General features: G+C 72.6%; 103 protein-coding genes (2 of these 103 running past the window's edge). 58 read left to right on the top strand and 45 right to left on the bottom strand.

The features are described from left to right. On the top strand, window positions 1–126 hold the final stretch of the coding sequence (locus ACZ59A_RS34630; RefSeq protein WP_470967057.1) for a glycoside hydrolase family 64 protein. 1050 nt of this gene lie to the left of the window's left edge; the window shows 126 of its 1176 coding nt (coding positions 1051–1176); its start codon lies beyond the left edge, outside the window; the stop codon is at window positions 124–126. Between the two features lie 6 nt (window positions 127–132). Here the strand turns inward: ACZ59A_RS34630 and ACZ59A_RS34625 are convergent, their stop codons facing one another. Next, window positions 133–1836: a PucR family transcriptional regulator gene (locus ACZ59A_RS34625; RefSeq protein WP_470967054.1), complete on the bottom strand. Its 1704-nt coding sequence runs from the start codon at window positions 1834–1836 to the stop codon at window positions 133–135. Between the two features lie 29 nt (window positions 1837–1865). Then, window positions 1866–3668: a glycoside hydrolase family 15 protein gene (locus ACZ59A_RS34620; protein ID WP_470967113.1), complete on the bottom strand. Its 1803-nt coding sequence runs from the start codon at window positions 3666–3668 to the stop codon at window positions 1866–1868. A gap of 526 nt (window positions 3669–4194) precedes the next feature. Here ACZ59A_RS34620 and ACZ59A_RS34615 point away from each other — a divergent pair. The 15 genes from ACZ59A_RS34615 (at window position 4195) to der (ending at window position 21119) form a co-directional block, all read left to right on the top strand. Further along, window positions 4195–5850 carry a CTP synthase gene (locus ACZ59A_RS34615; protein ID WP_468050395.1) on the top strand — a complete coding sequence of 552 codons (1656 nt, stop codon included), beginning with the start codon at window positions 4195–4197 and terminating at the stop codon, window positions 5848–5850. A gap of 91 nt (window positions 5851–5941) precedes the next feature. Further along, window positions 5942–6568: an NUDIX domain-containing protein gene (locus ACZ59A_RS34610; protein ID WP_470967052.1), complete on the top strand. Its 627-nt coding sequence runs from the start codon at window positions 5942–5944 to the stop codon at window positions 6566–6568. A gap of 456 nt (window positions 6569–7024) precedes the next feature. Further along, window positions 7025–9037 (top strand): tetratricopeptide repeat protein, encoded by a 2013-nt coding sequence (locus ACZ59A_RS34605; protein ID WP_470967049.1) that lies wholly within the window; start codon window positions 7025–7027, stop codon window positions 9035–9037. 264 nt (window positions 9038–9301) lie between these two features. Continuing rightward, window positions 9302–10417, top strand: coding sequence for an alanine dehydrogenase (gene ald / locus ACZ59A_RS34600; protein WP_468050592.1), 1116 nt, complete (start codon window positions 9302–9304; stop codon window positions 10415–10417). 543 nt (window positions 10418–10960) lie between these two features. Further along, window positions 10961–11977, top strand: coding sequence for a ParA family protein (locus ACZ59A_RS34595; RefSeq protein ID WP_468050593.1), 1017 nt, complete (start codon window positions 10961–10963; stop codon window positions 11975–11977). Further along, complete coding sequence (locus ACZ59A_RS34590) at window positions 11962–12570, top strand: hypothetical protein (RefSeq protein WP_470967047.1); 609 nt, start codon at window positions 11962–11964, stop codon at window positions 12568–12570. Before ACZ59A_RS34595 ends, ACZ59A_RS34590 begins: the two co-directional genes overlap by 16 nt. 66 nt (window positions 12571–12636) lie before the next feature. Continuing rightward, on the top strand, window positions 12637–13785 hold the full coding sequence (locus tag ACZ59A_RS34585) for a segregation and condensation protein A (protein ID WP_470967045.1): 1149 nt from the start codon (window positions 12637–12639) through the stop codon (window positions 13783–13785). Continuing rightward, the gene (scpB, locus tag ACZ59A_RS34580; RefSeq protein WP_468050400.1) at window positions 13782–14459 is read left to right on the top strand and encodes an SMC-Scp complex subunit ScpB; all 678 of its coding nucleotides are present in this window, start codon (window positions 13782–13784) and stop codon (window positions 14457–14459) included. The genes ACZ59A_RS34585 and scpB overlap by 4 nt, the downstream gene beginning before the upstream one ends. Next, complete coding sequence (locus tag ACZ59A_RS34575; protein WP_470967041.1) at window positions 14459–15535, top strand: pseudouridine synthase; 1077 nt, start codon at window positions 14459–14461, stop codon at window positions 15533–15535. Before scpB ends, ACZ59A_RS34575 begins: the two co-directional genes overlap by 1 nt. Continuing rightward, entirely contained in the window at window positions 15532–16557 is a 1026-nt protein-coding gene (locus ACZ59A_RS34570; RefSeq protein ID WP_470967110.1) for an ADP-ribosylglycohydrolase family protein, read from the top strand. Before ACZ59A_RS34575 ends, ACZ59A_RS34570 begins: the two co-directional genes overlap by 4 nt. A 112-nt stretch (window positions 16558–16669) precedes the next feature. Beyond that, window positions 16670–17032, top strand: coding sequence for a chorismate mutase (gene aroH, locus ACZ59A_RS34565; RefSeq protein ID WP_470967039.1), 363 nt, complete (start codon window positions 16670–16672; stop codon window positions 17030–17032). Next, window positions 17029–18114, top strand: a complete 1086-nt coding sequence (locus tag ACZ59A_RS34560; RefSeq protein WP_468050402.1) for a prephenate dehydrogenase — start codon at window positions 17029–17031, stop codon at window positions 18112–18114. The genes aroH and ACZ59A_RS34560 overlap by 4 nt, the downstream gene beginning before the upstream one ends. A gap of 105 nt (window positions 18115–18219) precedes the next feature. Next, window positions 18220–18924 carry a (d)CMP kinase gene (gene cmk / locus ACZ59A_RS34555; protein WP_470967036.1) on the top strand — a complete coding sequence of 235 codons (705 nt, stop codon included), beginning with the start codon at window positions 18220–18222 and terminating at the stop codon, window positions 18922–18924. Continuing rightward, entirely contained in the window at window positions 18921–19601 is a 681-nt protein-coding gene (locus ACZ59A_RS34550) for a lysophospholipid acyltransferase family protein (RefSeq protein WP_470967034.1), read from the top strand. The genes cmk and ACZ59A_RS34550 overlap by 4 nt, the downstream gene beginning before the upstream one ends. Window positions 19602–19655: 54 nt before the next feature. Continuing rightward, on the top strand, window positions 19656–21119 hold the full coding sequence (gene der, locus ACZ59A_RS34545) for a ribosome biogenesis GTPase Der (protein ID WP_470967031.1): 1464 nt from the start codon (window positions 19656–19658) through the stop codon (window positions 21117–21119). Window positions 21120–21162: 43 nt separating this feature from the next. Here the strand turns inward: der and ACZ59A_RS34540 are convergent, their stop codons facing one another. Both ACZ59A_RS34540 and ACZ59A_RS34535 read right to left on the bottom strand, forming a co-directional pair. Continuing rightward, window positions 21163–21528, bottom strand: a complete 366-nt coding sequence (locus tag ACZ59A_RS34540) for a hypothetical protein (RefSeq protein WP_468050406.1) — start codon at window positions 21526–21528, stop codon at window positions 21163–21165. Between the two features lie 62 nt (window positions 21529–21590). Beyond that, window positions 21591–22421, bottom strand: a complete 831-nt coding sequence (locus ACZ59A_RS34535) for a hypothetical protein (RefSeq protein WP_470967028.1) — start codon at window positions 22419–22421, stop codon at window positions 21591–21593. A gap of 270 nt (window positions 22422–22691) precedes the next feature. Here ACZ59A_RS34535 and ACZ59A_RS34530 point away from each other — a divergent pair, with 270 nt between their 5' ends. The 3 genes from ACZ59A_RS34530 to ACZ59A_RS34520 all read left to right on the top strand — a co-directional run bounded on the left by ACZ59A_RS34530 (window position 22692) and on the right by ACZ59A_RS34520 (window position 25892). Continuing rightward, window positions 22692–23930, top strand: a complete 1239-nt coding sequence (locus ACZ59A_RS34530) for a glycosyltransferase family 4 protein (RefSeq protein WP_470967025.1) — start codon at window positions 22692–22694, stop codon at window positions 23928–23930. A gap of 62 nt (window positions 23931–23992) precedes the next feature. Then, window positions 23993–24853, top strand: coding sequence for a hypothetical protein (locus ACZ59A_RS34525; protein ID WP_470967107.1), 861 nt, complete (start codon window positions 23993–23995; stop codon window positions 24851–24853). An 82-nt stretch (window positions 24854–24935) separates the two neighbouring features. After that, window positions 24936–25892, top strand: a complete 957-nt coding sequence (locus ACZ59A_RS34520; protein ID WP_470967022.1) for a helix-turn-helix transcriptional regulator — start codon at window positions 24936–24938, stop codon at window positions 25890–25892. On the opposite strand, the gene ctaD is transcribed toward ACZ59A_RS34520, so the two are convergent. The 9 genes from ctaD to gvpO form a co-directional block, all read right to left on the bottom strand. Next, window positions 25861–27585 carry an aa3-type cytochrome oxidase subunit I gene (gene ctaD, locus ACZ59A_RS34515; protein WP_470967020.1) on the bottom strand — a complete coding sequence of 575 codons (1725 nt, stop codon included), beginning with the start codon at window positions 27583–27585 and terminating at the stop codon, window positions 25861–25863. The genes ACZ59A_RS34520 and ctaD overlap by 32 nt on opposite strands. Before the next feature lie 115 nt (window positions 27586–27700). Next, entirely contained in the window at window positions 27701–27979 is a 279-nt protein-coding gene (locus ACZ59A_RS34510; RefSeq protein ID WP_358626391.1) for a gas vesicle protein K, read from the bottom strand. Further along, window positions 27976–28167, bottom strand: coding sequence for a gas vesicle protein (locus ACZ59A_RS34505; protein WP_361485616.1), 192 nt, complete (start codon window positions 28165–28167; stop codon window positions 27976–27978). Before ACZ59A_RS34505 ends, ACZ59A_RS34510 begins: the two co-directional genes overlap by 4 nt. Then, a complete protein-coding gene (locus ACZ59A_RS34500) occupies window positions 28164–29129 on the bottom strand; it encodes a GvpL/GvpF family gas vesicle protein (RefSeq protein ID WP_470967017.1) in 966 nt (321 codons plus the stop codon). The genes ACZ59A_RS34505 and ACZ59A_RS34500 overlap by 4 nt, the downstream gene beginning before the upstream one ends. After that, entirely contained in the window at window positions 29021–29395 is a 375-nt protein-coding gene (locus ACZ59A_RS34495) for a gas vesicle protein (RefSeq protein WP_470967015.1), read from the bottom strand. Before ACZ59A_RS34495 ends, ACZ59A_RS34500 begins: the two co-directional genes overlap by 109 nt. Further along, a complete protein-coding gene (locus ACZ59A_RS34490; protein ID WP_470967012.1) occupies window positions 29374–29580 on the bottom strand; it encodes a gas vesicle protein GvpG in 207 nt (68 codons plus the stop codon). The genes ACZ59A_RS34495 and ACZ59A_RS34490 overlap by 22 nt, the downstream gene beginning before the upstream one ends. After that, complete coding sequence (locus ACZ59A_RS34485) at window positions 29580–30299, bottom strand: GvpL/GvpF family gas vesicle protein (RefSeq protein WP_470967010.1); 720 nt, start codon at window positions 30297–30299, stop codon at window positions 29580–29582. Before ACZ59A_RS34485 ends, ACZ59A_RS34490 begins: the two co-directional genes overlap by 1 nt. Before the next feature lie 11 nt (window positions 30300–30310). Beyond that, window positions 30311–30769, bottom strand: a complete 459-nt coding sequence (locus ACZ59A_RS34480; protein ID WP_470967008.1) for a gas vesicle structural protein GvpA — start codon at window positions 30767–30769, stop codon at window positions 30311–30313. A 51-nt stretch (window positions 30770–30820) separates the two neighbouring features. Beyond that, the gene (gvpO, locus tag ACZ59A_RS34475; RefSeq protein ID WP_468050417.1) at window positions 30821–31123 is read right to left on the bottom strand and encodes a gas vesicle protein GvpO; all 303 of its coding nucleotides are present in this window, start codon (window positions 31121–31123) and stop codon (window positions 30821–30823) included. A 408-nt stretch (window positions 31124–31531) separates the two neighbouring features. Here gvpO and ACZ59A_RS34470 point away from each other — a divergent pair, with 408 nt between their 5' ends. Beyond that, a complete protein-coding gene (locus ACZ59A_RS34470) occupies window positions 31532–31747 on the top strand; it encodes an I78 family peptidase inhibitor (protein ID WP_468050418.1) in 216 nt (71 codons plus the stop codon). 118 nt (window positions 31748–31865) lie between these two features. Here the strand turns inward: ACZ59A_RS34470 and ACZ59A_RS34465 are convergent, their stop codons facing one another. Both ACZ59A_RS34465 and ACZ59A_RS34460 read right to left on the bottom strand, forming a co-directional pair. Next, a complete protein-coding gene (locus tag ACZ59A_RS34465) occupies window positions 31866–32909 on the bottom strand; it encodes a phosphatase PAP2 family protein (protein ID WP_470967005.1) in 1044 nt (347 codons plus the stop codon). A 313-nt stretch (window positions 32910–33222) separates the two neighbouring features. After that, the gene (locus tag ACZ59A_RS34460; RefSeq protein ID WP_470967002.1) at window positions 33223–34407 is read right to left on the bottom strand and encodes a hypothetical protein; all 1185 of its coding nucleotides are present in this window, start codon (window positions 34405–34407) and stop codon (window positions 33223–33225) included. A 350-nt stretch (window positions 34408–34757) separates the two neighbouring features. On the opposite strand from ACZ59A_RS34460, the gene ACZ59A_RS34455 reads away from it, so the two are divergent. Beyond that, window positions 34758–36491, top strand: a complete 1734-nt coding sequence (locus tag ACZ59A_RS34455) for an MFS transporter (protein WP_470966999.1) — start codon at window positions 34758–34760, stop codon at window positions 36489–36491. A 130-nt stretch (window positions 36492–36621) separates the two neighbouring features. Beyond that, window positions 36622–37809 (top strand): acyl-CoA dehydrogenase family protein, encoded by a 1188-nt coding sequence (locus tag ACZ59A_RS34450; RefSeq protein WP_470966997.1) that lies wholly within the window; start codon window positions 36622–36624, stop codon window positions 37807–37809. Window positions 37810–37825: 16 nt separating this feature from the next. Here the strand turns inward: ACZ59A_RS34450 and ACZ59A_RS34445 are convergent, their stop codons facing one another. Continuing rightward, window positions 37826–38260 carry a cell division protein SepF gene (locus ACZ59A_RS34445; RefSeq protein ID WP_470966994.1) on the bottom strand — a complete coding sequence of 145 codons (435 nt, stop codon included), beginning with the start codon at window positions 38258–38260 and terminating at the stop codon, window positions 37826–37828. A 233-nt stretch (window positions 38261–38493) separates the two neighbouring features. Between ACZ59A_RS34445 and ACZ59A_RS34440 the strand changes: the two genes are divergently transcribed. The 10 genes from ACZ59A_RS34440 (at window position 38494) to ACZ59A_RS34395 (ending at window position 49918) form a co-directional block, all read left to right on the top strand. Continuing rightward, a complete protein-coding gene (locus tag ACZ59A_RS34440) occupies window positions 38494–39732 on the top strand; it encodes a DUF5685 family protein (protein WP_470966992.1) in 1239 nt (412 codons plus the stop codon). Between the two features lie 429 nt (window positions 39733–40161). Next, entirely contained in the window at window positions 40162–42063 is a 1902-nt protein-coding gene (locus ACZ59A_RS34435) for an FAD/NAD(P)-binding protein (RefSeq protein WP_470966989.1), read from the top strand. A 41-nt stretch (window positions 42064–42104) separates the two neighbouring features. Next, on the top strand, window positions 42105–43004 hold the full coding sequence (locus tag ACZ59A_RS34430; RefSeq protein ID WP_468050426.1) for an amino acid ABC transporter permease: 900 nt from the start codon (window positions 42105–42107) through the stop codon (window positions 43002–43004). After that, window positions 43001–43762, top strand: coding sequence for an amino acid ABC transporter ATP-binding protein (locus tag ACZ59A_RS34425; RefSeq protein WP_470966987.1), 762 nt, complete (start codon window positions 43001–43003; stop codon window positions 43760–43762). The genes ACZ59A_RS34430 and ACZ59A_RS34425 overlap by 4 nt, the downstream gene beginning before the upstream one ends. Window positions 43763–43832: 70 nt before the next feature. Further along, on the top strand, window positions 43833–44795 hold the full coding sequence (locus tag ACZ59A_RS34420; RefSeq protein WP_470966984.1) for an ABC transporter substrate-binding protein: 963 nt from the start codon (window positions 43833–43835) through the stop codon (window positions 44793–44795). 30 nt (window positions 44796–44825) lie between these two features. Next, on the top strand, window positions 44826–45560 hold the full coding sequence (locus ACZ59A_RS34415; RefSeq protein WP_470966982.1) for an LLM class flavin-dependent oxidoreductase: 735 nt from the start codon (window positions 44826–44828) through the stop codon (window positions 45558–45560). After that, window positions 45557–46255, top strand: a complete 699-nt coding sequence (locus tag ACZ59A_RS34410) for an LLM class flavin-dependent oxidoreductase (RefSeq protein ID WP_470966979.1) — start codon at window positions 45557–45559, stop codon at window positions 46253–46255. Before ACZ59A_RS34415 ends, ACZ59A_RS34410 begins: the two co-directional genes overlap by 4 nt. Window positions 46256–46571: 316 nt before the next feature. Further along, complete coding sequence (locus ACZ59A_RS34405; protein ID WP_470966977.1) at window positions 46572–47480, top strand: S1 family peptidase; 909 nt, start codon at window positions 46572–46574, stop codon at window positions 47478–47480. A gap of 170 nt (window positions 47481–47650) precedes the next feature. Beyond that, on the top strand, window positions 47651–48580 hold the full coding sequence (locus tag ACZ59A_RS34400; RefSeq protein ID WP_470966974.1) for a slipin family protein: 930 nt from the start codon (window positions 47651–47653) through the stop codon (window positions 48578–48580). Window positions 48581–48841: 261 nt separating this feature from the next. Then, a complete protein-coding gene (locus tag ACZ59A_RS34395) occupies window positions 48842–49918 on the top strand; it encodes a S1 family peptidase (RefSeq protein ID WP_470967104.1) in 1077 nt (358 codons plus the stop codon). 143 nt (window positions 49919–50061) lie between these two features. Here ACZ59A_RS34395 and ACZ59A_RS34390 read toward each other — a convergent pair whose 3' ends face one another. Both ACZ59A_RS34390 and ACZ59A_RS34385 read right to left on the bottom strand, forming a co-directional pair. Further along, window positions 50062–50508, bottom strand: coding sequence for a subtilase-type protease inhibitor (locus ACZ59A_RS34390; RefSeq protein WP_470966971.1), 447 nt, complete (start codon window positions 50506–50508; stop codon window positions 50062–50064). 379 nt (window positions 50509–50887) lie between these two features. Beyond that, a complete protein-coding gene (locus tag ACZ59A_RS34385) occupies window positions 50888–51340 on the bottom strand; it encodes a PPOX class F420-dependent oxidoreductase (RefSeq protein ID WP_468050434.1) in 453 nt (150 codons plus the stop codon). 221 nt (window positions 51341–51561) lie between these two features. Here ACZ59A_RS34385 and ACZ59A_RS34380 point away from each other — a divergent pair, with 221 nt between their 5' ends. The 3 genes from ACZ59A_RS34380 to ACZ59A_RS34370 all read left to right on the top strand — a co-directional run bounded on the left by ACZ59A_RS34380 (window position 51562) and on the right by ACZ59A_RS34370 (window position 57190). Next, window positions 51562–55062, top strand: a complete 3501-nt coding sequence (locus tag ACZ59A_RS34380; RefSeq protein WP_470966968.1) for a DNA polymerase III subunit alpha — start codon at window positions 51562–51564, stop codon at window positions 55060–55062. Beyond that, window positions 55059–56132, top strand: a complete 1074-nt coding sequence (locus tag ACZ59A_RS34375; protein WP_470966965.1) for a DNA polymerase Y family protein — start codon at window positions 55059–55061, stop codon at window positions 56130–56132. The genes ACZ59A_RS34380 and ACZ59A_RS34375 overlap by 4 nt, the downstream gene beginning before the upstream one ends. A 194-nt stretch (window positions 56133–56326) precedes the next feature. Beyond that, on the top strand, window positions 56327–57190 hold the full coding sequence (locus tag ACZ59A_RS34370) for an esterase/lipase family protein (RefSeq protein WP_470966962.1): 864 nt from the start codon (window positions 56327–56329) through the stop codon (window positions 57188–57190). Window positions 57191–57244: 54 nt separating this feature from the next. On the opposite strand, the gene ACZ59A_RS34365 is transcribed toward ACZ59A_RS34370, so the two are convergent. Further along, entirely contained in the window at window positions 57245–57661 is a 417-nt protein-coding gene (locus ACZ59A_RS34365; RefSeq protein WP_470966959.1) for an organic hydroperoxide resistance protein, read from the bottom strand. Between the two features lie 112 nt (window positions 57662–57773). On the opposite strand from ACZ59A_RS34365, the gene ACZ59A_RS34360 reads away from it, so the two are divergent. Then, on the top strand, window positions 57774–58283 hold the full coding sequence (locus tag ACZ59A_RS34360; protein ID WP_470966956.1) for a MarR family winged helix-turn-helix transcriptional regulator: 510 nt from the start codon (window positions 57774–57776) through the stop codon (window positions 58281–58283). Window positions 58284–58292: 9 nt separating this feature from the next. Here the strand turns inward: ACZ59A_RS34360 and ACZ59A_RS34355 are convergent, their stop codons facing one another. From ACZ59A_RS34355 to ACZ59A_RS34345, 3 genes are all read right to left on the bottom strand, one after another. Next, entirely contained in the window at window positions 58293–58490 is a 198-nt protein-coding gene (locus ACZ59A_RS34355; RefSeq protein WP_470966954.1) for a hypothetical protein, read from the bottom strand. A 136-nt stretch (window positions 58491–58626) separates the two neighbouring features. After that, entirely contained in the window at window positions 58627–58881 is a 255-nt protein-coding gene (locus tag ACZ59A_RS34350; protein ID WP_470966951.1) for a hypothetical protein, read from the bottom strand. Between the two features lie 14 nt (window positions 58882–58895). Then, window positions 58896–59234, bottom strand: a complete 339-nt coding sequence (locus ACZ59A_RS34345) for an ArsR/SmtB family transcription factor (protein ID WP_468050442.1) — start codon at window positions 59232–59234, stop codon at window positions 58896–58898. Between the two features lie 82 nt (window positions 59235–59316). Between ACZ59A_RS34345 and ACZ59A_RS34340 the strand changes: the two genes are divergently transcribed. The 6 genes from ACZ59A_RS34340 to ACZ59A_RS34315 all read left to right on the top strand — a co-directional run bounded on the left by ACZ59A_RS34340 (window position 59317) and on the right by ACZ59A_RS34315 (window position 67923). Next, on the top strand, window positions 59317–60930 hold the full coding sequence (locus ACZ59A_RS34340) for a carboxyl transferase domain-containing protein (RefSeq protein WP_470966948.1): 1614 nt from the start codon (window positions 59317–59319) through the stop codon (window positions 60928–60930). A gap of 145 nt (window positions 60931–61075) precedes the next feature. After that, window positions 61076–62305, top strand: coding sequence for an ATP-grasp domain-containing protein (locus tag ACZ59A_RS34335; protein ID WP_470967102.1), 1230 nt, complete (start codon window positions 61076–61078; stop codon window positions 62303–62305). Then, complete coding sequence (locus ACZ59A_RS34330; protein WP_470966946.1) at window positions 62302–64563, top strand: IucA/IucC family protein; 2262 nt, start codon at window positions 62302–62304, stop codon at window positions 64561–64563. Before ACZ59A_RS34335 ends, ACZ59A_RS34330 begins: the two co-directional genes overlap by 4 nt. Before the next feature lie 59 nt (window positions 64564–64622). After that, the gene (locus ACZ59A_RS34325; RefSeq protein WP_470966943.1) at window positions 64623–66356 is read left to right on the top strand and encodes an IucA/IucC family protein; all 1734 of its coding nucleotides are present in this window, start codon (window positions 64623–64625) and stop codon (window positions 66354–66356) included. Next, window positions 66353–67552, top strand: a complete 1200-nt coding sequence (locus ACZ59A_RS34320) for a type III PLP-dependent enzyme (RefSeq protein ID WP_470966940.1) — start codon at window positions 66353–66355, stop codon at window positions 67550–67552. The genes ACZ59A_RS34325 and ACZ59A_RS34320 overlap by 4 nt, the downstream gene beginning before the upstream one ends. Before the next feature lie 23 nt (window positions 67553–67575). Continuing rightward, window positions 67576–67923 (top strand): hypothetical protein, encoded by a 348-nt coding sequence (locus ACZ59A_RS34315; protein ID WP_470966938.1) that lies wholly within the window; start codon window positions 67576–67578, stop codon window positions 67921–67923. Window positions 67924–67926: 3 nt separating this feature from the next. On the opposite strand, the gene ACZ59A_RS34310 is transcribed toward ACZ59A_RS34315, so the two are convergent. The 5 genes from ACZ59A_RS34310 to ACZ59A_RS34290 form a co-directional block, all read right to left on the bottom strand. Next, window positions 67927–68976: a LacI family DNA-binding transcriptional regulator gene (locus tag ACZ59A_RS34310; protein ID WP_470966935.1), complete on the bottom strand. Its 1050-nt coding sequence runs from the start codon at window positions 68974–68976 to the stop codon at window positions 67927–67929. A gap of 70 nt (window positions 68977–69046) precedes the next feature. Further along, window positions 69047–70810, bottom strand: coding sequence for a glycoside hydrolase family 35 protein (locus tag ACZ59A_RS34305; RefSeq protein WP_470966933.1), 1764 nt, complete (start codon window positions 70808–70810; stop codon window positions 69047–69049). Then, complete coding sequence (locus tag ACZ59A_RS34300) at window positions 70785–72011, bottom strand: MFS transporter (RefSeq protein ID WP_470967100.1); 1227 nt, start codon at window positions 72009–72011, stop codon at window positions 70785–70787. The genes ACZ59A_RS34305 and ACZ59A_RS34300 overlap by 26 nt, the downstream gene beginning before the upstream one ends. Before the next feature lie 172 nt (window positions 72012–72183). Next, window positions 72184–72519, bottom strand: a complete 336-nt coding sequence (locus tag ACZ59A_RS34295) for a helix-turn-helix domain-containing protein (RefSeq protein ID WP_470966930.1) — start codon at window positions 72517–72519, stop codon at window positions 72184–72186. Further along, window positions 72519–72890 carry a type II toxin-antitoxin system RelE/ParE family toxin gene (locus tag ACZ59A_RS34290; RefSeq protein WP_470966927.1) on the bottom strand — a complete coding sequence of 124 codons (372 nt, stop codon included), beginning with the start codon at window positions 72888–72890 and terminating at the stop codon, window positions 72519–72521. Before ACZ59A_RS34290 ends, ACZ59A_RS34295 begins: the two co-directional genes overlap by 1 nt. A gap of 86 nt (window positions 72891–72976) precedes the next feature. Between ACZ59A_RS34290 and ACZ59A_RS34285 the strand changes: the two genes are divergently transcribed. From ACZ59A_RS34285 to ddaH, 3 genes are all read left to right on the top strand, one after another. Continuing rightward, a complete protein-coding gene (locus ACZ59A_RS34285) occupies window positions 72977–74107 on the top strand; it encodes a methyltransferase domain-containing protein (protein ID WP_470966925.1) in 1131 nt (376 codons plus the stop codon). Between the two features lie 121 nt (window positions 74108–74228). After that, window positions 74229–74603: a GntR family transcriptional regulator gene (locus ACZ59A_RS34280; protein WP_470966922.1), complete on the top strand. Its 375-nt coding sequence runs from the start codon at window positions 74229–74231 to the stop codon at window positions 74601–74603. A gap of 22 nt (window positions 74604–74625) precedes the next feature. Then, window positions 74626–75405: a dimethylargininase gene (ddaH, locus tag ACZ59A_RS34275; protein ID WP_470966919.1), complete on the top strand. Its 780-nt coding sequence runs from the start codon at window positions 74626–74628 to the stop codon at window positions 75403–75405. Window positions 75406–75418: 13 nt separating this feature from the next. Here ddaH and ACZ59A_RS34270 read toward each other — a convergent pair whose 3' ends face one another. Then, window positions 75419–76516, bottom strand: coding sequence for a DUF5925 domain-containing protein (locus tag ACZ59A_RS34270; RefSeq protein ID WP_470967097.1), 1098 nt, complete (start codon window positions 76514–76516; stop codon window positions 75419–75421). 274 nt (window positions 76517–76790) lie between these two features. On the opposite strand from ACZ59A_RS34270, the gene ACZ59A_RS34265 reads away from it, so the two are divergent. Beyond that, window positions 76791–78116: a xylan 1,4-beta-xylosidase gene (locus tag ACZ59A_RS34265; RefSeq protein ID WP_470967094.1), complete on the top strand. Its 1326-nt coding sequence runs from the start codon at window positions 76791–76793 to the stop codon at window positions 78114–78116. Window positions 78117–78171: 55 nt separating this feature from the next. Here the strand turns inward: ACZ59A_RS34265 and ACZ59A_RS34260 are convergent, their stop codons facing one another. From ACZ59A_RS34260 to ACZ59A_RS34235, 6 genes are all read right to left on the bottom strand, one after another. Continuing rightward, entirely contained in the window at window positions 78172–81801 is a 3630-nt protein-coding gene (locus ACZ59A_RS34260) for a lipopolysaccharide biosynthesis protein (RefSeq protein WP_470966917.1), read from the bottom strand. 4 nt (window positions 81802–81805) lie between these two features. Continuing rightward, entirely contained in the window at window positions 81806–82609 is an 804-nt protein-coding gene (locus ACZ59A_RS34255) for a polysaccharide deacetylase family protein (RefSeq protein WP_470966914.1), read from the bottom strand. Next, window positions 82606–83649 carry a glycosyltransferase family 2 protein gene (locus tag ACZ59A_RS34250; protein ID WP_470966911.1) on the bottom strand — a complete coding sequence of 348 codons (1044 nt, stop codon included), beginning with the start codon at window positions 83647–83649 and terminating at the stop codon, window positions 82606–82608. Before ACZ59A_RS34250 ends, ACZ59A_RS34255 begins: the two co-directional genes overlap by 4 nt. After that, a complete protein-coding gene (locus ACZ59A_RS34245; RefSeq protein ID WP_470966909.1) occupies window positions 83646–84458 on the bottom strand; it encodes a glycosyltransferase family 2 protein in 813 nt (270 codons plus the stop codon). Before ACZ59A_RS34245 ends, ACZ59A_RS34250 begins: the two co-directional genes overlap by 4 nt. Window positions 84459–84823: 365 nt before the next feature. After that, on the bottom strand, window positions 84824–85936 hold the full coding sequence (locus tag ACZ59A_RS34240; protein WP_470966906.1) for a GNAT family N-acetyltransferase: 1113 nt from the start codon (window positions 85934–85936) through the stop codon (window positions 84824–84826). 3 nt (window positions 85937–85939) lie between these two features. Beyond that, window positions 85940–86350, bottom strand: a complete 411-nt coding sequence (locus tag ACZ59A_RS34235) for a hypothetical protein (RefSeq protein ID WP_470966904.1) — start codon at window positions 86348–86350, stop codon at window positions 85940–85942. A 369-nt stretch (window positions 86351–86719) separates the two neighbouring features. Here ACZ59A_RS34235 and ACZ59A_RS34230 point away from each other — a divergent pair, with 369 nt between their 5' ends. Continuing rightward, window positions 86720–87526: an SGNH/GDSL hydrolase family protein gene (locus tag ACZ59A_RS34230; RefSeq protein ID WP_470966901.1), complete on the top strand. Its 807-nt coding sequence runs from the start codon at window positions 86720–86722 to the stop codon at window positions 87524–87526. Here the strand turns inward: ACZ59A_RS34230 and ACZ59A_RS34225 are convergent. The 4 genes from ACZ59A_RS34225 to ACZ59A_RS34210 form a co-directional block, all read right to left on the bottom strand. Then, on the bottom strand, window positions 87496–89136 hold the full coding sequence (locus tag ACZ59A_RS34225) for a serine/threonine-protein kinase (RefSeq protein WP_470966898.1): 1641 nt from the start codon (window positions 89134–89136) through the stop codon (window positions 87496–87498). The genes ACZ59A_RS34230 and ACZ59A_RS34225 overlap by 31 nt on opposite strands. 44 nt (window positions 89137–89180) lie before the next feature. Further along, entirely contained in the window at window positions 89181–90677 is a 1497-nt protein-coding gene (locus ACZ59A_RS34220; RefSeq protein WP_470967091.1) for a HoxN/HupN/NixA family nickel/cobalt transporter, read from the bottom strand. 857 nt (window positions 90678–91534) lie between these two features. Further along, complete coding sequence (locus ACZ59A_RS34215) at window positions 91535–92890, bottom strand: tetratricopeptide repeat protein (RefSeq protein WP_470966896.1); 1356 nt, start codon at window positions 92888–92890, stop codon at window positions 91535–91537. Window positions 92891–93026: 136 nt separating this feature from the next. Beyond that, window positions 93027–94541 (bottom strand): DUF4331 domain-containing protein, encoded by a 1515-nt coding sequence (locus ACZ59A_RS34210; protein WP_470966893.1) that lies wholly within the window; start codon window positions 94539–94541, stop codon window positions 93027–93029. 251 nt (window positions 94542–94792) lie between these two features. On the opposite strand from ACZ59A_RS34210, the gene ACZ59A_RS34205 reads away from it, so the two are divergent. Further along, the gene (locus ACZ59A_RS34205; protein WP_468050466.1) at window positions 94793–95056 is read left to right on the top strand and encodes a hypothetical protein; all 264 of its coding nucleotides are present in this window, start codon (window positions 94793–94795) and stop codon (window positions 95054–95056) included. 173 nt (window positions 95057–95229) lie between these two features. On the opposite strand, the gene ACZ59A_RS34200 is transcribed toward ACZ59A_RS34205, so the two are convergent. The 3 genes from ACZ59A_RS34200 to hmgA form a co-directional block, all read right to left on the bottom strand. Then, window positions 95230–96396 (bottom strand): type ISP restriction/modification enzyme, encoded by a 1167-nt coding sequence (locus ACZ59A_RS34200; RefSeq protein WP_470967089.1) that lies wholly within the window; start codon window positions 96394–96396, stop codon window positions 95230–95232. Between the two features lie 103 nt (window positions 96397–96499). Next, window positions 96500–97249: a GntR family transcriptional regulator gene (locus ACZ59A_RS34195; RefSeq protein WP_470966890.1), complete on the bottom strand. Its 750-nt coding sequence runs from the start codon at window positions 97247–97249 to the stop codon at window positions 96500–96502. Window positions 97250–97332: 83 nt separating this feature from the next. Beyond that, entirely contained in the window at window positions 97333–98670 is a 1338-nt protein-coding gene (gene hmgA, locus ACZ59A_RS34190) for a homogentisate 1,2-dioxygenase (RefSeq protein WP_470966888.1), read from the bottom strand. 65 nt (window positions 98671–98735) lie between these two features. Here hmgA and ACZ59A_RS34185 point away from each other — a divergent pair, with 65 nt between their 5' ends. The 4 genes from ACZ59A_RS34185 (at window position 98736) to ACZ59A_RS34170 (ending at window position 103382) form a co-directional block, all read left to right on the top strand. Continuing rightward, window positions 98736–99386 (top strand): TetR/AcrR family transcriptional regulator, encoded by a 651-nt coding sequence (locus tag ACZ59A_RS34185; RefSeq protein WP_470966885.1) that lies wholly within the window; start codon window positions 98736–98738, stop codon window positions 99384–99386. 119 nt (window positions 99387–99505) lie between these two features. Further along, window positions 99506–100945 (top strand): CitMHS family transporter, encoded by a 1440-nt coding sequence (locus ACZ59A_RS34180; protein ID WP_470966883.1) that lies wholly within the window; start codon window positions 99506–99508, stop codon window positions 100943–100945. A gap of 2 nt (window positions 100946–100947) precedes the next feature. Then, window positions 100948–102282 (top strand): MFS transporter, encoded by a 1335-nt coding sequence (locus ACZ59A_RS34175; protein ID WP_470966881.1) that lies wholly within the window; start codon window positions 100948–100950, stop codon window positions 102280–102282. After that, window positions 102279–103382, top strand: coding sequence for a Zn-dependent alcohol dehydrogenase (locus tag ACZ59A_RS34170; protein WP_470966879.1), 1104 nt, complete (start codon window positions 102279–102281; stop codon window positions 103380–103382). Before ACZ59A_RS34175 ends, ACZ59A_RS34170 begins: the two co-directional genes overlap by 4 nt. A gap of 9 nt (window positions 103383–103391) precedes the next feature. On the opposite strand, the gene ACZ59A_RS34165 is transcribed toward ACZ59A_RS34170, so the two are convergent. Then, window positions 103392–103913, bottom strand: coding sequence for a DUF402 domain-containing protein (locus tag ACZ59A_RS34165; protein ID WP_470966876.1), 522 nt, complete (start codon window positions 103911–103913; stop codon window positions 103392–103394). 70 nt (window positions 103914–103983) lie between these two features. On the opposite strand from ACZ59A_RS34165, the gene ACZ59A_RS34160 reads away from it, so the two are divergent. Continuing rightward, the gene (locus ACZ59A_RS34160; protein WP_468050475.1) at window positions 103984–104643 is read left to right on the top strand and encodes a TetR/AcrR family transcriptional regulator; all 660 of its coding nucleotides are present in this window, start codon (window positions 103984–103986) and stop codon (window positions 104641–104643) included. Here ACZ59A_RS34160 and ACZ59A_RS34155 read toward each other — a convergent pair. Continuing rightward, window positions 104634–105095, bottom strand: coding sequence for a MaoC family dehydratase (locus ACZ59A_RS34155; RefSeq protein ID WP_470966874.1), 462 nt, complete (start codon window positions 105093–105095; stop codon window positions 104634–104636). The two genes, ACZ59A_RS34160 and ACZ59A_RS34155, sit on opposite strands and share 10 nt — an antisense overlap. Window positions 105096–105248: 153 nt before the next feature. After that, window positions 105249–105860, bottom strand: coding sequence for a hypothetical protein (locus ACZ59A_RS34150; protein ID WP_470966871.1), 612 nt, complete (start codon window positions 105858–105860; stop codon window positions 105249–105251). Window positions 105861–106047: 187 nt separating this feature from the next. Between ACZ59A_RS34150 and ACZ59A_RS34145 the strand changes: the two genes are divergently transcribed. The 5 genes from ACZ59A_RS34145 to ACZ59A_RS34125 all read left to right on the top strand — a co-directional run bounded on the left by ACZ59A_RS34145 (window position 106048) and on the right by ACZ59A_RS34125 (window position 113286). After that, window positions 106048–108873 (top strand): penicillin acylase family protein, encoded by a 2826-nt coding sequence (locus tag ACZ59A_RS34145; RefSeq protein WP_470966869.1) that lies wholly within the window; start codon window positions 106048–106050, stop codon window positions 108871–108873. A 136-nt stretch (window positions 108874–109009) separates the two neighbouring features. Beyond that, a complete protein-coding gene (locus ACZ59A_RS34140) occupies window positions 109010–110062 on the top strand; it encodes a LysR family transcriptional regulator (RefSeq protein ID WP_470966866.1) in 1053 nt (350 codons plus the stop codon). Window positions 110063–110249: 187 nt separating this feature from the next. After that, complete coding sequence (locus ACZ59A_RS34135; protein WP_470966864.1) at window positions 110250–111026, top strand: SDR family oxidoreductase; 777 nt, start codon at window positions 110250–110252, stop codon at window positions 111024–111026. After that, window positions 111023–112666, top strand: a complete 1644-nt coding sequence (locus tag ACZ59A_RS34130) for a class I adenylate-forming enzyme family protein (RefSeq protein WP_470966861.1) — start codon at window positions 111023–111025, stop codon at window positions 112664–112666. The genes ACZ59A_RS34135 and ACZ59A_RS34130 overlap by 4 nt, the downstream gene beginning before the upstream one ends. Before the next feature lie 26 nt (window positions 112667–112692). Beyond that, complete coding sequence (locus ACZ59A_RS34125; RefSeq protein WP_468050482.1) at window positions 112693–113286, top strand: TetR/AcrR family transcriptional regulator; 594 nt, start codon at window positions 112693–112695, stop codon at window positions 113284–113286. 94 nt (window positions 113287–113380) lie between these two features. On the opposite strand, the gene ACZ59A_RS34120 is transcribed toward ACZ59A_RS34125, so the two are convergent. Beyond that, window positions 113381–114516 carry the 3' portion of an acyl-CoA dehydrogenase family protein gene (locus tag ACZ59A_RS34120; protein ID WP_470966858.1) on the bottom strand. Its footprint extends 79 nt past the window's final position, so only the last 1136 of its 1215 coding nucleotides appear in the window; the start codon falls outside the window, past its right edge; the stop codon is at window positions 113381–113383.

The raw sequence follows: 114516 nt of genomic DNA, 5'->3' as shown, positions 1-114516 counted from the left end.
GCGATGCACGCGGCGACGGCCGACGGCAAGGCGTACGGCTTCGCCTTCGACGACGTGGCCGACTTCGCGTCGTACATCCAGGACACCGCCCCGACCGGGATCACCTTGACCCTCACCCCGTTCTAGGCGGCCTCACCGCACATGGCGGCGGGCCTGGAGGGCCACCCCCAGAGCGAGCACCGTCTGGGGGTCCTCCAGGTCCGTGCCGAGCAGCCGGGCGATCCGGGCCAGCCGGTCGTACAGCGTCTGGCGGTTGAGGTGCAGCGCGCGGGCCGTCTCCGCCTTGCGGCCCGCGTGCCGCAGATAGACCTCCAGCGTCGGCACCAGCGGTGGACGGGCGGCACGGTCATGGGCGAGCAGCGGGCCGATCACCCGGTCGACAAAGGCGGCCAGATCCCCGTGCTCACGCAGTCGCCACAGCAATAGGTCGACATCGAGGCTGCGTACGTCGTACCAGTCCCGGTCCGCCAGCCCGTGCGCCGCGTGCGCCGCCTCCGCCGCGTGCCGCAGCTCGCCGCCGACCGCGTCCCAGCCGGCCGCGAGCCCGGCGATCACCACGGGCGGATGCGCCCCGGCGGGACGGTCGGGCCAGGCCCGCGCCACGCCCGCCCGCAGGGCCGCCGCGACGCGCATGGCCACCGCGCCGCGGTCCGCCGCGGTCCGCAGGCCCACCAGCACCGGCACCCGGCCCTCCGGCAGCCGTACGCCCAGCAGCACCGGCACGCCCACCGCCGCCAGCTCCTCCCGCAGCGCGTGCGCCAGCGCCGCCCAGCTCTCCGCGCCGCCGCCACCGGTGGCCCCGCTCAGCGGATGGGGATCCTCCGCGAGCCGCATCACCATCGGCAGCAGCGGGCCGTCGCCGGACGGCCGGAAGCCCAGCACCCGCGCCTGCGCGGGCGCGTCCGACGGTTCGACGCGCCCCTCCGCGAGATCGGTGAGGAAGTCGCCCCGGCCGCGCGCCGTCAGTTCCTCCTCCTGACGCGCCCGCAGCAGCACCACCGCCAGCAGATCCGCGGTCCGCTCGGCGGCGATGCGGTGCACCGGGGCGAGCGGCGCGGCCACCGGCAGCACGGTCAGCCGGGCCCGTACCGCGCCGGGGCCCTGGCCGCCGCCCGGCACATCGGCCAGCACGCTGCCAGTGGGAAGCCCTGCCGGAAGTCCCGTGGGAAGCCCCGCCGACGGCTCGGGCGGCCGCCGGTCCGCGTGGCGGGCCCGCAGCCCCTCCCACGCCTGCAGCGGATCGGTGCCGCCGGGGCGTACGCCCGCGGGCCCGGCCGCGAACAGCAGCCGTCCGTCGGGCGTCTCCAGGAACACCGGGTTGCCCGCGAACTCCGCGAAGTTCCGCAGGATCTCCGGCACCCCGCCGCCCCGCAGCAGCACCTCGGTGCCCTGGCGGTGGACGACGTCGGCCTGCTGCAGCAGGGCGTAGTGCTCGTTGACGATCTCGGTGTGGATCTCCTCGGTGACCGCCACGAACGGCACCTCGCGATGCAGCTGCACCAGCGGCAGCCCGCACGAGCGCGCCGCGTCGACGACCGCCACCGGGAGCGTACGGAACCGCGGCCCCAGCTCCACCACCAGCGCCGCGATCCCGCGCTCGGCCAGCCGCCGGACGAACGCCCGCTGCTCGGCGGGGCGCGGCCCGACGCCGAGACCGGTGGTCAGCAGCAGTTCACCGCCCTTGAGGAGGGCCGCGATGTTCGGCGCCTCGCCCGCGTGCACCCAGCGCACCGGGCGGTCCAGCAGGTCGCCCCCGGTCACCACCTCGGGGAGGCCACGGCGCAGGGCGGGCAGATCCAGCGCCCGCGCCACGGTGATCGTTCCTTGCGTATCCATCCGGTCCCGGCGCTCCGCGAGCCGCCGCGTCAGCCGCCGTACGCGCCGGAGGCGGTCAGGCGCAGGGCGGTGTCGATCAGGGGGACATGGCTGAACGCCTGCGGGAAGTTGCCCACCTGGCGCTGGAGGCGCGGGTCCCACTCCTCGGCCAGCAGGCCCAGGTCGTTGCGGAGGCCGAGCAGCTTCTCGAAGAGCCTGCGGGCCTCGTCCACCCGGCCGATCATCGCCAGGTCGTCGGCGAGCCAGAACGAGCAGGCCAGGAAGGCGCCTTCGTCGCCCTCCAGACCGTCCACGCCCGCGTCCTCGCCCGCGGTCGGGTAGCGCATCACGAAGCCGTCGGAGGTGGACAGCTCGCGCTGGATCGCCTCGATGGTGCCGATGACCCGCTTGTCGTCCGGCGGCAGGAAGCCCATCTGCGGGATGAGCAGCAGCGAGGCGTCCAGCTCCTTGGAGCCGTAGGACTGGGTGAAGGTGTTGCGCTCGGCGTCGTAGCCCTTCTCGCACACGTCCCGGTGGATCTCGTCGCGCAGATCCCGCCAGCGGTCCAACGGGCCGTCCACGTCGCCCGATTCGATGAGCTTGACGGTGCGGTCGACGGCGACCCAGGCCATCACCTTGGAGTGCACGAAGTGGCGGCGCGGGCCGCGCACCTCCCAGATGCCCTCGTCGGGCTCGTCCCAGTGCTCCTCCAGGTAGCGGATCAGCTTGAGCTGGAGCACGCTCGCGTAGTCGTTGCGGGCCAGGCCCGTCATGTGGGCGAGGTGCAGGGCCTCGGTGACCTCGCCGTAGACGTCCAGCTGGAGCTGACCGGCCGCGCCGTTGCCGACCCGGACCGGCTGGGAGCCCTCGTAGCCGGGGAGCCAGGTCAGCTCGGCCTCGGACAGCTCGCGCTCACCCGCGATGCCGTACATGATCTGCAGGTTCTCCGGGTCGCCCGCGACCGCGCGCAGCAGCCATTCGCGCCAGGCGCGCGCCTCCTCGCGGTAGCCGGTGCGCAGCAGGGAGGACAGGGTGATCGCGGCGTCCCGCAGCCAGGTGAAGCGGTAGTCCCAGTTCCGTACGCCGCCGATCTCCTCGGGCAGCGAGGTGGTGGGCGCCGCGACGATGCCGCCGGTGGGGGCGTAGGTGAGCGCCTTGAGGGTGATCAGCGAGCGGACGACCGCGTCCCGGTAGGGGCCGTGGTACGTGCAGTGCTCGACCCACTCCCGCCAGAAGTCCTCGGTCGCCTCCAGCGCGGTCTCCGGCTCGGGCAGGGCGGGCGGCTCCTTGTGCGAGGGCTGCCAGCTGATGGTGAAGGCGATCCGGTCGCCGGGGGCCACGGTGAAGTCGGCGTAGGTGGTGAGGTCCTTGCCGAAGGTGTCGACCTCGGTGTCCAGCCACACCGAGTCGGGACCGGCGACGGCGACCGTCCGCGAGTCCACCTTGTGCACCCACGGCACGACCCAGCCGTACGAGAAGCGCATCCGCAGCGCGGAGCGCATCGGCACCCGGCCGCTGACCCCCTCGACGATCCGCACCAGCTGCGGGGCGCCGTCCCGCGGCGGCATGAAGTCGATCACGCGGACGGTGCCGCGCGGGGTGTCCCACTCCGACTCCAGTACCAGCGAGTCGCCCCGGTAGCGGCGGCGGTCGGCGGCCGGGGGCGCGCTGCCGGTGGCGTGGGCGGGGCCCAGCCGCCAGAAGCCGTGCTCCTCGGTGCCCAGGAGACCCGCGAAGACGGCATGGGAGTCGAAACGCGGCAGGCACAGCCAGTCCACCGTCCCGTCCTTACAGACGAGGGCGGCGGTCTGCATATCACCGATGAGTGCGTAGTCCTCGATACGCCCGGCCACGTGCTTCCCCATTCGAACGGCCGTATGCCCCTGCGGGCGTGCTTACGGTCTCCGGAAATATTGGACGAGCTCTAGTTCCGGGGGCGAGCTGGTGGTGCCGTGCCGGGGCTCGTAGCGTTTCGTCCGAGCAGGATACGACGGAGGACAGTGAACCGCTTGAGCCCCGTCCATATCGTGGTTCGCGTCACGACGGCGATCGGCTGCCCGGATCACGGATGGCTGTCCGACGGTGCCGGGCGGTCGCGTACGGGCGGTGGCTGTGGCGATACGCGAGGTGACGCGAGGTGCGGGCGATACGCGTTGTTGTCATGACAGCGTACGGTGCGGCGGAGGTCCGGCGGGGGGTGTCGCGCGGACGGCCGCCAGCGGCCGCCCCGGGGCACTGTTACCCTGGTAGCCCGTGGAGCGGCGGGCACAAACCCCCCGAACCTCAGCGACGGCACCCCCGCGAAAGCGGGGCCGCTGCCGGACCGCACCCTCACGACGCGACCACGGGAGCCCCCTTTTGGCCATTGCCGCTAAGCCCATGACGACCAAGCACCTCTTCGTCACCGGGGGTGTCGCTTCCTCACTCGGCAAGGGCCTGACCGCCTCCAGCCTCGGTGCGCTGCTCAAAGCGCGGGGTCTGCGGGTCACCATGCAGAAGCTCGACCCGTATCTGAACGTCGACCCGGGCACGATGAACCCGTTCCAGCACGGTGAGGTGTTCGTCACGAACGACGGCGCCGAGACCGACCTGGACATCGGCCACTACGAGCGATTCCTCGACGTCGACCTCGACGGCTCCGCCAACGTCACCACTGGCCAGGTCTACTCCAGCGTGATCGCCAAGGAGCGGCGCGGTGAGTACCTGGGCGACACCGTGCAGGTCATTCCGCACATCACCAACGAGATCAAGCACCGCATCCGGCGCATGGCCACCGATGACGTGGACGTCGTCATCACCGAGGTCGGCGGGACCGTCGGCGACATCGAGTCGCTGCCCTTCCTGGAGGCCGTCCGCCAGGTCCGCCACGAGGTCGGCCGGGACAACGTCTTCGTGGTGCACATCTCCCTGCTGCCGTACATCGGCCCGTCCGGCGAGCTGAAGACCAAGCCCACCCAGCACTCGGTCGCCGCCCTGCGCAACATCGGTATCCAGCCGGACGCCATCGTGCTGCGCGCCGACCGCGAGGTCCCCACCTCCATCAAGCGCAAGATCTCGCTGATGTGCGACGTGGACGACGCCGCGGTGGTGGCCGCCATCGACGCCAAGTCGATCTACGACATCCCGAAGGTGCTGCACTCCGAGGGGCTGGACGCCTATGTCGTCCGCAAGCTGGACCTGCCCTTCCGCGATGTGGACTGGACCCAGTGGGACGACCTGCTGAAGCGGGTCCACCAGCCCGACCACGAGGTCACGGTCGCGCTCGTCGGCAAGTACATCGACCTGCCCGACGCCTATCTGTCCGTCACCGAGGCGCTGCGCGCGGGCGGGTTCGCCAACAACGCCCGAGTGAAGATCAAGTGGGTCACGTCCGACGACTGCAAGACGGCCGCCGGTGCCCGGCAGCAGCTGTCGGACTGCGACGCGGTCTGCATCCCCGGCGGCTTCGGCGACCGCGGCGTCATCGGCAAGGTCGGCGCGATCACCTACGCCCGCGAGAACAAGATCCCGCTGCTGGGTCTCTGTCTCGGCCTCCAGTGCATCGTCATCGAGGCCGCGCGGAACCTGGCGGGCATCGACGGCGCCAACTCCACCGAGTTCGAACCGGCCGCCACCGACCCGGTGATCTCCACCATGGCCGAGCAGCTGGACATCGTCGCGGGCGACGGCGACATGGGCGGCACGATGCGGCTGGGCATGTACCCGGCCAAGCTCGCCGAGGGCTCGATCGTCCGCGAGGTCTACGACGACCAGCCGTACGTCGAGGAGCGCCACCGCCACCGCTACGAGGTCAACAACTCCTACCGCGGTGAGCTGGAGAAGAAGGCCGGGCTCGTCTTCTCGGGCACCTCCCCCGACAACAAGCTGGTCGAGTACGTCGAGTTCCCGCGCGAGGTCCACCCCTACCTCGTCGGCACCCAGGCCCACCCCGAGCTGCGCTCCCGGCCGACCCGCCCGCACCCGCTCTTCGCGGGTCTGGTGAAGGCGGCAGTCGAGCGACAGACCGCTGGTCACGGGCGGCCCGCGGGCGCCTGACCGATACGGTTGGCCCCGGGGGCGCGGGCGTTTCGTGAACGGCCCGCCGCCCCCGGCCAACCGCACGCCGAAAGGACGCTGAGGCACAGCAATGGGCATCCAGGACACCCCCGAGGAGTGGCGGACCGTCGCCACCGCCACGCCGTTCACCGGCAACAAGACGAGCGTGCGCACCGACGAGGTCGTCATGCCCGACGGCACGACGGTCACCCGCGACTACCAGGTCCACCCCGGCTCCGTCGCCGTCCTGGCCCTCGACGACAGCGGCCGCGTCATCGTGCTGCGCCAGTACCGCCACCCGGTCCGCCACCGCCTCTGGGAGATCCCGGCCGGTCTCCTCGACATCCCCGGCGAGAACCCCCTGCACGCCGCGCAGCGCGAGCTGTACGAGGAGGCGCACGTCAAGGCCGAGGACTGGCGCGTGCTGACGGACGTCTACACCACGCCCGGCGGCTGCGACGAGGCCGTACGGGTCTTCCTCGCCCGGGAGATCTCCGCGGCGGACGGCGAGCGCTACGAGGTCTCCGAGGAGGAGGCCGACATGGAGCTGGCCCGCGTGCCGCTGGACGAGCTGGTGCGCGGTGTGCTGGCCGGTGACCTGCACAACAACTGCCTCGCGGTGGGCGTCCTGGCCCTCCACGCCGCGCTGGCGGGCGACGGCGTGGACACCCTCCGCCCAGCCGACGCCCCCTGGCCCGCCCGCCCGTTCGAGGCGTAGCCGCCGGGGCCGTCGCGGGGGCTCCGCCAGGTGGGCGGGTGCGCGGGCGCTGGGTGGTCGGTGCCGGGGCGGGGTCTCCGGGGCAGGGCCCTGGACCGTCTATTTACGGCGCCGCTGAGGTGAAGCGTGGGGTGAACGTCGGGCGATTGGCGCCACAAATACACGTGGTGTCCAGGACCCCACCCCTGCGACCCCGCCCCTCCCGCCGTCGGCGGCCACCGGTCGGTCGTCGGATCCCAGCGGGGTCCAGGGGCGGAGCCCATGGTTCGGGAAGGGGAGGGGTGGGGGACGGCCCGCCGCAGGCGTATCCATCCTCGGACCATCCGATGGGGTGATTTTCAGCCCGCGTCACCGGCCCGGAGTGCCCGGGACCTGACGCGGAGTGAACTACGCTCATACGAACCCTGACCGCAGCCGCGGCGGGCTCGTATGCGCAGGTGGACGGGAGTGGGGCCCGTGGCGGAGCAGGCGGTCGACACCGACGGGGAGCCCCTGGGTGAACCCGTGGACGGGGATGCGGACGGTGTGCCTCCGGCACGGGGCGCGGCCGACGGCGGGGTGTGGAGCGGCGCGACGCGCGCGGTGCTGTTCGCGGCCGCCGCCACCGTGGGCCGGGGGTTCGCGGGCCGCCGCCGGGAGCTGCTCGCGCTGCGGGCCGACATCGACCGCGCCGGGCTCGACACGATCGCGGGCCGCAAGGCCGCCCGCAGCCGGGTGCTGCTCATCGCGGGGCGCCCCGGCTGGGGCCGTACCGCACTGGCGGAGGAGCTGGCCCGGCGGCTGGCGGACGACTACCCCGGCGGGGTGCTCCAGGCCCGGCTGATGACGTCCGCGGGCGACCCCGTCCCCACCGAGCGCACCGCCCGCGACCTGCTGGTCAGGCTCGGTGTGACCGCCCCGCCCGGCGCGGACGAGGACGAGCTGGGCGAGATGCTCCGGGACGCGCTGACCGGCAAGCGCGTCCTGCTGCTGCTCGACGACGTGGCGGGCGCCGAGCAGGTGGACGCGCTGCTGCCGGACGAACCCGACTGCCTGGTGATCGCGGTCTCGCGGGGCCCGCTGACCGGCGTTCCGGACGTCCGCCCGTGCACCGTCGGCGGGCTGGACGTGAGCGCGGCGGTCGGGCTGCTGGCGCAGTACGCCGGGCCCACCCGGATCACCTGCGATCCGGTGGCCGCGCAGAGCCTGGTCGAGGAGTGCGCCGGGCAGCCCGCGGCGCTCGTGCTGGTCGGCGGCTGGCTCGCCGCCCGGCCCAAGGACTCGGTGTCCGACGTCATCGAGCGGCTGCGCGAACTGCCGCCGACCGACGGGGACGTGGACCGCGGCGCCCGCCCGCTGGCCCGCGCCTTCCGGCTGGCGTACGGCTCGCTGCCCCCGGCCGCCGCCCGGATGCTGCGGCTGCTGGCGCTCGCACCGGCCGGTTCGGCCGACGCGCACACCGCGTCCGCGCTGGCCGGATGCTCGGTGGCGGACGGCCGGGCGGCGCTGGAGGGCTTCGCCGGGTACGGGATGCTGCGGCCGCGCGAGGTGGGCCGGTACGAGCTGCCCGGCTGCCTCGACCCGCTGCTGCGCGAGCTGCTGGAGGCGACGGAGCGACCGGCGGAGGTGGAGCTGGCCCGGGCGCGGATGCTGGAGCGCACCGTACGGCAGCTGCACGCCTGCCGCCTGGCCGCCGAGCCGCCGGGCACCCCGGCCCGCGAGAAGCTGAAGGCGCTGCCGGGGTCGCTGCGGTTTCCGTCGGCGAAGGCGGCGGGGGAGTGGCTGGAGGGCCGGTTGCCCGCGCTGGTCGAGGCCGCCCGGATGGCCGTCGAGGTCGGTGAGGTCGACACCCTGGCCCGGCGGCTGGTGGCCGCGCTCACCCACGCGCTGACCGCGCACCGGGGCGCCGAGGGCGCGGCGCCCGAACTGTACGGGCTCCACCAGCTGGTGCTGGACGTGGCCCGGCGCCGCGATCTGCCGGTGGAGCGGGCGGCGGCGCTGCTGAACCTGGGCGATCTGGACGCGGGCGCCGGCCGGGTCGACAAGGCGCTCGCCCGCTACAAGGGCGCGCTGGAGGCGGCCCGCGCGGCGGGCGATCCGTACACGACCGGGCGGGCGCTGGAGTCCATCGGCGGGACGTACCAGGAGCTGGAGGACTGGAGCCGGGCCGCCGACTGGTACGGCCGGGCCCTGGAACTGCGGCTGAGCCGCCGTGACCTGGCCGCCGAGGCCCGGCTGTACGCCCGTCTCGGCACCGTCCGCGGCTACGCGGGCCGCTGGGGCGAGGCGCTGCGCGACTGGCGGGCCGCCGCGGCCGCCTGCCGCCGGGCCGGGGATCTGGAGGGGTACGCGCGGGCGCTGAGCGGCACGGCGAAGGCCCAGGAGAAGACGGGACGGTCGAAGGAGGCGCTGCGTACCTGGTCGGAGGCGGCCGCGGCGGCGCGGCGGGCGGACGAGTGGTCCAGGTCTCAGCGCGGTGAGGGCGCATGACGCCGGGGGGCCTCGAACCCCGGGACTGAGGGGAGATCGCGAGTCGACCTACGAAATCAGTGGTGGTCTCGCGAAAGATTGAAGCAATGCAAGGCTAGACAGCGAGACGTCCTTCATTACACTGGCTGTACCCGCGATCGCTGCGGTAGCTTTCGGCGTACGGACATATTCCGTTTTGCCGGTGTGTGGCCGGTTCCAGCTGGTCTCGGGCCAGTTGTGGCCGGTCAAGCCCTTAGTCCCCCCATATCAAGGACCGTGATCGACGTGAAGGTCGGTATCCCCCGCGAGGTCAAGAACAACGAGTTCCGTGTGGCCATCACCCCCGCCGGTGTGCACGAGCTGGTACGCAACGGCCACGAGGTCTTCGTGGAGCAGAGCGCCGGTCTGGGCTCCTCCATCACCGACGAGGAGTACGTCGCCGCCGGTGCCGCCATCCTCGCCACCGCCGACGAGGTCTGGGCCATCGCCGACCTGCTGCTGAAGGTCAAGGAGCCGATCGCGGAGGAGTATCACCGGCTGCGCAAGGACCAGACGCTCTTCACCTACCTCCACCTCGCCGCGTCCCGCGCCTGCACCGACGCGCTGCTGGAGTCCGGCACCACCGCCATCGCGTACGAGACCGTCGAGGCCCCGAACCGCACGCTGCCGCTGCTCGCCCCGATGTCCGAGGTCGCGGGCCGGATCGCGCCCCAGGTCGGCGCGTACCACCTGATGCGCTCGGCCGGTGGCCGCGGCGCGCTGCCCGGCGGCGTGCCCGGCGTGGCCGCCGCCCGCGCGGTCGTCATCGGCGGCGGCGTCTCCGGCTGGAACGCCGCGCAGATCGCCATCGGCATGGGCTTCCACGTGACCCTGCTCGACAAGGACATCAACAAGCTGCGCGAGGCCGACCGGATCTTCGGCAACCGCGTGCAGACGATCGCCTCCAACGCCTACGAGCTGGAGAAGGCGGTCCTCGAGGCCGACCTCGTCATCGGCGCGGTGCTCATCCCCGGCGCCAAGGCGCCCAAGCTCGTCACCAACGAGCTGGTGTCCCGCATGAAGCCGGGAAGTGTCCTTGTCGACATCGCGATCGACCAGGGCGGTTGCTTCGAGGACTCCCGTCCCACCACCCACGCCGAGCCGACCTTCGTGGTGCACAACTCGGTCTTCTACTGCGTCGCCAACATGCCGGGCGCGGTGCCCAGCACCTCCACCCACGCGCTCACCAACGCCACGCTCCCGTACATCGTCGAGCTGGCCAACCGCGGCTGGCGGGACGCGGTGCGCCGGGACGCCGCGCTGGCCAAGGGGCTCAACACCCATGAGGGCGAGGTCGTCTACGGGCCGGTCGCCGAGGCCCACGGACTGCCCTCCGTCGAACTGGCCTCGCTCATCGGCTGAGGCCGCGCAGCCGGTCAACTCCGGGCGACGGCAGGTCAACGCGAGCCGTCAACATCAGGTCAACACCGAGCATCCGGCCGGGTCTTGTCGAGGGGCAGGACCCGGCCGCGGGTGTGTCCGGTACGCCCCGGATCAGGGCCGACTCGGGCTTCGGCCAACTCGCCCTGAATGTAACTATCCAGACGCTTTGGGGGGTGGTGAAATCTCCGCAGCGCCGCCCATACGCCCTTGACATCGGGGTGTTCGATTGCCGACACATCGTGCCGTGTCCGGTGGATTGTGTTGCTGCGGACCGCCGACACGCCATAGAGTCGCCAACCGTCGGCATGGTGTCACGCTGACCTATCGAGAAATTTCCTGGTCACCAAGGAGGTAGGACGACTTGTGAATGAGTCGACATTTTCTCCCGGGGGTGGTCAACCAGGACCGGCTGCGCGGGGCCAGGGCCCCTCGGGGCTCGAGGCTGTCGGCTCCGTCGCTGTCCGTACCTTCGCAACCCACCAGAGCGTGACGAGCATGACGACAGCCCACCAGAGCCACAGCATGGACGGCCATCACGTGAACGCCATGGCCGGCGACAAGGGGGGCAACGAACCCGCCCGCTTCGCCGACTACGACGACCTGCCCGACGGGCACTTCTACGACCCGGACGCCGAGTACGAGCCCGATCCCGAATACGCGGCCACCCTCGCCCCCGACGCGGCCCGCCAGCGGCGCGAGCGCATCGGCCCCACCGGTCGGCCGCTGCCGTACTTCCCGATCCCGGGACCGCTGACCGACCACGGCCCCGCGAAGATCATCGCGATGTGCAACCAAAAGGGCGGCGTCGGCAAGACCACCTCGACCATCAACCTGGGCGCGGCCCTCGCCGAATACGGACGCCGGGTCCTGCTCGTCGACTTCGACCCGCAGGGCGCGCTGTCGGTCGGCCTCGGGGTCAACCCCATGGAGCTGGACCTCACCGTCTACAACCTGCTCATGGAGCGGGGCATGTCGGCCGACGAGGTGTTGCTGAAGACGGCCGTGCCCAATATGGACCTGCTGCCCAGCAATATCGACTTGTCGGCCGCCGAGGTGCAGCTCGTCAGCGAGGTGGCCCGCGAGTCCACCCTCCAGCGGGCGCTCAAGCCGCTGATGGCGGACTACGACTACATCGTCATCGACTGCCAGCCGTCGCTCGGCCTGCTCACCGTCAACGCGCTCACCGCGGCGCACAAGGTGATCGTGCCGCTGGAGTGCGAGTTCTTCGCGCTGCGCGGTGTGGCGTTGCTCACGGAGACCATCGAGAAGGTCCAGGAGCGGCTCAACCCCGACCTGGAGCTCGACGGCATTCTCGCCACCATGTACGACTCGCGCACCGTGCACAGCCGTGAGGTCCTCGCCCGTGTGGTCGAGGCGTTCGACAATCACGTCTACCACACGGTGATCGGCCGTACGGTCCGCTTCCCGGAGACCACGGTCGCCGGTGAGCCGATCACCACGTACGCGTCCAACTCCGTCGGTGCCGCCGCCTATCGCCAGCTCGCCAGGGAGGTGCTCGCCCGGTGTCACGCCGAGTGAGTCTGCCGGGAGCCGACGAACTGTTCCGCACCACGGGAGGGATGGGGCTCCAGTCCTCCTCGCCCGCGGCCGGCCGCCGCCAGGCGAACGGCGAGGCCCCCCGGGTGCCCGCCCCCGCCTCCGAGCCCGACCCGGGCGGCGGCGAGGCGGCACCGGGCGGCGCACCGGCCGAGGGCGGCGAGCAGTCCGGCGCGGCCGAGCACACGGGCCGTGAGACGACTCCCCAGGACGCGGGCGGCGGACGCCCCGCCGCGGCGACCGCGGCCGGGCCCGGGGCCGGTGAGCGGTCCGCCAAGGGCCGCCAGGCGTCCGACGGCACGGCCCCGCCCGCCCAGGGCGGCCCCGCCCGCCGCCGCTCCCGCGCGGCCAACCGGCGCCCCAGCGGGCGCGAGCGCCACGACGAGAAGATCACGGTCTATGTCTCCGCCGAGGAGCTGATGGACCTCGAACACGCGCGGCTGGTGCTGCGGGGCGAACACGGACTCGCGGTCGACCGCGGCCGGATCGTCCGCGAGGCCGTCGCGGTCGTCCTCGCCGATCTGGAGTCGCGCGGCGACGCGAGCATTCTGGTGCGCCGCCTGCGCGGCCGCTGACCGGGCCGGGCGATAGCCTGCCCCGATCGCGGGCTGACCGCCCGGCCCTGAGCACCCTGGACCGCGATGCCGACACACGACCCGCACGACCCGCCGTCCCGCCGCCGCCCCCTGGGCCGAGGCCCCGGCGCGCCCCCGCCCGCCGCGCGGCCCGCACCCGAGGCCGCCCCAGCGGCGGCCGAGGAGGCTCGGGACGCGGTCGCGGCGGCCCCGGCCGCGCCGAGCGGCCCCGAGGAGCCCGCCGAGCCCGCGCATGAGCGGGCTGAGGGCCGGGACGACGGCGACGCCGACGTACGGCCCCCGTCCGCCGCACAGGACCACGGAGGCCCCGCGGGACCCCCGCCCGAGGACGGCGAGCGCGCCGAGGACGGGGAAGCGGCCGCGGACGGCAGCGGCGTCTTCACCGTCCGGCTCGACAACTTCGAGGGGCCCTTCGACCTGCTCCTCCAGCTGATCTCCAAGCACAAGATGGACGTCACCGAGGTCGCCCTCTCCAAGGTCACCGACGAGTTCATGGCGCACATCCGGGCTATGGGGCCGGACTGGGACCTCGACCAGACCACCGAGTTCCTCGTGGTCGCGGCGACCCTGCTCGACCTCAAGGCGGCCCGGCTGCTGCCCGCCGCCGAGGTGGAGGACGAGGCGGATCTGGCGCTGCTGGAGGCCCGGGACCTGCTGTTCGCGCGGCTGCTCCAGTACCGCGCGTACAAGCGGATCGCGGACATCTTCAACGACCGGCTGATCGAGGAGGCCCGCCGCTACCCCCGTACCGTGGGGCTGGAGCCGCACCACGCCGATCTGCTGCCCGACGTCGTCATCCGCGTCGGCCCGGAGGGGTTCGCACAGCTGGCCGTCAAGGCGATGCAGGCCAAGCCCAAGCCGCAGGTGTACGTCGACCACATCCACGCCCCGCTGGTGAGCGTCCGGCAGCAGGCGGAGGTGGTCGTGGGGCGGCTGCGGGAGCTGGGGGAGGCCAGCTTCGCCACGCTCACCGCGGACGCCCCGGATGTGCTCACCGTCGTGGCCCGCTTTCTGGCGCTGCTGGAGCTGTACCGGGAGCGCGCGGTCCTGCTCGACCAGCCGGAGGCGCTGGGGGCGCTCATGGTGCGCTGGTCGGGCGCGGAGGACGGGCAGCGGCCGCTGGTCACCGACGAGTTCGACCAGGAGTCCCGGCCCAAGGACGAGAAAGCACAGGCACAGGAGGTACGGACGTGAGCGAGCCGACAACCGCGGCCGAGCCGGAGCTCTCGGAGGTCGCGGCGCTCGACCTCAGGCCCGCGCTGGAGGCCGTCCTCATGGTCGTCGACGAACCCGCCACCGAGGAGCACCTCGCCAAGGTGCTGGACCGCCCGCGCCGCGTGGTCGCGGGGGCGCTGCGGGAGCTGGCGGACGAGTACACGGCGCAGGGCCGCGGCTTCGAGCTGCGGCTGGTCGCGGGCGGCTGGCGGTACTACACCCGGCCCGCGTACGCCGCAGCCGTCGAGGGCTTCGTCCTGGACGGCCAGCACGCCCGTCTCACCCAGGCCGCTTTGGAAACCCTCGCGGTGGTCGCGTACCGTCAGCCGGTCAGCCGTTCCCGCGTCTCCGCCGTCCGCGGCGTGAACTGCGATGGCGTGATGCGCACCCTCCTGCAGCGCGGACTGGTGGAGGAGGCGGGCACGGAACCCGAAACAGGTGCGATCCTGTACAGGACGACGAACTACTTCCTGGAGCGGATGGGCCTGCGCGGCCTGGACGAGCTTCCGGAGCTGGCACCCTTCCTCCCCGAGGTGGACGCGGTCGAGGGCGAGTCCCAGGAGGGCGTGCCGTCGTTCGACCCGGACGCACCGGACACAGACGTAACACCCGTAGACGCAGACGACAGCAGCCACTCTCAGACGGAAACTTGATGCGAAGCAGCGGCAGGAACAGCAGGGGCAGCGGTAGCGGCGGCAGCAGCGGCGGCAAGGGCGGCAGCGGCGGCAAGAACTACCGGGGGGCCGGGAACGGGCGCGACGACAAGCCGAAGCGCACCGGTCGCCCCCGCCCCGAGGAGCGCCGTTACGACGCGGGCGCCCCGAAGCAGAGCGGCGGCGGCCCCCGGGGCGGTGCCACGGGCAGCGGCGCCCCCAAGGGCGTCGGCGGCCGCGGCCGGAAGCCCAACGCCCCGGCCCGCCCGCGCGAGTACGAGGCGCAGATAGAGGAGCGGAACCGGGCCCGCCACAACAAGCCGCAGACCAAGCTGCCCAAGACCTTCGGCGAGCAGGACGGCGAGCGGCTGCAGAAGGTCCTGGCCCGCGCGGGCATGGGCTCGCGCCGGTCCTGCGAGGACCTGATCGACCAGGCCCGCGTCGAGGTCAACGGCAAGATCGTCACGGAGCAGGGGCTGCGCGTCGACCCGGAGAAGGACGAGATCAAGGTCGACGGGCTGACCGTCGCGACCCAGTCGTACCTGTTCTTCGCGCTGAACAAGCCCGCCGGTGTGGTCTCCACCATGGAGGACCCGGACGGCCGCCAGTGCCTGGGCGACTACGTCACCAACCGCGAGACCCGGCTCTTCCACGTCGGCCGCCTCGACACCGAGACCGAGGGCATCATCCTGCTCACCAACCACGGCGAGCTGGCCCACCGCCTCACCCACCCCCGCTACGGCGTCAAGAAGCACTACCTCGCCGCCATCCAGGGCCCGCTGCCGCGCGACCTCGGCAAGCAGCTCAAGAACGGCATCGAGCTGGAGGACGGCTACGCCCGCGCGGACCACTTCAGGGTGGTCCAGAACACCGGCAAGAACTACCTCGTCGAGGTCAGCCTGCACGAGGGCCGCAAGCACATCGTCCGCCGCATGCTCGCCGAGGCCGGTTTCCCGGTCGAGAAGCTGGTCCGCACCGCCTTCGGCCCCATCGCCCTCGGCGACCAGAAGTCCGGCTGGCTCCGCCGCCTCACCAACACCGAGGTCGGCATGCTGATGCGCGAGGTCGACCTCTGACCGCGCCCGCCAAGCGCCCGGCGACCGGCTCCCTGCTCGGACTGGCGCTCGGCGACGCCCTCGGCTTCCCGACCGAGTTCCACGACGTGCCGTCGATCCTCGCCACGCACGGGCCGTGGCGGCGGATGGAGCTGCCGGGGCACCCCGGCACCGCGTACGTCACCGACGACACCCAGATGACCCTGGCGCTCGGCCGCGGACTGCGCACGGCGATGGAGCGCGGCCCGCTCGCACCGCTGCGCTTCGCCCGGCCGGTGCGGGAGGAGTTCGTGGAGTGGTGGCGCTCCCCGGACAACAACCGGGCGCCCGGTGCCACCTGTCTGCGGGCCTGCCAGCTGCTCAGCCAGGAGGAGCGTCCCTGGGCGGAGGCGAGCCAGCTCGGTTCCAAGGGCTGCGGCGCCAATATGCGCGTCGCGCCCCTCGGGCTGGTGCCCGGCCTGACCGGCGACCAGCGGGCGGGGGCCGCACAGCTCCAGTCCGCGCTGACGCACGGGCATCCGACCGCGCTCGCCGCGAGCGAGCTGACGGCGCACGCGGTGTACGTGCTGGCGCGGGGCGCCCGCCCGGCCGAGCTGCCCGGGCTATTGCGCGCGCACGCCGAGGAGAACCGCACCCGCTACCGCGAGGACTGGCTCGGCGACCTCTGGCGGCACTCCCACGACCCCTCGCCCACGACGTTCATGGCGCGTGGCTGGGACGAGTGCCTGGGCGTCCTCGACCGGCTGGACGACGCCCTGCGCGCCCCCGACCCGGAGGCCGATCCGTGCCTGGCCACCGGCGCGGGCTGGATCGCGGAGGAGGCGCTGGCCACCGGGCTGCTGTGCTTCCTGCTCCTCCCCGAGGAGCCGGTGCTCGCCGTGCGCAGGGCCGCCTGCTCCTCCGGCGACTCGGACTCGATCGCCTGCCTCGCCGGCGCCTTCGCCGGCGCGTATCTCGGCGCCGGTGCCTGGCCCGGCGAGTGGACCGGGCGGATCGAGTACCGGGACGAGCTGCTGGCGCTGGGCTCCCTGTGGGACGCGTGAGCGCGTGATGGGCCGGGCTGGTTAGGCTGATCGGGGACAACTGAGGACGCGTACGACACGTGGACACGCGTGAGACGCGGCACAGGCACAGCAGCGCGCAGGGAGCACAGACGTGGCGGTACGAGCGGTCCGCGGGGCGGTACAGCTGGAGCGGGACGAAGCGGGGCACATGCGGGAGCAGGTCTCCGAGCTGCTGACCGCGATCCTGGAGCGCAACAGCCTGGTGCCGGACGACCTGATCAGCGTCTGGTTCACCGCCACGCCCGATCTGCACAGCGACTTCCCCGCGGTGGCCGCGCGCAAGCTCGGGATCAGCGACGTGCCGCTGATCTGCGCGCAGGAGCTGGACATCGCCGGTGCCATGCCGCGGGTCGTCCGGATACTCGCGCATGTCGAGACCGACCTCGCCAAGACCGACGTCGCCCATGTGTACCTCGGCGCCGCGGCGGCCCTCCGCAAGGACATCGCCCAGTGAGAACAGCCCTCGTCATCGGTACCGGACTGATCGGTACCTCCGCCGCGCTCACCCTCGCGGGCCGTGGGATCCACGTCCACCTCGCCGACCACGACGCGGACGCGGCCCGGACCGCGGCGGCGCTCGGGGCCGGGACCCAGGACGAGCCGGACGGGCCCGTGGACCTGGCGATCGTCGCCGTACCGCCCGCCTACGTGGCCCGGACGGTGGCCGATGTGCTGCGCCGGGGCGTGGCCCGGGCCTGTCTGGACGTGGCCAGCGTCAAGGGCGGGCCGCGCCGTGAGCTGGAGGAGCTGGGCTGCGACCTGACCCGGTACATCGGTACGCATCCGATGGCCGGGCGGGAGCGCTCCGGGCCGCTGGCGGCCACCGCGGATCTGTTCGAGGGGCGGCCGTGGGTGCTCACACCCGGCGCCGACACCGACACCGAGGTGCTCAATCTCGCACTGGAACTGGTCGCGCTCTGCCGCGCCGTCCCCGTGGTGATGGACGCCGACGCGCACGACCGGGCCGTGGCGCTCGTCTCGCACACCCCGCATCTGCTCTCCAGCATGGTCGCGGCGCGGCTGCGGGACGCGGACGAGACCGCGGTACGCCTCTGTGGCCAGGGCATCCGCGATGTGACCCGGATCGCGGCCTCCGACCCCGGGATGTGGATCGACATCCTGTCGGCCAACCCCGGCCCGGTCGCCGATGTGCTCGCCGCGGTCGCCTCCGACCTGGACGAGACGGTACGGGCGCTGCGCGCGCTGCAGTCGGCCGACGAGGCCAAGCGCGGCGGGGGAGCAGCCGGTATCGAGGACGTGCTGCGCCGCGGCAACGCCGGGCGTGAGCGGGTGCCGGGCAAGCACGGCGCCGCCTCGGCCGTCTATGAGACCGTGACGGTTCTCATCGGTGACCAGCCGGGCGAGCTGGCCCGGATCTTCGCCGACGCGGGCCGGGCGGGCGTCAACATCGAGGACGTACGGATCGAGCACGCCACCGGCCAGCAGGCGGGCCTGATCCAGCTGATGGTCGAGCCCGCCGCCGCACCCGGCCTGACCAAGGCCCTCCGCGAGCGTGGCTGGTCCATCAGGCAGTGACCTCCGGCGGTGACCGGGAGCCCCGGATGAGCCAGTAACCTTGTCCGGGGCTCTCACCAAGCTCCGTTCAACCCAGCCCCGTGCATACGAAAGGTGTCTGTCACCGTGGAAACCGCCGCCCGGACGGCCCCGGCAGCAGTGATTGTCGCGATCGACGGCCCCGCAGGCACGGGCAAGTCCAGTACTTCCAAGGCGGTCGCGGCCAAGCTCGGCCTCGGCTACCTCGACACCGGCGCCCAGTACCGGGCGATCACCTGGTGGATGGTGCACAACGGCATCGACGTCGAGGACGCCGTCGCCGTGGCCGACGCGGCCCGCAAGCCGGTCATCGTCTCCGGCACCGACCCGTCCGCCCCGACCATCACCGTCGACGGCACCGACGTCTCCGGGCCGATCCGCACCCAGGAGGTCACCTCCCGGGTCAGCGCGGTCAGCGCGGTCCCCGAGGTGCGCCAGGTGATCACCGAGCTGCAGCGGACGATCGCCACCGAGGCGCCGCGCGGCATGGTCGTCGAGGGCCGGGACATCGGCACCACCGTGCTCCCGGACGCCGACCTGAAGGTCTTCCTCACCGCCTCCGCCGAGGCGCGGGCCGCCCGCCGCAGCGGGGAGCTGAAGGGCAAGGAGGCCGTCGACCTGGCCGCCACCCAGGCGGCGCTCGCCAAGCGGGACGCCGCCGACTCGGGCCGCAAGGCGTCGCCGCTGGCGAAGGCCGACGACGCGGTCGAGGTGGACACCACCGACCTCACCCTCGACCAGGTCATCGAGTGCGTGGTCACGCTGGTCGAGGAGAAGCGGGCCGCCGCATGACCGCCACCGAGGGCCCGGCGCTGCCGAGCGCGGCCGGCGCCGTGGTGGGGCGCCGGATCGGCATCGGCCTGATGTACGGGCTGTGGCGGCCGCGGGTGCTGGGCGCGTGGCGGATCCCGTCCGCCGGGCCCGTCATCCTGGCCGGGAACCACTCCCACAACGTCGACGGCCCGATGATCATCGGCACCGCGCCCCGTCCGGTGCACTTCCTGGTCAAGAAGGAGGCGTTCGTCGGTCCTCTGGACCCGTTCATGCGCTCCGTCGGCCAGCTGAAGGTGGACCGGGAGAGCGCCGACCGCACCGCGGTCACCCACGCGCTGGGCCTGCTGGAGCGCGGCTCGGTGCTGGGGATCTTCCCCGAGGGCAGCCGCGGCGAGGGCGACTTCGCGTCGCTGCGCTCGGGGCTCGCGTACTTCGCGGTACGGTCCGGCGCCCCGATCGTGCCGGTGGCCGTGCTCGGCACCGGCGAGCAGCGGCGCGCCGACGGGCGGGCCCGGGCGCTGCCGAGGCTGCGCAGCCGGGTCGACGTGGTCTTCGGCGACCCGTTCCAGGCGGGGGACGGCAGCGGGCGGCGGACCCGGGCGGCGCTGGACGAGGCGACCGTGCTCATCCAGAAGCGACTGGGCGAGCACCTGGGGAGCGCCAGGCGGCTCACGGGCCGCCGTAACGAGACATAGACCCGCGCGCTCAACGGGGCGCGCGGCACTGAGGGACGACGAGGACATCACTTCATGAACGACCAGATCCACAGCGGCGGCGACGAGCACGGAGAGCTGGGCGACGCCGAGTACGCGGAGTTCATGGAGCTCGCCGCGCAGGAGGGCTTCGACCTGGAACAGGTCGAGGGCGATCTCGCCGCGGCGGGGCACGGACCGCTGCCGGTGCTCGCCATCGTCGGCCGCCCGAATGTCGGCAAGTCGACCCTGGTGAACCGGGTCATCGGCCGCCGTGAGGCGGTCGTCGAGGACAAGCCGGGCGTCACCCGCGACCGGGTCACCTACGAGGCCGAGTGGTCGGGACGCCGCTTCAAGGTGGTCGACACCGGCGGCTGGGAACAGGACGTGCTCGGCATCGACGCGTCCGTGGCCGCCCAGGCCGAGTACGCGATCGAGGCCGCCGACGCGGTCGTCTTCGTGGTGGACGCCACGGTCGGCTCGACCGACACCGACGAGGCCGTGGTCAAGCTGCTGCGCCGGGCCGGGAAGCCGGTCGTGCTGTGCGCCAACAAGGTCGACGGCCCGAGCGGCGAGGCGGACGCGGCGATGCTGTGGTCCCTCGGCCTCGGCGAGCCGCACCCGGTCTCCGCCCTGCACGGCCGCGGCACCGGCGACATGCTCGACGCGGTGCTGGAGGCGCTGCCCGAGGCCCCGGCCCAGACCTTCGGGGCCACGGTCGGCGGCCCGCGCCGCATCGCGCTGATCGGCCGCCCGAACGTCGGCAAGTCCTCGCTGCTCAACAAGGTCGCGGGCGAGGAGCGCGTGGTCGTCAACGAGGTCGCGGGCACCACCCGCGACCCGGTCGACGAGCTGATCGAACTCGGCGGGATCACCTGGAAGTTCGTGGACACCGCCGGTATCCGCCGCCGCGTCCACCTCCAGGAGGGCGCCGACTACTACGCCTCGCTGCGCACCGCGGCCGCCGTGGAGAAGGCCGAGGTCGCGGTCATCCTCATCGACACCAGCGAGCCCATCAGCGTCCAGGACCAGCGGATCATCACGATGGCCGTGGAGGCCGGGCGCGCGATGGTCATCGCGTACAACAAGTGGGACACCCTCGACGAGGAGCGCCGCTACTACCTGGAGCGCGAGATCGACACGGAGCTGGGGCAGATCCAGTGGGCGCCACGGGTCAACGTCTCGGCCCGTACCGGCCGCCACATGGAGAAGCTCGTCCCGGCGATCGAGACCGCGCTGGCGGGCTGGGAGACCCGGGTGCCGACCGGGCGGCTGAACTCGTTCCTCGGCGAGATCGTCGCCTCCCACCCGCACCCGATCCGCGGCGGCAAGCAGCCCCGCATCCTGTTCGGCACCCAGGCCGGAACCCGGCCGCCGCGGTTCGTCCTCTTCGCCTCGGGCTTCCTGGAGGCGGGCTACCGCCGCTTCATCGAGCGGCGGCTGCGCGAGGAGTTCGGCTTCGAGGGCACCCCGATCCAGATCTCGGTGCGGGTGCGCGAGAAGCGCGGCCGTAAGAGGTAGCAACCCCTGACGGCCGCGCGGGGCGCCACCCGACGGGTGGCGCTCAGTAGCGCCCGTCGCGCTGGCCGGGCGGCAGGGCGGGCAGGTACGCGCGGTAGTACAGCCCGCCGGTGTCCCAGGCCCCGCCGTGGCCGCCGCTGGTCAGGCCGCGGGGCTGGCCGATGGCGCTGAACGCGACGAACCCCAGATCCTCCTCGTCTGACCGGTCGCCGGGCAGCGCCCGGAACAGCCGCCGGTACTCCGCGTACAGCGCGTCGTAGATCGGCGTCGCGGAGTGCCGCCACGGGTCGGGCGACGCCTCCAGCGCCGGGCGCATGGCCGGGATGTGGGCGTAAGAGGGGGAGCGGTAGGGGAGGTCGTATCCGTGCACGTATGTGCCAACGACCAGGCCGCCCTTGGGATGCGGCATAGGCGGCGAATGGGCCGCATGGGTCAGGCAGCGGCAGCCCGGGACGGGGTGGGCCATTCGGATCAGGTGCCCGCGAGCGGCATCGAGGCGCCGACCAGCGCGCCGCGCGCCGCGGCCCGGTCCAGGGCGGCGCGCAGCTGGTCCTCCCGCGGCTGGGTGCCGATCGTGCCCGCCGCCGCCGCGTACACCAGCACCTGCTGGGAGCGGCCCACCGCGCTGCGCCAGCCCTCGCTGAGCGGCATCGGGCTGTGCGCCTGCCACCAGGCCACCGGGGAGCCGCCGTTCGCCGTCGGCATCAGCACGGCGTGCAGCTGTCCCATGGCGAGCAGCACCGACCAGCCGGGGATGGCCACCGGCGGGCGGCCGAGGTCGACCACCGGCAGGAAGCCCTGCTCGGTGAGGAGCTGCAGGAAGTCGTCGCCGTGCCCGGTCGCGCCGGGCCGGGTGATCGGCCCGGTCGGCTCGACGACCAGCGCCGGGCGCTGCTCCCCGCCCACCAGCACCACCCCGCTGGTGACGCCGAGCACCGCCTGCTGGGGCGGCGGCGGGGCGGCGTAGGGGTAGGCGGCGGGCGCGGGCTGCGCGGGGGGCGGCTCGGCCGCGTACGGCGCGGACTCCTCGGCGGTGATGGAGCGGACCGCACCGGCCAGCTGCTCCTCGGAGACCGGGACGACCTGGGAGGGGACGCAGGTGGCGTGCGCGAACGCGAGCACGGCGGTCTCCTGCCCCACGAACAGCACCGTGCTGGTGCGCTCCTGGTCGGAGTTGCCGGGGGTGCGGCAGGACGTGCAGTCGTAGGCGCCCGGGGCGTTGTCACCGGCGAGCAGCCGGTCGGCTTCTTCGTCGCCGATCTCGGCACGTACGTCATCGCTGACGTCGAGCATGCGCGGCACGGGTGGCTCCTCGGTCTCGGTCCGTGGCCGGGCGGTCCCCGGCTCATACGTAGACAACGGCCATCCACGGCGGGGGTCACGCGCGCTCCGTCCGCCACCCGTCTGATGCGGAAGTTCCCCGGGAAGTTCCCTGAATTGGCTACCGATTTCCTATCTGTTGGGGAACAAGACGGTGATGGAACCCAACCCGACAGCCACTTTCGGTGTCTTACCTCGTGGTAGGCGGACGAGTTACCGCGTCCGCGGGGAAACGGTGGGATACGGGACGGAATGCATATATCATTCCTGATTCACAACGCGTACGGGATCGGCGGGACGATCCGGACCACGTACAACCTCGCCCGCACCCTGGGCGAGCAGCACGACGTGGAGATCGTTTCGGTGTTCCGCCACCGGGATCAGCCGATCTTCGACCCGGGCCCGAACGTGCGGGTCAGCCATCTCGTCGACATCCGCAGGAACAGCCCCGGTTACGAGGGTGACGACCCCGCGTACACGCGGCCCGCGAAGCTCTTCCCGGTCACCGAGGGCCGGTACCAGCAGTACAGCGAGCTCACCGACCGCCGGATCGGCGAGCATCTGCGCGGACTTCAGGCCGATGTGGTGGTCGGCACCCGCCCGGGGCTCAATGTGCACATCGCCCGGGAGGCGCGCCGCGGCCCGGTCCGGATCGGCCAGGAGCATCTGACGCTCAGCACCCACTCCAAGGGGCTGACGCGGACCCTGCGCGGCTTCTACCCCCGGCTGGACGCGGTGACCACCGTGACCGAGGCCGACGCCAAGGACTACCGCGGCCAGATGCGGCTGCCGGGCGTACGGATCGAGTCCGTGCCCAACAGCGTCCCCGCGCCCGGTCTGGAGCCCGCCGACGGCACCGGCAAATGGGTCGTCGCGGCCGGGCGGCTCGCCCCGGTGAAACGGTACGACCTGCTGATACGGGCGTTCGCCAAGGTCAGCGCGGCCCGCCCGGACTGGCGGCTGCGGATCTACGGCGGCGGCGAACAGCGCGCCAAGCTGCGCGCCCTCATCGACAAGCTCGGCCTCTACAACCACGTCTTCCTCATGGGCCCCGCCAACCCGCTGGACCCCGAGTGGGCCAAGGGCTCGATAGCGGCCGTCACCTCCAGCCTGGAGTCGTTCGGCATGACGATCGTGGAGGCGATGCGCTGCGGCCTCCCCGTGGTCGCCACCGACTGCCCGCACGGCCCGGCCGAGATCATCGACAACGGCGTGGACGGCCGTCTCGTCCCCTCCGGCGACGCCGACGCGATCGCCGGGGCGCTGCTGGACCTCATCAACGACGACGAACTGCGGCAGCAGATGGGCCAGGCGGCGCTGAAGGACTCCGCCCGCTTCGATCCGTCCCGGGTGGCCGGCCGCTACGAGGCCCTCTTCGCCGACCTGGCGACGCGCGGCGGGCTGCGCGGCTCGCTGCACCGGGCCCGCGGCTCACTGGTCGGCGGGGCGATGGCGACGACCGAGGCGATGAGAAGGGTGCGAGTGGCATGAGTGCACAGGGGAGCGCGATGGCGAGACCGGCCGAGCGCGTCGAGCCCATCGAGGGGGACAGCATGAGGGAAGCCACCGAGGCCGCCGCGACGCGCGCCGACTGCGTCGCGGACTCCGCCGGTGGACTCACCTTCCACATCTCCGACTGGGCCCGCCCGGAGCCGGGGAGCTACGACAACTGGAACGGGGCGCTGGTCCTGATGCTGCGCGGCGCCGGGCCCGCCGACGACGGCGAGGTCCGGCTGCCGCTGGGCCCCACCGCCGACGGCCGCCTGCAGGCCGCGCTGCCCGGCACCGTCACCCTGCCCGAGGGCCGCTGGGACGTGTTCGTGGCGTACGGGGAGCAGGAGCCGCAGCGGCTCGTCCCCGGTCTGCACGATCTGCGCTCGCTGGTCGACCGCAGGCCCGGCCCCAGCACCTCGCCGCTGTCCGTCCGGATCCCGTACGCCACCAAGCACGGCAACCTCAGCCTGCGCACCTGGCGCCGGGTGCCGCACGCCGAGGCCGGGGAGATCCGGCTGGAGGACGGCGCGATGGCGGTCAGCGGGAAGCTGTACCGGGTGGAGCACCCGGCCGCCTGGCTGGACGGCGCGGTGGCCGAGGCCCGGTTCCGCCGGAACCGGGACCTGGTGTGCACGGCGCCGGTGACGGCGGACGGCGCCGCGTTCTCCTTCACCCTCGACTCCGCGCGGCTCGCGGAGCGCTGGGACGGCGGCGCGGACCTGTGGGACCTGTGGCTGCGTCCGGCGGACGAAGCGACGGCCCCGGTCCGGCTGGCCCGGATTCTGGACGACGTCGCGGACAAGAAGGAGATCTTCACCTACCCGGCGCGGGCGGTCGACGCCCCGCACGGCACCGCCGCGGTCCGCCCGTACTACACCGTCGACAACAACCTGTCGGTGCGGGTCTCCGATCCGGACTGACCCGTCCTGCCCTTGAGGACCTTGAGGACCTTGAGGACCTTGAGGACACACCCCGTCCTCAAGGGCTGGCAGACTCGGCCCCATGTTGGAGACCTCGGCCCGGCTGCTCCGTCTGCTCTCCCTGCTCCAGGCCCACCGCGAATGGTCCGGCGCCGACCTCGCCGACCGGCTCGACGTCACCCCGCGCACGGTGCGCCGCGACATCGACCGGCTGCGCGAGCTGGGCTACCCCGTGCACTCCGCCCCCGGCACGGCGGGCGGCTACCGGCTCGGCGCGGGCGCCCAGCTGCCGCCGCTGCTGCTGGACGACGAGGAGGCGGTGGCGGTCGCGGTCGGGCTGCGCCAGGCCGCGGGCGGCGTCGAGGGCATCGAGGAGACGTCCGTACGCGCCCTCGCCAAGCTGGAACAGGTGCTGCCGGACCGGCTGCGCCGCCGGGTGAGCGCGCTGAGTTCGTTCACCGTGCCGATGCCCGGCGTGGCCCGGGGCCCCGTGGTGGACCCGGCCGTCCTGACCGAGCTGGCGGGCGCCTGCCGGGACGCCCAGCGGCTGCGCTTCACCTACCGCGACCACGGCGGTACGGTCACCCGCCGCACCGCGGAACCGCACCGCCTGGTCGCCGCGCAGCGCCGGTGGTACCTGGTCGCCTGGGACGTGGACCGGGACGACTGGCGTACGTACCGGGCCGACCGCATCACCCCCACCCCGCCGCACGGCCCCCGCTTCACCCCGCGGCCCCCGCCCGCCGACGATCTCGCGGCGTACGTCTCCCGGGGCGTGTCCCACGCCGTCTACCGGGAGCAGGCCACCGTCCTGCTGCGGGTGTCAGCCGAGCGGGCGGCGGAGCGCATCTCGCCCCTGGTGGGCGTGATCGAGCCGGTCGACGAGCACAGCTGTCTGTTGCACACCGGTGCCCACGCCCTCGACGCGCTGGTGGTCCACATCGTGCTGGCCGGGTTCGACTTCGAGGTGCGCGAACCGGCCGAACTCACCGAGCACCTCCGCGCGATCAGGGACCGCCTGGACCGCGCTCTGGGCTGATCGGCCCCCGGCCGCCCTTCAGCTGCCGGTCCCGCTCCTGCTCGATCTGGGCCACCTCGGGATGGTGCAGATCGAACGCGGGCGACTCGGTGCGCACCCGTGGCAGCGTCAGAAAGTTGTGCCGGGGCGGCGGGCAGGACGTCGCCCACTCCAGCGAGCGGCCGAACCCCCAGGGATCGTCCGCCTCGACCCGCGTGCCGTACCGGGCCGTCCGCCACACGTTGTACAGGAACGGCAGCGTCGAGATGCCCAGCAGAAAGGCGCCGATCGTGGAGACCGTGTTGAGCGCCGTGAAGCCGTCCGCCGCCAGATAGTCGGCGTAGCGGCGCGGCATTCCCTCCGCCCCCAGCCAGTGCTGCACCAGGAACGTGGTGTGGAAGCCGGTGAACAGCGTCCAGAAGTGGATCCGGGCCAGCCGCTCGTCCAGCATCTTCCCGGTGAATTTGGGCCACCAGAAATAGAAGCCGGCGAACATCGCGAACACCACGGTCCCGAAGACCACATAGTGGAAGTGTCCGACGACGAAATAGCTGTCCGTGACGTGGAAGTCCAGCGGGGGCGAGGCCAGGATGACGCCGGTCAGCCCGCCGAAGAGGAAGCTCACCATGAAGCCGACCGCCCACAGCATGGGCGCCTCGAACGACAGCGAACCGCCGCGCATGGTGCCGATCCAGTTGAAGAACTTCACCCCCGTGGGCACCGCGATCAGAAAGGACAGCAGGGAGAAGAAGGGCAGCAGCACCGCCCCGGTGGCGAACATGTGGTGCGCCCAGACCACCATCGACAGGGCGGTGATGGCCATCGTCGCGCCGACCAGCGTCAGATAGCCGAAGACCGGCTTGCGCGAGAAGACCGGGATGATCTCGGTGATGATGCCGAAGAACGGCAGCGCGATGATGTAGACCTCGGGATGGCCGAAGAACCAGAACAGGTGCTGCCACAGCAGCGCCCCGCCGTTGGCCGCGTCGAAGACCACCGCCCCGTACCGCCGGTCCGCCTCCAGCACCAGCAGCGCCGCCGCCAGCACCGGGAACGCCATCAGGATGAGGATCGAGGTGAAGAGGGTGTTCCAGGTGAAGATCGGCATCCGGAACATCGTCATCCCCGGGGCGCGCATCGTGATGATGGTCGTCAGGAAGTTCACCGCGCCGAGGATGGTGCCGAAACCCGAGAGCGCGAGCCCCATGATCCACATGTCGGCGCCGATACCGGGGGAGCGCACCGCGCTGTTCAGCGGGGCGTAGGCGGTCCAGCCGAAGTCCGCGGCTCCCCCGGGCACCATGAGGGCGGCCACCACGATCAGCCCGCCGAACAGATACAGCCAGTACGACAGCATGTTGAGGCGGGGGAAAGCGACATCGGGCGCGCCGATCTGGAGCGGCATGATCTCGTTGGCGAACCCGGCGAAGGCGGGCGTCGCGAACAGCAGCAGCATGATCGTGCCGTGCAGGGTGAACGCCTGGTTGTAGACCTCCTGGGAGACGATCTGGATCCCGGGCCGGGCCAGTTCGGTGCGCATCAGCAGCGCCAGCACGCCGCCCCCCAGGAAGAAGCCGAACGAGGTGATCAGATAGAGATGGCCGATCTTCTTGTGGTCGGTGGTGGTCAGCCAGTCGACCGCCACCCGGCCCCGGCGCCGCAGCCGTGCCCGCCCGGTCGGTCCGGCCGCGGGACGCGCGGTGTCTGTCGCCATCGGGGCTCCCTGGCTCTTCGGGGCCGACGGGCTCCGGGGTCGGCTCCGGCCATGATCGCCCTGTTTGTGGACTGGTGCGAGGTTATGTCCCGGGTGTCACGCTCCCGGGGTGCTGTCACTCTCTCGGGGGCAGCAGCGGGCCGAGCGGCCCGAGGTCGAGGTTGAGGTCGGACTCCTCGATGCCGTAGCGGTCGCACAGCGTCCCCATGCGGTCCTCCAGCAGCATCAGGGTCTGCCCGATCCGCTCCTCCTGGTCCTCCGTCAGGTCGCCCTGGTCCACCCGGCGCAGCGCCTGCCGCTCCATCAGCTGCCGCAGCAGCTCGACGACGGTCAGCACCAGCTTCATCAGGTCGCGCTCGACGGTGTCCTGGTCCAGCTCCACCTTCCGGCTCACGGTTCCTCCCAGGGGGACGGCACGTTCTCGTTCACCGAGCTGATGAGGGCGCGCAGATCGATGCGTACGAGATCCACGTCGGCGATGCGCAGAGTCACGTCCCCGGTGATGACCACGCCGCCCGCGAGCAGCCGGTCCAGCAGGTCCACCAGGGCGATCTGCCGGTGGGCGAGCGGGCTCGTGGTCATGGTCCGGCCCGTCCGTTGCCCTCGGCGGCGACGAAGGAGTACGGCGCCCACGGGCCGGTCAGCTCCAGCCGCAGCCCCGGCTCGCGCCCGGCCAGTTCGCCCACCCGCTCCGCGAACACCTCGCTCTCCTCGTGCGGGACGAGATACGCGGCGTTGAGCACATTGCGGTCCGCCTCCCCGGACAGTCGTACGTCCTGCGGCGGATGCAGCCGGGCGCCCTCGGTGAGCGCGGTGAGCGTCTCGTGCACCCGGCGCGCGCCCTCCTCCGTGTGCCCGTAAGCCTGCTCGGAGGCGCGCCGCTGCGCGCCGCGGCGGCGCAGATAGTCGCGGCCCGAGACGGCGGCCGAGGGCTCGGCGGACGGCTCCTCGGCCGGGGCGGCCGCCGCGTACACCTTGACGCCCCACTCCACCCGGCCCTCCAGCCGGTCCAGCGCCGCCGCGAACCGCTCCCGGCCAGTGGCGAGCAGCCGCCGCAGCCCCTCCTCGCCGTGACAGACGGTGGCCATCCGGACCGGGATGACGCACATGTCCGCCCCCGCCGCGTCGACCACCCGCTGATGGGCGCGGGCGACGCCCTCCAGCCACGTCAGGTCCTCCAGCCGCTCGCGCAGCGGCCCCTCGTCGAAGTCCGCGGCCGGTACGGGGCCCGCCAGGACGGCGAGCCCCAGATGGCGGACGGCGCGCACCGGTTCGCCCGCGACGCCGCGCACCCGCTCCAGGGCGGTGCGCGGGATGTCGGCCTCGCGGACGACGGCGTACGCGTACTCCAGCGTCCCGGCCGCCCGGGACGTCTCCGTCGCGCCGGTCGCGGCGGCCGTTTCCGCCGCTTCCTCCGTGGCGTGCGTCGCGTCGGTCATCCGGCCGCCTCCTCGCTCGTGCCGTTCGCCACCGGGGGTGCCGGTGCGGGCGCCGGTGCCGGGTCGCGGCGGGCGCGCGACGACAGCGACGGGTCGTGCTCCCACCAGTCGATGCCCATCTCCTTGGCCTTGTCGACGGAGGCCACGATGAGCCGCAGCTTGATCGTGAGGAGTTCGATGTCGAGCAGATTGATGCGGATGTCGCCCGCGATGACCACACCCTTGTCGAGCACCCGCTCCAGGATGTCGGCGAGGTTGGCCGAATCACCACGGGTGGCGAGCCCGGACGGACCGGGCGCCCCGTAAGGCGCCGACGATCCGTACGCCGCCGGGGAGCCGTACGCGGTGGTCACCGGGTCCCGTTCGCCCATTGCTGCGCCTCCTCCAGCCGGTCGAGCAGCACGTCCTCCTGCCGCTCGAACTCCGCCTCGTCGATCTCCCCGTCCTCCAGCCGCGTCTCCAGGGCCATCAGTTCGCGCTGGATCGCGGCCGGGTCGTAGTACTCGCGCTCCGCCGCCGCGAGCACCTGTCCGAGCACCCAGCCGATCAGCAGCATCAGGATTCGACGAAGCTGTAGGGCGGCAGCGGGCCGTTCACCCGCAGCCTCATCCAGGGGTGGGCGCTCTCCAGAGCGGCGACCGCCTCCAGCAGCGGCTCGGCGCCGTCCTTGCCCAGCAGCGCCGACAGGCTCAGGAACCAGCCGCCGCCCTCCGGGCCGGGGCGCATCGCCTCGGCGGCGGGGGCCAGCGCCTCCTGCACGATCCGCGCGTCGCGCACCTCACGGGCGCGTACCGCGTTCGCCACCAGCTCGCCGAAGCGCATCCGCTCCTCGTAGGTGCCGCCGCCCGCGGCCCGGTTGGCCTCCGCCATCAGCCGCAACTCCGGCTCCTCGGAGAGCACTTGGTGGAGCACCGCGTCCTCGTCGTGCACCGCCTTGATGTTGTACTCCACCCGTTCGGCCAGCCGCCGCAGCTGGTCCTCGTAGCGGTCGGCGTGCCGGGTCAGCACGGTGCGGACGTCCTCGTCGCTGGCGGAGACCGAGCCGAACCGCATCGGCAGCACCGAGCGCTTGTCGCTCACCTCGGTCAGCACATGCTGGTGGGCCAGCAGATCGCGGCGCCGGGGCTTGAGCTCCGGTGGGCAGTCGCTGACGATCGCGGCCAGCTCGCCCTCGTTGAGGGCGCGGACCGGCAGCGGCGGATCGCCGATGCCGAGCAGGGTGTCGCCGAGGTCCGGGAGGGTGCCGCGGGCGATCCCGTACACATAGGTGCTCATCAGCTCTCTCCTCAGCCCTCTTCGGCCTTCTTCGGCGCGGACTTACGGGCCGCCGGGCGGCGCGTACGGGTGCGGGCGGGCTCCTCCTCGGGCTCCTCGTCGCCCCGGAGCGCCTCGGCCACCGACTGGGCGGCCCTGGTGACGGTCTCACCGGCCCCGGACAGCGCGCCCTTGGTCTTGCTGCGGGCGGCGCCCTCGGTGGCGCCGTCGAGGATCTCGGGGATGCCGGGGGACTTGTTCGGCCCGGACTCCAGGTCGAGGCGGTTGCACGCCTCGGCGAACCGGAGGTAGGTGTCGACGCTCGCCACCACGACCCGGATGTCGATCTTGAGGATCTCGATGCCGACCAGGGAGACGCGGATGAACGCGTCGATCACCAGGCCGCGGTCGAGGATCAGTTCCAGGACGTCGTACAGGCCGCTGCTGCCGCCCCCGCCCCTGCTCTGCTGTGCCGGAACAACCGTGGTCATCTCGTGTGTGTCCTCTCGTGTCCGGCCGGGCCGGCCGTTTCCCCCTGCCGGTCAGCCGCGGTCACTTCGCCCGCGCTCGTAACGGCGGATGCGGCGGTAGCCGGTGAGCTGGCCGTCCGGGTCGAGAGTCACCTCGTACACGGCCATCAGGCTCATCGTCTCCGGCACCCGGGCCAGTTCCACCACCTCGGCGTCCAGCACCCAGCCGTCGTCGGTCTGCTCCAGGCGGGGCAGCGACTCGGGGTACAGGCCCGTCAGTTCGGCGAGCTGTTCCCGGGCGGAACGCAGGAGCGCCAGTGTGCTCGGGCCACTGGTCGCCGTCTTCTCGTGGGCTCCATCGGATGTGTCTGTCATGTTCGCCTCGATGGCGCCGGGTACCGCGGTCCCGGCGGGGTAAACCTCGGGGTTCGAATTCCCCGATTTGTGTCGGAATTGTGTACTCCGGATCCCCGAGTGCCCGCTCGGCGGTGGCATATTCCCGCGGCCGTCGAATTCCCCGGTGGGTATGCCACGGGTCGCCCCGCGCCTATACCAGAGCCATGCCTTTGACAGGGGATATCGACGAAAACTCTCCGTCATCTTGCGGGCGTCAACACGCGGCTCGTAAGAGTGACAAAGTCGATGACAAACCCGGGCGTGTTTTCTGTGACACAAGTGTGACGAATGACGGATGCGGACCGCATGAAGCGTTGTCGGTGTGCTCCACAGCACGCCGGAACATGTTCCTTTCCCGCCCGTTCCACTGCGCCTACGGTGGCTGCCATGGGACCTGTACCGAACCTTCCGGCCGAACCCGACGACGACCTCGACAGCTATGTGGGGCTCGATGCCCGGACCGCCGAGGACGTGGCGCGCGAGCGCGGCTGGAGCACCGTGCGGGCACTTCCGCCGGGCGCGATCATCACGATGGAGTACCTGAGCGGCCGCATCAACTTCGAGGTCGCCGACGACGCCGTGCGGCGCTGCTGGCGCGGCTGAGCGCCCGCCGCGGGCAAACGGCGACGGCCCCGGAAGGCTCTCTCAGGAGCCTTCCGGGGCCGTCGTACGCGCTGCGGGCCGCGGGGGTGTGCGTACCGGCCCGCGGTGTGCCGGGCGGCTACCCGCCGGTGGCGGGGGTGCGGCCGCGCCCGGCCGACGGGCCGAACGGGGCCGTGGTGCGCGGCACGCGGTCGGCGTGCGGCGGACGGCGGCTGCCGACCGGGGTGACCGGGGTGCGCTCGGAGCGGACCGTGTGCTGCCGCCCCGTGTGGTGCGGCCGCGCCTCGGGCACCCGCCCGGTGGCGCCCGGCCTGCCGACCACGCTCACCGGCTCGCGCACCGGGGGCTCGTCGTCGCGGGCCGTCCGCGGTGTGGCCAGGGCGGGGCCGGTGGCCGGTCGCGCGGCGGGCACGGGCACCGGCGCCCGGCCGTCGCGCAGCCGCCGGTACAGGCTCAGCAGCAGCATCTCGGCCCGGGCCATCGCGGGCTCCAGCCACGGCAGGGCCAGCAGCACGAGCACTCCGGCGGCCCAGCCCAGCACCACGTCGCTCAGCCAGTGGGTGCCGAGGTAGACGGTCGTCATGCCGACGCCGAAGGCGAAGCCCGCGGCGATCAGCGAGGCGATCCGGCGGGCCAGGGGAGTGGTCGCCAGATAGGCCAGCACACCCCAGGTGACCACGGCGTTCGCGGTGTGGCCGGAAGGAAATATATCGCCGGTCTTCCACATCTCGCTGGAGCCGACGCTCGTCGCGTAGTGCGGGCCCAGCCTGCCGAAGCCGATCTTCACGGCGCCCACGGTCATGTTCAGCAGCAGCAGTGAGGTGCCCAGCACCAGGCCCGGGCGCAGGGTGCGCTGCTGGTAGCAGCACCACCCCAGCCAGGCGGCGACCGCCACCGCGGTGGGGCCGCGCTGGCCCATCACGACGAAGTAGTCCAGGAACATGTGGAACTCCGGCCACTGCTTGTAGGGCCGGAAGAGCATGACCTGCCAGTCGAACCTCACCAGCCAGGAGCTGGTGAGCACGCCGATCACGGTCGCCGCATAGACCGCGAGGGTGGTTCCGAGCAGCCAGAAGCGTGTTCGGGTCATCCGCGGTCGCGCGGGATCGCGCGGCGCGAGTTCGGTAGGTCGCTCCTTGAGGAGCTTGTCTTCGGTACGCACCTAATCGACGTTACATTGCGTGACAGGGCGCTTCAGTCGATCAGGTCGCTTTGTGATGACGATGTGATGTGGGGTGCGTCTCGTCGGGCTGCTTTTGGCCGCCCCTTTCCAAGGAATGCACGAGGCCCCGGCACATTTGTGCGCTGGCCTTCCTATCTGCGATCGACGATCTCTTTATGGATTTCTTACAGGGGTGTTTATCGGCGATTGGCCGTGGCGTTCCTCACCGTTTCCCGGGGCGTCGCCCGGGCGACAGACGGGCTCGCGCGGCCCGGTTCGGCGGCCCGCGGCCCGGCCGGACCGGGTGGCCGGATCACGGCGGTCCCGAGCCGTGCAGCCACCATGCCGCGTACACCGCGGAGGCCAGCCCCACCGAGCCAAGTGCCAGCGCGGTGCGCGCCGGACGGAGCCGGGCCAGGGCGATCGCGAGCGGTATCAGCACCGGGAAGGCGGGTATGAGCAGCCGCGGCTTGGAGCCGAAGTACCCCTTGGCGGCCAGCGCGAGGACGAGCACCGAGCCGCCGTACACCAGCAGCGGCAGCGGCTGGCGCTGCCGTACGCAGCACACATACAGCCAGAGCAGCGCGGCCACGCCGAGCAGCAGCGCGATTCCGGCCACGAACGGCGGCTGCACCAACAGCCCGCCGATGAAGGCCGCGAAGGCCAGCCCGCCGTCGAAACCGTTCCCCCAGCCGTTCTGGACGTCGAAGTACCCGGTGAGGCTGTCGGTCCGCGCCCCCACCCAGACCACATAGCCCAGCCAGCCCAGCGGCGCGATCACCAGCCCGGCCAGGACGCGCCGCTCGCCGCGGAGCGCGTGGCGCCACCGGCCCCCGGGCAGCAGCTCCACCGCCGCCGTGATCCACACCGCGGCGACCACCGCGGCCCCCACCGGCCGGGTGAGCCCCGCGAGCGCCGCGAGGACCCCCGCCCACACCCAGCGCCGGGTCAGCACCGCGTACACCGACCAGGCGGCCAGCGCCGTGAAGAGCGACTCCGAATACGCCATCGACTGCACGATCCCGACCGGCAGCACGCCCCACAGCACCGCCAGCGTGATCCCCACCCGGCGCCCGTACACCAGATCGCCGACCGCGAAGATCCCCCACGCGGCCAGCAGCGAGGTGAGCCAGCTCACGGCAAGCCCCGCGTCCGGCACGCTCAGCGGCGTCACGGCCGCTATGCCGCGCTCCAGCCCGGGGAGCAGCGGAAAGAACGCCAGGTTGGAGTGGACCGAGCCATCGGCCAGATGAATCGTGTAGCCGTATCCCTCCTCGGCGATGCGGGAGTACCAGAGCGAGTCCCAGCGGGCCGAGAGGAGCTGGTGTGGACTCTTGCCCGCGACCGCCCCCCAGACCGCGAGAACCACGAGGCCGAGCGCGCGCGTCCCGGCATACAGCAGCAGCGCCGGGGCGGCTCGGCGCAGCGCGGCGAGCGCCACGCCGCCCGGCCGCCCGGCGCCGGGCGGCGCGGTGTCGGCTTGGGCGAGATCAGTCACGGCGACGATTATCGGGGATGTTTCCCAGGCCCGCCGGGCCTGTGGACAACCGGCGGACGAACAGCCGACGGACGGGGGGAGGACGGCGGAGGGACTACCGGGGGACTACCGGCGGACCGGCGGGGGACGGGAGTGATACGGGGGACAAAAGGGGAACGGCGGAACGTACTCCACCGTCCTGGCCTGCGGCGATGCCCATAACATGACCTGCGGCACACGCCCGGCGCGGCGACTCGCGTACCCTGACCTCTCCACTCGTGCCATACCGCCGGGCCGCCGGACGTCCCTACGAAGTGACGTTTGTCCCGTCCCGGCTCGCGACGCGAGCGCAAGACCAGGGAGGTGCGTACATGTCCGGGACGACCACGGCCCGCGCTCGGCGGACGGCGGCCGTTCCCCGGCAATGGCGCGGTACCGAGGCGGGCGGCGGCGCGAACCGCTGGATCGTGCTCCTCGTGCTCTGCGTCAGCCTGCTGCTCGTCGCCGTGGACGCGACCGTGCTGCACGTCGCGGTTCCGGCCGTGACCGAGGACCTGCGGCCCGGCGCGATCGAGCTGCTGTGGATCGTGGACGCGTACCCCCTGGTCTGCGCCTCGCTGCTGATCCTCTTCGGCACCCTCGGCGACCGGGTCGGCCGCCGCCGGGTCCTGCTGCTCGGCTATGCCTTCTTCGGCGCGGCCTCGGCGCTCGCCGCCTTCGCCGCCACCCCCCAGATCCTCATCGTGGCCCGCGCCCTGCTGGGCGTCGGCGGCGCGATGATCATGCCCGCGACGCTGTCGATCCTGCGCCAGGTCTTCCCGGACCGCCGGGAGCGGGCCCTGGCCATCGGCATCTGGAGCGCGGTCGCGGCGGTCGGCGCGGCGGTCGGCCCGCTGCTCGGCGGCTTCCTGGTCGAGAACTTCTGGTGGGGCTCGGTCTTCCTGGTCAACCTCCCGCTGATGGCCGTGGCGCTGCCCGTCGGCCGCTGGCTGCTGCCGGAGTCCAGGGGCGACCGCCAGGGCCCCTGGGACGTGCTGGGCGCGCTCATGGCCGCCTGCGGGCTGTTCTGCCTCGTCTTCGGGGTGAAGCGGATGGGCAGCGGCTCGGGGCTGCTGGACGCCCCCACCGCCGCCCCGGTCCTGTTCGGGCTGGTGGTGCTGGTCCTCTTCGTCCGCCGCCAGCGGCGCCGTACGCATCCGCTGGTCGATCTCAAGCTGTTCGCCCGGCCCGCCTTCTCGATCTCCGTCGGCTGCATCGTCGTCGCCCTGCTCGCGCTCGTCGGCCTGGAGCTGATAGCCGCGCAGTACCTTCAGCTGGTCCTCGGGCTCACCCCGCTGGAGACCGGGCTGCGGCTGCTGCCGCTCACCTTCGCCGCCATGGCCGCCGGGCTCGTCGGCTCCCGGATGCTCCAGCGGCTCGGCCCCCGCATGATGGTGGGGCTCGGCTTCGTGCTCACCGCCGTCGGCGTCCTGTCGCTGACCACCATGGGCCAGACCGACCGGCCCGCGGTCCTCGTGGGCGGGTTCGTCGTCCTCGGCTTCGGCCTGGAGACCACGCTGTTCAGCGCGTACGAGTCCATGCTCAACGAGGCGTCCGCCAAATCGGCGGGCGGCGCCGCCGCCATCGGCGAGACCTCCTACCAGCTCGGCGCCGGTATCGGCATAGCCCTCCTGGGCAGCGTCATGAACGCCGCCTACAAGCCGGGCGTCTCCTCGGTGCCCGGGGTGCCCGGGCACGCCAGCGCCGACGCGGGCCAGTCGCTGGGCGCGGCGTACGACGTCTCCGCCCAGCTCGGCGGGAAGTCCGGGGCCGCGCTGCTGGCCGCGGCCCGCGCGTCCTTCGTCCACGGTCTGCACGTGACGCTCGCGGTGAGCGCCGCGCTGCTGCTGATGGGCGCGGTGGCCGCGCTGCGGCTGCCGAAGACCATGGAGTGCGCGCCCGAGGACGAGAACGACAGGGACGACGCGGCCGACGCCGACGGCACGCCGTCCGCCGGGACCGCGGAGGCCCCCGAGGCCCGGGAGGCCATGGAGGCCGCTGACGCGCCGGACACCCCGCCGCGCCGCGACCCGGCCGCCGTCGTCGGCGCCGAGTCCCGCGGCTGACGACGGCTCCCCCGGGGCGCGGTGTCCGGCAGGGCGCGGTGCCCGGCTGATCCACACGGTCTGGACGGCGGGCATTACCCGGCCGTAGCGTCAGCGGCCGTAAGCCACACCGAACCGGAGGTCGCTGCTCATGTCCGCTGGCACCCTGCCGCCGTTCGACCCCGACGACCCGCTGGGCATCGACGACCTGCTGGAGCCGGAGGACCTGGCGGTCCGGGCCACCGTGCGGCAGTGGGCCGCCGACCGCGTCCTGCCCCACATCGCCGACTGGTACGAGCGCGGTGAACTGCCCGGCATCCGGGAGCTGACCCGCGAACTCGGCTCCCTCGGCGCGCTCGGCATGTCCCTCACCGGCTACGGCTGCGCGGGCGCGAGCGCTGTCCAGTACGGGCTGGCCTGTCTGGAGCTGGAGGCCGCCGACTCCGGGATCCGCTCCCTGGTCTCGGTGCAGGGCTCGCTCGCCATGTACGCCATCCACCGCTTCGGTTCCGAGGAGCAGAAGCAGCGGTGGCTGCCGCGGATGGCCTCCGGCGAGGTCATCGGCTGCTTCGGGCTGACCGAACCGGACCACGGCTCCGACCCGGCCGGCATGCGCACGTACGCCAAGCGGGACGGCACGGACTGGGTGCTGACCGGCCGTAAGATGTGGATCACCAATGGCTCGGTGGCCGGGGTCGCGGTGGTGTGGGCCCGCACCGACGAGGGCGTCCGCGGCTTCGTCGTCCCCACCGACGCACCCGGCTTCTCCGCCCCCGAGATCAAGCACAAGTGGTCGCTGCGCGCCTCGGTCACCAGCGAACTGGTCCTGGACGAGGTGCGGCTGCCCGCCGACGCGGTACTGCCCGAGGTCACCGGGCTGCGCGGACCCTTGAGCTGTCTGAGCCACGCCCGCTACGGCATCATCTGGGGCGCCCTGGGCGCGGCGCGCGCGTCCTTCGCGTCGGCGCTGGAGTACGCTCGGACCCGGGAGCAGTTCGGCAAGCCCATCGGGGGGTTCCAGCTCACCCAGGCCAAGCTCGCCGACATGGCGGTGGAACTGCACAAGGGTGTGCTGCTCGCCCATCATCTCGGGCGGCGGATGGACGCGGGGCGGCTGCGGCCGGAGCAGGTCAGCTTCGGCAAGCTGAACAACGTGCGCGAGGCGATCGAGATCTGCCGCACGGCCCGGACCATCCTGGGCGCCAACGGGATCTCTCTGGAATACCCGGTGATGCGGCACGCTACGAATCTGGAATCGGTGCTCACCTACGAGGGCACCGTCGAAATGCACCAACTGGTGCTCGGCAAGGCGCTCACCGGACTGGATGCCTTCCGGTGAGACGGCCTCGCCGAGCTCAGCTCTGGTTGAAGAAGCCGCCGATCCCGCGGCTGGAGTCCCCGCTGACGATCTGGTAGTCGGCGGGGGTGAGGAGGAACACGCGGTTGGCGACGCGCTCGATGGAGCCGCGGAGCCCGAACGTCAGTCCGGCGGCGAAATCCACCACGCGCTTGGCGTCGGCGGGCTCCATCGTCGTCAGGTTGACGATGACCGGAATGCCCTCCCGGAACATCTCACCGATTCCGCGGGCGTCCCGGAATCCGTCCGGGGTGACCGTCGCGATCCGCGTGCCCTGGTCATGTGCGGCCTGGTCGGCCACCCGCACCCGCGGGTCGGTCACCCAGGAGTCGCCGGGCTCGGGTCCCTCGGCGTAGTCGTCGTCGTAGTAGCGCTCGTCATCGCTGTCGTCGACGAGGCCAAGCCAAGCGCTCGCCTTGCGCACCGATCCCATGGACGCCTCCTCTCCTCTTAACGGTGTGTACTGTCCGCCCCTCTATGGTCGTCCATGATGCGGATGATGTGCCACGTGGATTGCGGCCGCACAGCGGATTTGTGACGTTACCGGTGCACAACGTTTGGCGCCATATCAGGGTTGCACCTGATGAAGGGGGCTGACGGAGCGCTGGGTAGACTCCGCAGGCCGGACGGGTGACACCGGGGACGTACGGGTGAACGGGGACAGTTTTGTTTGGCATTATCCGGCCTTGTCGGCACCGGCTGTCGCAAAACCTCCGGACGGAATGGATGGCGCATCTGTGCGGGTTGTGCCTCGCGCTGCGCGGTGACCACGGCCAGTTCGCACGCATGGCCACCAACTACGACGGCTTGGTCATATCGGTTCTGGTGGAGGCTCAGGCCGGTCGCTCGGACGGGTGGCGGCGCACCGCGGGACCGTGCCCGCTTCGTGGGATGCGTACCGCGTCGGTGGCCCGGGGCGAGGGCGCGCGGCTCGCGGCGACCGTCTCGCTGGTGCTGGCCTCCGCGAAGGTACGGGACCATGTGGCGGACGGCGACGGGGCGTTGGCCCGTCGGCCGGTCGCCGCGGCCGCCCGCCGGGTGGCCGGGCGCTGGGACCGGGCGGGGGCCCGCAGCGGCGCCGAGATGGGCTTCGACACGGCCGTACTGCTGGACGCGGTCGGGCGGCAGCAGGAGATCGAGGCGCTGGCGGGGTCCGGCACCTCGCTGCTGACGGTCACCGAGCCGACCGAGACCGCGACCGGGGCGGCTTTCGGCCACACCGCGGTACTGGCCGGAATACCCGGCAACCGGGCGCCGCTGGAGGAGGCGGGACGGCTCTTCGGCAGGCTCGCGCATCTGCTGGACGCGGTCGAGGACCTGGCCGCGGACGCCGAGGCGGGCGCCTGGAACCCGATCACGGCCACCGGGGCGGACCTCGACGAGGTGCGCCGGCTGTGCGACGACGCGGTGCACGGGGTGCGCCTCGCGCTCAAGGACGTCGCATTCGCCGACAAGCGGTCCGGCAAGCTCGCCCATGTGCTGCTGTCGCATGAGCTGCCGCGGGCGGTGGACCGGGCGTTCGGCACCACCTCCTGTACGCATACCGGGCAGACCGCGGATGCCCCGGAGTCGTCCCAGGGCGCGCCCCCGCCGCAGTCGCCGTGGATCACCCCGCCGGGACCGGGCGGCGGCCCCGGCGGCACCCCGCCCGAGCCGCCGGACCGGGGCAGGCGGCGCGGGCTGATGGCCGGGTGCGCGGTGTGGTCCGGGCTCTTCTGCACCTGCCAGGTGTGCTGCCGGGACCCGTACCACGACCCGTGGTCGGGGGAGCCGCGCGAGGGCTGGTGCCACAAGTGCGATGACTGCTCGGACTGTTGTGACTGCTGCGACTGCTGCAGCAACTGCGGTGACTGCTGCGGTAACTGCTGTGACGGTTGTGACTGCGGCTGCGATTGCGGCTGCTAGTCGGCGTTCCGGAATACGGGACCGCCCCGAAACAGGCCGTGCGAGGGGAGGGGGAAGCGCTGAAGCGTGTGTGGAGGCGCGTGACGACGCGGATGCAACGGCCACACCGGCACGGCCGGCGGGCAGGCGAAGCCTCAAGAGCCCAAGGGCAGCGGAGGCGGGCGGCGTCAGCCCGAACAGGACGACGACCACACCCGACCGAAGTCGATGTGGTCGCGCGTGACCAGTCGCTGCCATGAATGCATGGGGTAAGTGGAGCAGCCTTCCGGTTCCGCGTCAACTGCGGCGAGACGCCCCGCTCACAGTGTGGACGGCCTTGACAACGGGCCGTGGCCACGCCTTAGCCTCGGCCCCATGCCGTGCTGAGGGGCGCGGCGACGTGTGTGCAGGCAATGCGTGTGTTCCTTTACGAACTCACGGAGCCTTCGCATGTCCGCCATCCCGGACCTCGCTTCCCCATCCCCGTACGCCGTCGTCATCGTCGGCGCGGGCCCGCGCGCCACCGGGCTCGTGGAGCGGATCGCCGCCAACGCGCCCGAACTCCACGACGCGCCCGCCTCGTTCACCCTGCACCTGGTCGACCCGCATCCGCCCGGCGGCGGCCGCGTCTGGCGCCCGGACCAGTCCCCGCTGCTGTGGATGAACTCCATGGCCGAGGACGTCACCATGTTCACCGACGAGTCGGTGGAACGGGACGGCCCGGTCCGCCCCGGCCCCTCCCTGGCCGAGTGGGCCGACCGCGTCCGCCGCGGGGCGCTGCCCGCCGCCGAACTGGCCGCCCTGCCGCCCGAAGCCGTCGCCGAGGCCACCTCGTTGACCGGCCGGAGCTTCGCCACCCGGCGGCTGCAGAGCGCCTATCTGCGCTGGGTGTACGACCGGTCGGTGGCCGCGCTGCCGCCCGGGGTCACCGTCCGGGAGCACGCGTGCCGTGCCGTACGGGTCACCGGACCGCGCGACGGACGCCAACAGGTGTGGCTGGAAGGGCGCGCCACCCCGCTCACCGCCGACGCCGTGGTCCTCGCCCTCGGCCATCTCGACGCCGAGCCCGACCCCGAACAGCGGGCGCTGTCCGCCTTCGCGGCCGAGCACCGGCTCGTGCACCTGCCGCCCGAGTTCACCGCCGACAGCGATCTGAGCCGATTGCGGCCCGGTGAGCCGGTCATCGTCCGCGGCTTCGGCCTCGCCTTCGTCGACCTGATGGCGCTGCTCACCGAGGGCCGCGGCGGACGGTACGAGCGCGGGCCCGCCGGAGAGCCGGTCTACCGGCCCTCCGGGCGCGAACCCGTGCTGTACGTCGGCTCGCGGCGCGGCGTCCCGTACCACGCCAAGATCGGCTACGGGCTGTCCGGCGAACGGCCGCCCGTGCCCCGCTTCTTCGGTCCCGCCCAGGTCGAGGAGTTGCTGCGGCGCGGCACCCCGCCCGACTTCCGGCGCGACATCTGGCCGCTGATCGACAAGGAACTCGGATTCGCCCACTACCACCGGCTGTTCACCGCCGACCCCGAGCGTACGGCCGCCGACTGGGCCGGCTTCGAGGCGCGTTACGCCGCCTGCCCGCCCGGCAGCGCCGAACTGCGTGCTCTGGTGGCCGCGGCCGTGCCCGACCCGGCCGACCGGCTCGACCTCGACGCCCTCGACCGTCCGCTCGACGGGCTGCGCTTCCCCGGACCCGATGCCCTCCAGGAGGGCCTGCGCGGCTACATCGGGGCCGACCTCGCCCGCCGCCACGACCCCGCGCACAGCACCGACCTGGCCGTCTTCCTCGCCCTGCTCTCCGTCTACGGCCAGGTCACCCGGCTCGGCGACCTCGGCGACGGCGGCTGGTGGCACGGCTTCTTCAGCCACCTCGCCTCCGGCCCGCCCGGCCCGCGCCTTCAGCAGCTCCTCGCGCTCTCCCGCGCCGGGGTCGTCCGGTTCCTCGGCGCCGGGATGACGGTGACCGCCGACCCGGAGCACGGGGTGTTCCGGGCGGGCGGCGCGAACGTCGCCGGGGACCAGATCGAGGCCCGCGCCCTGGTCGAGGCCCGGCTGCCGGGGCCGACCGTGCACCGCTCCCGCGATCCGCTGCTGCGCGCCCTCCACCGCGACGGCGCGGCCGCCACCCCCGCGGGGCTGCTCGCCGTCAGCCCGGACGACGCGCGGATCCTGGACCGGGCGGGCCGCCCCCACCCGCGCCGCTTCGCGCTCGGCCCGCACACCGACGGCCGCTCCTCCGGCGCCTTCGCCCGGCCCCGTACCAACGCCCCCGCGTTCCGGCAGAACGACGCGACCGCGCGCGCCCTGCTGCTCGGCCTGCGCGACCTGTCCTGTCGCGCCGCGCTCACCGCCTGAGCCCGCCCCTCCCGCAAACCCCGCTTCCCTTAAGGACACCTGTGTCTCTGACCTCCGACCCACCCCGCGACAAAACGCCCGAAGCGCCCGGACGCGCCGCCACGACCGAGGACTACTCCGCGCTCACGGTCGTCCCCGTACGCCACCCCTGGCGCTGGGCCGCCGTCGCCGTGACGGCCGTCCTGGTCGCCCAGTTCGCGCACGGCCTGATCACCAACCCCGGCTGGGAATGGGACGTCTTCGCCGACTTCTTCACCACCGAGACGATCCTCAAGGCCGTCTGGATCACCCTCCAGCTGACGTTCTACGGCACCGCGCTCGGCTTCGCCCTCGGCATCGTGCTCGCCTTCATGCGGCTGTCCAGGAGCCCGTTCCTGAAGTCGGTCGCCTTCACCTACATCTGGGCGTTCCGCTCCATCCCGCTCATCGTCCAGCTGCTCTTCTGGTTCAACCTCACCTATCTCTACAAGCGGCTCGACTTCGGCATCCCGTTCGGGCCCGGCTTCTTCTCCTTCGACACCGCCGGACTCGTCGGCGCGATGAGCGCGGCCGTCCTCGGACTCGCCCTGCACCAGGCGGCGTACGCGGCCGAGATCGTGCGCGGCGGCGTCCTCGCCGTCGACCCCGGACAGCTGGAGGCGGCCGCCGCCCTCGGCGTCCCCCGGCTGCGGCAGCTGCGCCGCATCGTGCTGCCGCAGGCGATGCGCTCGATCCTGCCCAACGCCGCCAACGAGGTCATCTCCCTCTTCAAGGGCACCTCGATCGTCTCCGTGATGGCGATCGGCGAACTCTTCTACCAGGTGCAGGTCGTCTACGGGCGCAACGGCCGGGTCGTACCGCTCCTGATGGTCGCGACCGCCTGGTACATCATCCTGACCACGCTGCTCTCCATCGCCCAGTACTACGTGGAGCGCCACTTCTCCCGGGGAGCCACCCGATGACCGCCATGGTCGACATCCGTTCCGTCCACAAGAGCTTCGGGCCGCTGGAGGTGCTGCGCGGCATCGACCTCACGGTGCGCACCGGAGAGGTGGCCGTCGTCCTCGGCCCGTCCGGCTCCGGCAAGTCCACGCTGCTGCGTGCCATCAACCACCTGGAGAAGGTCGACAGCGGCTGGATCAGCGTCGCCGGTTCGCTGGTCGGCTACCGCAGGCGCAACGACAAGCTGTACGAGCTGCGCGAGCGCGACATCCTCAAGCAGCGCACCCGGATCGGCTTCGTCTTCCAGAACTTCAACCTCTTCCCGCATCTGACCGTGCTGGAAAACATCATCGAGGCCCCGGTGTCCGCGCTGCGCCGCCCCAGGAAGCAGGCGGTGGAGACCGCGGAGCGGCTGCTCGCCCGGGTCGGCCTCGCGGACAAGGCGTCCGCGTACCCCCGGCAGCTCTCCGGCGGGCAGCAGCAGCGGGTGGCCATCGCCCGCGCGCTCGCCCTGGAACCGGAGCTGCTGCTGTTCGACGAGCCGACCTCCGCCCTCGACCCCGAGCTGGTCGGCGAGGTCCTCGACGTCATCAAGGACCTGGCCGACCAGGGCACCACGATGATCGTCGTCACCCATGAGATCGGCTTCGCCCGCGAGGTCGCCGACACCGTCGTCTTCATGGACGACGGCCGGATCGTCGAGCAGGGACCGCCCTCCGAGGTGCTCGACCGCCCACAGCAGGAACGCACCAAGGCGTTCCTCTCCAAGGTCCTGTGAACGAGGCCCTGTGAAGAGGACCCGTGAACGAGGACCTGTGAACCATCCCCCGCGCACAAGGAGCACCCCCGTGACCACCCGCCGCACCCTTCTCGCCGTCCTCGCCGCCACCGCCTCCACGGGTCTGCTCGGCGCCTGCGGCGACGGCGACACCCAGCAGACGGTGGGGGCGAAGGGCAAGGGCGCCGGTCTCAACATCGGTCCCGACCAGCACCGCATCAGAGGCAAGAAGGTCGACGCGATCGCCGCCGAGCTGCCCGAGGCGGTCCGCCGCCGCGGCACGCTGCGCCTCGGCGGCAGCGCCGACGCCTCGCCGCCGCTCGGCTTCTACGCGACCGACGACAAGACCCGGATCGGCTCCGAGATCGACCTCGCCACCCTGGTCGCCGACACCCTCGGGCTGAAGATCCGCTTCGAGCCGGTCTCCTGGGAGAACCTCTTCGTCGGCCTCGACAGCTCCAAGTTCGACGCCGTCTTCTCCAACGTCACCGTCACCGAGGAGCGCAAGGAGAAGTACGACTTCGCGACCTACCGGCTGGACGACCTCGCCTTCGAGGCGGCCAAGGGCACCACCTGGCGGGTGAAGGGCCCGGCGGACGTCGCGGGCAAGACCGTCGCGGTCTCCTCCGGGACCAACCAGGAGAAGATCCTGGTCGACTGGAGCAAGGAGAACCAGAAGGCGGGCCGCGAGCCCGTGGACATCAAGTACTTCCAGAAGGACACCGACTACTACCTCGCCCTTCAGTCCAAGCGCATCGACGCCTATCTCGGCCCCCACCCCAGCGCCGCCTATCACGTCGCCTCGGCCGGTCAGACCCGGATCGCCGGCCGCCTCTCCGGGGGCGGCGACCAGGTGCAGGGCAAGATCGCCGCCACCACCAAGAAGGGCAGCGGGCTGGTCGACGCGTACGCCGCCGCCATCGACCACATCATCCAGGACGGCTCGTACGCCCGCGTCCTCAAGCGGTGGGGGCTCTCCAGCGAGGCCGTGAAGAAGTCCGAGATCAACCCGCGCGGCCTGCCCGCCACCTGACGGCTCCCCGACCGAGGAAGGGCCCCGACCATGGCCACACCGGCCGGCCCCCTGCATCTGGCCGCCGCCCTCGACGGCGTCGGCCGGTACGAGGCGTCGTACTACGTCGAGCTGGCGCGTCTCGCCGAGCGCGGCGCGCTCGACTTCATCACCCTGGACGACACGCTCGGCCCGCCGGGGGACGGGCAGGGCAGGCCCGACGCGCTCGCCGTCCTCGCGCGCGTCGCGCCCGCCACCGAGCGGATCGGCCTGGTGCCGACCGTCACCACCACCCACACCGAGCCGTTCCATGTCTCGTCCGCCGTGGCCACCCTGGACTGGGTGAGCCGCGGCCGGGCGGGCTGGACCGTCGCGGTGTCCGCCACGGAGGCGGAGGCGCGGCTGGTGGGCCGCCGCCCCGCCGCCCCCGCCCCCGAACTCTGGGCGGAGGCGGGCGAGGTGGCCGATGTCTCCGCCCGGCTGTGGGACAGCTGGGAGGACGACGCGGAGATCCGCGACACCGCCACCGGGCGCTTCGTCGACCGCGACAAGCTGCACTACGTCGACTACGAGGGCGCCGCCTTCCGGGTGCGCGGCCCGGCCATCGTGCCCCGGCCGCCCCCGACCGCTACACCCGGGCCGCCGAGTTCGTCGCCACCGCGCGCGAGCTGTGGGACTCCTGGCCCAAGGGCGGTCCGCCGCGGCCGTTCGCGCACCGGGGCGAGCAGTTCGACATCGAGGGGCGATTCGGCGTACCGCGCTCCCCGCAGGGGCATCCGGTCGTGATCCAGGCCGGGGACTTCGACGAGGGCCGGGAGTTCGCGGCCTCCGCCGCCGACATCATCTTCACCCGGCACGGCACCCTGGAGGCGGGCCGCGCCTTCTACGCCGACGTCAAGCGGCGGCTGGCGGCGCACGGCCGGGCGCCCGGCGATCTGAAGATCATGCCCGGGGTGACCTTCGTCCTCGGCGACACCGCGGCCGAGGCCCGGGAGAAGGCCGCCGCGGTCCGGCGGCAGCAGGTCTCGCCGCAGAACGCGATCCTCGCCCTGGAGCAGGTCTGGGGCGTGGACCTGTCCGGATACGACCCGGACGGACCCCTTCCGGACATCGACCCGGACCCCGGCTCCCACCTCGTCCAGGGCCGGGTGCGGCACGCCGATCCGCTGGCGCTGGCCGCCAAGTGGCGGGCGCTGTCGGAGGAGAAGGGGCTCTCCATCCGGGAGACCGTCATCGAGACGACCGGGCGGCAGTCGTTCATCGGCACCCCGGAAGCGGTCGCCGGGGAGATGGCGAGATTCGTACGGGACGAGGCCGCCGACGGCTTCATCCTGGTGCTGCAGCTGACCCCCGGCGGGCTCGACGAGTTCGTGGACCGGGTGGTTCCGCTGCTTCAGGAACGGGGCGTCTTCCGCACCGCGTACACGGGCCGCACCCTCCGCGACCATCTGGGGCTTTCCCGTCCGGGCGCCCCGGAATAGGCGGTACCGGAGCGGGTCGTACGGGGGCGGGACCACCGGGCCGGGCGCCAAGTGGAACCCGGCGGCCACAGTGCTCGTCTCACTCGATGTCCGAGGGGATGGGCCCACTGCCCCGGCGGCCGAAAGGTGCCGGGGCCATGTGACGTGTGCCCGGTGGATTTCCGAATTGTCCTCTTGCCCTTTGCCGTCGTGGCCGCGAATACTTCCGGGCAGCGCTTGTCAGGGGCACGTCGGAAAACTCCCTCCGGTGTGCTCGCTGACTGCGCCTCACGGGCCTGCCCACCCAAGCAGACCCCCGATTCCCTCGGAGGAAGAGTTGAGGATCAAGCGCACCACCACCCCCCACGGCTCCCGGGCGAGACGCATCGCACTCCTCGCCGCCACCTCGGCCCTCGTGGCCGGGACGGCGCTCGTCGCCCCCGCCGCCTACGCGGGTAACGACGCGGCCCCCACCTTCAGCGCGGCCGAGGCCAAGGCCGCGGGTGACGCCGTCCTGGGCGCCGACGTCGCGGGCACCGCCTGGTATGTCGACAAGGCGACCAACAACCTGGTCGTCACGGCCGACAGCACCGTCTCCCAGGGCGAGATAGCCAAGATCAAGGACGCGGCGGGCGGCAACGCCGACGCGATCGAGATCAAGCGCACCCCCGGCAAGATCAACAAGCTGATCTCCGGCGGAGACGCCATCTACGCGAGTAGCTGGCGCTGCTCGCTCGGCTTCAACGTGCGCAACAGCAGCGGGGCGAACTACTTCGTCACCGCGGGCCACTGCACCGACGGTGCGGGCACCTGGTGGTCGAACTCCGGTCACTCCACCACCATCGGCCCGACGTCCGGCTCCAGCTTCCCGACCAACGACTACGGTCTGGTCCGGTACAGCGGCTCCGTCACCCCGCAGGGCACCGTCGGCAGCCAGGACATCACCAGCGCCGCCAACCCGACCGTGGGCCAGACGGTCACCCGGCGCGGCAGCACCACCGGCATCCACAGCGGCCGGGTCACCGCGCTGAACGCCACCGTCAACTACGGCAACGGCGACATCGTGTACGGCATGATCCAGACCACCGTCTGCGCCGAGCCCGGCGACAGCGGCGGCCCCCTCTACGCCGGTTCCACCGCCCTCGGCCTCACCTCCGGCGGCAGCGGCGACTGCTCCTCCGGCGGCACCACGTTCTTCCAGCCGGTCGTCGAGGCGCTGAACGCGTACGGCGTGAGCGTCTACTAAAGACGTACGAGACGGCTGGCGCACCCACCGACGCGCACCCCCGCCCGGGCCTTCCGGGCGGGGGTTTCCCGGTTTTCCACAGGACTCCCGGGTCGGACGGAGCGGGACTATCGTGGACATCGATACCCCAGGTGGGGCATCGTTCGCGATACGGACGGCAGGTGGCCGTGATGCTCGATGCACTCGTGATAGTGGTGGTGATCCTGGCCTGTGCCGGTGTCGTCTGCGCCCTGGCGGCGGCCCGCGTGGTCAAGCAGTACGAGCGGGGGGTGGTCTTCCGGCTCGGAAGGCTCCGCTCGGATGTCCGGGGGCCCGGCTTCACCATGATCGCTCCGGTCTTCGACCGGCTCCGCAAGGTGAACATGCAGATCGTGACGATGCCCGTGCCCGCCCAGGAAGGCATCACCCGTGACAACGTGACCGTGCGGGTAGACGCGGTCGTCTACTTCAAGGTCGTGGACCCGGCCGAGGCGATCGTCGCGGTCGAGGACTACCGCTTCGCGGTCTCCCAGATGGCCCAGACCTCGCTGCGCTCGATCATCGGCAAGAGCGATCTGGACGATCTGCTCTCCAACCGGGAGAAGCTCAACCAGGGGCTGGAGCTGATGATCGACAGCCCGGCCATCGGCTGGGGCGTCCACATCGACCGCGTCGAGATCAAGGACGTGTCGCTGCCGGAGACCATGAAGCGGTCGATGGCCCGCCAGGCGGAGGCCGACCGGGAGCGCCGGGCCCGGGTGATCAACGCGGACGCGGAGCTGCAGGCGTCGAAGAAGCTCGCCGCGGCCGCCGAGCAGATGGCCGCGACCCCGTCCGCCCTCCAGCTGCGGCTGCTGCAGACGGTGATGGCGGTCGCCGCCGAGAAGAACTCCACGCTGGTCCTGCCCATACCGGTGGAGCTGCTGCGCTTCCTGGAGCGGGGCCAGCAGCCTCCGGCGGCGGCCCAGGCGGAAGGCGGCGGCGCCAAGGAGCCGGTGGCCGCCGGGCAGAAGGCGGCCTCGCCCGCCATGGAGCACGCGCCCGCCAAGGAGGCGGTCCCGCCCGCTCCGACTGTCCCCACGCTGACGGAGCACGAACCGGAGCGTGCCGTGGAGCGGTGACCCGTACATAAGCCCCGTGCCCGCGTGTCCGTTTGAGGCGCGCGGGCACCGTCATGTCCGGATATGAGGATCGACGCTCCGTAAATTTCACGCAGATGACGTGAACGCGGTCTTGTGCGCCCCTGGCGGCGCTGGGAATACTCGGCGGCGCAATTTGGCATGGACGCGCTCCCGCTCGGGCAGGCGCGCCCCGTGCCGTACGCCCTCCGGGCCGGGCACCCCACTGCCGTACGGCCCAACCCCCCACTGGAGGACCGAGAGTTGAAGCACCGCCGCATACCCAAGCGCCGTGTGGCCATCGCCGGGACCGGAGCTGTGGCCCTGGTCGCCGCCGCCCTCACCCTGCAGAACGCCAATGCCGCCCCCGCCGAGCCGCAGCCCCACACGCTGTCGGTGAACGCCGCGGGCAAGCTCGCGAACACCCTCACCTCGGCGCTCAAGACCGACTCCGCCGGTTCGTACTACGACACCAAGGCCAAGAAGCTCGTGGTCAACGTGGTGAACAAGGCCGCCGCCGAGCGGGTCCGCGACGCGGGCGCCGAGGCCAAGGTGGTCGAGCACACGCTGGCGCAGCTCAAGCAGGCGCGTACCACCCTGAAGGACAAGGCGACCATTCCCGGCACCTCGTGGTCGGTCGACCCCAGAGCCAACAAGGTCGTCGTCACCGCGGACAGCAGTGTCAAGGGCAGCCACCTGGCCACCCTGAACAAGGTCGCCAAGGGCCTGGGCGACAAGGTCGAGGTGAAGCGCTCGGCTGGTAAGTTCTCCACCTTCCTCGCGGGCGGCGACGCCATCTGGGGCGGTGGCGGGCGCTGCTCGCTGGGGTTCAACGTGGTCAAGGACGGCCAGCCGTACTTCCTGACCGCCGGTCACTGCACCGAGTCCATCAAGAGCTGGTCCGACTCGCAGGGTGGCGACGAGATCGGGGCCAACGAGGGCAGCGACTTCCCCGGCAACGACTACGGCCTGGTCAAGTACACCAAGGACGTCGCGCACCCGAGCGCGGTGAACCTCTACAACGGCGACACCCAGGCCATCTCCAAGGCCGGTGACGCCACCGTCGGCCAGAAGGTGACCCGCAGCGGCTCCACCACCCAGGTGCACGACGGCGAGGTCACCGGCCTCGACGCGACCGTCAACTACCAGGAGGGCTCGGTCAGCGGGCTCATCCAGACCAACGTCTGCGCCGAGCCCGGCGACAGCGGCGGCGCGCTCTTCGCGGGCGACACGGCGCTCGGTCTGACCTCCGGCGGCAGCGGCGACTGCTCCGCGGGCGGCGAGACGTTCTTCCAGCCGGTGCCGGAGGCGCTGGAGGCGTACGGCGCCAAGATCGGCTGACAGGCCGACCGCTCTCGCGCGGCGCGCCCGCCCGCAGGGGGACAGGCCCCGTACCGGGACGGGCCCCGCACAGGGACAGGCCCCCGGACACCCGTGGACGGTGTCCGGGGGCCTTCGCTTCGCTCAAGCCCCGGGGCGGCGGCTCAGAACTCGAAGAGCTGGGTCACGGCCGCGTTCTTGAGGCAGTTGTTGGCGAAGGTGTGCTCGTACGCCACCCGCTGACCGTCCCAGATCCCCTCCGCGGTGACGGTCACCGGCCGCCACTCCTTGGTGCACATCCGGCCGGACTCGGTCGCCTCGGTCAGCGTGGAGAACTCGCCGTTCACGGCGCGCAGTTCGGCGCAAGCCCGGGCGGGCGCCGGGTGGGTACCCGTGGCGGTGGGCTGACAGCTCAGCGTCACCGCCCGCTGGACGGCCACCGAGGCCGCGTCGGCTCCGTGGCCGATGCTGAGGACCAGCGCGGAGGGCGGATACAGGCTCTTCGACGTCGCGGGCGCGGCATGTGCCGTGCCACTGGCCCCCAGCCCGAGCGCGGCGCTCATGGCCAGCGCGGCGCCGAGGCCGCCGATCGCCCCTGTCGTCTTCCGCATATCGAACACTCCCTTGCTCGTGCTTGCAGATACCGGACGGAGTTCTACGCCCCGCGGATCGGGAACGCACGTTGATCGAGCACTTCCGGTCGCTACAAGTAGTCATTCGGTGGCTCATTGTCGCGTGCGCAAGGTGTGGCCCTGTGGAACGCCGCGTGTCGACCGGGTGCGGGCTGATGTGCGGGGCGGGGGAGTGCGCGCGCCTCGCCGCGCTGTCGAACGACAGTTCAGCGCCGTTCAAATCGATTCAGAAATGCTCAGATGTGAGGCATGTCGAGAGTGCCGGTGTACGAGTGACGCCAGAGCGAGATCCTGCCAGGGCAAGGCGACGGTAAACGGGACGAAGCCGGGTGGCGCTTCGGTCGCCGAAGCGGTCGCGTCAGCCCAGTCCGCCGCTGAGCGGGCCGGTGTGGCGGCCCCAGCCGTACGCGCGGTCGGCCCGCAGCCGCACCACCAGCCGGCGGTCGGCCACCATCGCGGCGCGGAAGTCCTCCCAGTCCGGGTGGTCGCCCTGGATGGAGCGGTAGACCTCGACCAGCTCGTCGGCGACGGCGTCATGGGGGTCGGTCGTCACCGGCGTCAGCTCGGCGTCGCCCTCGGCCACCAGGTAGGAGAAGCGGTCGCCGCTGGTGACGTAGAAGCTCGCGCGCGGGTCGCGGCGCAGGTTGCGGGTCTTGGCGCGGTCGTCGGTGACCGAGACGCGGATGAGGTGCTCGGCCGGGTCGTAGCTGTAGGCGACGTTGGACAGCTGGGGGCGGCCGTCGCGCTTGAGGGTGACGAGCGCGCCGGTGCGCTGTTCCCGCAGCAGGTCGAGCAGGGTCGGCTCCGTCATGGTGATCAGGATACGTGCGCGGGCGGCCGGTTTCCCGGGATACGACACGCGGAATGAAGGGGGGATTTGCGTGCTTATGGTGTATATGGAAGCGCCGCGAGGGGCGCGAGGTGGCCGTTCGGGGTCACTCGCACGGTTGTTCGAAAATGGGGTTAAGGTGGGGGTCGGGGAGGACGAACAGAGCAGGATCGGCCAGGGGGTGTGAGCAGCGGGAGGTGCGGATGCCAGGCTTCACGCATCTGCACACCGCCTCCGGGTTCTCCATGCGGTACGGCGCCGCACACCCGGAGCGGTTGGCGGCGCGTGCCGCCGAGCGCGGCATGGACGCCATCGCGCTGACCGACCGCGACAGCCTCGCCGGAGCGGTGCGGTTCGCCCGGGCGAGTGAGGTCGCGGGGGTCAGACCGCTCTTCGGGGTGGATCTGGCCGTCCGGGCGGAACTCCCGGACCCGGGGCGCTCGGCCCGGCGGCGCACGCCGGTGCGCGGCGGGGCGTTCATCGACGAGTCCACGCCCCGCGTGGTCTTCCTCGCCCGGGACGGCGCCGCCGGCTGGGCCGCCCTGTGCGGGCTGGTCTCCGCCGCCCACGCCGGGCTCGCCCACCCCGGCTCCGCCCGTACGAACGGCGACGGGCCGCCCCTGCTGCACTGGCGCGATCTGGTGAGCGTCCCCGGGGCGCTCGCCCCGGTGACCGCGCTCCTCGGCCCGGACTCCGACGTCGGCCGCGCCCTGGCCGCCGGACGCCCCGACCGGGCCGCGCGGCTGATCGCCCCCTGGCGCGAGCTGTTCGGCGACGCGCTGCGGCTGGAGGCCGTATGGCACGGCCGCGACGGCACCGGGCCCGGCTCGCTGCGGCTGGCCGCCCGTACCGTCGGCTTCGCCGCGGAGCAGGGCGTCCGGGCCGTCCTCAGCAACGCCGTCCGCTACGCCGACCCCGGCGAGGGCCCGGTCGCCGACGTCCTGGACTCCGCCCGCCGCCTCGTCCCCATCGACCCGCGCAACCCCGGCTCGCTCGACAGCGGTGAGCGCTGGCTCAAGGGCCCGCGCGACATGGCGCGCGCCGCCGAGCGCATCGCGGAGGCGGCCGGGCTGCGGCGGGACGGCGCGCACCGGCTGCTGGAGGAGACGGCGCGCACCGCCGCCGCGTGCCTGGTCGACCCCGAGGACCACATCGGCCTCGGCACCGTCCACTTCCCCGAACCGCGCCTGGTCGGGGCGGGACGGCGGAGCGCGGAGCGGGTGCTGCGGTCGCGCTGCGCCGCCGCCATGGTGGAGCGGGGATACGACCGCGACCGGGCGCGCTGGGAGCGGCTGGAGGACGAGCTGCGCACCGTCGAACGGCTCGGCTACGCCTCGTACTTCCTCACCGTCGCCCGGGTCGTGGACGACACCCGTGCGCTCGGGGTGCGGGTGGCCGCCCGGGGCTCCGGCGCGGGCTCGCTCGTCAACCATCTGCTCGGCGTCGCCCACGCCGACCCCGTGGCCTGCGGGCTGCTGATGGAGCGCTTCCTGTCGGTGCGGCGGGCCGCGCTGCCCGACATTGACATCGACGTGGAGTCGGCGCGCCGCCTCGACGTCTACCGCGCGATCTTCGACCGCTTCGGGCCGGAGCGGGTCGCGACCGTCTCGATGCCCGAGACCTACCGGGTGCGGCACGCCGTACGGGACGTGGGCGCGGCCCTCGGCATGGAACCGGCCGAGGTGGACCGGCTCGCCAAGTCCTTCCCGCACATCCGCGCCCGCGACGCGCGTGCGGCGCTCGCCGAGCTGCCGGAGCTGAAGGAACTGCGCGAGGCGACGGAGGAGCAGGAACGTTTCGGCAGGTTCTGGGAGCTGGTCGAGGCGCTCGACGGCCTGCCCCGCGGCATCGCCATGCACCCCTGCGGCGTCCTGCTCTCGGACGCCGGGCTGCTGGCCCGTACCCCCATCGTGCCGACCAGCGGCGAGGGCTTCCCCATGTCGCAGTTCGACAAGGACGACGTCGAGGAGCTGGGGCTGCTCAAGCTCGACGTCCTCGGCGTGCGGATGCAGTCCGCGATGGCGCACGCGGTCACCGAGATCCGGCGGGCCACGGGGGAGACCGTCGACCTCGACGACCCCGCGCAGGTCCGGCCCGGCGACCCGGCGACGTACGACCTGATCCGCTCCACCGAGACGCTCGGCTGCTTCCAGATCGAGTCGCCCGGCCAGCGCGATCTCCTCGGACGGCTCCAGCCCGACTCCTTCCACGACCTCGTGGTCGACATATCGCTCTTCCGGCCGGGCCCGGTCGCCGCCGACATGGTGCGCCCCTTCATCGAGGCCCGGCACGGCCGCCGCCCCGCCCGCTATCCGCATCCGGACCTGGCGGACGCGCTGCGCGAGACGTACGGGGTCGTCGTCTTCCACGAGCAGATCATCAAGATCCTGTCGATCATGACCGGCTGCGAACGGGACCTCGCCGACGAGGCGCGCCGCGCCCTGTCCGACCCCGAACGGCAGGGCCGGGTACGGGCCTGGTTCCACGCGGAGGCGGGGCGGCGGGGGTACTCGGCGGAGGTGCTGGGCCGTACCTGGGAGATCGTCGAGGCGTTCGGTTCGTACGGCTTCTGCAAGGCGCACGCGGTCGCCTTCGCGGTCCCCACGTACCAGTCCGCCTGGCTCAAGGCGCACCATCCGGCGGCCTTCTACGCGGGACTGCTCACGCATGACCCCGGGATGTACCCGAAGCGGCTGCTGCTGGCGGACGCGCGGCGGCGGGGCGTGCCGATCCTTCCGCTCGATGTGAACCGGTCGGGCTCCGACTATCGAATCGAACTGACGTCCGAGGGCGGCGATATGGGCGTCCGGCTGGCGCTGAGCGACGTCCACGGCATCAGCGAGGCCGAAACCCGGCGCATCGCCGCCGGACAGCCCTACTCCTCGCTCCAGGACCTGTGGCTGCGCGCCCACCCCGGACGGCCCGCCGCCGAACGGCTGGCCCAGGTCGGGGCGTTGGACGCGTTCGGTGCGGGCCGCCGCGACCTGCTGCTGCACATCGCCGAACTGCACCGGCAGCGCGCCGCGACCCACGACGAGGGCCAGCTCCCGCTGGCCGAAACCGGCCCGCCCGCCCCTGCCGGGCTGCCCGACCTCGACGACGGCGAACGCCTCGGCGCCGAGCTGGGCATCCTCGGCATGGACGTCTCCCGCCATCTGATGGCCGACCACCGGGCCTTCCTGGACGAACTGGGCGCGATGCCCGCCAAGCGGCTGCGGTCGGCCCGGCACGGGGAGACGGTGCTCGTCGCGGGCGCCAAGGCCGCCACCCAGACCCCGCCGATCCGCTCCGGCCGCCGGGTCATCTTCACCACGCTGGACGACGGTACGGGCCTGGTCGACTGCGCCTTCTTCGACGACAGCCACGCCGCGTGCGCCCATACCGTCTTCCACTCCTGGCTGCTGCTGGTGCGCGGCGTCGTCCAGCGCCGCGGCCCGCGCAGCCTCAGCGTCGTCGGATCGGCCGTCTGGAACCTCGCCGAACTGGCCCGGCTGCGGAGCGAAGGCGGCCTGGAGGCGGTCGCCGCCGAACTGGCGGGCGCGGGCGCGGGCCCGGACGCGGACGCCGCCGACCCCGACTCCGGCCGCCGCATCCAGCTGTCCACCGGCTACGCCATGCACCCCTGGGCCGACCTCCAGCCCGCGGGCGACCAGTCCGCCACCGGCCGCAAGCTGTGGCACGCAAGCCCGGGGAGCGCGGGATGAAGCCCGAACCGGCCCCTCCCGTCCCCGCCCCGGCGGCCGGGGCACCGGGGGACGCGGGCCTCGGCGGCGACGGGGTGGCGCATGTGTTGTACGTGCGGTTTCAGGGGGACGGGGTGCTCGGCGAGGACGTCTATCAGGGGCTGCTCGCGCTGCTCGGCGAGGTGACGCCCGTCGTGGAGGCGTTGCCGCCCGACGCCGCGCTCGCCGATGTCCGCGGTGCGCTGCGGTACTTCGGGCGGGACGCGGCCGGGCTCGCGGAGATCGTGCGGGTGCGGGCGCTGGCGCGGTACGGCGTCGACTGCACCGTGGGCGTCGCCGCCAACCCGATGCTCGCCCGCATGGCCGCACACGACGCCCCGCCGAACACGCCCGGCGCGGTCCGTACCGTCCCCGACGACCCCGACGCCGTCGCCGGTTTTCTGGCCCGTAAGCCGCCCATCGCCCTGCCCGGCGTGGGCGCCGCGACCGCCAGGGCCCTGTGCGCGTACGGGCTCGACAGCACCGAGCGGATCGCCGCCGCGCCGCTGGCCACGCTGCAGCGGATCCTCGGGGCGGCGACCGCGCGCCGGGTGCACGCCTGGGCGCACGGCATCGATCCCGCGCCCGTCACCCCGAACGCCCCCGCCCGCGCCATGGGCGCCGAACACCGCTTCGACCGCGATGAGCTGGACCCGGTCCGGCGGCGCCGGGCGCTGCTGACGCTCGCCGACGGGCTCGGCATCCGGCTGCGGACGAGCGGGCAGATCGCGGCCCGGCTCAGCCTCACCGTCCGGTACGCCGACCACTCCTCGACGACCCGTTCCCGGACCCTGGCCGAGCCGACCGCCCATAGCCCGGTGCTGACCGCCACCGCGTACGCGCTGCATGACGCGCTCGGGCTGCAGCGGGCCCGGGTGCGGTCCGTCAGTCTGCGGGCCGAGGGGCTGATGGGCGCCGAACTCGCCTCCCATCAGCTGTCCTTCGACGCCGTGGACGACAAGGCCCGCCGGGCGGAGGCCGCCGCCGACCGGGCGCGGGCCCGCTTCGGGATGTCCGCGGTCCGGCCCGCCGGATTCCTGGACGTCGCGTAGGGCGCCGCGTAAGACCTGAGCGACGCGTAAGACCTGGACGTCGCGTAAGGGCTACGTGAACCTTTCTTCACCGGCCGATGGCTGGAAGTCTCCGCTACTCACGCGTAATTTGATCCTCGCGCCACACGCTTGTGATCCGGATCACAGGGTGCGCCGTCAGTGCAACTCCACCCCCACCACGAGGAGTTCATGTGATGCTGCCCTGGAGGCATGTCCGCACCTTACTGCCCGCCCTGGCCCTGGCGGTCGCGGCGGCGACCGCGGCCCCCGCCGCCGCGGCCACCCAGTCGTCGCAGACCGTCAGCAGTGGCTGGAACAACTACTCCTGCAAGCCCTCCGACCGGCACCCGCGCCCCGTCGTCCTCGTCCACGGCACCCTCGGCAACTCCGTCGACAACTGGCTCGGCCTCGCCCCGTACCTGGTCGACCGCGGCTACTGCGTCTTCTCCCTCGACTACGGCCAGCTCCCCGGCGTGCCCCTCTTCCACGGGCTCGGGCCCGTCGACAAGTCCGCCGGGCAGCTGTCGTCGTACGTCGACCGGGTGCTCGCCGCCACCGGCACCTCGAAGGTCGATCTGGTCGGCCACTCCCAGGGCGGGATGATGCCCCGCTACTACCTGAAGTTCCTCGGCGGCGCGGCGAAGGTGAACGCCCTGGTGGGCCTCGCCCCGTCCAACCACGGCACGACCCTGTCCGGGCTGACGAAGCTGCTGGACTTCTTTCCGGGCCTCGACGACGCCGTCGCCAAGGCGGCCCCGGGGCTGATGGACCAGGTGGCCGGGTCGGACTTCCTGGACCGGCTCAACGCGGGCGGCGACACCGTTCCCGGGGTCCGCTACACCGTCATCTCCACCCGGTACGACGAGGTGGTCACGCCGTACCGCAGCCAGTTCCTGAGCGGCCCCGACGTCAAGAACGTCGTGCTCCAGGACCTGTGCGCCTCGGATCTGTCCGAGCATCTGACCATCGGAATGACCGACCGGCTCGCCTTCCATGAAGCCGTCAATGCCCTCGACCCGGCTCACGCCACCCCGACGACCTGCGCTTCGGACGACTGACCCGCGCGACCGGCCTCGGGGTGGGCGACGGAGTGGTCCGCGTCGCGCGGCGGCCTATTCGGCGATCAGCTCGACCTCGATGTTGCCCTGCGTCGCCTTCGAGTACGGGCACACCTGGTGCGCCTGCTCGACCAGCTTGCGGCCGGTCTCGTTCTCCAGGTCGCCCGGCAGCTCGACGCGCAGCGTCACCTTGAGGCCGAAGCCGCCATCCGACTCGTCCTTGCCGATGCCGACCTCGGCGGTGACGGAGATGTCCTTGGTGTCCACCTTGGCCTGGCGGCCGACGAGGCCGAGCGCGCTCGCGAAGCAGGCGGCGTAGCCCGCGGCGAACAGCTGCTCCGGGTTGGTGCCCTTGCCGTCACCGCCGAGGGCGGGCGGCATGGCCAGGGGCAGGTCGAGCTGGCCGTCGGAGCTGACGGCGCGGCCATCGCGGCCGTTCGCCGTGGCTACCGCGGTGTAGAGCGCATCCATGAAGACCAATCCCTTTCGAGTCCCGGTGGCCGGGGGAATCCGGCCGGATCCGGCGGTGGCCTCAGTAGAGCACACAACTAAATTGTGCACAACTAAGAGGTACGCTGGTCATATGTCATCTCAGCCCGACCCCGACCCCGACCCGCTTCCCGCGCAGAGCGGGGCCGTCACGGTGGACGATCCGCTCCGGCTCGATCTGCAGCTCTGCTTCGCCCTGCACGCCGCGTCGCGCGCGTTCGGCGGCATCTACCGACGGGTGCTGCGCGACACGGAGCTGACATACCCGCAGTACCTGGCGCTGCTGGTGCTGTGGGAGCACGGGGAGATGCCGGTCAAGCAGCTGGGCGAGTTCCTGCGACTGGATTCGGGCACCCTGTCGCCGCTGCTCAAGCGCATGCAGTCGGCCGGACTCGTCGAGCGCGAGCGCAGCACGCACGACGAGCGCTCGGTGACGGTCCGGCCGACGGCGGAGGGCATGGCGCTCAAGGAGCGCGCCCGGGAGGTGCCCCTGAAGGTGATCCGGGCGACCGGCTTGGACAAGGAGGAGCTGGTCGACCTGCGGTCGCGGGTGCAGCGGCTGACGGCGGCGCTCGACGCGGCGCTGGACGACGAAGAGGGCTGAGCACCGGGGTCACCGGGCCGGGGTCACCGGCCCCGGGTCGGTGCTGTTCGCCGTGCCGCCCGGTATCAGCGCGCTCGCGAGCACGGCCACGGCCACCAGCGCGAACCATCCGGCGATGGCCGCCGCGCGGTGCCGGACCGACCATCCGGCGATCCCCTCCACGAGAGCCGGACCTGCCGCGCGGTCCCGTTTGCTTTTCGGCAGCATGAGCTGCTGTCCTTTCCGAAGAAGGAGCGTTTCCTCAAGAGGGCTCGCCCCGCTGGGGCGAGCCGGTACCGCTGCTTCGTTCAGCTGGGCCGTCGAGTTGCCGCTCGGCGGCCCAGCGGCTGTTCTGTTCCCGGGGTTACTCCACGGTCTGGAGGATGCGTTCCAGGGAATCCATACGGCCCTGCAGCGCGGTGAGCGTCTCGCCGATCTCCCGCAGCTGGACCTCGGTCTTCTGCTGGGTGGCCACGGCCTGCTCCGCGATCTTGCGGTACTCCAGCTCCCGTACGACCTGGACCTTCGCGCGCCGGGTGGCCGCGAACTGCCAGATGATCGTGGTCAGTACGGTGGTGACCAGAGCGAACAGACCGAAGGCCCCGACGACCTCCGTCAAGTCGTGCCCGTCCTTCAGGTGTTTCCTTTCGTCTCCGCGGCCGGGGTCAGCGTCCGCTCCGCGGCCTCGATGGCTTCCGGGGTGAGCCGGATCGCGAACCGGTTCACCTCGTAGAACTTCATGGCCTTGCCGTCCTCCGAGACCTCCAGCCGCGCCGACACCAGCCCGGCGGCCTCCAGCTTCCGCAGATGTACCTGGAGCAGCGCGCGGCTGATGCCCAGCGAACGGGCCAGCTCGCTCACGTACGTGCTCTCCCGGGTCAGCGCCGCGATCACCCGCAGCCGGTGCGGGTTGGAGAGCGTGGCGAGCACGCGCACCAGTTCGTCTCCGGTCGGTTCCGGCTCTTCCGTCATAGCGAAACCCTGCACATGCCAAAAAAAGTTAGCACATGCCGAGAATGATTGAGCGGTGTCGTGTGCGTGGAAGGTGTCAGACATGACCGGAACTCATCCCCGTGCGGGCGCCCGCAAGTCCGCCATCGACCTGGTCGAGACCTTCCTCGACCCCGGCAGCCGCCGCGGCTGGGACCGGCCGGTCGAGATCACCACGACCGACCCCGACTACCGGGCCGACCTGGAGCGGGCCCGCGAGCGCACCGGGATCGACGAGTCGGTGATCACGGGCGAGGGGTGCATCGAGGGGCGCCGGGTGGCCTATGTGGCCTGCGAATTCCGCTTCCTGGCGGGCTCGATCGGGGTCGCGGCGGGTGAGCGGCTGGTCCGTGCCATCGAGCGCGCGACGGCGGAGCGGCTCCCGCTGCTGGCCGCCCCCGCGTCCGGCGGCACCCGGATGCAGGAGGGCACGGTCGCCTTCCTCCAGATGGTGAAGGTGGCGGCGGCGATAACCGACCACAAGGCCGCGGGCCTGCCGTACCTGGTCCATTTGCGCCACCCCACCACCGGCGGCGTCCTCGCCTCCTGGGGCTCCCTGGGCCATGTCACCGCCGCCGAACCGGGTGCCCTCATCGGCTTCATGGGCCCGCGGGTGCACGAGGCCCTGTACGGCGAGGAGTTCCCGGCGGGCGTGCAGGTCGCCGAGAACCTGATGAACCACGGCCTGATCGACGCGGTGCTCCCGACGAGCCGCCTCGCGGAGGTGGCGGCGAGGGTGCTGAGGGTTCTGTGCGGCGACGAGGCTCCCCGGCCCGCCGCGGCCGACTTTCGGCCGCCCGCCACCGGGGTGTCGTTGGGTGCTGGGCGGTCTGCGTTCGGCCCTGCGGATGCCCCAGGGGGCTCCCGTGTGGGGGCTACGGCGGTGGGGCCCTCGGCCGAGGAGTCGATCCGGGCCTCGCGGCGGGAGGACCGGCCCGGGGTGCGGGACCTGTTGCGGGTGGCCGCCGAGGACGTGAGTCCGCTCAGCGGTACGGGTGCCGGGGAGCACGACCCCGGGCTGCTGCTCGCGCTCGCGCGAATCGGCGGGGCGCCCTGTGTGGTGCTCGGGCACAACCGTCGCGGGCGGCGGGGCAGCGAGCGCGCGTCGACCGAGGGGCAGCCGTTGGGGCCCGCCGGGCTGCGTACCGCGCGGCGCGGCATGCACATCGCGGCCGAGCTGGGGCTGCCGCTGCTCACCGTCATCGACACCGCCGGCGCGGCGCTCAACCGGGAGGCCGAGGAGGGCGGGCTGGCCGGGGAGATCGCCCGGTGTCTCGCCGACATGGTGACGCTGCCCGCCCCCACCCTCTGCCTGCTGCTCGGTCAGGGCGCGGGCGGGGCCGCGCTCGCGCTGCTGCCCGCCGACCGCGTCGTGGCGGCGCGGCACGCCTGGCTGTCGCCACTGCCCCCCGAGGGCGCGTCCGCCATCCTCTACCGGTCGACGGAGCGGGCGTACGAGGTCGCCGACCGGCAGGGGGTGCGCTCCGCCGACCTCCTGGCCAACGGCATCGTCGACCGCGTCGTGGAGGAGGATGAGGGGGAGGGCGAGGAGGCGGGCCTCCTGGCGCGCCTCGGCCACATCCTCGGCGACGAACTCGCCGCCCTCCGCGCCCGGGACCCCGAGGAGCGGATGGCCGCCCGCCGCGCCCGGCATCGCCGCATCGGGGAGCCGAGTTGACGTCTTAACAGGGCCAAACGGGCGTAGCAGCCAGCCGAATTGGCAGTCTTAGGCATGCCTAACCTAATCTCGGCTCGTGAACGAGAATGATCTCGACACGGCACCCCGGCCGTTCTCCACCCCTGCCCCTGCCCACCCCGCGCCAATCCACCTCCTGGCCCTCAATCCCACCGACTCCGTCACCGAAGGCTTCCTCCCCGCCGCCGCCCGCCTCGGCTTGGCCGTAACCCTCCTCACGGACCAGCCCGAGGCACACGAGCGCGCGTACGCCCGCCACGCGGCCCGTGGCGGGCGGCACCCCGTCACGCTCGACGTCGCCCCCTGCGACGTACGGGACTTCCGCGAGGTCATCAGCCGCATCGCCGCCGCCCCGGACGGCCGACGGCCCCGGGCCGTCTTCACCAACAGCGACCACCTCCAGACCCAGGCCGCCCTGGCCGCCGCGTACTTCGGCCTCCCCGGCAAGGACTGGCGCGCCGCCCTCCGCACCAAGAACAAGGCCGAGCTGCGCCGCGCCCTCGCCGCGGCCGGTGCGGACACGATCTGGTCCACCGAACTCGGCACCGGCGACGACCCGGCCACTCTCACCGGCCTCGACGCGCCCTACCCCTGCGTCGTCAAGCCGCGCGAGGGCGTGGCCAGCGAGGACGTCGTCCTGGTCGCCGACGCGGCCGAACTCGTCCGCTCCTGCCACGACATACGCGCCCACCGGCCCGACGCGGCGCTGGTGATCGAGGAGTACCTGAACGGCGAACTGCGCACCCTCGAAACCCTCGGCGACGGCCACACCCTCCACGTCCTCGGCGCCTTCCGCACCGACGTCTCCCCGCCTCCGCACTTCATCGAGGAACGGCTGCACCTCCTGCCCGCCCCGCCCCCACAGCCCCACACCGGTCAGGTGCTGGCCCAGCTCCGGGCGCTGGGAGTAGGATTCGGCGCTTGCCATACCGAATACGTCGTCCAGGGCGACCGGGCCCGCCTCATCGAGGTGAACTACCGTGCCATCGGCGACCAGTGCGATCTGGTGCTCGCCGAACTCCTCGGCATCCCGCTCTTCGAGCACATCCTCCGCACCCACCTCGGCGAACCGCTCCCGGCCGACCTCGGCGCCCGCCGGGACGGCCGGGTCCGCATGGAGTACGTGATGGCCGACCGCCCCGGCCGACTCGTCGCCGCCCCGGCGGCGAGCGTGACCGAACGCGACGGCGTACGGCTCGACTACCGCCCGCTGCGCGAGATCGGCGAGGAACACCCCCTCTACCGCACCAACCGCGACTTCCTCGGCGTCCTGCGCGCGACCGGCACCGACCAGCGCCGGATCGACGCGACGGTGACGGAGTTCCTGGCGGCCCATCGGTGGGAGATCGCGTCATGAGCCGCGCGGAAGGGGAGGAGGCCGAGGAGGAACTTCTCGGCCGAGTGCTGGACACTCTGCTCCGGGAGGACGCGTACCGACTGCGCAGCCGAGCCCGCACCGTGCGCCGCCCCGACGGCGACTGGCTGCGCATCGCGCTGAGGGAGGGCGGAAACGTGCTGCTGCCGGTGGAACCGGAAGGCTTCCAGTGCGAGATCCGCGCCCGCCGCCCCCCAAGACTGGAATGCGAGCCCCCCGCCGGACACGTCGCCGATCCGGGCTCGGACGGCGATAACGAAGCGGACCGCGTGGCGGCACCCCCGGCCGACCCCGCCCGTACCGGGCAGCCCGCCGAACCGGGCGCGGGCGTCGGGCGTTCCGCGCCGGACCCCGCGGCGGTTGGTGGCGAGCCCGTGCGGGCGGACCGCTCCGTCCCCGCCGGGCCGTATTCCGCCGACGTGGCCCCCGTCACGGCACCCCCCGGCGCGGGCGGTGCCACCGTGGCGCCCAGTGCGGGTGATGTCACCGTGGCGCCCAGCGGGGGTGGTGCCACCCCGCCCCCCGGCGGCGTGGGTTCCGGCGGTCGGGATGCCGCGGCGGTTGGTGGCGAGCCCGTGCGGGCGGACCGCTCCGTCCCCGCCGGGCCGTATTCCGCCGACGTGGCCCCCGCCACGGCACCCCCCGGCGCGGGCGGCGCCACCGTGGCCCCCGGCGCGGGTGGTGCCACCCCACCGCCCGGCAGGGGCCTCGTGCTTCGGGGGCTCGATGCCGTCCTCGGGCGGTTGCGGGCGGGGGTGGCGGGGGAGGATCTGGAGCTTTACGACGGCTTCGTGGGCGAATGCCATCAGGCGTTGGACGCCATCCGGCTGCACGACCGCATCCGGCCCAGTGTTGTCGAGCGGCTGGCCGGGCGGCATGGGGCGGCCGGGGGGTGGGCCGGGATGGGCGGGGCCGTCGCGTACGACACGCTGGCCGCCTTCCGGGACCATCCCGTGTACCCGACCAGCCGCGGCCGGTCCGTGTTCGGCGAGGACGCCCTGCGCGCCCACGCGCCCGAGTTCGCGCCCGACTTCGCGCTGCGCTGGCTCGCGCTCCCGCGCGCGGCGGTCGGCGGAGATCCGGGGCGGCTGCCCGCGTGGTGGCCGACGCCGGGGGAGCTGGGGCTGCCCGGGGGGCTCGACGCCGACCATCTCGCGTTCCCCGTGCATCCGCTCACCGTCGGCCGCCCCCTCACCGCCGCCCTCGACGCGGCCGGGCTGGGGGAGCGGGGGCAGCTCGCCGAGCGGCCGTGGCTGGACGTACGGCCCACGCTGTCGATGCGGACCGTCGCCGTCTCCGACGACCCGCTGACCCACCTCAAGCTGCCGCTCACCACGGCCACCCTGGGGCTGCGCAACCGGCGGACCGTCAAGCCGGGCACGCTCGTCGACGGCGAGGTGGCGCAGCGCCTGGGGGAGGCGGTGATCGCGCGCGAGCGCCGGTTCAAGGACACCGTGCTGCTCGCCGACGAGACGACCCATCTCCACGCCGGGCACGAGCTGCTGGCCACGCTCGTCCGCCGCTATCCGCCGGGTCTGGAGAACGCCCAGGTCGTGCCGCTGGCCGGGCTGCTGGCCCGTACGCCGGACGGGGGGCTCGTGGCGGACGCGCTCGCCGAGCGCCACTACGGCGGGGACCTGTTCGCCCTGCTCGACGCGTACCTCACCCTCCTCTTCGACTTCCACACCACCCTCTTCGCCTACGGCATCGCCCTGGAGTCGCATCAGCAGAACACCTCCCTCGTCTTCGACGGCACCGGCGGCCCGGCCACCCCCCGGCTGCGGCTGCTCATCAAGGACCACGACGGGCCGCGCGTCCACGCCATCCGGCTCGCCGCGATGATCGGCGGGGCCGACGCCGCGGACCTGTGCGGATTCGACGACCGCCGCATCCTGACCGGCGGCGACGGACCGGTGGCGGACGTGTTCACCACCATCACCGTCCATCTGTGCGCCGCCGCGCTCGCCTTCGAACTGGCCGCCCTCGGCCGCGCGCCGCTGGACGTCCTGCTGCGGCAGGTGCGCGACCGGCTCACCGAGGCCGTCGAACGGATCGGCGCGGTGTACCCCGGGGCGGCCGCCGCCGTGCTGCGCTCCCGGGTGCTGGCCGCGGACCGGCTGCCGGTCAAGGCGATGGTGACCGCGGGCACGCTGTTCACCAAGGCCCGGTCGGGCGCCGCCGACGTCAACAAGCACTACGTGACCGGGCCCAACTACCTACTGCGGGGCCGCGGCAGATGACGGCCGCGACCTCCTTATCCCTCCACCTCTCTCCTCTCCGCACCCGCTGGAGCCGCTCCATGCCTACGACCTCCTCGCCCTCCTCGGCCGTCTCACCGGTCGCGCCCGTCACGGCGCCGGTCTCCGCCGACCAGGCGACCGCCCACACCCTCCTCAACTGTCTGCTGCGCGAGGTGTCGGGCCCGGAACACCAGACCGTCGTGGCCGACGGCCGGCTGCGGCTGCGGCTGCCCCGCAGCGGGGTCCTGCTGCGGGTGGGGCTGCGCCGCACGTCGCTGATCGGCGCGCACCGGTTCACCGGACCGGTCAGCGAACAGCGCGACGGCGTCTGGGCGGAGGTCACTTGGCGCGGGCTGGCCGAGCGCATCCAGCGGGAACTCCAGCTGCGCACGGGGGTCCGCAACGACGAGTTCCTGGCGCAGGTCGCCTCCAGCCACGCGGGCATGACGGCGGCCCTGGAGGAGCGGGAGAAGGCCGCGGGGAACCCCGCCCCCGACGCCTATCTGGCCTCCGAACAGTCGCTCTTCTTCGGCCACCGCTTCCACCCCACCCCCAAGGCCCGCACCGGAAGCCCCGCCTCCTGGTCGCTGTTCGCGCCCGAGGCCGGTGCCCGCTTCCCGCTGCACCACCTCGCCGTGCGCCGGGAGTTCGTACGGGAGGAGTCCGCGTACGCCGGGGCGCTGGCGCCGCTGGACCGCCAGCGGCCGGTCCCCGACGGCTACCGGCTGCTGCCCGCCCACCCCTGGCAGTACGCCATGCTCCGCGAGCACCGGGTGCTGCGGGCGGCGCTCGACCGCGGCGACCTTCTCGACCTGGGGCCCGGCGGGCCGGACTTCGCGCCGACCGCCTCGGTCCGCACGCTCTACGACGGCCGGGACTTCCTCAAGTTCAGCCTGAACGTGCGCATCACCAACTGCCTCCGCAAGAACGCCGACTACGAGCTGTCCGGCGCCGTCGCCCTCACCCGGCTGCTGGAGCCGGTCGCCGCCGACCTCGCCGCCCGCTTCCCCGGCGCCGACCTGCTGCGCGAACCCGGCTACCGCACGCTCGACCTCGACGACCGCCACCTCTCCGAGGGCTTCGGCGTGATCGTCCGCGAGGGGCTGGACGCCCGGCTGCGGCCCGGGCTGACCGGGCTGCTGGCCGCGGCCGTAGCCGACGAGTACCCGACGAGCGGCGCCCAGCTCTCCCACCTCCTCGGCGGCACCGGCCCCGATCACGCCCTCGCCTGGTGGCAGGCGTATCTCGACCTCCTCGTACCGCCCGTCCTGGCCGCCTACTTCGACCACGGCGTGGTCCTCGAACCCCACCTGCAGAACGTGGTCATCGGCGTGGACGCCACCGGCACCCCGCGCCAGGTGCTCTTCCGCGATCTGGAGGGCACCAAGCTGGTGTCCGGCCACCACGCCGCCGCCCTCGCGGCGCTGCCCGAGGCGGTGGCCAGCCCCATGACGTACGGGCGCGAGCGCGGCTGGGACCGGGTGGTGTACTGCCTGCTGGTCAACCACCTCGCCGAGATGGTCGCCGCCCTCGCCGACCGCCACCCCCGGCTGGAGCCCGACCTGTGGTCGGCGGTCCGCCGCGTCCTGTGCGAACGCTCCGCCGCCCACGACGACCCGCCCGCGCTGCGCGCCCTGGTCGCGGGCGTGCCGCTGCCCGCCAAGGCCAACCTGCTGACCCGCTGGGGCCGCAAGGCGGACCGCGACGCCGGTTACGTCCGTATCGCCAGCCCACTCGCCTCCGACCTGCTGTCCGAGGCGGCCCGCGTGATTGCCCCCGGGAGCGCCCGTTGAACACCCCGCATCTCTCCCCCGAGGCCATCGAACTCGCCGGGACGCTCACCGGGGACGGCCTCCCCGCGTACGTCTACGACCTCGCCGCCCTCGCCGTCCACGCCCGGGAGATACGGGCCGCGCTCCCGTCGGACGTCGAGCTGTACTACGCGGCGAAGGCCAACCCGGAGCCGCCGGTCCTGCGCGCGCTCGCCCCGTACGTCACCGGCTACGAGGTCGCCTCGGGCGGCGAACTGGCCCACGTCCGCGAGGCCGTCCCCGAACGGCCGCTCGCCTTCGGAGGTCCGGGCAAGACGGAGACGGAGCTGCGGCGGGCGCTGGAGCTGGGGGTGGAGCGGTTCCATGTGGAGAGCGAGCACGAACTGCGGCTGCTCGCCGCCCTCGCCGAGGGGCGTTCCGTGGACGTCCTGCTCCGCGTCAACCTCCCCCTGACCGACGAGGCGCTGGGCGGCGCGGCGCTCGCCATGGGCGGCCGCCCCAGCCCCTTCGGCCTCGACCCGGACCGGGTGGAGCAATGCCTGCCGCTCTTCACCGAGGGCGGCCCGCTCCGCCTGCGCGGCATCCACGCCCACCTCGCGAGCGGCCTCGACGCCCCGTCCCAGACCGCCGTGGCCGGGCGGATCGCCGACTGGACGCGCGAGCTGTCCACCCGCCACGGCCTGGGCCTGACCGAGGTCAACGTGGGCGGCGGGATGGGCGTGGACTACACCCGCCCCGACGCCCGCTTCGACTGGAAGGCGTACGGCGAGGGCCTGGCCGGCGTCGCCGACCGGAACCCCGGGCTGACCCTGCGGATCGAGCCGGGCCGGGCGCTGACGGCGTACTGCGGCTGGTACGTCACGGAGGTGCTGGACCTCAAGCACAGCCGCGGCGAGGCGTTCGCGGTCCTCCGCGGCGGCACCCACCACCTCCGCACCCCGGCCGCCAAACAGCACGACCACCCCTTCCAGGTGCTCCCCGCCACCCCCTGGCCCCATCCCTGGCCCCGCCCCGCCGCCCGCGGCGAACCGGTCACCCTGGTCGGCCAGTTGTGCACCCCGAAGGACGTCCTGGCCCGCGGCGTCCCGGTCACGGAGCTGCGCGCCGGGGACCGCGTCGCCTTCGCGCTGACGGGCGCGTACGCCTGGAACATCTCGCACCACGACTTCCTCATGCACCCGAAGCCGGGCTTCCACTATCTGGCGGAGCGACCATGATGTCGGCCGGGCGGAGTGGCGGCGTGAAATTCCGCGGCGGCTTGACGCTGTTGTTCCTTCTGCCGGTGGCATGGGGGGTGTTCTCGCTGCTCGGAAGCGTGGCGGCCGCCACCGGAGCCCCGTGCCCGGGCGTCATCCTGGACGAGCATGGCGAGGACCATCCGGGGCCCATGCGGCCGGGCCAGACCTGCGCGTTGTACGACGGTCACCGCCTGACGGGCACCTCGACGTACCAGGAGCGGAAGAACGCACAGGCCGGGCGGCACGAAGACCTCCTCGTGCGGGGCCTCGTGCACACCGGCTACGGGCTGGCGGGGCTCGCCGCCCTCTGGCTCCCGTACGGTCCGCCCTGGCGCCGGAAGGAGCCGTAGGCGCTACGCGGGAGCCGGGGCCGTGCTGCGGCGGACGACCAGTTCGGTGGGGATGGTCACGCGGACCCCGGGCTCCGGGGAGCGGTCGAGCTGGTCGAGCATCAGGGTCAGGCAGCGGCGGCCGATCTCGGCGAAGTCGGTGCGGACCGTGGTGAGCGGCGGGAGCAGATGGGCGGCCTCGGGGATGTCGTCGTAGCCGACCACGCTGACGTCCTCGGGGACCCGGCGGCCCGCCTCGTGGAGGGCGCGCAGGACGCCGACCGCCATCTGGTCGTTGGAGACGAACAGCGCGGTGAGGCCGGACCGCCGGGCGATGCGGCGGCCGAGGTCGTAGCCGGAGTCCGCGCTCCAGTCGCCGAGCAGCGGCTCGTGGACCTCGGCGCCCGCGGCCGTCAGCGCGGCGCGCCAGCCGTCGACGCGGGCCTCGGCGGCGATCCAGCCGGTGGGGCCCGCGATGTGGTGGACGGTGCGGTGGCCCAGGCCGAGGAGGTGATCGGTGGCCTGGCGGGCGCCGGACGCGGAGTCGCCCGCGACGACCGGGATATGCGCGCCGAAGCTCTTGTCCAGGGTGACCATGGGGATGCCGTGCTCCGCCTCGACCAGGGCCTGGCCGACCGAGCGCTGCGGCGCGATGGCGATGATGCCGTCGGCGCCCTGGCCGAGCAGGCGGTCCACCGCGCCGGTCACGGCGGCCTGGTCGGCGGCGGTGAGGGCGATCGTGCTGACGAGGTAACCGGCCGCCTGCGCGGCCTCGTTGATCCCGGCGAGCGTGGCGGCCGGGCCGAAACGGGCCGCGTCGAAGGAGAGCACACCGAGGGTGCGGCTGCGGCCGCTGGCCAGGGTGCGGGCGCTGGCCGTGGGCCGGTAGCCCAGCTCGCGCATGGCGGCGCGGACGCGCTCGCGGGTCTCGGCGCGTACCCGCGGGTGGTCGTTGAGGACGCGGGAGACGGTCTGGTCGGAGACCCCGGCGCGCCGGGCGACGTCCGCCATGACCACCTTGCCGCCGGTGGTGGGGCGGCGGCGCCGGGCGGGGGTGCGGGGTGGCTCCGCCATGCGGTTCGGCTCCTTCACGAAAGGGTGCTCGCCCCGGGCGCGCGGCCGCGCCCGGGGCAGGGCTTCCGGGTCAGTCCTGAGCGGTCCAGCCCAGGTCCGGTGCGTCGACGAGGTGGGCCACCCGGGTCGTCGCCGACTGTAGCTCCAGCAGGGTCAGCTCGTTCTCGCCCGCCTTCAGCACCGGTGCCGGTACGTACAGCCGCCGCTGCGGGCCGCGCGACCAGTAGCGGCCCAGGTTGAAGCCGTTGACCCAGGCCAGGCCCTTGGTCCAGCCGGGCAGGGCGAGAAACGCGTCGGCGGGGGAGTCCACCGTGAAGGTGCCGCGGTGGAAGGCCGGGCCCGCGACGGGGGTGTCCGTGGTGCGGAAGGGGAGTTCGGGGAGCTCATCGAGGGGGAGGCGGTGGCAGGTCCAGTTCTCCAGCGGCTCGCCGTCGAGGGTGACCGGACCGGTGATGCCCTTGGGGTCGCCGATGCGGGCGCCGTAATTGGCGCGGCCCATGTTCTCCACCAGGATGTCCAGCCGGGCGCCGTATTCGGGGCTGCGCACGTGCAGGCTGTCCTCGTGGCGCTCGCGTTCGACGACCCCGGCCGGGGCGCCGTTGACGAACACCTGCGCCCGGTCGCCGACTCCGCCCGTGAAGTGCAGCACGCGGTCGCCGATGGCGGGCAGCTCGGTGCCGTAGAGGACGAAGCCGTAGTTCTGGCCGAGCGCCTCCATGGTGGGCGGGTCGGTGAAGTGTTCCGCCGGGGCCAGGAATTCGGCGCTGACCAGGGCGTTCGCCGAGGCGGTCAGCCGGACCTCGGTCGGCGGCAGCTTGGGCGACGGCTCCGGGACGGGCTCGTCCGGTACGGCCGCGTGGCGGGCGATGACCTCGCGGAACGCCGCGTACTTGGGGCCCGGGTCGCCGCATTCGGTCAGCACCGCGTCGTAGTCGTAGGAGGTGACGGCCGGCGCGTAGGCGTGATCGTGGTTCGCGCCGCTGGTGAAGGCGAAGTTGGTGCCGCCGTGGAACATGTAGATGTTCACCGACGCCCCCGCCGACAGCAGCGCGTCCAGATCGGCGGCCGCGTCGTCCGCCGCCCGCACATGGTGCGGCTCGCCCCAGTGGTCGAACCAGCCGATCCAGAACTCGGCGCACATCAGCGGCCCGCTCTCCTGGTGGGCGCGCAGCACCTCCAGCGAGTCGCCGATCCTGCCGCCGAAGGTGCCGGTGGAGAGCACCCCGGGCAGGCTTCCGGCCGCCAGCTTCGCCTTGTCGGCTTGGTCGCAGGTGAACAGCAGCTCCTCGACGCCGCGCTTGCGCAGGGCGTCGGCCAGATGGGCGAGATAGGCGGTGTCGTCGCCGTAGGCGCCGTACTCGTTCTCCACCTGGACCGCGATGACCGGACCGCCGGACTCCGCCATATGCGGGGCGAGCGGGGGCATCAGCAGATCGAGGTACGCGTCCACGGCCCCGGTGAACCGCGGATCGCTGCTGCGCTGCCGGATGTCCGGATCCGCGGTCAGCCAGGAGGGCAGCCCGCCGCCCTCCCACTCGGCGCAGATGTACGGGCCGGGGCGCAGCAGGACGTACAGCCCCTCGGCCCGGGCGAGTTCCAGGAAGCGGGGGAGGTCCAGCAGCCCGTCGAGGTCGAGCGGGCCGTCCGGCGAGGGCTGGTGCAGATTCCAGGGGACGTACGTCTCGACCGTGTTGAGCCCCAGCAGCCGGGCCTTGCGCAGCCGGTCGGCCCACTGGTCGGGGTGGGTGCGGAAGTAGTGGAGGGCGCCGGAGAGGATCCGGAAGGGCTTGCCGCGGAGCAGGAAGCCGTCATCGCCGAGTGTCAGGGCGGGCATGGGCCGAAGTCCTTTCGACCGCAACCGCGGGAGCGGGTGCGGTGGGGGTGGTGTTCGTCAGGGATACGGACGAGGACGTGGCGCGGATCAGCCAGATGGTGGTGATCAGGCAGACGGCCGAGACACCGCCCAGGACGAGCGGTACGGCGCGGATGCCCGCCAGCTCGATCGCCTTGCCGAGCACGGGCCCCGCGGCCACCCCGCCGATCATCGAGGCGGCGATCACCAGCGCCCCGGCCCGGCGGGCGCGCGGCGCCGCCCGGGCCAGCCAGGGCAGACCGGTGGGGAAGACCGGCGCGATGAACAGGCCGACGCCCGCGTACGCGTACGGGGCCAGGGCCGGGACCGCGGCGAGCAGCAGACAGACGGTCATGCCCGCACAGCTGACCGCGATGATCGCCGGGGCGGGCCAGCGCAGCGCGAGCGGGACGGCCAGGAAGCGGCCGACGGTCATCATCAGCCAGTACACGGAGGTCGCCGAGGCGGCGGCGGTCGCGCCGTACCCGACCGTCTCCAGATGGGTGGGCTCCCAGCCCCCGACCCCGGACTCGACGCCGACATGGAGGACGTAGAGCAGCACGAACGCGCCCAGGACGGTGGCCAGGCTCCGGGTGCGTACCCCGGCGGCGGTCACCGCTTCGGTGGTGTCGCGCGCCGGTGCCTCGTCCCGCACCCCGGCCAGACACAGCACGAGCGGCAGCGTGAGCACGGCGAAGCCCAGGAACACCACGGCGTAGTGCTCCGCCCCGACCAGGCCGATGAGGGCCGGGCCGAGGATCGCGCCGATGCCGAAATAGGCGTTGAGGACGTTGAGCATGGCGGCGCTGCGCCGCCCGAAGCCGACCGCGAACAGCTGGTTCAGCCCGTAGTCGATGCCGCCGAAGCCGAGCCCCGCGACCAGCGCCATGCCCAGCGCGAGCGGCCATCGGGGGGCCAGCGCGAACCCGGCCGCGCCGCCCGCCATGAGCAGATACGAGCAGCCGAGCATCGTGCGGTTGCCGACCCGGCCGAAGAGCCGGTCGAAGCCGAGGACGCCCGCGACCCCGCCGACGAAGTGCGCGCTCAGGGCGAGCCCGGCGGCCGACGGCGACAGCCCGTAGTCGTCGCGGAAGGCGGGGATCGACGGTCCGTAGAGGGCCTGCAGCGCGCCGATGAGGATGAAGCCGAGGCAGGACGCGATCACCGCGGCGCGGCTGAACAGCGGTGACGCGGGGTCGGGTCGGGAGGGATCCGAGGTCTGGTCCACGTGCTTGTCCACGTTGTCCACCAGCTGAGTGTTACCGCTAACATTTTTGCCGTCAAGACGTGACTGGGTACCCCTGGGGGTCGGCGCCGGACTCCCCGGTCGGATGCCCCTCGCGGGGGTGCGATCCTTAAGCCGCTTCGTGGGCAGTGAGCGTCACCTGTGCGTCGTCCTCGTCGATGGCGATGTTCAAGGACGCGTTCAGCCCCTTGGCCAGCTTTGCGAGCAGGGGCAGAGTGGGAACGGTGTCGGACCCCTCGATCCGGGAGATCTTGGCCTGGGTCAGCCCGGTACGGGTGGCCAGCTCACTCTGCGAAAGCCCGAGTTCCACGCGGCGGTCGTAGACGACCTTGGCCAGCGCCATCGACAGCCGATGCTCTTGGCGCTCCTGTTCGACCTCGGCGGTCTCCCGGTGCCCCTCGGTCAGCTCTCGTTCACGCGCCAACTTCCAACGGCTGTGTCCCATCACTGGTCTCCTTCCGTGCGGATGAACTCTGAATGCGCCGGGCCATGCTCGGCTTCGCACTCCTTCTTCGCCAGTACCGCCCTGCTGATCTGCGCTTCCTCATGGGCTCTGGTCTTGCGGAACACGGTGAGCAGGACGACACGGCGGTCGTCCGTGATCCAGTAAGTCACTCGCGTCTGCACGCCGTCGAGGCTGGGGCGTAGCTCGCTCACTCCATCGCGCAGCGGACGGGCGTAGGGCATCGGGACCTGTGGCCCCAGCTCGGCCAACAACTCGGCGTAGGCCTCCACCTTGCGGTAGAGCTTGCCGGGTAAGAGTTCGAGCCAGGTCCTGATCTCGGGCTCGACCTCGATGACGTACAGGGCGTTCATGTCGTGAACGGTATATGTCGTCAACGACATCCTCAAGCGGGGCTGGACCCGAGGCGCTGTCAGTGGCGGGTGCGACGATTCGCCGTATGTGCGCTGAGGGATCGATCGCCGGGCACGGGACCGCCGACTACTGGGACGCCGCCGCGGCGGCGTTCGACGACGAGCCGGATCACGGGCTGCGCGATCCGGCCGTGCGGGAGGCGTGGGCGGCGCGGCTGCGGGACTGGCTGCCGGGGCGGCCCCGCGATGTGCTCGACCTCGGCTGCGGCACGGGCAGCCTGGCCCTCCTCGCCGCCGAGCAGGGCCACCGGGTGACGGGCGTCGACCGGTCGCCGCGGATGGCTGAGCGCGCCCGCGCCAAGCTCGCCGGGACGAACGCCACCGTGCTCGTCGGGGACGCGGCGGCGCCGCCGGTGGAGGAGGGCGGCTTCGACGTCGTCCTGGCGCGCCATCTGCTGTGGCTGCTGCCCGATCAGGAGGCGGTGCTGCGGAGGTGGGCGCGGCTGCTGCGGCCGGGCGGGACGCTGGTGCTGATCGAGGGCCGCTGGGGCGAGTCGGATCCGGTCGGGCTGACGGCCGGTGACCTGACCCGCATGGTCGAGCCGCTGGCCTCCCGTACGTACGTCGAACAGCTGTCGGCGGACGCGGCGCTCTGGGGGCGGCCGGTGCGCGACGAGCGCTATGTCCTGCGCGCGGCCCTCGCCCCGCCCCGGCGGCACGCCGAGATCGTCGACGTCCATCTGCTGCTGCGGCGCGGCGACCACCTCCTGCTCGCGCGCCGCGCGGGCACGGGATACGCGGACGGACTGCTGCACGCGCCGTCCGGCCATGTGGAGGACGGCGAGGACGTACGGACCGCGGTGATCCGCGAGACGGCGGAGGAGATCGGCATCCGGCTCACCCCGGACGAGGTGCGCGTGGCGCTCGTCATGCAGCACAAGTCGCCCACGGGCACGGCCCGCACGGGCTGGTTCTTCGAGGCGGAGCTGAGGGAGGGCGGGCCGGAGCCGGAGAACCGGGAGCCGCACAAGTGCTCGGAGATCGGCTGGTTCGCGCTGGATGCCCTGCCGGACGACATGGTGGCGTACTGCCGTGCGGGCGTGGCGGCGTACCGCGCCGGAGACCGGTTCGCCGTCCACTGGCACGAGCCGGACGACGCCATCGCGTCCACCCCGGACGGCCCGGACCGGCTGGTGGTGCTGAAGGCGTCGGGGTGACGGTTCCGCGGCGGCCGGTCAGTGGTGGCCCGCCTCCGAATTTCCGGACGTACCCGAGGCGGCACACAATGGGTGCGACAAAGTCCGTCCCCTCACCCGCACGCACCCCCAGGAGCCCCACGTGGCCTTGCAGATCACCGTCGACGCCGACGCGGCGACCGCGCCCTTCGAGCAGATCCGCGTGCAGATCGCGGAGCAGGCGCGTTCCGGGCAGCTGCCCGTGGGGTACAAGCTGCCGACCGTACGTGGCTTCGCCGAGGAGCTGGGGCTGGCGGCGAACACCGTCGCCAAGGCGTACCGCGCGCTGGAGGCGGACGGGGTGATCGAGACCCGTGGCCGCCATGGCACGTTCGTCGCGGCGGCCGGTGACGCGGCCGGGCGTCGGGCCGCCGAGGCGGCGCAGGCGTACGCCCAGCGGGTCCAGCGGCTCGGGCTGGACCGGGCGGCGGCGCTCGGCGCCGTCGAGGACGCGCTGCGTGCGGCGTACGGTGAGTGACCCGAAAAGACAAGGGGAGCCGATGACCACCAGCCGCATAGCCCTGGTCCGCCGCCCGAGCCCGCGTCTCGCCGACGGGCTCGTCACGCACATCGACCGCAAGCCGGTCGACGCCGCGCTCGCGCTGCGGCAGTGGGAGGCTTACGTCGCCGCCCTGCGGACGCACGGCTGGGAGACGGTGGAGGCGGACCCCGTCGACGCGTGCCCGGACGGGGTCTTCGTCGAGGACACGATGGTCCTCTACCGGAACGTCGCGCTGATCGCCCGCCCCGGCGCTGAGTCCCGCCGCCCCGAGACCGCGGCCGCCGAGGCGGCCGTGGCGGCGCTCGGCTGTTCGGTGGGCCGGGTGCGGGAGCCGGGGACGCTGGAGGGCGGCGATGTGCTGAAGATCGGCGACACGGTGTACGTGGGGCGCGGCGGCCGGACGAACGGGGAGGGCGTGCGGCAGGTGCGCGCCGCCTTCGAGCCGTTGGGGGCGCGGGTGGTGGCCGTACCAGTCAGCAAGGTGCTGCATCTGAAGTCGGCGGTCACGGCGCTGCCGGACGGCACCGTGATCGGGTATCCGCCGCTGGTCGACGACCCGGCCGCCTTTCCGCGCTTTCTGCCGGTGCCCGAGGAGTCGGGGGCGCATGTGGTGCTGCTGGGCGGCGGCAGGCTGCTGATGGCGGCGAGCGCGCCGCGCAGCGCGGCGCTCTTCGCCGACCTCGGGTATACGCCGGTGCCGGTGGACATCGGCGAGTTCGAGAAGATGGAGGGCTGTGTGACCTGTCTGTCGGTGCGGCTGCGGGAGCTGTACGTCTGAAGACGCGGGGGCCCTACAGGTACAGCCCCGCGTCCGTCTCGCCCGGCTGGATGGGGACCGAGGCGGGGCGGGTGCCGCGGCGGAGGGCGAACAGCTCCGCGAGGGTCGCGCCGTCCCGGCCGATGCCCTCTTCCGCGCCGAGCCAGTTGACCGCCTCCGTACGGTTCAGCTTGCCGACCTCGATACGGGCCAGGCAGCGGCCGGGGCGGACCACCGCCGGGTGCAGCCGCTCCAGATCCTCGTTGGTGGTCACACCGACCAGGACGTTGCGCCCCTGGCCCAGCAGACCGTCCGTCAGGTTGAGCAGCCGGGACAGCGCCTGGCCCGCGGTGTGCTTGGCCTCGCCGCGGATCAGCTCGTCGCAGTCCTCCAGGAGCAGTAGCCGCCAGCGGCCCTTGGCGGAGCCGTCGTCCTCGCCGATGGCGATGTCCATCAGATAGCCGACGTCGGTGAACAGCCGCTCCGGGTCCAGCACGCAGTCCACCTGGCACCAGTCGCGCCAGGAGCGGGCGAGGGTGCGCAGCGCGGACGTCTTGCCGGTGCCGGGCGGACCGTGCAGCAGCAGGAGGCGGCCCGCGATGTCGTCCGGGGTGACCTTCATCAGCCCGTCCATGGCCTCGGCGACCGGCCCGGTGTAGTTGTCGCGGATCTCCTCCCAGGTCCCGGCCGCGATCTGGCGGGTGGTGCGGTGCGGGCCGCGGCGCGGTGAGACGTACCAGAAGCCCATCGACACGTTCTCCGGCTGGGGCTCGGGCTCGTCCTCCGCGCCGTCGACCGCCTGGCGCAGCACCTTTTCAGCAAGGTCGTCCTCGACCGCGGTCACGGTCACGTCCGCGCCCCGGTTCCACCGGGACACCAGCAGGGTCCAGCCGTCGCCCTCGGCGAGCGTGGCGCTGCGGTCGTCGTCGCGGGCCGCGCGCAGCACGGTCGCGGCGGGCGGCAGCAGCGTGGCGCCCGACTTCACCCGGTCGACGGAGTGGCTGCGGGCATACGGCTGCTCTCCGGTCGCGAAGCGGCCGAGGAAGAGCGCGTCGACAACATCCGACGGCGAATCGCTGTCATCGACATTCAGCCGGATCGGAAGGGACTGTTCGGCGGGTGTAGCGGGCAGGGTCTGCCTCCTGAGCGAGCGGTCCGGATGCGGCGGTCGGCGCACCCTGCCCCATGATCCAGCACGAGGGGCATCGGCGCACCGGGGTTTACGGCCGTTTACCGAGCTGTTCCGAAGAAGCCCACCGGAATGGGGGCGTTCAGGGATACTCTTACCCTTTGTAGGACGTCAAGGACGGGAACGGGGCGGGGCGCGGGTGGGATCGTGGGCGGAATTCCGGGCGGGATTATCGGGAGCGCGGCGGTGGCGGATCACCGCACTCCTCGCCGTCGGCATGGCCACGCTGGCCCTGCTGCTGACCACATGCACCAGCTGGCCGGGTGACGGCGCGGGGCGGCCCGGGGCGTCGGCCTCGGCCCGGGAGCGGGCGGCGTCGGCCGGTCTGGGCTGGGGTTTCACCCACACCCAGTACAGCGCGGACCGCGGCACCGACAGCGCCAGGAAGACCGCGGAGTCGCTGCTGTCCGGCAGCCCGATGCCGCAGAACCAGCACATCATGGGCTGGGGCGCGGGCAACCCCGAGCCGTCCCCGGGCCGCTACGATTTCGCGGATCTGGACCGGCGCGTCGCCCTGATGCGCAAGACCGGCACCGAGCCCGTGCTCACCCTGTGCTGTGCGCCCGACTGGATGAAGGGCGGCACCCCGGGGGACACGGACTGGTCGCAGGAGTCCCTGGAGACCGCGCCGAGCCCCGACCACTACAAGGACTTCGCGAAGCTCGCCGGAAAGATCGCCGACCGCTATCCGGAAGTGCGCCACTTCATCGTCTGGAACGAGTTCAAGGGCTTCTACGACGACGGCAGGAACCGCTGGAACTACGAGGGCTACACCAAGCTCTACAACCTCGTCTACGAGGAGCTGAAGAAGCGGAACCCGAAGAACATGGTCGGCGGGCCCTATGTGGTCGCCGACAGCGACCCGCCCGGCGGGGCGGGCGGCGACGACACGGTGAGCGGCCCCTGGGGCACCCTCGACCGGCGCTCTGTCGACGCGATCACGTACTGGAACGAGCACAAGGCGGGCGCCGACTTCGTCGTGGTCGACGGCTCCAGCTACACCCGCGAGGACGACCGGCTGATCCCGGACGCCTTCGGCGCCACGGAGAAATTCCAGGACGTCACCCGCTGGCTCGACGAGACCACGAAGCTGCCGGTGTGGTGGGCCGAGTGGTACGTGGAGCCGGCCGCCGACACGAGCCGGGACGGCGCCCGCGGCCGCTGGAGCGAGGCCCACCGCGTCGCCGTGCAGGCCACCGCGCTGACCCGGCTGGCCCGCGGCGGCGCCGCCACCGCCTTCTACTGGAACCCGGAGACGACGGGCGCCTCCTGCCCCGGCTGCCTGTGGCGCCCCACCGAACTGGACGACGGCGGCGAGGCGCTGCCCATGATGGAGCTGCTGAGCCGCTTCGGCCGCGAGTTCCCGCCGGGCACCCGCTTCCGGTCGGTGGACATCGCCGCCGACGACCGGCCCAATGTGCAGGTCCTCGCCGACGACGACGCGACGCTGGTGATCAACACCCTGAGCCGGTCGATCAAGGCGAAGGTCGACGGGCGGTCGTTCGCCATGGACGCGTACGAGGTGCGCTGGCTCAATCGGTAGCTCACGCCGTGGCGCACGCGTCGGCGCGAGCGGCAACCCCCTCATGACATCGCCCTCATGACATCGTCACGAACCGCTGCAGCAGCGACGCCAGCACCACCAGCAGCAGCGGCAGCGCGAACCAGTACGACCCCTGCAGCCAGCGCAGCCGCCGCACGCTCGGCGGCATCGCCACCCGCACCACCTCGCGCACCGCCAGCAGCACCATCAGCACCACCGCCGCCAGCGCGCCGGTCACCGACCACGGCGTCCAGGTGATCTGCGGCCCGGCCGGGCCCGGCTCCGGCTCCGGTACTGCCGCGCGCGGCGGTGACTTCAGCTCGTACAGCGACGCGTCGTCGTTCGACAGCACCCGGCGCAGTTCGGGGCGCTGGTCCAGGGAGCGCAGCAGCCGCTCCTGCCAGCGCTCCCCGTAGCCGGAGTCCAGCTGCAGCGAGACGGACTGGCCGCGGCCGACCATCAGATACGACTGCGGCCCGGCGTCGCGCAGCGCCGTCATCAGGCCGCCCACCAGCACCGGGTCGCGCGGGGCGAGCGTGGGCTCGTACGCGACCCGCTCCATGTCCCGCGCGCCCCACGGCATCGCGGGGGTGACGCTGTTGACGGGGTCGTCGCTCATCCACAGCACCCGCACGGTCGGCTTGTCGTGCGCGTAGAGGTACTCCATGGCCGCGACCTCGCCGGGCCGCACCCGCTCGAACGCCTCATTGCCCCAGCGGGCGACCAGGAAGCCGGACATCAGCGTCAGCCCCGCGGCCAGGGCCGCCAGCGGCGCCAGACCCCGGCGGCCCCGCCGCACCCGCGGGAAGATCGCCAGCGCCCCGAGCACACAGGCGCCCGGCAGCGCGAACATGAAGACGCGCAGCGCCATCTCACCGCCGTAACTCTGCATGCCGAAGCCCAGGAACGGTACGAAGGTCAGCACCAGCAGGGCCCGCTCGGTGAAGCCCGCCGCGCGCCGCCGCAGCACCCCCCAGCAGGCGCCCGCCAGCACCCCACCGGCCAGCGCCACCCGTACGTACAGCACCAGCTTGTGCACACTGCTGCCGCCCTCGATCCGGCCGGAGACGGACGACGACACATTGCCGCCCACCCCGCCGACCCCGCCGAACAGCTCATCCCAGTGGCCCGACCAGTACGGCTCCGCCAGGAAGCCGATCCAGACGACCACCATCACCCCGCACAGCAGCGGCAGCCCGAACAGATCGGAGCGCCGCACGAGGACCAGCGCGGTCACCACTCCGAGCATCACGAACGGGGTCAGCTGATGCGCCGCCACCGACGCCGCGAACAGCGCGATCAGCAGCCCGAGCAGTGCCGCCCGCTGCCCGCGCGTCGCCTCCGCCACCTCCGCCTCACCGGGCCTGCGCTTGCCGCCCAGCACCCGCGGTTCGCGGAACCACACCAGCAGCACGGCGACGAACACCAGATAGAAGAGGTACGTGAACCCCTGCGGCGAGAAGTAGTCCTGGCCCACCCAGCCGCTCAGGGCGAACAGCCACGCCGCCGTCCACTTGGCCCGCCAGCTCGCCCGCAGCGCGCGCAGCAGCAGCATCAGGGGAGCGAGGTAGAGCAGCTGGATGAGCGTCGGCCACCAGCGCAGCAGCGCGGAGAAGTCCCGTACGCCGCACGCCTCGGCGAGGAACGCGGCCCCGGCGAAGAAGCCCGGCCAGCTCCAGCGCGCGTCGAGGTCGGGCACGGCGTCCCCGGTCCGGCCGATGTAGTCCAGGAACCCCAGGTGCTGCCACGCGGTCGGGAACCGCGGATACGCCTCCAGCACGGCGGGCACGGCATGCAGGGAGACCACGGTGGCCAGCAGGGCGACGGCGAGGAGTGCACGGGGCTGTCGGCCGAGCGCGAGCGCACCGGCGAACGCGGCGACGAGCAGCGCCGCCCCCAGCAGCGTCGGCCAGGGCAGCACGGAGACGAGCCCGAGCCCGCCCATCCGGTCCAGGGAGGCATCGTCGATGCCGCGCAGCGGCAGCCAGTAGAGGCCGAGGCCGGCGGCCAGCACCGCCCACAGGACGGCCACGCCGGTCCGCGGCCGCCTCCTGCCCGCGTCGGACGACGCGGTGGGCGAGGCAGGAGCGAGGGGCTGGGGTGGTGCGGCCTGGGGTCCGTACCGGGTGTCGGGGCGGCGCTCTGGATGGTCGAAGTCCATGCGGACACCCAACGCCAGGGTGTCCGAGTCCAGCGCCGCGCGCAGCGCCCAGCGCGTGCCGTAGCGGGCGTCGTGCGTGCCACGGGAACGCCTGGCGCGCCGGTCGCCGTCCACCGCCAGGTCCGCCAGATCACCGTCGGGCGCCGTGCCCCGCTCCAGCTCCAGCGGCGGGGGAGGGCCGGGCGGCGGCGGAATCCGCGCTTCGGCGGGGGCCGGGGCCGCGGGCCGCACCGTGACCACCCGGTACAGCTTCACCGACGCGATCGAGGCGATCACCGCCAGGCTGGAGATCTCCGCGACCCCCGCCCCGGTCAGCCCCATCCGCGGCAGCAGCACCAACGTCAGCCCCAGCACCAGCATGCACAGCAGCCCCTGCAGATACGCCAGCCCCGACGTGCGGCTCTGCGCCCGCAGCACCGCGAAGTACACCTCGATGACCACCCGCAGCGCCGCGCCCACCGCGAACCAGCGCAGCAGCGGCGCGGCCGCGTCCGCGTACCCGGCCCCGAACACGCCCAGGATCTGCGGCGCGAAGACGAACAGCCCGAGACAGACCGGCAGCATGATGCGCGCCATCCGGCGCAGCGCCGCCCGGCAGTTCTCGGCGAGCCGGGCCGGGTCGTGCGAGCCTTCGACAGTCAGCGACGCGCCCATGTTGATGGCGAGCAGATTGACCGTGCCGCCGATCGTGGTGGTGATGTAGAAGTACGCGTTGTCGGCCGCGCTGACCTGCGAGGCGACGATCACCGGCACCGCGTACACCACGGCCAGCGAGAACAGCGACCCGGTGTAGTCCCCGGCGAGGAAGCGGCCCATCTCCCGGTACGACGGGGGCCGCCCCCGGTCCTTCGTCGCCTTCGCGTGCCGCGGCACCAGCCGCCGGAAGACCAGCCAGCCCAGCGGCAGCACGGACACCGCGATGGAGATCACCCACGAGACGAACACCCCGGCGGTCGGGATCGTGGCGGCGAGCGCGACGAGCAGCAGCAGCTTCGCCGCCGAGAACACCGTGTTGCCCACCGGCACCCAGAGCGCGCTGCGCAGCCCGGTGAGCACCCCGTCCTGCAACGTCAGCAGCGACCAGCCGACGACCGCTATGACGAAGCCGATGCCGTGCACCGGGCCGTGCAGAAAGCGGTACGAGGGGCCCCAGACGTTCAGCGTGAGCAGGAAGACCACCGCGGCGCACGCCACGACCACCGAACTGCCCGCGTACGTGGCGCCCACCAGCCGCCCCGTCGTGCGCCCGGCGACCGGGATGAACCGGGCCAGGGCACCGGTCAGCGTCACGGCGGTGAGCCCCGCGAGGAGCTTCATCGCGGCGATGGCCGCCGAGCCCTGGCCGACCGCGTCCTCCGCGTAGTAGCGGGCCGCGGCCAGCCAGAAGCCGAGGCCGAGGACGGCCGAGATGCCCGTGTTGAGCATCAGCGCATAGGCGTTGCGGAACAGCTGGCTGCCGCCGCCGGCCGGCTGCTCGGTGGCGAGCTGTTCCTCGGCCTCGGCCCGGGTGGTCGTGTCGGACACGGACTCAAGTCACCTTTCCCAGTAGCTGACGTGATCTGCGGACGAGGGCATAGCCCTTGGTGAGGGCCCGGTCCCCGGCGAAGGCGCGGCCCACGGCCCGGCCGTGGACCAGCCGCTCGAACTCCTCGACGCGGGTACGGCGGGAGACCGTCACCCGGCGCAGCGCGTACGGACCCTGGCGGCGGTCCGCCAGCGCGTTGCCCACCGCGAGCGACACCCCGAACCCGGCCTCCCGCACCACCCGCCGGACCCGGCGGTCGGAGTAGCCGTAGGGGTAGGCGAACGACACCGGCGGACGGCCCAGCTCGGCCTCGATGATGTCCCGGCAGCGCACCACCTCGAAGCGGAGCCGCTCGTCCGAGAGCTGGTCGAGCTGCGGATGGGTGTGGCTGTGTCCGCCGATCTCCACTCCGGCCGCGGCGAGTTCGCGCACCTGCCCCCAGTCGAGCATCAGGTCGAGCGCGCCGTCCGTCTCGTACCGGCCGCGCAGCCAGCCCGTCGAGGCGAAGAGGGTGGCCGCGAAGCCGTGCCGGCCGAGGACGGGGAGGGCGTGGCGGTGCACGCCCTCGTAGCCGTCGTCGAAGGTGATCAGCACGGGGTTCGACGGCAGCGCGGGGCCACCGCGCCAGGCTCGGGCGAGCCGCTCGCAGGTCACCGGGGTGAAGCCGGACGCGCCGAGCAGCTCCATCTGCTCGGCGAACGCCCCCGGTGAGACGGACAGCGCGTGCGTCGCCCGGGCCGGTGCGTGCGCCACGGCGTGGTACATCAGCACCGGCACCGGCCCGGTGGCCCCGGGTCTCACCGTCATGCCGCCCCCTCGCCGGGCGCCGAAGGGCCCGGCACCGCCGCGATGGTGAAGCGGGCACCGCCCGCCCGGCGGGCCCGGGCGGTGCCGATCAGATAGCCGCTCGCCGCGGCCGACACACCGGCCACGATCGCGCCCGCGCGACCGGCCCCGCCCGCCCGGCCGAGCAGGGCGTCCCGCAGCCCGCGGGCGACGCCCGCGGGCAGCACCCGGGTGGTGTAACGGCGCTCGGTCGCCAGCCCGGCCTGGGCCCCCACACTGCGGGCGACCAGGGCCTTCGACAGCCCCTCGGCATACGCCCGGCTGCGGAAGTAGGCGAACCGCTCCCGCGCCGCGGGCACCTTGTGGTGGATGACCGCGCGGTCGTCGATCAGCAGCACCGCGTCCGGCCGGGCGCGCGTCAGCCGGATGCACAGCTCGGTCTCCTCGCAGCCCAGCGGCCGCTTGTCGCCGTCCCGCCCGATGCCGCTCGCGAACCCGCCGACCGCGTCGAACGCCGCCCTGCGGAACGAGGCGTTCCCGCCGAGCACATTGCGCACCCGGACCCGCCCGGGCGGCAGCCCCCGGTACGTACACCCCACGACCCAGTCGAACTCCTCCGGGAACCACGCCGGGCGGCGCCGGGACGCCCACACCGGCTCGGTGCGCCCGCCGACCGCCAGCACCCGCGGATCGGCGTACCCGGCGGCGAAGTGGCGCAGCCAGTCCCGCTCGGCGACCGCGTCGTCGTCGAGGAACGCGATCACCTCGCCGGAGGACGCGGCGATGCCGGTGTTACGGCCCGCGGACAGGCCGCGGGGGCCCGCGTTGGCGAGCACCCGCACCTCCTCCCCACCGGCGACGCCGGAGGCGTCGGCGCCCGCGTAGTGGTCCCGGAGCCGCCGCAGCAGCGCCGGGTTGTGGTCCACCACGAGCAGCGTCTCCTCGGCGGGCCACGACTGGTCGCCCACCGAGGCCACCGCGGCGAGGATGTCGTCCCAGCGGTCCTCGGTGTAGACGCAGATCACCACCGAGATCCGCGGCTGCGGTCGGGCGAGGGTCAAGACACCTCCCCTCGGACCGCCGCGGGCGCCACCGCCGGGCGGCGGGGCCGCCGGATCCCGCGCTCGCTCAGAATCACCCTGAGCACCCGCAGCCCGTCGCGGACGGCCCGCAGATTGCTGGCGCCGTGGATGCGCTCGTACTCATGGCTGGGGATCTCCTGGACCCGCAGCCCGGCCTTGACTACCCGGATGTTCATCAGCGTCTCCACCTCGAACCCGGCGCAGTCCAGTGCGATCTCGTCCAGGCAGCGGCGCCAGAAGGCGTTGTAGCCGTAGCACAGATCGGTGTAGCGGGCGCCGAACTTGCGGTTGACGATCGCGGTGAGCGCGCGGTTGCCGAGCTTGCGGATCGGTGTCATGTCGTCCGTGCCGCCCCCGTTGGCGAAGCGCGACCCCTTCGCGAAGTCGGCGCCCGACACCAGCGCGGACACATAGCTGACGATCTCGGACCCGTCGGCGGAGCCGTCCGCGTCCACCATCACCACGATTTCCCCGGTGCAGGCGGCGAATCCGGTGATGAGCGCGTTTCCCTTGCCCTTGCCGCGCTGCGGCACGACCTTCACATCCGGCCAGAGTTCACGGGCCACCCGGACCGTGTCGTCCGTGGAATTGCCGTCCACCAGGACGACCTCATGGATCCAGTCCGGAAGGGTCTTGAACACATACGGAAGATTCTCGGCCTCGTTCATCGCCGGAATCACGACGCTCACCGGCGGCGCGATCGCGAGATGCGAGGAGATGGGCCGGTATCGAGACGATCCGGCGGGCGGTGCGATGTCGGACGTGGCCGGTCGCACAAAAGAACTCATGACGATGGTTCCCTCTCGTCCGGTGGACCACCGTCCCCACGGCGGTCCTTTGGTGTATCCGGTTCGAAAGGGGGGTTCTCATCCGCCCATGACGGCATGGACTTTCCGCACCCCATGCGGAACGGACGAGCTGGCTGTTACTTGCCTCGCGGCCCGCGCCCCGGCCCGCCCCCAACAACAGGCAGGTAGATCCGGGCGCGGCACCCCCCTACCGCGCCCCGCACGGAATCCATCGCGGCGCTCGAGCCCTCCCCTTGAGCCGCGTTGAATGATGGTCCGATGCGGGTTGAGTAACGACGGTATTAGTTGCTCGGAACTCTATGACAAGACGCCGGTGGCGACACCTCTTTCAGGTTTGTTGTCCGTCATTTCTCTTCCCCTTTCTTCCCGGCCGCTCGCACACTCCCCATGCGTTTCAGCAGCCGGTCGGCCGGTCCGAACAGCTCCGGCCGGGAAAGCACCGTGTTGCGCAGCGCCCGCACCGGCGCACGCCGTGCCCGATGCCCCAGCGCCACCGGGTGGCGGCGCATCACCCACCCCTCCGACACGCCGAGATCGCGTGTCTTCAGGGAGTCCTTGTACTCCTTCTCACCGCGCCCGAGATCCAGATAGTCCACACCCTCGGCGGCGGCTCCCTCCGCCATCCGCAGGTGCAGCACCAGCCCGGGCGAGTATTTGGCGAAGTCCGTGTCGTACGCCGGAAACCAGCACGCCATGACGCGCTCCGAACGCAGCCCGAAATGCGCGGCGATCGGCCGCCCGCCCGCGTACAGCACCGACAGCACCCCCGCGAAGGAGTCGCTCCGGGTGTGGAACAGCTGCCGCGCCAGCCGGATGATCCACGGCTGGGCGAAGCGGTCGCTCCGCCCGGTCCGGCGGTACTGCGCGGACTTCCACCCCATCAGCGTGCGCAGCACGGCCGGATCGCGCTCGTCGTGGACGTACGACACCTCGCCGACGTCCCGGCCGAGCTTCCGCTCCTTGGCCAGCGTCGTCCGGGTGAACTTCGGCGAGCGGGCGCGCAGCTGGGCGAGATACGCCTCGTACCCCCGGTCCACGTCGATCACGGGGGAGTCGTACGTGCCCCGCGCCGCCACCTCGAACGGCTTCTGGCCCTCCACCAGGTGGTCGAACTCCCACACCGCCAGCCCGCACGCCCGCAACAGCTCCCGCGCGTCCCACTGGAACCCCGGCCGGTGCACCAGCCCCTGCGCGTCCGACAGGCCGAGGCCGATCGCCCGGCCCACCCCGAACCGGGTCCGCTGGAACGGGAAGAAGGCCACCGGCTCGCCCTCCTCGTGCACCACCGCGATCCGCACCCCGCGCCGGCAGTGGCCGAGCGCGAGGGCGAACTCGGGGGACAGAAACGGGTTCGCCAGCTGCGGTGCGCCCTGCAGATGGGCCTGGGCCTGCATGGCCGTCCAGGCCGCCCGGTCCGCGGCGGTCAGCTCGCCCGGCCGGTACACACGGATCTCCACCTGTCAGCAGCCCCCACCGTCGTGCGGCTGGGTGCGCATCCGGCCGGGGCGCCGGGCCTGTGCCAGGAGCGCCGGGACCAGCATCAGCAGGCTCAGCAGGCCGACCGCGGCCACTCCGCCGCGCACCGACCAGATGTGCAGCGCGAGCATGGCCTGCGCCACCAGCAGATCGAGGGCGAGCGCACCCGCGATCCCCAGCACGGTGCGGGCTGCCGCGTCGAGCCCCCGCAGGGCGCTCCCCAGCGCCGCGGCGGGTGCCGCCAACAGGAAGAACAAGGTGAACGGCGCGCGCAGCGGCGAGTCGACGCCCGCGAGTGTGAACGCGGCGCCTGTGGTCGCGATGCCAACGGCCGCCCCCGCGGCCACCGGCAGTAGTTCGGCGCGTGCCGATCTCTTGTCAGTGTTCGTCTGCATTGGCGACTTTGCCCCCCGAAGCGCCGGATGCCGGGCTTCAATGTCGCGCAGCGCGCCACGGCTCGTCAAGACAGGGAAAGTGTGCGAAGTGGCCATGTGAGAGCGCGTGGTTGAGCGCCCACCAAGGGTTTTGCGCACCGCGTGCGCCAGGCGCGCGCCGGAGATCGCGTGCAGGATTCACCCTTTTGAGTGATCGAAAGATTTTGGACAGCTACACGCATAGATCATGATTTTCGGCGGCATGACATAGCCATGTCACGTCGCCAATATATGCACGGTGACGTGATTGACGGTTTCGAACGCGATTGCCTGCTTTGGGGTGATCGTGCCTCACATCGGCACAGGAGTGATCCTGCTAGGGAGATTCGAATGAAACTGTCCAGACTCACGGCGGCCTTAGGCTCGTTCGTCGTTGGCACCGTCCTCGCCCTCACCGGGGCCGGTGCCGCCCACGCCACCGGGAACAGTGCGGGTCCCGCCTATGTGGCGCTCGGTGACTCGTACTCGTCCGGGGTCGGCGCGGGCAGCTACGACAGTGCCAGCGGTGCCTGCAAGCGCAGCACCAAGGCGTACCCCGCGCTCTGGGCCGCCGCCCACTCCCCCTCCAGCTTCGCCTTCACCGCCTGTTCGGGCGCCAAGACCGGCGATGTGCTCAGCGGTCAGCTCGGACCGCTCAACTCGGGCACCGGTCTCGTCAGCATCAGCATCGGCGGCAACGATGCCGGTTTCGCCGGCGTGATGACCACCTGTGCGCTGCAGGGCGAGAGCGGCTGCCTCGCCGCCGTGGCCAACGCCCGTACGTACGCCGAGGGCACCCTGCCCGGCAAGCTCGACCAGGTGTACGACGCCATCAGCGCCAAGGCGCCGTCCGCCCATGTCGTCGTCCTCGGCTACCCGCGCTTCTACAAGCTGAAGGGCTCCTGCTTCCTGGGCCTCAGCGAGGCGTCGCGCGCTGCCATCAACAATGCCGCCGACCTCCTCAACTCCGTCACCGCCAAGCGCGCCGCCGACCACGGCTTCGCCTTCGGCGACGTCACCACGACCTTCACCGGTCATGAGATCTGCTCCGGCAACGCCTGGCTGAACAGCGTCACCCTCCCCATCGAGGAGTCCTACCACCCGACGGCCGCCGGTCAGTCCGGTGGCTACCTCCCCGTGTTCACCTCGGCCGCGTGATCCGCCCCGTACCCTGACGCGTCCGGCGCACCGGAGGAGGCCCCGTCCGTCGGGGCCTCCTCGCACGTCGTGGCGAAGTCGACGCGCGAGGACGTGACGCGCTTCGGGCCCCTCGTCTCCACGGCGATCCAGTCCTTGTGGCGGCCGCCCGCCTGATACGACGGCTCGGTGTGGCGCACCGTCCGTGCCGTGCTGTCCCCGCCGAAGCTGGCCGACTTCCAGCCGCCGTCCGACACCCGGCCGCTGCCGGTGATCCAGCGGTACTCGACCGTCGCGGGCGCGTGGCTGACGGAGAGGGTCGCGGTGAAGGACGGCGCCCGGTCGGACGGGGGCGGGCAGGCACCTTCGTAGGCGTCGCGCTCGGCCTTGACGACGACCGTGACGGTGAGGGCGGGCGCGGTGGTCGCGGCCGTCGTCCCGGCCGTGCTCCCGGGGCGGGAGGCGTTGTTCCCGCCGCGCGTTCCGGTGGCGGTCGTGGCGGTCGTACTGCCGCCGATGCCGCCGTCGTTGTCGTTCTGGCTGCCCTCGCTCAGCAGTGCCCAGGTCAGCCCGACCAGTGCCAGCACGCCCAGCAGCGCCCCGGCCACGAGCGCGGCTACCGCGCGGCGGGGATGCTCCGGCGGCGGCTGATCGTCCGCGGGGCCGACGGGCCCGGGGGCGGGGGCGGCTGGACGGCCGCCGGGTGGTGGCGCGGTCGCCACCAGGGGCTGCGTGGGCGCCGTGGCCGGGGCCGCCGGGGGCGCGTCCGATCGTGGCCGTACGCCGCCGGGCGTGCCGCCCGCGGCCACCAGCCGCAGCAGCCGCTCCGCCTCCGCCGCCGTGGTCCGCCGCCGCGGGTCCTTGTGCAGCAGCCCCTCCAGTACGGTCCTCAGCGGCCCGGCCCAGCGGGCCGGCGGTAACGACGCGTCCACCACCGCCCGCAGCGTCGACAGCGGCGTCTCCTGCCGGAACGGCGAGAAGCCCTCCACCGCCGCGTACAGCATCACGCCCAGCGACCACAGGTCCGCCTCCGGGCCCGGCGGCTGCCCGAGCGCCCGTTCCGGGGCGAGGAATTCCGGCGAGCCGATCAGCTCCCCGGTCAGCGTCAGCGCCGCGTCGCCCTCCACCAGGGCGATCCCGAAGTCGGAGAGCACCACGCGGCCGTCGTTGGCGAGCAGTACGTTGCCGGGCTTGACGTCCCGGTGCAGCACGCCCACCGCGTGCGCGGCCCGCAGCGCCGCCAGCACCTCGGCGCCCACGAACGCGGCGCGCGCGGGCGGCACCGAACCCTCCGCCTCCAGTACGTCCGCGAACGACAGCCCGCGCACCAGCTCCATGACGATCCACGGGCGGCCGCCTTCCACCGCCACGTCGTACACCGTGACCACGTTGCGGTGCGAGACCCGCGCCGCCGCCCGGCCCTCGCGCTCCAGCCGGGCGTACAACCGGTCGATGCCGCGGTCGCCGAGCCCGGCCGGGGCCCGCACCTCCTTGATGGCGACTTCGCGGCCCAGCGCCTCGTCGTACGCCTGCCACACCACGCCCATGCCGCCGCGGCCCAGCTCGCCGAGGAGGCGATATCGCCCTCCGGCCAGCTGCCCACCCCGTCGGCCGAAACCCTCTTCGCTCATGGCCGAGCCCTCCCCCCAACCGAGCAATTCGGGCTGAATGTACCTCAACCGAGCGTTGTTGCCGCCCCCCTGAGCACCAATCCGCAGCCGAGCACGAGAACGACGGCGGCCGACCCGAACGGCGTCGCGCGGTGCAGCGCGCCCAGCAGCTTGTGGCCCCGGCCCGCCCGCTCCCGGCGGGCCATGAGCCGCTCGGCGGCCTCCTGGCCCACGCGTACCGCCGCGAACCCGGCCGCCGTGAGGGTCAGCGCCAGCCCGAGCCCGTACGCCACCACCAGTACGACCCCGAACCACGCCTGGCCGAGCGCGGCCGCACCGACGAGCACGACGACGGCGGAGGGGCTGGGGACCATGCCGCCCGCGAAGCCCATCAGGAGGGTGCCGCGGAGGGTGGGGCGGATCTCGTGGGTGTGGGTGTGGCCGTCGCCATGGTCGTGGGTGTGCGTGTGCCCATGCTTGTGCTCGTGCCCGTGGTCATGCCCGTGCTCGTGGCCATGCTCGTGGTCGTGCTGATGCTGATGGGCCTTCACATGACGGTGTCTGCGCACCGCCTTGCGCAGCAGCCCCGCCCCCGCCAGCGCGACCAGCACCCCGCTCGCGATGCCCAGCCAGGAGATCACCGAGGGCGCGGCCGCCGAACCCGCCGTGACCAGCAGCCCCAGGGCGAACACCCCCATCGTGTGGGTGACCGTCACCGACGCGCCCAGCGTCAGCACATCGCGCAGCGCGCTGCGCCCGCCCGCCGCGGCGGCCGCCGCCATCATCGTCTTCCCGTGGCCCGGGGCGAGCGCGTGCATCGCGCCCAGCAGGACCGCGATGCCGAACGCGGTGAGCGCGAAGCCGAAGGTGATGTCGTGCCGCGCCACCATCGAGGTGAGCGCCTGCGTCCAGCGGTCCGCGCCGCGCGGCAGCACCGACGAACCCACCGCGTCGTCCCGGTCGGACGCCGGGGTGGTCGCGGCGAGCGCCGGGCCGCCCGGCTCGACCCGGAGGGTGGCCGTGCGCTGGTCGAGCGGCGAGGAGAGCTGCCCCTTGGGGTAGCTGGTCAGCCGGTGGGAGACCGAGCGGGCGGGGGCGGTCGAGTCGGTGAGCGTCATCCGGTCGCCCTGCGCCGTCAGTTCGCGCCAGCCGGGACCGGCGCCGACGTCGTGGGGGCGGTAGGTGAGGGTCGCCTCTCGCGCGTGCGCCAGGCTCGCCGTCAGCTTGCAGCCCACGCGCAGGGTCGGCAGCCCGGCCTGCCCGGGACGGTTGCGGGCCGCGCTGCGCTGGACCCGTACGGCCGTCTCACGGCCGTCCACGGTCAGCCGCGCCTTGTCCGCGGCGGTCGCGCAACGGGTTTCGGCCCAGGTGGTCAGCTCGCTCCGGGAGAGCGTGTCGTCGCCGTTCTTGTCGATCTGCGCCTTCGCCTGCGCGGACGGGATCTCGGCCAGGTCCTCCACGTGGTCGACGCGGACGGCGTCCTGCGTGACGACGAGGCCGTCGTAGCGGTTGACGGTGAAGTTGCCGAGGGGATGCGCTTCGGCGCTCCCGGCAGGCCCCATGACCGCGGCCACGGCCCCCAGGAGCACCCCGGCGGCGATGACCCGCCGCCGAACCCGCCGCCGGGCGGCCACGTCTACGGGATGCCCGGACCTCTTCCCCCACCATGGGGTGCGCTTGGGCGCTGCGGCCCGGTGGCCGGGCTCATTCCCCCACCCCGCCCCTTCCTGAACCCGGGGCTCCGCCCCGGACCCCGACGCCACAGGCTGCGCCGTGGCCCCGGCCGGGTGGTTCGCCGCGGGTCGCGCGTCGCGCTCCGCCTTGGGCTGCGCCGGGAGTTCCGTCCCGGGGTCGGCCGGGGGGTTCGCCTCGGGCGCGCCCGGGGTTTCGTCGGCATCTGCGGCCCGGTGGGCGGGCTTGTTTCCCCACCCCGCCCCTTCCCGAACCCGGGGCTCCGCCCCGGACCCCGACGCCACAGGCTGCGCCGTGGCCCCGGCCGGGTGGTTCGCCGCAGGTTGCACGTCGCGCTCTGCCGCGGGCTGCGCCGGGAGTTCCGCATCGGGCTGCGCCGGGAGTTCCGCGTCGGGCTGCGCGGTGCGCTCTGTTCCGGGCTGCGCCGGGCGGTTCGCCTCGGGCTGTGCTGTGCGCTCCGCGCGGGGCTCTGCTGGGGGACCGGCCGCGGGCTGCGTCGTGTGCTCCGCCTTGGGCGCGGCTGGTTGCTTCGGCTTGGGCTCCGCCGCGCGGGTTGCCTTGGGCTGCGCCGGGAGTTCCGCCCCGGGTTCGGTCGGGGGGTTTGCCTCGGGGGCTGCCGGGAGTTCTGCCCTCGGTGTCGCCGGGGGGTTCCAGGCTGTCCGGGGGGCACTTCGCAGCGGGGGGTGGGGCGGAGGCCCGGGGTGGGTGGGGGTGGGGTGGGGGGTTTTCATCGGGCACCGTCCAGGCGCTTCAGGGCCGCCTTCGCGTCGCGCGCGCCGGTCGGGGAGAAGCCCGGGTTGAGGTCCAGGGCCGCCGTGAGGTGGCCGCGGGCGGCCTTCTCGTCGCCCAGGGACTTCTCGATCACGCCCCGGTGGTAGAGGAACGCCGCGTTGCGGTAGCCCGGTTCGGCGGCTCGCTCGGCGGCGGTGAGGGCCTCGCGGTCCTTGCCGTTGCGGTGCAGGGCCCAGGCCAGGGCGTCGGCGGTGTGCACGGTCTGGCGGCGGTCCCATTCGGCGCGGGCCGCCTTCAGGGCCTCCTTGACGTCGCCGTGGTCGGCCGCGACGAGGGCGCTGTCGAGGTCGGTGGCCACCCCGTTCGCGCGGGCCAGCGTGATCCAGGTGTCGACGACCCCGTACTGCTGCTTCGCTTTCTCGGCGTCGCCGCGCGCCTCGTACGCCTCGCCGAGCGCGGCCAGCTGGGCGGGGAGCGGGGAGCGGCGTACGACCTTCTCCAGGTCGCGCACAGCGGCCCCCGTGCGGCCCTCCGCGGCTGCCGTGCGGCCGCGGTACTCCAGGGCCGGGAGATAGCCGGGTACGGCGCGCAGGGCGGTGCCCAGGGCGCGACGTGCCGCGTCGTACCGGCCCTGGCCGAAGGCGAGCTGGCCGAGCGAGGTGGAGACGTAGGCGATGTCGCTGGGCGAGGTCGCGGACTCCCGCGCGCGTTCCAGGACCTCGCGCGCCCCCGCCGGGTCGCCGCGCAGCTCCATGACGTAGGCGAGCCGGGTGAAGACGGGGATGCCGGGCCGCACCGAGTCGGCGTGGTCGGCGGCGGCGGTGGCGTCCTTGTAGCGGCCCAGCTCCACCAGGGCGTCGATCCGGACGGCCATGGCCGCCTGGCTGTAGGAGTTCACCTTCAGCGCCTTGTCGGCGTCCCGCAGCGCGCTCGTGAAGTCGTGCCGGGCGGCGGCGAGGGAGGCACGCCCGGCGAGCGCCTCGTCGTTGTCCCGCGGCTGGACGGCGAGCGAGCGGGCGAAGGTCTTCTCCGCCTGCGGATAGCGGGTGGGGTCGCCGGTGCTGCGGGCCTGCTCGATGTAGGCGGCGCCCAGCCCGGACCAGCCGGAGGCGTCCTTCGGCTGGGCGCGCAGATGCTTCTGCAGGGCGCTGATCCGGCCCGCGAGGCCGTCGGCCGAGACCTGCTGGAGCGCGGCCGGTGCCCCGGCGGCGCGCAGCGACACCGGCGCCCCGGCGGACGGGTCGGCGGGCGGTCCGCTGAGGACGGACGAGGCGGCGGTCAGACCCACCGCGAGGGTGCAGACGACGGCCGCCGTGCGGACCGTGCGGGGGAGGGGTGGCCGGAGAGCCATGGGTGACAGCTGCCTTTCGCCTTGGCGGCCATGACGGTGGAGAACGGTGGGGAGGGGCGCGGTCCCGCACGGCCGGAGCGTGCGTGGGGGAGCGGGACCGCGCCCGAGGGGTGGTGTGAGAGGAGGCGGGCGCCGGTCAGTGCCTGCGCGCGCGGGCGGGACGGCGCGACTTGCGCATCCAGAGCAGGCCGAGGCCCAGCAGCAGGACGGCGCCGCCGCCGGCCGCCGCGGAACCGGCGAGCATCATGGTGTCCTCGGAGGAGCCACCGAGGCCCGAGCCGCCCTCCAGCAGGGAAGAACCGGCGCTCTTCGAGACGGCCTTGGCGTCCGAACCGGAGCTGGGCAGCGCGAGGAACGGGAAGGCGCCGTAGAACTCCTGGTCGTTCTTGTCGACCGCGTCGCCCAGGTCGTTCTTCTTACCGAGGAGTTCGCCCTCCACGGCCTGCAGCGAGATGTCGAGCACGTCGTCGAGCGGCCGCCGTCCGTTGGGGAACCCGGCGTTGTCACCGTCGAGCACGCCGAGCCGCTTGGGCTTCTTCGCGGGCTCGATGGAGGTGTTGAGGCGCAGCATCTCGGAGGGGCGGACGTGCGGCGGCTGGTTGAGCTTCGGCACGCCGGTCAGGAAGACCTGCACGAGGTCGTCACGCGGGGTGTCCGGGGCCTCGATCTTGTAGATCTGCTCGATCAGCTTGGGCAGTTCGGGATCCTGCACGGACCCCGCGAACTGCGCGTCGTCCCACGGGGCCGAGGCGTTGAACTTGTCCTTGTCCTTGCGCGGGATGACGACCTCGTTGACCAGCGGGTTGCCGAGCCGGGAGACCTGGGCCCAGTCGCCGCGCGCGGTCTTGCGGTGGACGGTGGACCACACGCCGATCACCGGCTGGTCCTTGGACTCGACCAGCGCCGAGGTCGGCACCTCGAGGGCGAGGGACTGGACGTTGTAGCCCTTGAGCGTGTCGTTGCCGATCTCGGACATGTCGCCGCCGTAGAGCAGGTCGAAGACCCGCAGATCGGCGAAGAAGGGGTCGTCGGCCTGACCGGCGAAGCTGGTCGAGCCGCCGCTGTAGCCGATCTCCTGCACCGACTCGTCGCGGAGCTTCTTGTAGTCCGGCATGGACGCCTTGCCAACGTTCGACGGGGCGACCGGCAGATCGTCGCCGAGCTTGGCCCGGTCGACGGCCCGCTGGTTCTTCAGCTTGAAGACCTCAAGGTCGTAAGTCTGGGTGAAGTTGAGGTCCGGGTCGTCGAGCGAGTCCACCGGGCCGGTGTTGTAGAGGAACGTGTCCCCGTTCTTCAGCTGGTCCTTGAACGTCCAGCGGAAGAGCAGATCGCCCTGGCCGTCGCCGTCGTTGTCGACGTGAAGGTCGTACCGGGCGTCTGTGCCGAACTTGTAGAAGTTCGGGCCGCCGGCCGGGTCCTGGAACGGCAGGAAGTTCGTGATCAGAGTGGTCTTGTCCGGCTTGTCGGGGCTTTGGAACGCGTACACGTCCGTCGCGTCGTACTGCGGCTGCCCCGAGATCAGCGGCGCCTCGCGGTGGCTGGAGGCTTCGGCCGTCTGCGGCTGCAGCGCCGCGACGCCGGCGGCCGTGAGCGCGCCCGCGGCCAGCGAGCAGCAGACGAGCCCGGCCAAGCTCCTGGTGATTGCGGTCATCGTGTCGGTCCTTCGCACCTTGCCGGATGTTCCTTCATGCGGCTATTCGGGGCGGAGGGCCGTTTGGCTTGGCGCGTTCTGTAATTTGTCACGAATGGCAAAGGGGCTCCCACCCGCGCCGATCTTCGTTGTATGAGCGTCAACACCCTTGACGTGGTGGTGAATCAGCGACCTGGGATGCGCGGGTGACGGCTCGGGGAGGTAGGGTTACTCTGCCCGGGGCGGGTGCCCTCGTACGGGTGGGGAGTGACATGGAGCAGATAACGGTACGCAGCAGGCCCCGAGTGCCTGCCATTCATTGCGGGAGTGGAGCGTCCAGCGCGCGTCTCGACCGGCATCTCGCGGTGCTGGGCGGCCCGGCAGTCCCCGAGCGGGAGGCCGAGGGCGCGACGGTGCTGATGCAGGAGCTGATCGCGCGCGATCACACCCGCGCGAAGAACAGCCGGGGCGCCCGGGTGTCGCTGTTCGCGCCGCTGCGCCGGCTGCGGCGCTCGCTGTTCGGCAACCACGCCTGACCCCACCGCGCCCGACCGCCCCTGCCAGGCGCGTCACACCCGCGCGCGACCGCATCCGTATCCCGGGCAGGCACCGGACGCACCGGCCCGCTCCAGCCGGTGCTCCGTGCTGTTGAGGCACGGCACACCGCTGCCCTCCCGGGATGCGACGCGCCCCCGACCATGGGCGCCGGTCACAGCAGCGCGAACTGGCCCTCCGGCCCCTCCTCCTGGTGATCCAGCACCGACGCCGGGCGGCGGGCCCCGGCGGGCACCGGCAGCACCCCTGCGGCGCGCAGCTCCTCCGGGCCGACCACCGGCCCTGCGGCCACCCGGTCGGCCAGCGCCTCCCGGGCCGGGCGCAGCTCGGCGAGCAGCGCCAGCACGGTGATCAGCTCCAGCAGCTCGGACGTCCAGCCCCGCGGCCAGCCGGCCGGTGCGCCGACCGCCTCCAGCGTGCCCGGCTCGGCACCCGCCGTACGCCGCTCGAACCACGCCTCCAGCACCCGCACGCCGCCCGCGTGGGCCTCCCACGCGGCCCGCGGTACGGGGGAGACGCGCCCCGCGCCCAGGAGCAGGGCCGCCTCGTCCGGGTCGTAACCGATCGTGTCCGGCAGCCCGCGCTCGGGCAGCGCCGCGCGCACGTAAGGGCGCTGGCCACCCGGCATGCGCGGGCGCTCACCACTGTGCGCCCCGCGCGTATGCAGCCACAGCGCACGGCGGCCCAGCTCCACGCCCGTCTCCCAGGTCTGGGGGTCGGCGGTGAGCGGTACGGCGCACGGCGCGCCCCGGTGCGCGGCGGCGGCCCAGGCGAGGAAGTCCTCGGCGGCGACCGGACGACCGAGCCGCTCACCGAGGTGGTCGAGCAGCCCCGGCGCGAGATTGGGTTCGCGCCCGCCGGGACGGCGGTAGAGGGGGCGGATCAGCCCGGGGCGCCCGGCGGGGGAGTGGCCGTCCGGCAGCAGCGCCGAGAAGGTGAGCACCGGGTCGGGGGCGGGCCCGCCCGCCTCCACCACATGGATCTGCCGGTCGTCCGCGACCCGCCACAGCTCCGGGCGGGCGGCGTCGAGCAAGCGGTGATCCGGTATCAGCCACTGCTGGTCGAACGGCCCGTGCGCGATCCGCACCGGCTCCGGACACGGCCCGTCCTCGCGGCTCAGCCGGGCGGTCGAGGTGGCCTGGCCGGGCAGCTGCGGTACGGAGGCGTGCAGCGTACGGGCGCGGCTCGGCCGGAACAGCGCGGCCCGCTCGGCCTCGTCCCCGGTGCCCACCAGCCGCGCCCAGCGGGCCCGCAGCGCCCCCGCGTCCGGCCCCACGACCCAGTCCCGCCCGAACCGTGGCGGCCGCACGGACCAGGGCATGAGATCCGCCAGCGCAGCTGCGTCTCGGGTTGCCGTCACCCTGCCGCCTTTCACCCGGCATGTACGTCGGTCAGCCCCGGCATCGTAACCGTGACCACGGTGGTCAGTCGGCGTCCACCGTCACCGAGAACGAGAAGCGGTCCCCGCGGTAGTGGATGCGGGCCACGTCGACCACCCGGCCGGTGTCGTCGTACGTCACCCCCGTGTAGTGGAGGATCGGGCTGAGCAGCGGGATCTGGAGGAGACGGGCGGTCTCCGGGTCGGCCAGGCGCGCTTCCACGGTGTCGGTGATGCGGCTGATCCGCACCCCCACCGCGTCCCGCAGCACCTTCGTCATCGGCCAGCGCGCGAGGTCGGCGAGGTCGATGTGGTCGGCGAGTTCGGGGCGGACCAGGTTCTCGGCCCAGTTGGTGGGCTCGTCGCCGCGCTCGTCCCGGCGCAGCCGGCGGTAGGAGGCGGCCTCCGCCAGGCCGGGGAAGTACCCGGCCAGCTCCGCCGGGACCGGCGCCGGGCCGTGCTCCAGCACCGTGGTCCGCTCGCCGGACTGCTGGGCCACGATCGCGTCCACCGAGCCCAGCAGCCGCACCGGCGTCCCGCGCCGGGCGCTCGGTTCGATGAAGGTGCCGCGCCGCCGGTGGCGGCTGATCAGGCCCTCCGACTCCAGCTCCTTCAGCGCCTGCCGCATGGTGAGGACGCTGACGCCGTAGTGCTCGGCGAGCCGGTCCTCGGTCGGCAGCCGCAGCGGCTCGCCGGGCCCGCGGCCGAGTATGGAGGCGCGCAGCGACTGCGAGACCTGGTACCAGAGCGGCAGCTTGCGGTTGAGGGCGAGGGAGTCGGGGGCGAAAGTGGTCACAACGCGGTTCTCCGGTCACGGTCACACAGACGGCAGGCACGGCGGACGGCCTTAACGCACGCGCGGAAGAGGGCCCTTGGGCATCACGCGCGGAAGTGGCGCTCCAGACCCTGCCACACCGCGTCGTAGGCCCCCTGGAGCCGGTCCGACTGCAGGGCCTGCCGGGTGGCCGTGACCGGCCAGCGCGTCTCGAACATGAAGGCCAGCCCGTCGTCCAGCTTCCGGGGCGTCAGCTCGGCCGCGCTCGCCGCCTCGAAGGTGTCGTGGTCGGGGCCGTGCGCCGACATCATGTTGTGCAGCGAGCCGCCGCCCGGTACGAAGCCGCCCGGACCGGCCGTCTTGGCGTCGTACGCGCCCTCGATCAGGCCCATGTACTCGCTCATCACATTGCGGTGGAAGTACGGCGGCCGGAAGGTGTCCTCGCCGACCAGCCAGCGCGGCGCGAAGACCACGAAGTCGACGCCCGCGAGCCCGGGGGTGTCGGACGGCGAGGTGAGCACCGTGAAAATGGACGGGTCGGGATGGTCGTAACTGATGGTGCCCATGACGTTGAAACGTCGTAGGTCGTATACGTACGGCACATGGTTGCCGTGCCAGGCGACGACGTCGAGCGGGGAGTGGTCGTACGTCGCGGCCCACAGGTTGCCGCAGAACTTGTTGACCACCTCCACCGGGCGCTCCACGTCCTCGTAGGCCGCGACGGGGGCCAGGAAGTCGCGGGCGTTGGCCAGCCCGTTGGCGCCGATCGGGCCGAGGTCGGGGAGGACGAAGGGTCGGCCGTAGTTCTCGCAGACGTAGCCGCGCACGCACGCGTCCAGCGGCTCGACCCGGAAGCGCACCCCGCGCGGGATGAGCGCGACATGGCCCGGCTCGGCGCGCAGCAGCCCCAGCTCGGTGCGGATCAGCAGCCCGCCGCGCTCGGGGACGATCAGCAGCTCGCCGTCCGCGTCGCTGAAGACCCGGTCGGTCATGGGCGCGTCGGCGACGTAGAGGTGGATGGCCATGCCGGTGCGCCGGGCCGCGTCCCCGTTGCCGCCCAGGGTCCACAGGCCGGACAGGAAGTCGGTGGGTCCGGCGGGCTCCGGCAGCGGATCCCAGCGCAGCCGGTTGGGGTCCGGGGCGGAGTCGGTGAAGGGGGCGCCGCTCAGGGTGCCGTTGTCGATACGCACGAACGGCGGATGCGCGGCCGAGGGGCGGATGCGGTACAGCCAGGAGCGGCGGTTGTGGGCGCGCGGCTCGGTGAAGGCGGTGCCGCTCAGCTGCTCCGCGTACAACCCGAGCGGGGCGCGCTGGGGCGCGTTGCGGCCGACGGGCAGTGCGCCGGTGACCGCCTCGCTGCTGTGCTCGTTGCCGAATCCGGAGGCGTACGCCAGCCCTTCGGCCGTCTTGCGCGCTCGCTCGATCCCCGTGCCCTCGCCCATGGCGTGCTCCCGACGCTCCGACGAATCCTCTGTCCGACGATAGGAATCGAAGACAGGGTACGTCAATGATCGGGCAGGATGGTGGCGTGCCCATACCGCCCCTCCGCCGCCCACCGGTCCAGCGCCGCAGCGCCGAGCGCCTCGGCCGGATCCTCGACGCCTGCGCCGAGCTGCTCGACGAGATGAGCTATGAGGACCTGAGCACCCGCGCGGTGGCCGAGCGCGCCCAGGTGCCCATCGGCTCCGTCTACCGCTTCTTCTCCAACAAACGGGCGATGGCCGAGGCCCTGGCCCACCGCAACCTGGACGAGTACGCCGTGCGCATCACCCGGCGGCTGGCCGAGGCCGGGCCGGGGCCGGGCGAGGGCGACTGGCGTGCGGCGATGGACGTCGTCGTGGACGAATACCTGGAGATGAAGCGCGGCGCGCCGGGCTTCGCGCTGGTGGAGTTCGGCATGCCGGTTCCGGCGACCGGCCTGCCCGACCAGCCCAACCACCTGGTGGCCGACCGCCTCCGCGCCATCCTCGCCGAACCCCTCGGCATCGACGGCACCGCCGAGGCCGACGAGCGTCTGCGGGTCGCCTTCCTGCTCGCGGTCGAGACGGCGGACGCGCTGCTGCGGCTCGCCTTCCGGGTGGATCCGGAGGGGGATCCGGCGGTCGTAGCCGAGACGAAAGAGCTGCTGCGGGCGTATCTGGCGCGGGTACTGGACTGACCTGGGGTTCTGCGCTTATTGCTCACGCGTCAAGACCTTGTTAACGCCAAGTTGCGCCACCTAACGTCGCCCCGACCGCCAAATCTGGGGGAGTTCAAAGGCGAACGTGAGGTAGCCACATGCTGACAATCCTCGGTTTCGTCATGATCGCTACGTTCCTTGTTTTGATCATGATGAAAAAGATGTCCCCGATGGGTGCGCTGGTGCTCATCCCGGCACTCTTCTGCATCCTCGTCGGGAAGGGGGCGCACCTCGGGGACTACGTCCTCGACGGCGTCGGGGATCTGGCGCCCACCGCTGCGATGCTGTTCTTCGCGATCATCTACTTCGGGGTGATGATCGACGTCGGTCTCTTCGATCCGATCGTCCGGGTCATCCTGCGGTTCTGCAAGGCGGACCCGATGCGGGTCGTGGTCGGCACCGCGGTGCTCGCGGCGATCGTCTCGCTCGACGGTGACGGTTCCACCACCTTCATGATCACGGTGTCGGCCATGGTGCCGCTCTACCGGAAGCTGAAGATGAGCCTGGTCGTGATGACCGGTGTCGCCGCCATGGCCAACGGTGTCATGAACACGCTCCCCTGGGGTGGCCCCACCGCCCGCGCCGCCGCCGCGCTCAAGGTCGACGCGAGCGACATCTTCGTCCCGATGATCCCCGCCCTCGCGGTCGGTCTGCTCTTCGTCTTCGCCCTCTCGTACGGCCTCGGCCTGCGCGAGCGCAAGCGGCTCGGCGTGCTGACGCTCGACGAGGTCACCGCGGGCGACCCCGAGCAGGTGCTCGTCGGCGCGGGTGCCGGAGCCGACGGCGGCAAGGGCGTCAGCCTGGGCAAGCGCACCGGCGGCGCCGGTGGCGGTACGGACGCGGAGGCCCCCGCGGGCGGCCCGGCGGCCGGCGGTGCGGACGCGGACGACGACGAGTTCAAGGGCCTCGACCCGAACCGCGCCACCCTGCGCCCCAAGCTCTACTGGTTCAACGCGGCGCTCACCGTCGCCCTGCTGGCCCTGATGATCACCGAGACGCTGGACATCCCGGTCCTCTTCCTGCTGGCCGCCGCCATCGCGCTCACCGTGAACTTCCCGCGCATGGCCGACCAGAAGGCCCGGGTCGCGGCCCACGCCGAGAACGTCGTCAACGTCTCCGGCATGGTCTTCGCCGCGGCCGTCTTCACCGGCGTCCTCACCGGCACCGGCATGGTCGAGCACATGGCCCGCTGGCTGGTCGACGGCGTCCCCGACGCCATGGGCCCGCAGATGGGCCTGGTCACCGGCATCCTGTCGATCCCGCTCACGTACTTCATGTCGAACGACGGCTTCTACTTCGGCATCGTGCCGATCCTCGCCGAAGCCGGTCAGGCCCACGGCGTCTCCGCGCTGGAGATCGCCCGCGCCTCGCTCGTCGGCCAGGCCCTGCACATGTCGAGCCCGCTGGTCCCCGCCGTCTACGTGCTCGTCGGCATGGCCAAGGTCGAATTCGGCGACCACACCAAGTTCACGGTGAAGTGGGCGGTGCTCACCTCCCTGGTGGTGCTGGCCTCCGGAATCGCGTTCGGCATCATCTGACCGTGACGACTTCGGAGCCCGGTAGGGGCTGGCTGCTGCGCCTGGTCATCGCTTTCTCCTTCGCACAGGGGGCGGTGAGCATGGCGAGACCGGCCGTCTCCTACCGGGCTCTCGCGCTGGGCGCCGACGCCCGCGCGGTCGGCGTGATCGCGGGCATCTACGCGCTGCTGCCGCTGTTCGCCGCCGTACCGCTCGGGCGGCGCACCGACCACGGCCGGTGCGCTCCGCTGCTGCCGGTCGGCGTCGTGCTCATCGCCGCCGGATGCGGGCTCAGCGGCACGGCGGACTCGCTGTCCGAGATGGCCGCGTGGAGTGGGGTGATGGGACTTGGTCATCTGTCATTCGTCATCGGTGCCCAGTCACTCGTCGCCCGGCAGAGCGCCCCGGCCGACCAGGACCGCAACTTCGGCCACTTCACCGTCGGCGCCTCGCTCGGCCAGCTGATCGGGCCGATCGCCGCCGGGCAGCTCGTCTCCGGCCACGACGGCGCACTGGCCCGCACCAGCGCCGTCGCGCTCTTCGTGGCCGCCGCCGTCGCGGCCTGTTCGGTCACCTCGCTGTGGCGGATCGAGCACCGCCCGGCCCAGGGGCCGGTGAAGGCGTCCGCCGGGAAATCCCCCTCCCGGCGGGTGCCGGTGTTCGGGATCCTGCGCACCCGCGGGGTCGCCTCCGGCATCTTCATCAGCCTCGCCGTGCTCTCCGCCACCGACATCCTCACCGCCTATCTGCCCGTCGTCGGTGAACAGCGCGCCATCTCGCCTGCCGTCGTCGGCCTGCTGCTCAGCCTGCGCGCCGCCGCCACCGTCGCCTGCCGCCTGGTGATGACCCCGATGATCCGGCTGATGGGCCGTACCGTGCTGATGGCCGTCAGCTGTCTGGGCGCCGGGCTGCTGTGCGCGGCCGTCGCCCTGCCGGTGCCCGCCTGGGCGCTCGGCGTGCTGCTCGCCGCGCTCGGCTTCTGCCTCGGCGTCGGCCAGCCGCTGTCCATGTCCACCGTCGTGCAGGCGGCGCCCGACGACGCGCGCAGCACAGCCCTCGCGCTGCGGCTCACCGGCAACCGCCTCGGCCAGGTCGCCGCGCCCGCCTCGGCCGGACTGCTCGCCGGGCTCGCGGGCACCGCCGCCCCCTTCGTCATGCTGGGTGTGCTGCTGCTCGCCTCGGCGGCGGTAGCCGTACGGCCCCTCCGGCGAGCCCCCGAGGCGGTGGCTCCCGGGGACCTTCCGGCGCCGCGCAACTCCCGGGGCGGCGCCGAGGCGGAGCGGAGCGCGGTTTCGGGGAGGTGCGGGCCGGGGGAGGAAACCTCGGCCCGCACCGACCCCGAGGAGCCCACACCATGACCCGCGCCGCCGTCCTCCCCGCCATCGGCAGTCCGCTCCGCGTCCAGGACATCGAGATCCCCGACCCGGGGCCCGGGCAGGTGCGGGTGCGGCTCGCCGCGGCCGGGGTGTGCCACTCAGACCTGTCCCTGTCCGACGGAACGCTCCGCCAGCCCGTCCCCGCCGTCCTCGGCCACGAGGGCTCGGGCACCGTGACGGCGGTCGGCGACGGCGTGACGGGGATCGCCCCGGGCGACGCCGTCGTCCTCAACTGGGCCCCGTCCTGCGGGAGATGCCACTACTGCGGGCTCGGCGAGCCCTGGCTCTGCGCCAAGGCCGGGGACGCCGCGGCCCTGCCGTACGCCACGCTCGCCGCCGACGGCAGCGCGCTGTACCCGGGACTGGGCACGGCCGCGTTCGCCGAGGAGACCGTCGTACCGGCGCACGCCCTGCTCCCGCTGCCGGACGGCGTGCCGCTCACCGACGGCGCCCTGCTGGGGTGCGCGATGCTCACCGGGTACGGCGCCATCCACCACAGCGCCCAGGTGCGCCCCGGCGAGTCCGTCGCCGTCTTCGGCATCGGCGGCGTCGGCCTCGCCGTGCTCCAGTCGGCGCGCCTCGCGGGCGCCGGGACGATCGTCGCGGTGGACGTCTCACCGGAGAAGGAGGAACTGGCCCGGGCGGCGGGCGCGACCGAGTTCGTCCTCACCGGGGACGGCACGGGCGGCGGCACCGGCGACCCGGCCAAGCGGATCCGCGCCCTCACCGGCGGCCACGGCGCCGACGTCGCCATCGAATGCGTCGGCCGCGCCGACACCATCCGCGCCGCCTGGTCCGCCACCCGCCGCGGCGGCCGGACGACCGTCGTCGGCATCGGCGGCAAGGACCAGCCGGTCACCTTCTCGGCGCTGGAGCTGTTCTACTTCGGCCGCACCCTCTCCGGCTGCGTCTACGGCAACAGCGACCCGGCCCGCGACCTCCCCGTCCTCGCCGCGCACATCCGCGCGGGACGGCTCGATCCGGCGGCGCTGGTGACCGCGCGGATCGGCCTGGACGACATCCCGGCGGCCTTCGACGCGATGATCGCGGGCCGCGGAGGCCGCGCGCTCGTCGTCTTCTAGGCGGGACTTCTAGCCGCCGTTCTCCCCGGACACCATGGCCAGCCACGGCAGATGCGCTTTCCCGAACGGTTCGGCGCCGCCCCCGACCGCCTCCATCAGCCACTGCCCCGCCGCCTCGGCCTGGGCGATGACGTCCGCCGGGTACCCGTACCGCACCTGGTGCTCCGCGAACTCGTCCTCGTCCACCAGCAGCGTCCTCCCGTCGGCCCGCTTCCGGATCACGTCCAGATCCAGGTCGACCATCTCGACCTCGTCCGGCGAGACCCACTCCACCGGAGTGGTGATGTCGCAGTACACCTCGGTCGAGCGCGGCGGCGCGTTGAACACCGCGGTCCACCACGTCCCGCGCGGGAAGAGGATCACATGCGCGCACTCGATGGGCACCTCGGGGCCGTCCCCCTTGCGCGACACCGAGTCGGCGGGCAGCCCCAGCCAGACCCCGTGCTCGTCCTCACCCAGTCTGCGCATCCGCAGGTTCCAGTGCAGAGAGCCGTCGTACTTCCGGTAGTTGACCTGGACCAGAGGAGACATGGGAGCGATCCTACCCCTGGCCGGAGGCGTGTTCTAAGCGCTTGCTCACCCTCCGTGTAGGGTGTCCGCCATGGATGCGGAGCGGAAGAACGCCGGGGGTCCGGCCGAGGCGTGGGGGGACATCACGCCGGACGCGGCTCGGCGGCTGGTGAGTGCCGCCGTGCATGCCTTCGCCGAGCGTGGCTATCACGCCACCACCACGCGGGACATCGCCGGGCGGGCCGGGATGAGCCCGGCGGCCCTCTACATCCACTACAAGACCAAGGAAGAGCTGCTCTACCAGATCAGCAAGGTCGGCCACCGGCTCGCGCTGGACATTCTGGAGGAGGCCAGGGACGGGGGCGGCGGGCCCGCCGAGCGCCTGGTCACCGCGGTGCGGGGCTTCGTGCGGTGGCACGCCGAGCACCATACGACCGCGCGCGTGGTGCAGTACGAGCTGGGCGCGCTCGGGGAGGAGCACCACGCCGAGGTCATCGCCATGCGCCGGGCCACGGACGCGACGGTGCGCTCGATCATCGAGGACGGGGTGCGGGCGGGCGACTTCGACGTGCCGGATGTGCGGGGCACCACGGTCGCGGTGCTGTCGCTGTGCATCGATGTCGCCCGCTGGTTCAACGCCCGGGGGCGCAGCACCCCCGACGAGGTCGGTGACCTCTACGCCGGGCTGGTGCTGCGCATGGTCGGTGCGGAAGAGACCCCGCAGCGGGAGAAGCGGGACACTCAGAGGTAGAAGCGGGACACCGTTTCCGCCACGCAGGCCGGTTTGGCGCCGCCCTCGCGCTCCACGCTGACCGTGAGCGTCAGCTGGATGCCGTCCTTCACCTCGGCCACCTCGGCGATGCGGCCCGTGGCGCGCAGCCGGGAGCCGACCGGGACGGGGGAGGGGAAGCGGACCTTGTTGGAGCCGTAGTTGACGCCCATCCGTACGCCCTCGACGCGCAGCAGCTGCGGGCTGAAGTGCGGGAGCAGGGACAGGGTCAGATAGCCGTGGGCGATGGTCGTGCCGAAGGGACCGGCGGCGGCCTTCTCGGCGTCGACGTGGATCCACTGGTGGTCGCCGGTCGCCTCGGCGAACAGGTCGATCCGCTTCTGGTCGACCTCCAGCCAGTCGGTGGGGCCTAGCTCCTCGCCCACCGCGGCGCGCAGTTCCTCGGGCGAGGTGAAGATCCTGGGCTCTGCCATGTGTGCTGCCTCCGGGCGACTCGCGATGCGGCTAAGCGACTGCTCAGCATGCTCGGGTCACCTGGGTCCTGTCAACGCGCCCTGCGGCCCCGTAGGTGTTCGGGGCGCGCTCCACCGGGGTTCGGCGAGCGCGCCCCGGCCCGGGGCCGGGCCTCAGGCCGCCGCGTACCGCGTCACGCAGCCCGCGCCGCGGGATGCCGCCAGCGCCTCGGTGGTGAGCAGCGGGACCGGCACCACGATGCCGCAGTCCTCGCAGACCGGTCCGGCCACGGGATAGCGGTCCAGATCCTCGCGCCAGACCAGCCGTTCCTGGGCGCAGACCGGGCAGGCCGACCCCGGTCCCGCTTCCATGGCGACGATCAGCCGCCGCAGGACGTCGGCGAGACGGCCTTCGGGATGGGTCGAGGGAGATTCGCACGGCATGATGTCGCAACCGCCCCAGGTGTGCAGGTGCCAGTCGTCGACGGCGCTGGGCTGCCGGATGCCGTGGTGTTTCTCCAGCCTGCGCCGGGCGGCGAAGTCCGCCTCGTACGCGAGCCACAGGGTGCGGGCCTCCTCGAGTTCTTCGAGTGCCGTGATCAATCGTGTGGGTTCAGGCTGACGGTCCTCCGGGATGATCCCGGTCCTGGCGCACAGATGGTGCCAGGTCGCCCGGTGCCCGTACGGCGCGAACCGTTCCAGGCATTTGCGCAGCGAGGTGCGCCGGGCGGTGACGTGTCTGCGTGGATTACGAACCTCTCGTGCGAGTGCTCTGAAACCGGCCACTTCTTACCACCTCCGCGAGTGCGGACCCGACTCGTTGTCGAATGGACGTAACGCAGCGCGATCCGGATCCATCGTGTTTCCAAAAAGTCGCCGGGCAATCGGAAGAAGGAAGTTGACGGCCGCTCATCTTCCGGCGTTGTTGTACCGCCGGTAACCTCCCTCTCAACTGCATCCGGGAGGAGCGGATATGCGTTTCAGAACCGGCAAGCTCACCCGTGTCGCCGTCGCCGCGGCCGCGGTATTGGCGCTCGGCGCCACGTTCGCGGCCCCGCTGCCGCAAGAGGCCCAGGCGGCGCCCGCCGCCCGGGCCGCCACCGACTACTGCGGCGGACAGTGCTCCGACATCCTGCCGCCCGGCGCGACCGGCAACGCGACCCTGGCCGACATCCTCGCCAACCGGGTGTTCGGCACCCACCCCGCGCACAGCGCCGACCAGCTCGGCCCGTACAGCGACCTGGCCCAGGGCTATCCGACGCTCACCGACGACAAGCTGAACACCTTCTTCAACGACTCGTCGTTCGGCGTCCCGGCGGACCAGGTCGAGTCCGTCACCAAGCCACGCGACGACGTCACGATCACCCGTGACAAGAAGACCGGCGTCCCGCACATCCAGGGCACCACCCGCGAGGGCACCGAGTACGGCGCCGGATACGCCGCCGCCCAGGACCGGCTGTGGCTGATGGATCTCTTCCGCCATGTGGGCCGCGGCGAGCTGACCTCGTTCGCCGGTGGCGCCGCCGCCAACCAGGGCCTGGAACAGGACTTCTTCCGCCAGGCGCCGTATGCCGAGGCGGACTATCAGGCGCAGATCGACTACATCCTGGCGACCGGCGGCGAGCGCGGAAAGCAGGCGCTGGCCGATGCCCAGGCGTATGTGGACGGCATCAACGCCTACGCCAAGAAGGCGAAGGACGGCCGCTACTTCCCCGGCGAGTACGTGCTCACCGGGCACATCGACGCGATCACCAACGCCGGAGAGATCCAGCCCTTCAAGCTCACCGACCTGATCGCCCTGGCCTCCGTCGTCGGCGCGCTCTTCGGCAACGGCGGGGGCGGCGAGGTCGAGGGCGCGCTGTCGATGCTGGCCGCCCAGCAGAAGTACGGCCTCGAAGAGGGCACCAAGGTCTGGGAGTCCTTCCGGCAGCGCAACGACCCGGAGGCCGTGCTGACCGTCCGCGACGGCAAGGGCTTCCCGTACGCGGGCAAGCCCGCCGATGCCAAGGGCACCGCGATGCCCGACCGCGGCTCCGTCACCGCCGAACCGCTCGTGTACGACCGCGAGGGCAGCGCCACCCAGGCCAAGGCCGACGCCCGCACCACGGTCAAGGCGCCCGCCAAGCTCGACAAGCTGCGCGGCATCTACGACGACGGGGTGCTGCCCCGTGATCTGTTCAGCCGCAAGAAGGGCATGTCCAACGCGCTCGTGGTGTCCGGCAAGTACACCGCCAGCGGCCACCCGGTCGCCGTCTTCGGCCCGCAGACCGGCTACTTCGCCCCGCAGCTGCTGATGCTCCAGGAGCTCCAGGGCCCCGGCATCAGCGCCCGCGGCGCCTCCTTCGCGGGCGTCGGCATGTACGTCCAGCTCGGGCGCGGCCAGGACTACGCGTGGAGCGCCACCACCTCCGCGCAGGACGTCACCGACACCTACGCGGTCGAGCTGTGCTCACCGGACGGCTCCGCGCCCGCCGAGGACTCGACGTACTACCGCTACCACGGCGACTGCCTGCCCATGGACAAGCTGGAGCGGCGCAACGCCTGGAAGCCCACCGTCGCCGACTCCACCGCCGCCGGTTCGTACCGGATGCAGGTCTACCGGACCAAGTACGGCCTCGTCACCCACCGCGCCACGGTCGGCGGCAAACCGGTCGCCTACACCTCGCTGCGCGCCACCTATCGCCATGAGGCCGACTCGATCGTCGGCTTCCAGATGTTCAACGACCCGGGCTATGTGACCGACGCGAAGTCCTTCCAGAGCGCCGCCCAGCACATCAACTACACCTTCAACTGGTTCTACGCCGACTCCCGGCAGGCCGCGTACTACAACAGCGGGCTCAACATGCGGCGCGCCGACGGTGTCGACCCGTCGCTGCCCGTCAAGGCCGAGCAGGCGTACGAGTGGCGGGACTTCGACCCGGCGGACAACACCGCCGCGTACACCCCGCCCGCCGAACACCCCCAGTCCGTCGATCAGGACTACTACATCAGCTGGAACAACAAGCTCGCCAAGGACTACGGCGCCGCGGGCTTCGGCAACGGCTCCGTGCACCGCGGCAACCTCCTCGACGACCGGGTGCGCGCCCTGGTCAAGAAGGGCGGGGTGACCCGCGCCGCGCTCGCCCGGGCGATGGGCGAGGCCGCCGTCACCGATCTGCGCGGCGAGGACGTGCTGCCCGAACTGCTGAAGGTGCTGCGCAGCAAGCCGATCGACGACCCGGCGCTCGCCAGCGCCGTACAGCGGCTGGAGGCTTGGCAGGCGGCCGGTTCACAGCGCCGCGAGACGAGCGCGGGCTCGCACACCTACGGCAACGCCGACGCCGTACGCATCATGGACGCGTGGTGGCCGCTGCTGGTCGAGGCCGAGTTCAAGCCAGGACTCGGCGGCGACCTGTACGACGCGCTGCGCACCAACCTGAGCGTCGACGAATCGCCCTCGGCGGGCCACGGGCCGACCGGCTCGCACGCCGGATCGTCCTTCCAGTACGGCTGGTGGTCCTACGTCGACAAGGACCTGCGCGCGGTCCTCGGCGAGGACGTCAAGGGCCCGCTCGCCAAGCGGTACTGCGGCGACGGCGACCTGAGCGCCTGCCGTGACGCCCTGCTCGGCAGCCTGAAGCAGGCCGCCGCGAAGCCCGCCATCGAGGTCTACCCCGGCGACGACAACTGCGCGGCGGGCGACCAGTGGTGCGCCGACTCCATCATCCAGCGCACGGTCGGCGGACTGACCCACGACAAGATCAGCTGGCAGAACCGTCCCACCTACCAGCAGGTGGTGGAGTTCGCACGCCACCGCTGAGCGCGCAGTCGCGGTATTTCCCGTTGTTTCCGTCGTGAATTCCGGAGTATCCCCGCAGGGCCCGGCCAGGAAATGCGCTGCACTATGCTTCGAATCGTCAGGGCGCGTTTTTTGTATGGGGGAGCAGAAGGCCGGAATGTCCTCAAGCGATCGGTGGCAGTACCCCGCGGCGCTGCTGGACACCACGATGGATCAACTCCGCACACTGCTCGCGGTCCATGAGACCGGTACGGCGCTGGGCGCCGCCCGGCTGCTGGGCCGCGAGCAGTCCAGCGTTCAGAAACAGCTCGACACGATGAACCGGAACTTCGGCACCCTGTGCGGAGAACCGCTCGTCCTCAAACGCGGGCGCAGCCGGAATGTGCTCTTCACCGCCACCGGCGAGAGCCTTGCCGAACTCGCCCGCGGCACGCTCCGGGGGTGGCAGGAGGAGTTGCGCGACTGCCGCCGCCGGATCGGCGGGCGGCTGGCCGTCGGCTCCACCCGCTACACCCTCGGCTTTCTGCTGAATGCCGTGGAGCTGGTCACCGCGGACTTCGAGAGCCGCGGCGTCGAGCTGAAGGTCGAGCACGTCCGCACCAGGGATCTGCTCGACCGGCTCGGTTCCAAGGAACTCGACCTGGTCTGCGGCAGCGTGCTGGCCGACGGAAGCGAGAACCGCGGGCTGGACGGCCTTGAGGTGATGGAGTGGCGGCGCAGCGGCCTGTCCCTGGTCACCAACCTCGGCGCCGACGAACTGCCGGGCCCCTCCGTCGCGGTGAGCGATCTGCCCGGGGTGCCGCTCGCGGTCTCCGCCGACGGGCTGATCCCCGGCTTCCTGCGCGGCTGGTTCGGCGGCCGCTACCGCCAGGAGCTGCACATCGCGGCCGAGATCGACACCGTGCAGTACGGCCTCGAACTGCTCTCCTCGGGCGTGCAGCGCGGCGCGGTGCTCGTCACCCAGGGGATCGGCGACGCGGTGGCCGACGGGCGGCTGCGGACCGGCGCCGGGCTGCGCACGCTGCAGCTGACCGATGACATCGCGCCGGAGCTGGACGTCGTCGTCGGGGTCTTCGTACGGGCCGGGGAGCGCGCCGCGCAGGACGACGACCATCCGCTCAACGTGCTGTGGAACGCCCTCGCGGGGGAGAACGCCCGCTGGCGCCGCGTCATCGGCGACCAGCGCCCCGGGGGCCCGCGCGGCCGGTGAGACGCGTTCGCGCGGCCGGTGAGTCCGGTTCGCGCGGCCGGTGAGACGCACTCTGGAGGTCGGCGAAACGTCATCCGCCGGTCAGCCCCCTGCCCCCTTCCCTTCAACATACCGACTGGTTAGTCTGCCGGTGCGGCCGGGCCGATCCGGGCCGACGGCCGCGCCGCACCCGAGGAGCGTCTCAATCGTGGATACCGTGCGTGGAGCGCGAGTTGTCGTCACCGGGGCGGGAGGCGGCATCGGCGCCGCCCTGGCCCGCCGCTTCGCCGCCGAGGGCGCCCGGGTCGTGGTAAACGACCTCGACGCGGCCGGGGCGGAGGCCGTCGCCGCCGAGATCGGCGGGACCGCCGTCCCCGGTGACGCCTCCGCCGTGGTGCCGGACGCCCGGGACGCGCTCGGCGGCACCATCGACATCTTCTGCGCCAACGCGGGCGTCGGCCACGGCGGCGGCCCCGAGGCCGACGAGGCGCTGTGGGCCGAGTCCTGGGACGTCAACGTGATGGCCCATGTCCGGGCCGCCCGCGCGCTGCTGCCCGACTGGCTGGAGCGCGGCGACGGCCGGTTCGTGGCCACCGTGTCCGCGGCCGGGCTGCTCACCATGGTCGGCTCGGCGCCGTACAGCGTCTCCAAGCACGCGGCGCTCGGCTTCGCCGAATGGCTCGCGGCCACGTACCGCCACCGCGGCATCCAGGTGCACGCCGTCTGCCCGCAGGGCGTGCGCACCCACATGCTGGAGGACAGCGGAAGCGCCGGAGACCTGGTGCTCGTGCCCACCGCGATCGAACCGGAGGAGGTCGCCGACGCCGTGCTGAAGGGCATCGCCGAGAACCGGTTCCTGATCCTGCCGCACCCCGAGGTGGCCGAGTACTACGCCGCCCGCGCCACCGACACCGACAAGTGGCTGCGGGGTATGAACCGCGTGCAGCGCACCCTGGAAGAGACCGAAGAGAGGCCGTCCCGATGACGACGTACCAGGACCAGCCCTGGCTCGCCCGGCTCACCGAGAAGCAGCGCGAGCCGATCACCCCGCGGCCCAGCGTGCTGCACGCCTTCCGGGAGGCCGTGCGCGACGCCCCGGACCACCCCGCGATCGCCTATTTCGACGGCCGGGTCAGCTACCGGGAGCTGGACGAGCTGTCGGACGGGCTGGCGGGCCACCTCGCCGAGCGCGGCTTCGCCCCCGGCGACCGGCTCGCGCTCATGCTCCAGAACACCCCGCACTTCGTGATCGCGCTGCTCGGCGCGTGGAAGGCGGGCGGGGTAGTGGTCCCCGTCAACCCCATGTACAAGGGCGGCGAACTCGCCCACATCCTCACCGACGCCGAGGTCACCGCGCTGGTGTGCGCCCGCACCGCCTGGGAGTCGTACATACGGGAGACGGCCGCGGGCACCCCGGTGCGCATCGCGCTCACCGCCGACGCGTACGACTTCCAGACCCGGAACGACGAGCGGGTGCTGCGCGACGAGCGCATCCCGGTCCCCGAGGACACCGACGACCTCCTCGTGGCCGCCCGCGCCGGGGCCCGGCCGCCCGCCGTCCCCGAGCCCGCGCCCGGCGACACCGCGCTGATCAGCTATACATCCGGGACCAGCGGCACCCCCAAGGGCGCCATCAACACCCATGGCAACGTCTCCTACAACGCCGACCGGCAGCACCTCCTCCATGAGCTGCCCCCGGGTTCGGCGATCTTCGCGCTGGCCCCGCTGTTCCACATCACCGGCATGGTCTGCGAGCTGGGCGCGAGCCTCGCCGGGGCTGGGACGCTCGCGCTGGCGTACCGCTTCGAGACCGGGGTCGTCCTGGACGCGTTCGCCGAACACCGCCCCGCGTACACCGTCGGCCCCTCCACCGCCTTCATGGCGCTGATGGCCCATCCGCAGGCGACCCGCGACCACTTCTCGTCCTTCCGGATCGTCTCCTCGGGCGGCGCCCCGCTGCCGCCCGCGCTGGTCGAGCGGTTCGAGGCGGCCCTCGGCCCGTATCTGCACAACGGCTACGGGCTCACCGAGTGCACCGCCCCCTGCGCCAGCGTCCCGCCCGGCGTACGGGCCCCCGTCGACCCGGTCTCCGGCACCCTGGCGGTCGGCGTGCCCGGCGCGGACACCGTCGTACGGATCGTCGGCGACGACGGCAAGGACGTGCCCTTCGGCGAGCCCGGCGAGATCGTGGTGAGCGGCCCCATGGTCGTCCCCGGCTACTGGCGCCGCCCGGACGCCACCGAGGCCGGTATGCCCGGGGGCGAACTGCGCTCCGGGGACATCGGTTTCATGGACGAGGGCGGCTGGCTGTACGTCGTCGACCGCAAGAAGGACATGATCAACGCCTCCGGGTTCAAGGTGTGGCCGCGCGAGGTCGAGGACGTCCTCTACACTCACCCCGCCGTCCGCGAGGCGGCCGTGGTCGGCAAGCCGCACCCCTACCGGGGCGAAACAGTCAAGGCGTACGTGAGCCTGCGGCCCGGGGCCGAGGTCACGCCGGACGAGCTGGCCGCGTACTGTGCGGACCGGCTGGCGGCGTACAAGTACCCGCGGGAGGTCGACATCCTGCCCGAGCTCCCGAAGACGACCAGTGGCAAGATCCTCCGACGAGAACTGCGAGGATGAGAACGGAAGAGAAGCGGGTGGCGACCATGGCCAGAACGACGAACGGTGACGGACAGCCGGTGCCGCGGCGGCTGCTGGCCGCTGCCACCCGCCTCTTCGCGGAGCGCGGGTTCGACCGGACGTCGGTCCAGGAGATCGTCGAGGCGGCGGGGGTCACCAAGGGAGCCCTGTACCACTACTTCGGCTCCAAGGACGATCTGCTCCACGAGATCTACAGCCGGGTGCTCCGCCTCCAGCAGGAACGGCTCGACGCGTTCGCGGACGCGGACGCCCCCGTCGAACAGCGGCTGCGGGGCGCGGCGGCCGACGTCGTGGTGACCACCATCGAGAACCTCGACGACACCACGATCTTCTTCCGGTCGATGCACCATCTGAGCCCGGAGAAGTACAAGCAGGTACGCGCCGAGCGGCGCCGCTACCACGAGCGGTTCCGCGCGCTGGTCGAAGAGGGCCAGCGGACCGGGGTGTTCGGCGCCGACACCCCGGCGGACCTGGTGGTCGACTACCACTTCGGCTCCGTCCACCACCTGGGCACCTGGTACCGCCCCGGCGGCTCCCTCGCCCCCCAGCAGGTGGCCGACCACCTGGCCGACCTCCTGCTCCGCGCGCTGCGGCCCTGACGCCCGGCGGAGGACACACGCCCTCCGGGCGTGTGTCCTCAATCTCCCCCAGCTACCGCTGGGAGGTGCCCCCTGGACGGGCTGGAATTTCCCCCTATACGTACCGCTTCAGCTCGCGCCGCGCCAGCGACCGCTGGTGCACCTCGTCCGGCCCATCGGCCAGCCGCAGCGTACGGGCCGCGGCCCATAGCTCGGCCAGCGGGAAGTCCTGGCTGACCCCGCCCGCGCCATGCAGCTGCACCGCCTGGTCGAGGATCCCCACCACCGTCCGCGGCGTGGCGATCTTGATGGACTGGATCTCGGTGTGCGCCTCCCGGTTGCCCACCGTGTCCATCAGCCAGGCCGTCTTGAGGACCAGCAGCCGCAGCTGCTCGACCGCCACCCGGGCGTCCGCGATCCACTCGTGGACCTGCCCCTGCTGGGCGAGCGTCTTGCCGAACGCCTGCCGGGCCACCGCCCGTCGGCACATCAGCTCGATCGCCCGCTCGGCCATGCCGATCAGCCGCATGCAGTGGTGGATGCGGCCGGGGCCCAGCCGGGCCTGGGCGATGGCGAAGCCGCCGCCCTCCTCGCCGATGAGGTTCGCGGCCGGGACCCGGGCCCCGTGGAAGACGACCTCGGCGTGGCCGCCGTGGTAGTGGTCCTCGTAGCCGTACACCTGCATCGCCCGCCGCACCTCGACCCCGGGCGTATCGCGCGGCACCAGCACCATCGACTGCTGGCGGCGCACATCCGCGCCCTCCGGGTCGGTCTTGCCCATCACGATGAAGATCTTGCAGTCGGGGTTCATCGCCCCGGAGATGTACCACTTGCGCCCGGTGATGACGTAGTCGTCGCCGTCCCGCTCGATCCGGGTCTCGATATTGGTGGCGTCGGACGAGGCCACCTCCGGCTCGGTCATCGCGAAGGCCGACCGGATCTCGCCCGCGAGCAGCGGCTCCAGCCACTGCTTGCGCTGCTGCTCGTTGCCGAACTGGGTGAGCACCTCCATGTTGCCGGTGTCCGGCGCGGCGCAGTTGAGGGCCGTGGGGGCGAGCTGGGGGCTGCGGCCGGTGATCTCGGCGAGCGGGGCGTACTGGAGGTTGGTCAGCCCGGCCCCGTACTCGCTGTCCGGCAGGAACAGGTTCCACAGCCCCTGCTTGCGGGCCTCGGCCTTCAGCTCCTCCACGGCGGCCGGGGTCTCCCAGGGCGAGCCGAGCTCGGCGCGCTGCTCGCCCACGACCGCCTCGG

Source organism: Streptomyces sp. NPDC040405, from assembly GCF_055595765.1.
Note: the sequence above shows the minus strand (reverse complement) of the source record. Positions and strands in the feature narration are given on the sequence as shown.

Bases quoted from the DNA above. Each gene is read 5' to 3' on its own strand.
- ACZ59A_RS34330 (WP_470966946.1), top strand. From the start codon at position 62,302: ATGAGCCGCGCGGAAGGGGAGGAGGCCGAGGAGGAACTTCTCGGCCGA.
- ACZ59A_RS34145 (WP_470966869.1), top strand. From the start codon at position 106,048: ATGCGTTTCAGAACCGGCAAGCTCACCCGTGTCGCCGTCGCCGCGGCC.
- ACZ59A_RS34230 (WP_470966901.1), top strand. From the start codon at position 86,720: ATGAAACTGTCCAGACTCACGGCGGCCTTAGGCTCGTTCGTCGTTGGC.
- ACZ59A_RS34435 (WP_470966989.1), top strand. From the start codon at position 40,162: ATGTCCGCCATCCCGGACCTCGCTTCCCCATCCCCGTACGCCGTCGTC.
- ACZ59A_RS34180 (WP_470966883.1), top strand. From the start codon at position 99,506: ATGCTGACAATCCTCGGTTTCGTCATGATCGCTACGTTCCTTGTTTTG.
- ACZ59A_RS34205 (WP_468050466.1), top strand. From the start codon at position 94,793: ATGGAGCAGATAACGGTACGCAGCAGGCCCCGAGTGCCTGCCATTCAT.
- ctaD (WP_470967020.1), bottom strand. From the start codon at position 27,585: ATGGCGACAGACACCGCGCGTCCCGCGGCCGGACCGACCGGGCGGGCA.
- ACZ59A_RS34235 (WP_470966904.1), bottom strand. From the start codon at position 86,350: ATGCAGACGAACACTGACAAGAGATCGGCACGCGCCGAACTACTGCCG.
- ACZ59A_RS34225 (WP_470966898.1), bottom strand. From the start codon at position 89,136: ATGAGCGAAGAGGGTTTCGGCCGACGGGGTGGGCAGCTGGCCGGAGGG.
- ACZ59A_RS34480 (WP_470967008.1), bottom strand. From the start codon at position 30,769: ATGACCACGGTTGTTCCGGCACAGCAGAGCAGGGGCGGGGGCGGCAGC.
- ACZ59A_RS34540 (WP_468050406.1), bottom strand. From the start codon at position 21,528: ATGCCGCATCCCAAGGGCGGCCTGGTCGTTGGCACATACGTGCACGGA.
- ACZ59A_RS34185 (WP_470966885.1), top strand. From the start codon at position 98,736: ATGATCGGGCAGGATGGTGGCGTGCCCATACCGCCCCTCCGCCGCCCA.
- ACZ59A_RS34520 (WP_470967022.1), top strand. From the start codon at position 24,936: ATGTTGGAGACCTCGGCCCGGCTGCTCCGTCTGCTCTCCCTGCTCCAG.
- ACZ59A_RS34490 (WP_470967012.1), bottom strand. From the start codon at position 29,580: ATGCTGCTGATCGGCTGGGTGCTCGGACAGGTGCTCGCGGCGGCGGAG.
- ACZ59A_RS34585 (WP_470967045.1), top strand. From the start codon at position 12,637: ATGCCGACACACGACCCGCACGACCCGCCGTCCCGCCGCCGCCCCCTG.
- ACZ59A_RS34215 (WP_470966896.1), bottom strand. From the start codon at position 92,890: ATGGCTCTCCGGCCACCCCTCCCCCGCACGGTCCGCACGGCGGCCGTC.
- ACZ59A_RS34295 (WP_470966930.1), bottom strand. From the start codon at position 72,519: ATGGGACACAGCCGTTGGAAGTTGGCGCGTGAACGAGAGCTGACCGAG.
- ACZ59A_RS34505 (WP_361485616.1), bottom strand. From the start codon at position 28,167: ATGACCACGAGCCCGCTCGCCCACCGGCAGATCGCCCTGGTGGACCTG.
- ACZ59A_RS34380 (WP_470966968.1), top strand. From the start codon at position 51,562: ATGCCAGGCTTCACGCATCTGCACACCGCCTCCGGGTTCTCCATGCGG.
- ACZ59A_RS34170 (WP_470966879.1), top strand. From the start codon at position 102,279: ATGACCCGCGCCGCCGTCCTCCCCGCCATCGGCAGTCCGCTCCGCGTC.
- ACZ59A_RS34375 (WP_470966965.1), top strand. From the start codon at position 55,059: ATGAAGCCCGAACCGGCCCCTCCCGTCCCCGCCCCGGCGGCCGGGGCA.
- ACZ59A_RS34595 (WP_468050593.1), top strand. From the start codon at position 10,961: ATGGACGGCCATCACGTGAACGCCATGGCCGGCGACAAGGGGGGCAAC.
- ACZ59A_RS34525 (WP_470967107.1), top strand. From the start codon at position 23,993: ATGAGGGAAGCCACCGAGGCCGCCGCGACGCGCGCCGACTGCGTCGCG.
- ACZ59A_RS34415 (WP_470966982.1), top strand. From the start codon at position 44,826: ATGGCCACACCGGCCGGCCCCCTGCATCTGGCCGCCGCCCTCGACGGC.
- ACZ59A_RS34455 (WP_470966999.1), top strand. From the start codon at position 34,758: ATGTCCGGGACGACCACGGCCCGCGCTCGGCGGACGGCGGCCGTTCCC.
- ACZ59A_RS34355 (WP_470966954.1), bottom strand. From the start codon at position 58,490: ATGCTGCCGAAAAGCAAACGGGACCGCGCGGCAGGTCCGGCTCTCGTG.
- ACZ59A_RS34305 (WP_470966933.1), bottom strand. From the start codon at position 70,810: ATGCCCGCCCTGACACTCGGCGATGACGGCTTCCTGCTCCGCGGCAAG.
- ACZ59A_RS34165 (WP_470966876.1), bottom strand. From the start codon at position 103,913: ATGTCTCCTCTGGTCCAGGTCAACTACCGGAAGTACGACGGCTCTCTG.
- ACZ59A_RS34155 (WP_470966874.1), bottom strand. From the start codon at position 105,095: ATGGCAGAGCCCAGGATCTTCACCTCGCCCGAGGAACTGCGCGCCGCG.
- ACZ59A_RS34450 (WP_470966997.1), top strand. From the start codon at position 36,622: ATGTCCGCTGGCACCCTGCCGCCGTTCGACCCCGACGACCCGCTGGGC.
- ACZ59A_RS34325 (WP_470966943.1), top strand. From the start codon at position 64,623: ATGCCTACGACCTCCTCGCCCTCCTCGGCCGTCTCACCGGTCGCGCCC.
- ACZ59A_RS34575 (WP_470967041.1), top strand. From the start codon at position 14,459: ATGCGAAGCAGCGGCAGGAACAGCAGGGGCAGCGGTAGCGGCGGCAGC.
- ACZ59A_RS34220 (WP_470967091.1), bottom strand. From the start codon at position 90,677: ATGGGGCCTGCCGGGAGCGCCGAAGCGCATCCCCTCGGCAACTTCACC.
- ACZ59A_RS34340 (WP_470966948.1), top strand. From the start codon at position 59,317: ATGACCGGAACTCATCCCCGTGCGGGCGCCCGCAAGTCCGCCATCGAC.
- ACZ59A_RS34530 (WP_470967025.1), top strand. From the start codon at position 22,692: ATGCATATATCATTCCTGATTCACAACGCGTACGGGATCGGCGGGACG.
- ACZ59A_RS34370 (WP_470966962.1), top strand. From the start codon at position 56,327: ATGCTGCCCTGGAGGCATGTCCGCACCTTACTGCCCGCCCTGGCCCTG.
- ACZ59A_RS34125 (WP_468050482.1), top strand. From the start codon at position 112,693: ATGGCCAGAACGACGAACGGTGACGGACAGCCGGTGCCGCGGCGGCTG.
- gvpO (WP_468050417.1), bottom strand. From the start codon at position 31,123: ATGACAGACACATCCGATGGAGCCCACGAGAAGACGGCGACCAGTGGC.
- ACZ59A_RS34360 (WP_470966956.1), top strand. From the start codon at position 57,774: ATGTCATCTCAGCCCGACCCCGACCCCGACCCGCTTCCCGCGCAGAGC.
- ACZ59A_RS34625 (WP_470967054.1), bottom strand. From the start codon at position 1,836: ATGGATACGCAAGGAACGATCACCGTGGCGCGGGCGCTGGATCTGCCC.
- ACZ59A_RS34290 (WP_470966927.1), bottom strand. From the start codon at position 72,890: ATGAACGCCCTGTACGTCATCGAGGTCGAGCCCGAGATCAGGACCTGG.
- ACZ59A_RS34470 (WP_468050418.1), top strand. From the start codon at position 31,532: ATGGGACCTGTACCGAACCTTCCGGCCGAACCCGACGACGACCTCGAC.
- ACZ59A_RS34130 (WP_470966861.1), top strand. From the start codon at position 111,023: ATGACGACGTACCAGGACCAGCCCTGGCTCGCCCGGCTCACCGAGAAG.
- ACZ59A_RS34615 (WP_468050395.1), top strand. From the start codon at position 4,195: ATGACGACCAAGCACCTCTTCGTCACCGGGGGTGTCGCTTCCTCACTC.
- ACZ59A_RS34550 (WP_470967034.1), top strand. From the start codon at position 18,921: ATGACCGCCACCGAGGGCCCGGCGCTGCCGAGCGCGGCCGGCGCCGTG.
- ACZ59A_RS34345 (WP_468050442.1), bottom strand. From the start codon at position 59,234: ATGACGGAAGAGCCGGAACCGACCGGAGACGAACTGGTGCGCGTGCTC.
- ACZ59A_RS34200 (WP_470967089.1), bottom strand. From the start codon at position 96,396: ATGCCCTGGTCCGTGCGGCCGCCACGGTTCGGGCGGGACTGGGTCGTG.
- ACZ59A_RS34445 (WP_470966994.1), bottom strand. From the start codon at position 38,260: ATGGGATCGGTGCGCAAGGCGAGCGCTTGGCTTGGCCTCGTCGACGAC.
- ACZ59A_RS34265 (WP_470967094.1), top strand. From the start codon at position 76,791: ATGGCCACGCTGGCCCTGCTGCTGACCACATGCACCAGCTGGCCGGGT.
- ACZ59A_RS34425 (WP_470966987.1), top strand. From the start codon at position 43,001: ATGACCGCCATGGTCGACATCCGTTCCGTCCACAAGAGCTTCGGGCCG.
- ACZ59A_RS34610 (WP_470967052.1), top strand. From the start codon at position 5,942: ATGGGCATCCAGGACACCCCCGAGGAGTGGCGGACCGTCGCCACCGCC.
- ACZ59A_RS34210 (WP_470966893.1), bottom strand. From the start codon at position 94,541: ATGACCGCAATCACCAGGAGCTTGGCCGGGCTCGTCTGCTGCTCGCTG.
- ACZ59A_RS34390 (WP_470966971.1), bottom strand. From the start codon at position 50,508: ATGCGGAAGACGACAGGGGCGATCGGCGGCCTCGGCGCCGCGCTGGCC.
- ACZ59A_RS34385 (WP_468050434.1), bottom strand. From the start codon at position 51,340: ATGACGGAGCCGACCCTGCTCGACCTGCTGCGGGAACAGCGCACCGGC.
- ddaH (WP_470966919.1), top strand. From the start codon at position 74,626: ATGACCACCAGCCGCATAGCCCTGGTCCGCCGCCCGAGCCCGCGTCTC.
- ACZ59A_RS34285 (WP_470966925.1), top strand. From the start codon at position 72,977: ATGTGCGCTGAGGGATCGATCGCCGGGCACGGGACCGCCGACTACTGG.
- ACZ59A_RS34160 (WP_468050475.1), top strand. From the start codon at position 103,984: ATGGATGCGGAGCGGAAGAACGCCGGGGGTCCGGCCGAGGCGTGGGGG.
- ACZ59A_RS34245 (WP_470966909.1), bottom strand. From the start codon at position 84,458: ATGAGTTCTTTTGTGCGACCGGCCACGTCCGACATCGCACCGCCCGCC.
- ACZ59A_RS34310 (WP_470966935.1), bottom strand. From the start codon at position 68,976: ATGGCGGAGCCACCCCGCACCCCCGCCCGGCGCCGCCGCCCCACCACC.
- ACZ59A_RS34365 (WP_470966959.1), bottom strand. From the start codon at position 57,661: ATGGATGCGCTCTACACCGCGGTAGCCACGGCGAACGGCCGCGATGGC.
- der (WP_470967031.1), top strand. From the start codon at position 19,656: ATGAACGACCAGATCCACAGCGGCGGCGACGAGCACGGAGAGCTGGGC.
- ACZ59A_RS34400 (WP_470966974.1), top strand. From the start codon at position 47,651: ATGCTCGATGCACTCGTGATAGTGGTGGTGATCCTGGCCTGTGCCGGT.
- hmgA (WP_470966888.1), bottom strand. From the start codon at position 98,670: ATGGGCGAGGGCACGGGGATCGAGCGAGCGCGCAAGACGGCCGAAGGG.
- ACZ59A_RS34255 (WP_470966914.1), bottom strand. From the start codon at position 82,609: ATGACGGTGAGACCCGGGGCCACCGGGCCGGTGCCGGTGCTGATGTAC.
- ACZ59A_RS34485 (WP_470967010.1), bottom strand. From the start codon at position 30,299: ATGAGCACCTATGTGTACGGGATCGCCCGCGGCACCCTCCCGGACCTC.
- ACZ59A_RS34495 (WP_470967015.1), bottom strand. From the start codon at position 29,395: ATGGGCGAACGGGACCCGGTGACCACCGCGTACGGCTCCCCGGCGGCG.
- ACZ59A_RS34140 (WP_470966866.1), top strand. From the start codon at position 109,010: ATGTCCTCAAGCGATCGGTGGCAGTACCCCGCGGCGCTGCTGGACACC.